Raw genomic sequence first — 81,533 nt, forward strand, 5'->3', positions numbered from 1 at the left:
CCACTCTAGCCGCTGCGGCCGGCGCGGGTGGCCCGTTCCCCGGGGCGGCGCGCCCCCCCCCCCCCCGGGGCCCGGCGGGGCCGCCCCCCCCCCCCCCCCCGGCCCCCCCCCCCCCCCGCGGCTCTGTCGCGTCGCGGGTCGCCGATCAGGGAGTCAGCGGCGGCCGGGGGCCCTCGTCGGGGCGGGAACCCGGCTGTGCGCCGTCCTGACGGATGACCTCACCCTGCACGACCTTTCCGTCCGGCCGGTGAATCCTGGCCTGCTGGAAGGCGTCGGAGAGGCTGCCGGGGGTTGCTGCGCGCATCCGGCGTTCCAGCGACCGCTCCGCGTACCGGCCCAGCGACGCACGGACCGGCGGCACCAGCAGCAGCAGGCCCGCGACGTCGGAGATCATCCCCGGGATCATCAGCAGCAGTCCGCCGAGCATCAGGAAGCCATTGCCCCTGCTGTCCTGGGGCTCGGTCTGCGGAACGGCGGACCCCGGCTGCCCCGGCATCCGCTGGAGCGTCTCGGTGAGGTTGCGGAAGGCCCGGCGGCCGGCCCGCTTCATCACCGCGGCCCCCAGCACGATCCCCGCGACCAGGAGCAGCAGCACGGTGAAACCGCCCGCCGCTTCGGCCACGACGGTGAGCAGCCAGATCTCCAGCACCGCCCAGGCGGCGACGGCGAGGGGGACGAAGGTGCGGGCGCGTGAACGCCGCGGGGCGGTCGGGGGCGGTGTGCTGCCGGTCGTCATGGTCCCCAGTGTGCCCGTACGCGCGTCCGAGCGGCGTATGGGGGGTGATCACGGGCGGCGGACCGGAGCCCGCCGCCCCCGCCGGATCAGGTCGCCTTGCGGCCGAGGGCCCGGTTCGTACGGGAGGCGACCCCCCACGAGGTGACCCTCCAGAGCGCCTCGACCAGGATGTCGCGGCTCATCTTCGAATCGCCGATCTCGCGGTCGACGAAGGTGATCGGAACCTCGACGACGTGATATCCGGCGTCGATGGCACGGCGGGCCAGGTCGACCTGGAAGCAGTAGCCCTGCGAGGCGACCCGGTCGAGACCGATGCCCTGCAGGGTCTCGGCACGGAAGGCCCGGTACCCCCCGGTGACGTCCCTGGTCTGCAGACCGAGGAGGAGCCGGGAGTACGTGCTGCCGCCGCGGGAGATCATTTCGCGGGACTTGGGCCAGTTGACCACGCGTCCGCCCGGCACCCAGCGGGAACCCAGCACCAGGTCCGCGCCCTTGAGCGCGGTGAGCAGCCGGGGCAGCTCCTCGGGCTGGTGGGAGCCGTCGGCGTCCATCTCCACGAGCACGCCGTAACCGTGCTCGATGCCCCAGTCGAACCCCGCGAGGTAGGCCGCGCCCAGCCCTTCCTTGCCCTTGCGGTGCAGCACCTGGACCTGGCTGTCCGCGGAGGCGAGCTCGTCGGCGACCTTGCCGGTGCCGTCGGGGCTGTTGTCGTCGGCGACCAGGATGTCTGCTTCCGGCACAGCGGCGCGCACCCGGCTGACGATCGGCTTGATGTTCTCGGCCTCGTTGTAGGTCGGAATGATCACCAAGGTTCTGCCCAGCGGGCCGTATCGCCTCTGACCGCCGTCGTTCACTTACTGCCCCTTAAGTCCGTACGCAGGTGCACACCATATCCAGCGTGCGGGGGCCCGTTGCCGACACGGTCGGCCGGGAACCGACACCGCCGCGGACAGATGGAGGGAAGTGCGGACAGACCCCCTGGGGGGAACGACGGGAACTACGGATGGGGGCCCAGCGCCCTTCGGGCCGACCCGGGACCCGCTGGCTGCGGATCGACCTAGAGCCGTTGTCTACTGAACGTCCGGGCCCCACCCGGGTCGCACCTACCGTCCGGCTCAAACCTTCCCTCGCCCCCGAGGCGCGGGCGCTGAACCTGGCTGTCAGTGGTGGTGCGCCGGTGCGGCACACCACCCCATGACCCAGCGGCGTTCGACGACTGCGTGGAGGTTCAACCGGTCGGACGTCCTGTGGTGGACTCGGCCGAACCTACCGGCCGGTGGGCGCGTTCTGTCAATAGCCGCCTGACCTGCAACGTTTACGGAACTTGCCTGGTCAGTAGCGAAGATCCGCAGGTCGCGGCGGAACCGGGGCTTCTTCGATCGGCGGTACGAAATGTCCGGACGTCACTCGTTCGGCCGTACGAAGACCGTTTGTCCGAAGACCACGGTGCGAAGACAGACCGGGAGCTCCGCCCCCGGGGTGAGATCCGGCAGTCCCGGCGTTCCCGACCTCGGGTCGGTCGACCAGCGGGCCACCCGGTCGTCCGGTGCCTGAACCACCAGGTCGGAGGTGCGCCAGATCGCGTAGTCGGCCGGGGCGCCGGGCACCAGGGTCCCCGCGTCGTCGCGGCCGACGGCCCGCCAGCCGCCCCTGGTGTGGGCGGTGAAGCCGGCCCGCACGGAGATCCGGTGCTCGGGCGTGCGATGGAAGGCGGCGGCCCGCACGGTCCCCCACGGGTCCAGCGGGGTCACCGGGCTGTCCGAGCCGAAGGCCAGCGGCACACCGGCCCGCAGGAGCGCCGCGTACGGGTTGAGGGTCCTGGCCCGCTCGGCCCCGAGCCGCTGGGCGTACATGCCCTCCTCACCGCCCCAGGCCGCGTCGAACGCGGGCTGCACGGAGGCGGTGAGGCCCAGTTCCGCGAAGGCGGCCACGGTCTCGGGCGTGAGCATCTCGGCGTGCTCGACACGGTGCCGGGCGGCCCGGATCCGAGCCGCGCCCAGCGTCTCGCAGGCGGCCCGGACGCCCTCCACCACGGCGGTGACCGCGGCGTCGCCGATGGCGTGGAAGCCGGCCTGCAGCCCGGCTTCCGTGCAGGCGGTGACATGGGCGGCGATCCCCGCCGCGTCCAGGTGGGCGGTGCCCCGGTGTCCGGCCGGACCGTCGGCGTACGGCTCGTGCAGGCAGGCGGTGTGCGAGCCGAGGGAACCGTCCACGAAGAGGTCCCCGGCCGCGCCGGTCGCACCGAGCTCCCGGACGCGACGCGCGTCCTTCCCGTCGGCGACCTGCTCGGCCCAGTAGCCGAAGACCCGCGGTCCGTTCTCGGCGGCGGCGAGCTTCAGCAGCGCGACGAAGTCCTCCTCGTCGGAGATGTCGGGGCCGCCGCACTCGTGGACGGTACCGATGCCGAGCGACGCGGCGTGGCGCAGGGCGGCGCGCTGGGCGTCGGTGCGCTGCCGCGACGAGACGGCGCCGTGGGCCGCGGAGCGCACCGCGTGGTGGGCGGCACCGGTCAGCGGGGCCTCGGGGTGGTACCCCGTCAGCGCGGTGACCCCCGGGACCAGATCGAGCAGGGCGGTGGTGACCACCGCCGAGTGCACATCCACACGGGGCAGGTAGACCGGCCGTCCACCGGCGGCGGCGTCGAGTTCGGCGCGCGACGGCGGGCGCTGCTCCGGCCATCGCGTGGCGTCCCAGCCGTGGCCGAGGACGACGCGGTCCGCCGGGTGCGCCGCCACGTACGCGCGCAGCAGGCCCAACGCCTCGCCGAGGGTCCGGGCACCGGAGAGGTCGAGGCCGGTGAGGGCCAGTCCGGTCGATGTGGTGTGGACGTGGGCGTCGGTGAACGCGGGGGTGACCAGCGCGCCCTCGAGGTCGATCACCTCGTCGACGCCGCTCGCGAAGGCGTCGGCGGCTCCTTCCGAGCCCACCCAGGCGACATGGCCGCGTTCGACGACCATGGCGGTGGCGAACGGATCGGCGGGGCTGTGGACGTCTCCACCGCGCAGCAGCACGGTGCGGTGTTCGCTCTGGGGGGCGGTGCTCTCGGTCATGGGACCAGTCTCGCGCCTGCCCGGACCCGCCCGCTCCGCGGCCCCCTCAGATCTGCGGGGGCCTGGCCTCGTACGGCGTGGAGAGGACGACGGTGGTCCGGGTGGACACACCTGCCAGCGAACGGATCCGGGTGAGCAGGTGCTCCAGCTCCAGTGGCGTCGCGACCCGCACCTTGAGGATGTAGTTCTCGTCACCCGCGACGCTGTGGCACGCCTCCAGCTCCGGGACGCCCGCGAGCCGGTCCGCGATGTCGTCCGGCGCGCTCGGGTCGAAGGGTTTCACCGAGATGAAGGCGGTGATCGGCAGGCCGACGGCCTCGGCGTCGACGACCGCGGCATAGCCGCGGATCACCCCGCGCTGCTCCAGCCTGCGGACACGCTGATGAACCGCCGAGGTGGACAGGCCCGTGGCCTTGCCCAGGTCGGTGTAGCTCATCCGCCCGTCCTTGACGAGCAACTCCACGATCTGTCGGTCCAGCTCCTCCATGTGGATCAATCTATTGCCCCGGGCGTCTTCAGGCACAGCGGCGGGGCCCCCGGAAGGGGCCCCAGGGCGGGCATGTGACGAATGCCACAGGTTTACGGGGCGGTAGCCACTCCACTGGCGGTTACGGCCGAGGCGCGACGGGAAGTGCTTGCTGTGGTCGAGGCCGTGGCGCCTTGTCGGCCCACCCGAGGGGGGAATTTCCCATGCAGAGCCTGAAGCTCACCCGTCGTACCGAACCGGATTCCGCTGATCCGGTCGAGGACGTCGCTCCCGACGCGTACGACACGCTCGAGATGTACCGGGTGATCTGCCCGGACTGCGCGCAGCCGATCGCGCTGCTGGCGGACGAGGACGTGCTGCCGGAGCACGCGCTCTGCCCGACCCCGTGGAACCCGTTCGTCCTGACGGTCTGCGACGGTACGGGCCGCGCGGCGTCGCACGCGCGGCCCGCCGACGAGTCGCTCGACCTCCAGGAACAGGAGACGGGCCTGCTGTTGACGCTCCCTCAGGGGTTCGACTGGAGGATGCAGCCGTTCTCGCACGCCGGCGGCCCCGGTTCGCGACCGTTGCGGATTCGGCGCGAAGCCGCCTGAGACCGCCCCTCGCGTCCGCGCGGGGCCGCCCGGATCCCTTCCGGGCCCGCACGACACAGCCGTGCCGCACCACGACGGCCCGACCGGCGTGGTGCCCGCTGCCGGGGACCGTGCCGCCCGGGGACCCGGGCGAACGGGCTCGCGAATCGGCCGGGCAGTGACCAGGGCCCGCCCGGCGCCGTTGGCCAGGCATGACCCTGCTGCATTCAACGGCCGGTCCCGGTCGTCGCCGTCTCGCCGATCCCACCGCCGAAGAATCGGTTCCGCAGCCCGGTTCACAGCCGGTGCCGCAGCCCGTGCCTCCCCGGCCGGCACCGCGCACGGTGCCGCACTCCACCGATCCGCCCATCTACCGGGCCCTGCTCCGTCGTTGGGAGGGCTCCGGCCGGACCCTGCCGGGCCGTCACGACCAGGAGTGGAACCGGATCATGACGACGCCCGTGTGGTCGGAGCGGCCGCCGCGGATCAGCGCGTCTCAGGACCCGCGAGGTGCCGCGCGATGACCATCCGCTGGATCTGGTTGGTGCCTTCGACGATCTGCAGCACCTTGGCCTCGCGCATCAGCCGCTCGACGGGGAAGTCGAGGGTGTAGCCGTATCCTCCGAGCACCTGGACGGCGTCGACGGTGACCCGCATGGCCGCGTCCGTGCAGAACAGCTTGGCCATGGCGGCCTGGCGCGAGAAGGGCTTTCCCTCGTCGCGCAGCCGGGCCGCCTCCAGATACAGCGCTCGGCCCGCCTCGATCTGCGTGGCCATGTCGGCGAGCATGAAGCGCAGGCCCTGGAAGTCCGCGATGGGACGGCCGAACTGCTGCCGTCCGGTGGCATAGGCGACGGCCTCGCCCAGGGCCGCCTGGGCGACTCCGATCGCGCAGGCGGCGATACCCAGGCGGCCGGAGTCGAGTGCGGACAGGGCGATCGCGAAGCCCTGTCCCTCCTCGCCGATCCGGCGCGCGTCGGCGACCCGTACGCCGTCGAAGTTCAGCTGGGCGGTGGGCGAGCCCTTCATGCCCATCTTCTTCTCGGGGGCGGCCGCGTTCAGACCCTCGGCGTCGCCCGGAACCAGGAAGGCGGTGATGCCCCGGGGGCCTTCGGCCCCGGTGCGGGCGAGCACCGTGTAGAAGTCGGCGATACCACCGTGGGTGATCCACGCCTTGGTGCCGGTGACGACCCAGTCGTCGCCGTCCCGTACGGCCTTCGTGCGGAGCGAGGCGGCGTCGGAGCCGGAGGCGGGTTCGGAGAGGCAGTAGGCGCCCAGCAGACCCCCTCCCAGCATCGCCGGGAGGTGTTCGGCCTGCTGCTCCTTGGTGCCGTATCCGGCGAGCGCGTGGCAGGCGAGGGAGTGGACGCTGACGCCGAGACCGACGGTGAGCCGGGCGGTCGCGAGCTCCTCCAGGACCTGGAGGTAGACCTCGTACGGCTGGTCACCACCGCCGTGGGCCGAGTCGTACGGCAGTCCGAGCAGTCCGGACTCGGAGAGGAGGGTGAAGACTTCGCGCGGGAACCGGCCCGCTTCCTCCTCCTCGGCCGCCCGTGGCGCGATCTCTCGCTGGGCTATGTCGCGTACGAGCGCGACGAGCTGCCGGGACTCCTCGGTGGGCAGACGGCGTTCCACCAATTGCGGGGCACGGTCGGACATGACGGCGCTCTCCTCCCTGTCGGGCGTTGCGACGGTCGCGCGCGCGGGGTGTGGGCGGCGCCGCCGGGGGGCTTCCGGGCCGGGCCCGGAAGAGCACTGCTGCTCAACCGATGCCCACCCCTCGGATTACGAGAGCTGCTGGCCAGCGGCTGTGGCGGCTTGAGTATGCCCGATCGGACGATATCCGTCACGGGGTGACGGAGCGACTCGGCGGCGGGCGGGACGATCACCGAGATTGGTCCGAACCATTGACCCAACTGGTCTAGTCCATCTACGGTTCCACTCCAACCGGCCTTTCCGCGTTCATGCCAATTCGGCGCGGCGGCCGGAAGCACGCCCCCACTCGCGAGTTCCCTCCCCCACGAGGAGACAAGATGTTTGGACCGCAGCGTCCCCGCGCCCGTTTCCGGGCGTTCGCCGCAGCCGCCTGTACCGCCGCCCTCGGCGCCGCCCTGCTGGGTGTCGCGGGCACCGCACCGGCCGGCGCGGCCCCCACCACCCCGCGGGCCGCGGCCCCCGCAGCCGACCGGGCCGCCCCCACAGCGGCCGGCGACAAGGTGGTCGGATACTTCACCAACTGGGGTGTCTACCAGCGCAATTACCACGTCCGGAACATCGAGACCTCGGGCTCGGCCGACAAGCTCACGCACATCAACTACGCCTTCGGCAACGTGACCGGCGGCAAGTGCGCGATCGGCGACTCCTACGCCGACTACGAGAAGGCCTACACGGCCGACCAGTCGGTCGACGGTGTGGCGGACACCTGGGACCAGGACCTGCGCGGCAACTTCAACCAGCTGCGCAAGCTGAAGAAGCTTCATCCGAACCTCAAGGTCATCTGGTCGTTCGGCGGCTGGACCTGGTCCGGCGGCTTCGGCGAGGCCGCGAAGAACCCGGCCGCCTTCGCCGAGTCCTGCTACAACCTGGTGGAGGACCCCCGTTGGGCCGATGTCTTCGACGGCATCGACATCGATTGGGAGTACCCCAACGCCTGCGGTCTGACCTGCGACACCAGCGGACGCGACGCCTACGGCAACCTGCTGGCCGCGCTGCGCTCCAAGTTCGGTGCGGACAATCTCGTCACCTCGGCGATCTCCGCCGACGGTTCCGACGGCGGAAAGCTCGACGCCGTCGACTACGGCGGCGCGGCCAAGTACGTCGACTGGTACAACCCGATGACGTACGACTTCTTCGGTGCCTGGGACGCCAAGGGGCCGACCGCTCCGCACTCCCCGCTGACCTCCTACAGCGGCATCCCGAAGGAGGGCTTCAACAGCGAGGCCGCCATCGACAAGCTGAGGTCCCAGGGCGTCCCGGCCTCGAAGCTGCTGCTCGGCATCGGCTTCTACGGCCGCGGCTGGACCGGGGTCACCCAGGACGCGCCCGGCGGCACCGCGACCGGCGCCGCACCCGGCACCTACGAGGCGGGCATCGAGGACTACAAGGTGCTCAAGAACAGCTGCCCCGCCACCGGCACCGTCGCCGGTACGGCGTACGCGCACTGCGGCACCGACTGGTGGAGCTACGACACCCCGGCCACCATCGCCACCAAGATGACCTACAAGAACCAGCAGGGACTGGGCGGCACCTTCTTCTGGGAGCTCAGCGGCGACACCACCGACGGCGAGCTGATCAAGGCGATCAACTAGCGCCGCTCCCGGCAGGATCCGACCGGTCACGGCACGCATCACCGTGCGAGGTCCTGTGAGGCGTCGAGCGCGGTCCGGCGCGGCGGGACCCAGGAGCGGGGCGGTGGGCCGATCGGCCTTCCGCCCCGCTTCGTCCCTGTCTGGTCGGCCCCCAGGGGCCCGGCCGGCGGTGGTTCACGCGGCGTTCCCGCTCCGGACGAAGGTCCCGCGGCTCACTCCGGCATGATGGTGCCGCACCCGCTCCGACAATGTGTTCCCCGGACCGAGGTGTGGCCCCAAGGAGGAGGATTCCGCTTGTCACGCCAGGTTCTGACGGTCTGTCCAGAGCGGCCCGACGGCTTTCGAACGATCGGGGAGGCGCTGGCCAGGGCGCGCAACGGCGCCGTGATCAGCGTTCGTTCCGGCACCTACGCCGAGAGTCTGGTCATCACCGTCCCCGTCACCGTCGTCGCCGAGCAGTCCCGCGGCAGCGTCGAGATATGCCCGCCGCACGGCAGCGCCGTGGTGCTCCAGGCCGAAGCCGTGATGCTCACCGACCTGGTGCTGCGCGGCCGGGACGAGGAACTGCCGGTCGTGGACGCCCCACGCGGCCAGATCGCGATGGACGGCTGCGACATCACCGGCGCCTCGTGGACCGCCCTGCTGGCCCGCGGTGCCGGCTCCGTGGCCCTGCGGGACTGCCGGGTGAGCAATCCGCGCGGCGCGGGGCTGGTGGTGACCTCGACGGTGGAGAGCTCCGCCGAGTCCTGCACGGTGGAGCACCTGGGCACCTCGGGTGTCGTGATCGGCGAGCGCGGCCGGATCACCTTGCGGGGCTGCACCATCCGCGACGCCCGCGCCAACGGAGTCCTCGCCAACGGCGAGGGCCAGGGTTCGGTCGAGGAGTGCGACATCTCCTCCACCGACAAGCCGTCCATCGCGCTGGAGGAGCAGAGCACCACCCAGGTGCTGCGCACCGTGGTCCACGACACCAGTGTCGGTCTCCACCTGTCCTCGTCGGCCAGGACGGTGCTGGAGGACATCCGGGTGACCGGCACGAGCGGGCCCGGCATCGTCCTGTCGGGTGGTACCGATCCACTGTTGCGCCGGTGCCGCACCGCCCGTACGAAAGGCCCCGGGCTGCTGGTCTCGGACCGGGCCCGGGGCACCTTCGAGGACTGCTGGCTGGACTCGGCGCAGGACGCCGCTCTGCATGTGCGGGGCTCGGCGTCCCCGGTGCTGATCGGGTTGACCGTCCGGGACTGCGCGCAGACGGGCGTACTGCTGGAGGAGGAGTCGGTCGCCGAACTGGACCGCCTCGAAGTGCTCGACGCCGGCGGCACGGGCGTCCGGATACGGTCCGGTGCCAACCCGCTGGTGCGCAGGGCCAGGATCGGCGCCCCGAAGGGGAACGGCGTGGAGGTCGTCAAGGACGGCCGCGGCCGGCTGGAGGACTGCGAGATCGACCGCCCCGGTGACGCCGGGATCCGCGTCGCCGACGACGGCAGCGTCTATGTCGGCGGGGGCGCCGTGCGCGGCGCAGCGCACGGCATGTCCGTGGCGGCGGGCGGCAGCGTGACGGTCCGCGACTGCGACGTCCAGGAGTCCACGGACACGGGTGTCCTGGTCGAGGACGGCGGCGAACTGACCGCGACCCGGCTGCGGGTCACCGCAGCCGCGGGACACGGTGTGCTGCTGGCCCAGGGCGGCCGGGGCGCCTTCACCGCCTGCGAGGTCGGCGGCTCGGGCCGGGACGGCTTCCGGGTGGAGACCACGGCCGCGGTCTCCGTGGTCAACTGCACCGCCCGGGACAACGAGGGCGGCGGTCTGGTGCAGGCTCTGGCGGGCGACCGGTTGGCGGTCGAGCAGCTGACCAGTACGGGCAACGGCAAACGGGACGCCTGGGGACTCGGCGAGGCCGAGGGCACCGACCCGGCCGGGACGGGCACCTCCGGGGGCGATGCCGGGACGGCCCGCGAGGACGGCCCGCTGGCCGAACTGGACGCGCTGATCGGCCTGGAGAACGTCAAGCACCAGGTGCGCACGCTGGTCAATCTGATCCAGCTCGCCCAGCGGCGTGCCCGCCTCGGCCTGCCGGCTCCGCCGATGAGCCGCCACCTGGTCTTCTCCGGACCGCCCGGCACCGGCAAGACGACCGTGGCACGGCTGTACGGGGCGATCCTCGCCGAACTGGGTGCGCTGCCCTCCGGCCACCTGGTGGAGGTCTCGCGCGCGGACCTGGTGGCGCAGATCGTCGGCGGAACCGCCATCAAGACCACCGAGACGTTCAAACGGGCCCTGGGCGGGGTGCTGTTCATCGACGAGGCGTACAGCCTGCTGTCGGACGGGCGGGGCTCGGGCGCCGACTTCGGCCGCGAGGCCGTCGACACACTCCTGAAGCTGATGGAGGACCACCGCGACGACGTGGTCGTGGTGGCCGCCGGATACGCCGACGAGATGCGTGATTTCCTCGGTTCCAACCCGGGGCTCGCCTCGCGCTTCTCCCGTACGGTCGAGTTCGAGAACTACGCGGTCCCCGAACTGGTCGCGATCATCGAGAGCATGTGTGCCCATCACCGCTACGAGCTCGACGAGTCGACGCTCACCGCGCTCGCCGCGCACTTCGAGCGGATGCCCAGGGACGCCGGCTTCGGCAACGGCCGGGCCGCCCGGCAGGTGTTCGAGGAGATGGTGGACCGTCAGGCGTACCGGCTGGCCGCGCTCCCCGACGCCGATGAACTGGACCTCACCCGGCTGCTGCCCGAGGACGTCGGCGAGGAGGCCGCCGCCGCGGTGTCCGGGCAGTCGGCCGAGGGCGGGACGGAGAGCGATCCGCTCGCCCGGCTCGGGGACATGGTGGGGCTGGCCGCCGTCAAACGTGATGTCACCGATCTGGTCAATCTGCTCGCCACCGCGAGGAAGCGGGAGGCGGCCGGGCTGCCCGCGCCGCGGATCAGCCACCATCTGGTCTTCACCGGGCCGCCGGGCACCGGCAAGACCACGGTCGCCCGGCTCTACGGCGAGCTGCTGAAGTCGCTCGGTGTGCTGCCGCGCGGTCAGCTCGTCGAAGTGGCCAGGGCGGACCTGGTCGGCCGGTACGTGGGACACACCGCCCAGCTCACCCGGGAGGTGTTCGACCGGGCCAGGGGCGGGGTGCTGTTCGTCGACGAGGCGTACACGCTGACTCCGGAAGGCGCCTCGGGCAGCAGCGACTTCGGGCGCGAGGCGGTGGACACACTGCTGAAGCTGATGGAGGACCACCGCGACGAGGTGGTGGTGATCGTCGCCGGCTACACCGGTGAGATGGAACGCTTCCTGGCGTCCAACCCCGGCCTCTCCTCGCGGTTCTCACGGCGGGTGGAGTTCGCCGACTACTCCTCGGACGAGCTGGTCACCATCGTCCGCCGGCACGCGACCGCGTCCGGATACGAGTGCGGCCCGGGGGCGGGTGCCGTCATGCGGGAGTACTTCGACGCGCTGCCCAGGGACCGTTCGTTCGGCAACGCGCGGCTGGCCCGGCAGGTTCTGGAAGGCATGATGACGCGCCAGGCGGGCCGGGTGAGCGCCATGGCGGCACCGGGTCTGGACGATCTGCGGCTGCTGCTCCCGGAGGACGTCGTACGGCCGCAGGCGGTGCCCGAATGACGCCCGGCCCCCGTGGACGGTGCGGCCTGCGGCGCCGCACCGGTCGCCTTCCGGCCGCGGTGCTCCTCGCCTCGGCTCTGGTCCTGCCGGGAGCCGGCCCGGCCACCGCGGCCGACGGGCAGAAGGTCAGGCTGCCGGTGATGCCCGCGCGGCTCGAAGCCGGTGATCCGTGCACCGGCGGGTCGCAGGCGCGGGCCACGGCGGTGCCGTGGGAGCAGCAGAACCTCCAGCTCGCCCGTACCTGGGCGTTCGGCAAGGGGGCGGGGGTGAAGGTCGCGGTGGTGGACACCGGGGTCTCGGCCGACGCGCCCACCCTCGCGGGCCGGGTCTCGGCGGTCGGTGGAGCCGGGGCGGACTGTGTCGGTCACGGCACGTTCGTGGCCGGGCTGATCGCGGCGGCCCCCGCCGAGAACGTGCGCGTCGCGGGCGTCGCCCAGGAGTCCCGGATCATCGCGGTACGGGGCACGGACGAGCGCGGGACCGCGACCGCGGCGTCGGTCGCCGCCGGAATCCGGGCGGCGGCCGATGCGGGGGCGAAGGTCGTCCAGGTCTCCCCCGCGCTGGCCTCCGGCTCGCCCGCGCTCACGTCGGCCGTGAAGTACGCGGCCGCCCACGACGCGCTGATCGTGGCCGCCGCGACCCCCGACCCGGTGCGCCCGTCCGCGGGCCGGGAGCCCGAGCCGCCGCGCGACTACTGGCCCGCGTCGGCGCCCGGGGTCCTCTCCGTCATCGACATGGACTCCCGGGGCGACCGTCCGGACGACGCGCCGGCCACGCTCGGCGCGGATCTCGCCGCCCCCGGCGACGGGGTCGTGGGTGTCGGGCCGCGCGGAAAAGGGCACTTCATCGGTTCGGGGGCTTCGTTCGCCGCCGCCTACGCCGCGGGCACGGCCGCCCTCGTGCGGTCCGCGCACCCGGAGCTCTCGGCCGCCGCCACCGCTCGACGGCTGACCCGCACCGCCTATCCGGCGGACGTGCCGCGCCTGGACCCGTACGCCGCCGTGACCTCCGTACAGGATCCGGTCGAGCACACCCGTGCCGAGCGGGACGACTCCGTGGTGCTGCCGCCGGGGAACGGCAGCGAGGGCGCCACCCGCAGGGCGGTGTGGATCACGGTGGCCGGTGGCTCCCTCGCACTGCTGGTCGCCTGGGCCGCGCTGGTCGTGCCGCGCGGCCGTTCGCGCGGCTGGCGTCCCGCGACCCGTCGTCCGGCGGCCGGGGCGGGGACCGGTACGCCGGGCGACTGAGCGACTGAGCGACTGAGCGACTGAGCGACCGTACGGAGGGACGCAGGGCCCCGGGGTGCGTCACCCCGGGGCCCTTCGTCCCTCCGTACGGATCGGGCCGGATCAGCCCGTAGGCGGCGCCCCGGGCTCGTCCGCCAGTGCGGTCTGCACGAGGGCGGCCTTGCGCCGGACGATGTACTGAGCCCGGCCCGGCGGCAGGTTGCGCGGCTTCACGTTGCCGAACACATAGCCCTCCGACGGCGGGCAGGACAGCAGCATCCCGGGCGTGTTGACCTCGTCCAGGCGGCGCAGCAACTGGTCGTTGAGACCACGGCCCGCGCCGGTCGCCGAGCGCACGGCGATCACGTGCAGACCGACCTCGTAGCCGAGCGCGAGATGGTCCAGGAGCGGGGCGAACGGATGGTCGTAGGACCCGGTGCCACCGACCATGTCGTAGTCGTCGACCAGGACGAACAGCCGCGGGCCGGTCCACCAGTCGCACTGCCGCATCCGGGACGGGGCGATGTCCGGACCGGGGAGCCTGGTCTTGATGGCGCGGGCCGCGCCGCCGACCAGTTCGCGCAGGGAGTCGACCGCGACGACGTGTCCGAGGCGGTACTCCTCGGGTACGGCGTCGACGAGTTCGCGCCGGTAGTCGACCACCAGGATGCGTGCCTCGGCCGCGGTGTACCGCGCGGTGACGGCACGGACCAGCAGGCGCAGCAGATTGGTCTTGCCGCTCTCGCTGTCGCCCACGCCGATCAGGTGCGGCGTGCGGCCGAAGTCGTGCCAGACGGGCGAGAGGGTCTCCTCGTCCAGGCCGAGCGGGACGCGCAGCCCCTCGGTGCGCTCCGGCTCCGGGAGCTCCGCGGCCGGGAGACGGTGCGGCAGCATCCGTACCGGCGGCGCCGGCGGCCCCTGCCAGTGTCCGGCGATCCGGTCGACCAGGTCCGCGACTCCCTCGGCGAGGTCGTCGGCGCTGTCGCTGCCGTCGATGCGGGGTAGGGCGGTCAGGAAGTGGAGCTTGCCGTCCGTGGTGAGTCCGCGCCCGGCGCCGCGGGGCACGGTGGCCGCCTTGCGGATGTCGATCATCGAGTCCATCGGGTCGCCGAGCCTGAGTTCGAGACGGGTCAGGGACTGGTCACGGACCTGGGCGGGCAGCTCGATCCAGCGGGCGGTGGTGACGACGAGGTGGACGCCGTAGTTGAGGCCGCGGGCGGCGATCTGGTGGAAGGTGGGGATCAGCGAGTCGAAGTCCTGCTTGACCGTGGACCAGCCGTCGACGACCAGGAAGACATCACCGTGGGGCTCGTCGGCGAACTCCCCGGCGGCGCGGCGGCGCCGGTAGGAGGCCATCGAGTCGATGCCGTTGTCCTGGAAGAACTGCTCGCGCTCGTTGAGCACGCCGGTGACCTCGGCCACCGTACGGCTGATCCGTTCGGTGTCGAGCCTGCCCGCGACACCGCCGACGTGCGGGAGCCGGGACAGCGCGGACAGTGCGCCGCCACCGAAGTCCAGGCAGTAGAACTGCACTTCGCGCGGGGTGTGGGTGAGAGCGAGCGCGCTGAGCAGAGTCCTTACGACGGTCGACTTGCCGCTCTGCGAGCCACCCGCGATCGCGACGTGACCGCCGGACGCGGAGAGATCCACCATCAGCGGGTCGCGGCGCTGCTCGAACGGCATGTCCACCAGCCCCAGTGGCACCTTGAGCGCGCCCGGTCCCCGTGTTCCCGCCGGGGTGAGGCCGCGGACCGGGTCGGGCTCGGGGGACGGCAGCAGCAGGTCCAGGGCGGGCGGCAGGTCCAGCGGCGGCAGCCACACCTGGTGTGCGGGCGGCCCGGAGGCGCGCAGCCGGTCCAGGGCGACGGAGAGCAGGGTGTCGCCGTTGCCGGACTCCTCGGCCGAGGCGGCGGGTTCGGGATCGGGCGTCCGCGCGGGGGCCCGGGGAACCACCCAGTCGGTGGTCCAGGGCATGACCTGGCTGGCGACCCTGGCCTGGACGGCGGCGCCGCGCCGCTTGCGGTACGGACCGGAGACGTAGGCGGCCCGGAACCGGGTCAGCGCGTCGACACCGCTCTTGAGGAAGCCGCTGCCGGGCTGGGACGGCAGCTGATAGGCGTCGGGGACACCGAGCACACCACGTGACTCCATCGCGGAGAAGGTCCGCAGCCCCACCCGGTAGGAGAGGTGGCTCTCCAACTGGTGCATGCGTCCTTCGTCCAGACGCTGGGAGGCGAGCAGCAGATGGACGCCGAGCGAACGGCCGAGCCGGCCGATCATCACGAAGAGGTCCATGAACTCGCGATGCGCGGAGAGCAGTTCACTGAACTCGTCGACGACGACGAAGAGGCTGGGGAGCGGTGCCAGGTCGGCCCCGGCCGCTCGGGCCTTCTCGTACTCCAGCGCGGAGGTGTGGTTGCCGGCGCTGCGCAGCAGCTCCTGGCGTCGGACGAGTTCACCGTGCAGGGCGTCCTGCATGCGTTCCACGAGCGCGACTTCGTCGGCCAGGTTGGTGATCACCGCTGAGGTGTGCGGGAGTTCGTCGAGGCCGAGGAAGGTGGCGCCGCCCTTGAAGTCCACCAGGATGAAGTTGAGTGTTTCGGAGGAGTTCGTGAGGGCGAGCCCGAGCACCAGGGTGCGCAAGAGCTCGCTCTTGCCGGATCCGGTGGCGCCGATCAGCATGCCGTGCGGGCCCATGCCGCCCTGCGCGGACTCCTTGATGTCCAGCTCCACCGGCACTCCGTCGGCGCCGACCGCGACCGGGACACGCAGCCGGGCGGCGCCGGTGGAGCGTTCCCAGAGGGTGGCGGGGTCGTGCCGGTACAGATCGGGGATGCCGAGCAGGGTGGTGAGTTCGACGTCGGTGTCCAGCGGCTGGGCGGCGTCCGAGGACAGACTCATCCGGTACGGGGCGAGCAGCCTGGCCAGCGCCTCGGCGGAGCCGGGGCCCATGGCGTCGGGACGGCCGAGCAGGGTGGTCTGCTCCTTGCGGCTGCGGTCGGTGCGGACGAGGTGCAGGCTGTCGGGCTGGACGTCGAGGCGCAGCGTGGTGCGCCCGGGACGCCAGCTGAGGGCTCCGGAGAGGTCGAGAACGACGGCGTTGCGCAGACCGGGGCCGTCCAGGCGGTGGCCCGCGGGCACGGTGGTGCCGTCGACGACGATCACGGTGAAGGGTTCGTCGCGGCCGGGTACGGCCTCGGGGTCGAAGGCGGGCCGCTCGGAGAACTCGGCGCCGAGCAGGTCCTCCAGGTCACGGAAGGTCGAAGCGACCATCCGGGAGGGGCCCGCGCCGTCCTGCTCCTGGGCGTGCTGGCTGTGCGGGAGCCATTTCACCCATTCCCATTCGGCGCGCCGCTCGTCGGCGACGCACAGGGCGATCCAGAGCTCCTCCGGCGGGTGGAAGAAGGCCAGTTGAGACAGGACCGCGCGGACGGTGTCGCGGACGGCCTTGTCGTCACCGCGGAACAGGATCCGGGTCCAGGAACGCAGATAGAGCCCCGTGGGCTGCTCGGGAACGATTCCGTACGCCTTGATGAACCGGCGCAGCGCGTGGGCGCAGAGCGGTTCGAGGTCCTCGACCGGCTTGGTCGATGTCGGGGTGAGGCGCAACGCGAGCTGCTGGTCGCCGACGGCTATCCGTACCTCGGCGAAGTCGTCGTCGGCGGTGCGGCGTTCCCAGAGCCGGGTGGAGCGGACCATGGTGCGCAGCACCCGGGGCTCGGGGTGCCGCCAGGCGAGGGCCTGCTGCTGGTCGGCGACCGCCTCGTGGACCCGCCGCCTGATCTGCGAGAGATAGCGCAGGTAGTCGCGACGTTCGCCGCGCAGCCGCTGCTTGCGCTCGCCGCCCTTGCGCATCACCTGGCCGATGAGCATGGCGGCCGACGCGGTGACCATCATGCCGAGCGCCAGGTACGTGAAGACACTGCTGCCGCCGCCCGGACGCATGAACATCAGCATCATGGACACCGACATCATGGCCATCGGCAGATACGTCCAGATCGCCGAGGAGTCGGGAACCGTCTCCGGCAGCGTCGGTGGCTCCTGGAGGTTCAGCTCTCCTTCGGGCATGTCCGGGCCGCGACGGCGGGCTGGGCGGCGGAAGAGGACCACACTCAACGAACAGACTCCTTCGACGACGGCGACGACGGGCCGCGGAACGGCGGCGAACCGCCCGCCGTGACGGGTGGACCGGGGCCGGCACGGGCACACGGGGGCGCCGACAGGCGCACAAGCCGGACGGTTCCGGACCAACAGGGACTGCGGAGAGGTCCGTTGACAACGGTCCGGATGATGATCAGTAGTCTGCATCCGATCGCCAAGCGCGTCCACGTCGCATCCGACAAGTCCCCGAGAACGCGAGCCCTCACCGTGACCGACAGCTCCGTGGCGGGCCTGTGCCGCCTCACCATACGTGCCCCCGAAAAGACCATCGACCTTGCGGTGCCCGCCGACGTGCCGGTGGCCGATCTCCTTCCCACCGTGCTGCGTTACGCGGGTGAGGAACTGGAGGAGACCGGCCTGGACCACAGCGGCTGGGTGCTGCAACGGCTGGGCGGCCCCGCCCTGGACGACGAGGGAACCCTGGAGACCCTCGATCTCAAGGACGGTGAGGTGCTGTACCTGCGCCCGCACACCGATGCCCTTCCCGAAGTCCGCCTGGACGACCTGGTCGACGGCATCGCCAGTGTGGTGCGCGACCGGCTCCACGGCTGGAGCGCCGACTCCAGCAGACGGCTGCTGCGCGCCCTGTGCGTGCTGACCCTGCTGACCGGACTCGCGCTGCTGGCCTGGCCCGGCGGCCCGGTCGGCGTCCGCGCCGCCGGAGCGGGCGCGGTGGGTGCGCTGCTGCTGGCCGGGGCCGCCTCGGCCAGTCGCGCGGTGGGCGACGCGGCCGCCGCGTCGGTGCTCGGGGCGATGGCGAGTCCGTATCTGGCGCTGGCCGGCTGGCTGCTGCCGGGCGGCGATCTGAGCGGCCCGGACGTGCATGAGGTGCTCGGCGCCCGGCTGCTGGCCGCGGGGGCGGCCGGGGCGGGCGGTGCGGTGCTCGGGCTCGCCCTCGCGGCCGTGTCCGTGCCGTTCTTCCTGGCGACGGCGGTGTTCTGGTGCGCCGTCGCGCTGGGCGGGGCGCTCGCCGGCCCCGCGGGCCTGACGATGGACGGAGCGGCGACGGTGCTCGCCGCGCTGGCCGTGGTGCTGGGCGGCTTCGTACCGGCTCTGGCCTTCAAGCTGGCGGGGATGCGGATGCCCGCGCTGCCGACCAACCCCCAGCAGTTGCAGGAGGGCATCGAGCCGTACGCCGGCGGCGAGGTGACCAGCCGTACCGAGCTGGCGAGCGGCTGGATGACCGCCCTGTACGGTGCGGCGGGCGCCATCTGCGCGGCGTGCCTCGTGGTGCTGGCCGACGACCCGAACCTGCCGGAGACCCTGACCGCCTCGGTGCTCTCGCTGCTGCTGCTGTTGCACGGGCGCGGCATGGTCAATGTGCCACAGCGCCTCGCGCTGCTGCTGCCCGGTGTCTGGGGTGCGTTGCTGCTGACCGTCGCGTCGGCGGCGTCGCTGACCCCGGATGAACGGCCGCTGCTGGTCGCGGGGCTCGTGGCGTTCACCGCACTCCTGGCGATCGTGTCCTGGACGGTGCCCGGCCGTCGTCTGGTGCCGTACTGGGGCCGCGCGGCCGAATTGCTGCACTCGGCACTGGCGATCAGCCTGCTGCCGCTCGCGCTCTGGGTGCTCGGCGTCTTCGCCGCGCTCCGGGCGATCAACGGCTGACCCGGAAGGTATGCGACATGCAGTCCAAGCGTGACCAGGTCCAGGCGCACACCTTCGTGATGGGCCGGCTGACCTCGGGGATGCTGCTGGCCGATCCGGACGCCCCGGAGAGCCCGCTGGGGCGGACCACCCGGGGGGTGCTGATCGGTGTGGTGATCACGGCGCTGGTGGCGGCCGGTTCGCTGGTGTACGGCTTCATGTCCCCGGGGGGCGACGACGCGTGGCGGGCCTCGGGAACGCTGGTGGTGAACCGGGAGACGGGGGCCCGTTACGTGTACGTGGGGGGCCGGCTGCGTCCGGTGCGCAACTACGCCTCCGCGCTGCTGGTCGGCGAGGGGAAGTTGAAGTCCGAGGACGTGAGCACGGCGTCGTTGAAGGGCACCGCGGTGGGCGCCCCGGTCGGCATACCCGGCGCCCCCGACTCCGTCCCGGGTGTACGGGACCTGGAGAAGGATCCGTGGCAGGTCTGCTCGGTGCTCGCTTCGGAGGCGGGCGCGGGGACTGCCGGCGGTGCCGGCGGCGCGGGGGGTTCCGGCGGCGCGTTCACTGCGCTGGTGGCCGGTGCGCCGATGGACGGACGTGGGATGGGCGCGGGGCAGGGCCTGGTGGTGTCGGGGCCGGACCGGGCGCGGTATCTGGTCTGGCAGGGCAGTCGGCTGCGGCTGGACCGCGGCGCGGGCGCCGCGGTGTCGCTGGGGTACGGGTCGGTGACGCCCCGGCCGGTGTCCGCCGCGTTCCTGGACGCGTTGGTGCGGGGACCGGATCTGGTGCCGCCGGCCGTGCCCGGCCGTGGCGGTGCCGGTCCTTCGCTGGGCGGGCGTCCGTCGAAGCTGGGGCAGGTCTTCCAGTCGCGCACACCGGGGGCTGCGCGCCAGTACTACCTGCTGCGCAAGGAGGGGCTGGTCCCGTTGACGGAGACCGGAGCCGCACTGGTGCTCGGTGATGCCGCGACCAGGGACTCCGCGTACGGCGGGGCGGCGCCCGCCGCGACGGTGATCGGTGCGGCCGAGGTGAAGGCCCGCCTGGCGCCGGGCGCGGAGGGCAGCGAGCCCGTCCCGGCCGGGCTGCCCGGGACGCCGCCGCGTGCCGAGACCGTGCCGGCGGGGTGGGCGGCCTGTGCACGGGTGCGGCCCGACCACGGGAACGGCACCCGGGTGACCGGCGCGCTGGTTCCGCTCACCGCGCTCCCCCCTGTCTCCGCCGCGTCGCCGGAGGAGATCACCCCGGCCTGTCTGCCGGTGGACGCGACGGCCGTGCGCCCCGGTCACGGCGCGCTGGTCAAGGCGCTCGGCGCGGGCGGCACCGATATCGGCGCAACCACCTACTTCGTCGCCGACAACGGGGTGAAGTACCGGCTCCTGTCCCAGGCCGCGCAGAAGGCGCTGGGGTACGACGGCGCCACCCCGCAGGCGCTTCCGTCGCCGCTCCTGGCCATGCTGCCGTCCGGACCCGATCTGAGCCCGGAGGCGGCCGCGGCGGGACGCGGTACGGGCACGACTGCGCCGGCGTGCCCGGCATCGGACGCGAACGAGGGCGGCCGTGCGGACAACGGCACATTGCCGTCGAGTAAAAGAACTTGATGGTTCCTCAGGAAAAGCTCAGATGCCATCGAGGATCATTGAGTACACCACGGATCTGATCATAGGATCCCGAACATCCAGCACTTGAGGCATGGGAGACACCGTGGCAGACGAAGGCGCGCAGACGGGGCCGGGCGGCAACCTCCAGCAGTCGAGCGAGAGTTCGACGCGGAACGGCATTCAGGCCCTCGAGGCGGCCTACAGCGGGATTCTCAAGTCCCGGCAGGACGTCGACGACACCCGCAACAACCTGAGCAAGGGCTACCAGGGCAGCGACGGCGGCCAGTACGGCGCCCTGCTCAAGCAGTGGGACGACCAGGTCAACATCATCCTGAAGAACCTGGAAGACATGGTCGACAAGCTCAACACGAGCCTGGTGGAGCACGGCAGGACGCAGGGGTCCTCCAACGACGCGATCAACCAGGCGTACAGCGCCTCGCAGAAGGCGTTCGACGACCTGATGGCGTAGCCCGCCGCGCCGAACGGCGTGACCGCGGACCGCGTGTCCCGTCGTTCCGTCCGCCGGTCGTCCGGCACTCCTCGTCGTCACCGGCGGCGAGGCACCTTCCCAGGCAGCGAAGCGAGGTCTCCCCCGATGTCCGAGAACCTGACCGACGGTTACATCCTGGTCGACTACGGCCACATGAACAACGCCGGCGACGACATGGTCCGCCAGACCCAGGCGATCGCCCGGACCCTTGCGTCGCTGGAGGCGGAGCTCGGCGAGCTGCGCAAGACGTGGTACGGCTCCGACGCCGACGTCTACCGGCAGAAGCAGGCCGCCTGGGACCAGGCGGTGAAGAACATGGAGACGCTGCTCAACTCGCACGCGGCTCTGCTGTCCGACATCTCGGGCAACTACAAGTACAGCGAGAACTCGCTGTCGCAGATGTGGTCCGAGATCACCATCGGTCGCTGAGCGGGAGCCACCGATGGCCGACCTGACTCATCTCGACGGCAAGACACTGAAGACGTTCACCGACCATGACGTCGCGGAATTCATCAAGGCGCTGGACGACATCCGCAAGGACTCGAACGCCGGGATCAAGGCGCTCAAGAGCATTCTCGACGGCCGTACGGACCCCCAGCACCTCCAGCAGGATCCGGCGCTGGCGATCGGCCTGATGGGCAAGGACGACGTCGTGCACGGGCAGTCCCTCGTCACGGCGGTCAAGAAGGCGGCCGGCTCGGTCGACGGAGTCTTCGAGAGCCAGCACACGCTCTTCAAGCACATCGAGCTCGATCTGCAGGAGACGATCAAGAAGCTGCTCGACACCCAGGGCAAGAGCCTCGAGTCGATCGACGGTGCCTCACTGCTCGACATCTTCTCGGACGTGGACAAGGAGCTCGGTCCGACCACCAAGACCGGCACCTGACCCGACCGTCCCCGCACGGGGACGGTCCGCTCCGGCGATCCGCCCGGGCCGCTCCCGGCCCGGGCCGACCCGTCCGCGTCCTCTCCCGCCCGCCCCGATCCCCTTCTTCGCCCCGGAGCGTTCCGCATGTCGACCCCGACCTCCCCCGCCTACGACGCCGACGACTACTGGGGACAGGGCGTCACGAAGCTCACCGGCTATCCGATGCCCAGCCGCAAGGGTCTGTTCACCGGCCTGAGCAGCAAGGAGAAGAGCCCGCTGTTCAAGATGAGCCTGGACAAGATCTCCGTCCAGTCGGTCGTGGACGCGGCGAAGCAGGGGTCGCTGAAGAGTGAGGGACAGGACTACGACCTGTACTTCTACTCCAACGCCAACGGCAACGTGGAGATGTACCACGCACGGCTGGTCTTCATCGGTTCCTTCATGTCGGAGAACGGCCGCAGCCGCGGACTGGACGCTCATGAGTCGCTGTCCGGGGGGAAGTACAAGGGCAAGTACGGCGACGACTTCGACATCGGCCCGCTGGGCCAGTACATGGGCGGCCCCGGTGCGGCCCTGGACGCCCTCATCACGTCGAAGACGACGCGCGGTACCTCGTACAACGGGGCGACGGTCCCCGACGCCGACTCGGTGGACCTCAATTCGTTCCAGCAGACCGCCCAGGCCTTCGACCGAGCCGCCCAGTTCTTCGTGGACCAGGCGCGGACCCTGGACGGCTGGGAGAAGTCCCTGGGCAGCGAGCAGTCGGCCTGGAAGGGTCAAGCCGCGGGTATTTTCTGGCAGTTGGTGCACCAACTGCACGGGAACTACGACAACTACGTGCAGCAGCTCGGTGCGGACCAGACGTTCTCCCCCATCGGCGACCCCGCGTACACACCGAAGTCCAACCACTCCAACCACCTGATGCAGGCCCAGCAGACCCTGCTGAGCAAGGCGCAGACCATGTGGACCGCGTGGGACACCTGGATGGCGCAGAAGGAGCACGACCCGCACCACTTCCTGATCCAGACCCTGAACGAGATCCTGGAGTGGCTGAACCAGAACAACATTCCGTACATCTCGGTGACCACCCGCCAGACCGGCAAGGAGAGCTACAGCACGTCGTACTCCACCAAGCCGGGCTTCCAGGAGCCGCATCCGAGCTACGGCAATCTGAACGACATCCAGAACTGGGCCAAGGTGGGCGAGGAGGCCGTCAAGCGCTGGAACCAGTTCATCGACGCCCCCCATCCGGAACTTCCCGGGCTGGAACTGGGCCTGAACGGCACCGCGCAGCAGGTGCTGTCCGATCTCAACAACTCCTGGATCGACGCCGCCACACCGTTCGAATCGGAACTCACCACCAAGAACACCAATTCGCTGACGGAGTTCTACACCAAGGAACAGACGGAGAAGGCCAAGGAGGAGGCGGACAAACACAGCGATGATCTCAACAAGACGCTGCAGGACCTCAACAAGGGCATCGGGGACATGGGCAAGGGTGTCACCGACACCCTCAACAACCTGGGCGACGGGGGCGGACCGGGCGGGCTGAACGATCTGCTGGGCAATTCCGACAGCGAGACGAAGGACCTCAACGGGAACGGGGAGAAGGGCCCGGACGGGAACACCGGCAAGAACCTGGCCGAGGACCTGACCAAGGACCTGAACAACAACCTCACGAACGGTGGCGGGGACTCGACACAGACCGGTCCGCTGAACCCCCTGGTCCCCCCGCCCACCATGTCCAACGGCTCGGTCCAGGGGCCGGGCGGCGGGGTCACCTCCCTCGACAGGAACGGCAACCTGGTCACCACGTACCCGAACGGTGGCCGGTCCGTGTACGACCCGAGGACCGGGAAGTACACGATCACCCCCGCGCAGGGCAAGACCACGGTGCAGGACCTCAACCCCGGTCAGAGCGTGACCAATCCGGACGGCAGCGTCACCAGACGGAACAAGGACGGAACGCTCACCACGACGTTCGCGGACGGCAGCCGGCAGACCGTCGATCCGGACACCGGCAAGGTCACGAACATCGACCGGAACGGCAAGGAGACGGTCGCCGATCTGAACGGGTCGGGGACCGGTCTCCAGTGGCCGCCGGACCGCAACACCCACCTCACGCCACCGCCGACGCACAGCGATCTCGACCGCGACCTGAACCGCGACCTGAACCGGGACCTCAACCGGGACCTCAACCGCGACCTGAACCGGGAGCTCGACCGGGAGCTCGACCGGGACCTCGGCGGGAACCTCCACCGGGATCTCAACTCCTTCGGCGGGGCCGACCACACCTCGTTGAACACCTCGTCGTCCGGCGGTGGCCGGACATCCGGTGGCGGTCACGCCGCGGGCGGGGGCGACTACGAGGAGTACGACAGCACCTTCCGACCCGGAGGCACGCTCGGCGCGCCGCCCGGTGCCAACAGCGCCGAGGCTCTCGGCGCACCGGGCACGGGCGCTTCGGGCACGGGCTCCGACCCGGCCGGCACCACGCCCCTCAATCCCATGCCGATGGGCGGCATGGGAGGCATGGGCGGGATGGGCGGGATGGGTGCCGGTGGGCAGGCCGGCGGATCGTCGGGGGAACGCGTGCGCAATGTCCTGACGGAGAGCGGCGGCGGTACGCGCGGCGGCTCCGGCCGTACCGGGGACGGACGGCGCGGCACCGATCGGGACCGGAGCCCTCGTCGGGTCCGCACGGCCACCGCTTCCACGGCGGTCACCGGCGGTGTGACGGGCGGCACCCAGGGCGGGCAGGCGACCGGCAGCGGTGAGCGCGACCGGGTGCACTGGGTGGCCGAGGACGAGGACGTATGGGGTACCGAGGAGGGCGGCACGCCCACGGTGATCGGACGGTGAGCGGCGCGATGAACGAGTCGGCGGAGGGCTCCTCGGCGGGGCACGGCGAGGTCTCGCCCTACGCCCGGTCCGTGGAGGCCCGACTGGCCACGGCGATGGCCGAACTGGAGGCCACCCAGAAGGGGGTGGCGAAGGCCGAGGCCGAACTGCGGCGGGCGACGCGCACCGTGCGCTCGGCGGACCGGTCGGTCGAGGTGACCGTGGGGTCCCAGGGCGAGCTGACCGATCTGCGCTTCCTGGACGGGAAGTACCGGACGATGTCTCCCGGCGAGCTGTCCGGTTCGGTGCTGGAGGCGTTCGGACGGGCTCGTACGGAGATCGCCCGGCAGGTGATGGAGACCTTCGAACCGTTCACCCGGCCGAGTACCGAGGTACCCGAGCTCACCGGCGTGGACATCGACTGGGCGAAGATCTTCGGGCCGGAGGTGCTCCAGGATCCGGACGACCCGGCCCAGCAGGCCTCGGGGAACCGACTGCGTGACGAGATCGACGAGGACGAGGAGCGCTGAACGCGGCATGAGCGACGCCTATTTCGCCGAGCCGGCCCGGATCCAGGCCGGTCTGCGGCAGATGTTCTCGATCAGTACGTCGATCGGGTCGATGGTCGACGACTTCGTCGCCGATGTGCGTGCGACGCGTGACTGGCCCGGTCAGGACGACAGTTTCGCCCGGGAGGTCATCCCGCAGGAACAGAAGGAGCGGGAGAGCAGTACCGAAACGGCGATCGCCCTGTCCGACGCGGTGCACGGGGTGGCTCACGGGACGTCGGTCAACCTGACCTCGATCCAGTCCAACCAGAACAACATCCTGGACGCCATCCGGGATCACAGGATCGGCCCCACCAACAGCGGCAAGCGCTGAGTCGGAGAGCACGGCCCCATGTCGATCAAGGCGTCGCCCGAGCTGAACAACCTTCTGTTCGTGCTCATCGGTGAACGGCTGCTCCAGGCGGACGAGGATCTCGCGTACGCGAGTCGGCGTCCGTACCACCGGCTCGCGGACCGCCTCACGGACCTGTCCTCCGACATCGAGCAGTCGGTCGTGGGGATCAGCCGGTCGCTGCCGCCCCAGGTCGGTGCGCACTATCTGCAGTCGATGAAGCTCTTCATCGACAACGGTGGAACCAACCATCTGCGCGACTTCTCGGACCAGTTGAAGAACATCGGCGACGGGCGCACCGAGACGTCGATGAACATCACCGAGTCCAAGTGGCAGATCATCGCCGAACTGATCCGGCTGTTGATCGAGCTGCTGATCATCTTCGTGATGTCGTTCTTCTCCGCGGGAACCTCGGCGAGCGACGCCGCCGTGGCGAAGGCCCGCAGCCGGGTGGTGCTGCTCACGGTCCTGGACACACTGCTGAAGCGTACGCATCTGATGCCGAGCCTGAGCGAGGCGTTCGAGGAGGCGTTCCAGACGTTCGCGGTACGCCTCGCCATGATGGTGGCGGGGCCCGACGGGCGACGGCCCAAAGGGTTCGACTGGAAGGCCATCGCACAGGACGGCGTCTTCGGCGGCTTCGCGGGGTTCTTTCACGGCGCGTTCTCGTCCGGGCTCGGGAAACTCCTCAAGAACGTCACGGGAGCGGGGCCGGTCCCGGTCAAGAACCTTGCCAAGGACGTGACCGACAAGGCTCCCGCGCCGACCCGGACGAAGAACTGGGGCAACATCGCGCTGAACGACGCCAAGGATTTCCTGGTCTCCGGTGGCTCGGAGTCCGTCGCGGAGGTCGTGGCGGGCGGGCTCACGACCGGGAACTGGACCACGACCTGGGACACGTTCCTCGGTTCCGGAATCAGCAGCAAGGCGGAATCGACGCTCAGCCACGGCGCGTCCAGGCCAGGAACCTGGGTGAAGAACAACTTCACCGGGATGAAGGTGAATACGTCGAGCGGTGGGGACTCGACCGACGGCACGGGGAGCGGATCCGGAGCCGGGACGAGTACGAAAACCGGCACGGGCGCGGGCACGGGCGCGGGCACGGGCGCGGGCACGGGTGCGGGCACGGGCAGCGGCACGGGCGCGGCGTCGAAGACCACCACCGTGTCCGATCCGTTCCATGACCTCGGCACGGACCCGGACGGCGAGAACGACCGGCACGACGAGGAGAAGAACGGTAGCTCCCCCGTCCCGGCCCCGGGGGGCCCAGGCGGCTCGACGCGCCCACCGACGAGTTCCACGCAGCACTCGCCGGATCCGAACACGTTCGACCGTCCCGAAACGGACACTCCCCCGGAGAAGAACAGCGAGCACGAGACCGAGCAGGCGACCGAGCACGACCCCGCGTCCGTCCAGCAACCCGGTTCCACCGGGGGGCCCGAAACCGCTCACAACAGCGGGCATCAACGCGAAGCCCGGCCCGACCACGTCGTGGACGAAGGCAACGACGACAACGAGAACGACAGCCGGAACGACAACGCCGGCAGCACCGACGAGACCGCCCGCGACACCGACACGGACGCCGACACCGAGTCCAGCAGCGATGTCCTCACCCAGGGGGAGACCACCCCGTCCTCCCACCAGGGCCCGAGCAGCCTCTCCTCGTCCTCCGGGCATGCCTCACCGTCCCCTGAGCACGAGGTGTGGAAGCAGTTCTTCGACAGCTCTCCCGATGACGCGGGTCAGGACATCCTCTCCCTCACCGACGAGCAGCAGCGCCTGCTCGACCGGATCGGCGAGGAGCGCGGCACACCGCCTCCCACGCTGGACGAGGTCAACCTGCGCAGGGACCTGCTCAACCAACTCCATGAACTGGACGAGGGCGTCGTCATCTACGTGGACGACGCCGCCAACTTCGGCCACCAGGCCGCCGCGACCATGCTGATGGACTCCCTCGACGCGCTCGGATACACCGGCCCCATCACGGCCGTCGCCGACGCCGGCGTCCAGAAGCGGCTGGAACTGCTGCTCGACGAGGACCTCAAGCAGCGTGTCCGATGGCTCACGGGCACCTTCGACCTCAGCCATGACACGCAGATCACCCCGTTCCCGTCCCACTCCGCCGGATCCGGTCCCCGGACCGGTGACAGGCGGCTCGTCCTCGTGGCGGCGAGCGACCGTCTCTCCGGCGAACCGGACGTCGCCCGCAAGTTCCTCGACTTCATGGACACGGACCGGGCCGTCGTTCTGAAGCCGTACGCCTGGGAGACCTCGCACCGGCTCCTGTACTCCCGGCAGGACGCCACGTCGTCGGTCACGGTGACGGATCTGGAACTGAGCGGGAGCGACGCGGACACCGACAGCGCACCGGACCGGACGATACCGGCGAAGGCGCTGTTCAACTTCCACACGCCGCTGTTGACCGGCGAGGAACTGAACCGGCTGATCGACCGGCACGAGGACATCGCTCCCCCGCGGCGCGCGGCGGGGCTCAAGGCCGTGGCCGAGGCCGTCCGCAACGGCACCGTCGACCTGATGCCGGTGTACGGGCTGCACAACCTGGAACCGCAGGCGCGTGCCTCGTCGCTCAGCTCCTTGGCACAGGGCATCCACGACGCCCGGCTGGGCAAGCCGTCGGTGATCCTGACGTTCGGCGCGGTGGCGGTGGAGGGCGCCAGGAAGTACGAGCAGAACTGGCTGCACACCACGACACTGGGTGATGAGCGTCTGGGCGAGAAGCTCAGCGGTCTCGATCCGGACCACGTCCTCGTCGTGGACGGAGACAAGCTGCCCCAGGACGTCTTCCGGCAGATCTTCCAGCTGGGCGACCTGCCGGCCGTCGTCGAGGGTGCCAACACCAGCAACCTGATGCAGCTTCTCGGGCGCCCGTACCTCTCGGCGGTCACCAAGCACACCCCCTACGACTCCTCCGAACAGGATCAGGCGGACCGCCTGCAGAAGGTCACCGACGCGGTCACTCACTACACCGAGTGGGGAGAGGAGCTCGAATTCACGGACGGCTGGCCACGGGCCGAACGTACGGAGACCGCCCTGTCGGTTCTCAGGGCCCTGCCGCCGGCCGAGGACGGCTCGGCGAACCTGAAGCTGACCCAGGACGAGATGGCCCGGCTTCTCGCCAGGGACGACGGGTCCAGGAACCCCGACCGGAAACGCAGGTACGACGTCCTCGAACCGGCCCAGGTCGCCGAGATCCTGCGGGGTTCCAATGGCCTCGACGCCATGCTGACGTACGAGGCCGTGGACAAGCGCACGGCGACCCCGCCCCCGCCGATCCACATCACGCCCGCCCAGGCGGAGCGGCTGCGGACCTCGGTACGGGCACGGCACGAACAGCATCTCGAATCCGTGCGCGAGGAGACCGCGGGGTACTCGGTGACTCCGAGTGCCCGGCAGACGGCCGTCATCGCCGATGCCCTCAGGGACATGCGCGATCCGGGTTCGGCGCTGTACGCGTACTACCGGGATCTGAAGTCCAGGGCTCGCGACCCGTACAACGATCAGACGCTCCAGGCACTCCGGGGCGTTCTGACAAGCCGTCAGCCATTGCCCGTACCCGTGCGGCCGAAACGAACCACGGCGCCGTCCCCGGTGGTCACGGAGTCCCGGGAGACCCTCCGGCCCCCGGTCCGGTCCCAGGCACCGACACGCCCCCAGGACCAGAACCAGCGGAACAAGACGTCGACGGCCACTCCCGCGCTCATGGAGTCGCCGACCCCGGTGCAGGTGACGTCGACGGCCACCCCGGTGCAGACCGCCTCCGATTCCGACGAGGAATTCGGGCACTTCGGCTCGCTGCTGGACGACGAACCCGCCCCGTCCGACGAAGAATTCGGGAACTCCACCTCCCTCCTCGACGACGAACCCGCCCCGTCCGACGAAGAATTCGGGAACTCCACCTCCCTCCTCGACGACGAACCCGCCCCGTCCGACGAAGAATTCGGGAACTTCACCTCCCTCCTCGACGACACGACCACCGATTCCGATGACGACTTCGGCGGCGAGACCTTCGGAAGTCTGCTCGACAGCGGCGCCGAGTCCGAGATCGAATCCGTTCCTGCCGTCAGCACCTCGCATCCGGTCGCGACTGCGCAGCCGCCCGCCCAGCCCCGTATCGTCACCCGGCCCGTCTCGTCCGTGCTGGGGCTGGACGACAGCACGGTGTCCGACAGCGATCTCGTGCGTCAGCTCCTGGTCGACGCCGAGAACGAACAGGTGGGCTCCGCCTCCCACTCGGACACCGACTGGAAGCAGCGGTCGAACCGTTTCCCCACCGTCGTCGGCGCGGACACCTACCGCGACCACCGGCGTGACAAGGCCGCCGTCCTCCGCGACCGCCACACCGTGCCGTGGAAGGGCCGGAAGGTCTCCTTCTTCGCCGCGCACGGCACGCCCACCCGGATCACCCTGACGCGCACCGACGGCACGAAGGTCCAGATCACCGGAAAGGAGCTGGGCCGCTACCTGCTCCGTACTCAGGAACTCGGGCCGCAGGGACAACCGATCGTGCTGTATTCCTGCTCCACGGGCGGCTCCCCCACGCACGGCGGCCTGTCCGCCGCACAGCATGTGGCCAACCTGACCGGACGGGTCGTGTACGCGCCCACCACGGACGCCGGCACCGCACTCGTGAACGGCCGCGTGGAGCCGATCCTCTACCTCGACGAGCACGGCACACCGGGCTCGTGGGTGGCCTTCCACCCCGAACCGGCCGGCGCGACCCTCACCGGGCTCGCCACCGCCGCGGGGCTGCACGAGGGGACGCAGCCGCTCGATCCCTGGGCCCGGACACGGACCCTGCAACTGGTCCGTACGCTGCGGGGCACGTTCGGCATCGAAGTCGAACGGTCCCCCCGCTACCCCGACCTGCTGAGGTCCCTGGCCGAGCTGGACTCGGCACGGTTCGGTGGCGCCGCGTTCTGGGCGCCGTACCAGGGCGGGCGGATGACGCCCGAACTCCTGCGCCGGATCAGCCACGACGTGGCCGCGGCACCTGCGGTGGACTCCACGGCTCCCACGCAGACGGACGGATGGACCGGTCCGGCGGAAGGAACGCCCGGCGGCTCCGTGATGGAAATGGGCGACCTGTCGGGGCCCGACCGGGGGCAGGGTCTCGCCGGCCTCAAGGAGCGTTACGCCGAACTGCTCTCCCTCACCCTCCCCGCGCCCACGACGGTCGCGAACCCCGAGCCCGACTCGGACGCGGACCCGGAGAATTCGGACACCGGCCCCGCCTCCGAGCCGGCCCCGTCCGTCGAGACGCCCCTCCCCTTCACCGACGAGCTCGACCTCCACCGTCCGGCGCGGGTGGTGCCCGACATGCCGTCGCCGCCCCCCGTCGGAAGCCCTGTGGTCTTCGAGAACGGCAGCGAGCTCCCCACCTATCTGACCGGAGACGGAGAGAAGCCCGACTCGGGTGGTACCTACGGCCAGAGCCACGTCACCCTGCGCGGCGTCGACCTGGCGGTCGGCGAGATCGCGGGCCGTACCGGACTGCGTCTGCCGCCCGGTCCACGCGGACCGAAACATCCCCTCACCACGCTCGACAAGGCGCTGCACCTCACCCCGCAGGTGTTCCACGGCGACGGCTGGACCTCGCCGGCCTTCGAGGACGCGGACGGACGCAAGCGCGTCCTGCGCGTCGTCCAGCGTCCGCACAATGCCTGGGAGCGGTTCACCGACCCCCAGGGCAATCCGGTGAAGGTCGATCAGATCCAGCGCAGTCAGATCACGACCGGCGGTACGAAGTCCGTCTCCACCGCACGGCAGTTGGCGGCGAGCCTGCCGGTCGGGCCGCCCGGAGGGGCCGCCGCCTACGGCAGGGTCGGGGCCGCCATCGGCAGCCAGCGCACCTATGACTACAACACGCAGGACCAGACCCTCAGCCAGGTCGAGACCCGGCTGGCCGACGAGTCACATCTGTATCTGGACGACGTGCAGTACGAGGTGTGGACCGAGGACCTCACCAAGCCCGACGAATCCACGGAACGGAGCACGTTCGGCGTCCGCCACGGTCTGCTGGTCAGGATCTCCGACAGCCTCACGACGAAGAGCACCTCCCTGCACGCCCCACCGACGATGGAACTGGACGCGTCGTCCGACTACCGGAACGTGCACACCGAGGGATTCGGTCCCGTCCAAGGGCTCCTGGAGTGGGCCGTCGGCGTGACGGGGGCCGAGCCGGGCAGCTCCACCCATGCCGAACTGACCAGGTTCTTCAGCTCCGAGAACTTCCATCGGCTGGCGGACCGGATGGCCAAGGGCAGGGTCACCGGTCAACCACTGTTCAAGGAGGGCAAGTCCGCGACACCGCTGGGCGCGTTCGTCATCGACCGAGTGGTACCCGGCAACGCACTGCTGCTCTCCGAGACGACCCTCGCCGAGCTGCGCAACACCCTCCAGCAGGTGATCAAGAACGACCGGAGCCTGTCGCGCACGACGAGCCAGGAACTCCAGGCGATCCTCGGTCCCAGCTTCGACATCACCTCGTTCTTCGGACCGCCTGCCGGGCTGCGGGCCATGGCGGGGCTCTTCGGCCGGTACGGGCGCAGCGCCACGCGCACCGTCGTGTTCGGCGGCTCCGGGAGCAGGAAGACCGTCGGGCGGGCCAAGAAGGTGCCGACCGATCTGTATCTGGTGCCGAAGACGGTGCAGGTGCGCATGGTCGGAACATCCGAGACCAAGTCGATCACCACGTGGAGCCTGGACCGGATGACGCGGGCGGAGGCGCGCAGGCTCGCCGGGTGGGACGACGGGTCCACGCTGCGCCGGGACACCGAGGAGCCCTTCGCGCCGCCCTATCTGACGGACAGCAATCCCACCACGCTGGGGATGGGCCGCGCCGAGACGTTCCTGCACGAGCACGAGATGTCCAACGGCCGGGAGCACCCGGGTGCGGTCCCGGACCGGAACTTCCTGGACTCGTTCACGGACCGCACCATCGAGGCCATCGCGCAGGCGTACCCCGGCATGGTCGCTCCGCTGGAGCACTTCGGCGACCCCGAGCACAGCCGGTGGCGCGGCAACACGCACTACCGGATCGCGCTGCAGAACACGCTCACGCTCGTCAACACGCTCAATCATCACAGCATGGCCGGCAGGCTGGAGACGCTGGTCACCACGGGCATCCGGATCGGATTGACCGACCCGCACCGCGCCACGCGGGCGAAGCGATGGATCTGGATCGACGGCGAGCTGACCGGCCGCCAGTACGTGGGAACGCGCGACGATCTGATTCTGCGCACCAGTGCCGCGGGCTCGGAGCGGCTCGACGGCTCGGAGAACGTGGTCTGGACGAAGGAGGGGGGCTTCGACGTCAGCCTGGCCGTGCGCGACTCCGTCAAGGACTCCAGCGGCATGCCGATGAACGCCGGCGCCACACAGGCCGGATTCCGGTGGACATGGCAGAAGGGCCGGCGCACCGGGTCGGGTGCCACGGCTTCGTACGAGTCGCTGCACGCGAGTGCCTCGCCGTCGCACGTGTTCGGGTACCGGTTGAGACTGACCGTGAAGAGCGGCGGCTACTGGCGGTTCCGCGGCATGCTGCGGGGCATCGGCTCGCTGGGACTTCTCGGCACGGGTCCGTTCGTCCAGGTGGAAAAGAGCCGCGATCTCATCGGGGGCACCGCGGGACAGGCCATCACCGGACAGGTCCTGCTCAACGTGCCGGACGAGCACAGCCCGCGCACCGAGCCGGTCGAACCGGTCGTCGAACCGCCTGTCACCACGGCCCTGTCCGATCAGCGGACGCTGGCCCTGCTGACCGGGGATCCGGACGGTCTGGCCGAGGGGCACGAGCTGAGCCCCTTCGGCGATCTGCCCTACCAGCTCATCGGCGTCGCGGGCCATGACGAACTCGCCCGGACCGCCGAGGAACTGATGGCCCAGGCGTCGGGCGACTCGTGGCACTTCGCCCGCACGGGCTCGGCGGCGCACGACGCCATGGTGCGCCAGTTCCAGTCGCAGTACCTGACGTCGGCGTTCGACCAGACGTCCGCGAAGACGGGCGCGCGCACGACGGGGCTCTTCGGTTCGGGCCCCTATCTGAACCGCGTCGGTGAACTGGTCCACCGGACACAGGCACGCAATCCGGTGGTCGTGTCGGAGTCGTTCAGCATCGAGACCGAGCAGACCATCGGCAGCGACATCCAGGTGTCGCACGCGGTCGTCACCACCCGTGTCTTCACCGTCAGCGGCGTCTTCTCGCTCACCCGCAGCCATCCGGTGGGCCCCTCGCTCGCCGGCGCGTACGGGCTGCAGGCACGCTGGGCGCGGGCCAGGGCACAGGCGGACACCGTCAACCGCACGGTCACGGCGGAGATCGACCGGGACGACGAGAGCCGCAAGTATCTGGTGTCCGCCGACACGGTGCACGAGATCGCCGTCGCCTCGGCCCCTGATGGACTCCTCGCCCCACTGGACAAGCTGGCGCATCTGACCCGGCTGTCCCGGCGCGGCCGGCAGCTCATGTTCGGCTCCGACCTGCTCGCCCACGTGCCGGAGAAGGCCGCACATCGGCTGGGGCTGGTCAAGGACGGCCTCGGTGAGGTACCGCTCTACACGAAGTCGCCCTGGTACCTGCCGAATTGGCTGCGGCGCAATCCGTTCGGCTCGTTTCCCGTCAACTCTCTCGACCCCACCAGGGCGTTGAGCGCCTTCGACCGGAGAATGAAAGCGGCGAAGGTCGACTCGGTGAGCCGGGAGCGGGTCCGTTCCCTCGTCACCCCGCGCGCGTTGCTCGCGCTGCGGCAGCAGATGGCGTCCCCCGCCGGGGTGACCGCACGGGGCCGGGTGCACCGGCTGAGTCTCGGACCGGTCAGGATCGGCTCCCGGGACGCCGTGCTGCGGATGGAGCTGATCCCGGGGGAGCCGAAGTTCGACGGGCTGGACCACAGCGCCACGTTCCAGGACAATCTGGCCGCCGCCGAGACGATCGACGTGGCGCAGACCAAGGGCGTGTCGAAGGCGCTCGGCGTCTCGGTGTCCGAGGGGATCCGCACCGGGAACGACAAGGCCACGGCCGTCACCCCCTCGTACAGCGAGTCGGGCAACTCGTCCCAGCAGACCTCGGTCACCACCTCGATCACCCGCCTGAAGGGCTTCACCTTCTATCCGAACGAGCCGTACGCGGACTTCCTCACGCCCTACCGGATCCGGCTCGTCCTCGACTTCGGCGACGGGAGCGGCATCGAGGAATCGGGCGACGCGGGGACACTGCGCGAGCAAGTACCTCTGAGCCTGTCCGCCCCCCGGATCCGGCACGAGGACGCACCGGACGGACCTGACGACCTCGGCGAACCCGATGACCTCGGCGATCCAGAAGTGGTCGATCCGGTCCCGGAGGTCACGTTCTGGCCGTCCGCCGCGGTCACCCCGGAGTCCGTCGCCGCCTGGCAGTCGACGAAACAGCCCGACGGGACGACCCGCCCGTTCTCGCTGCCGTCCAACGGTTTCCATGTCCGTCGTGTCACCAATCCGTCCACCATGCGCCAGGCCGCGGACCTCGCCATCGCCAAGGCGTACGGCACCGAACTGCCCCACGCCGAGAAGTACACCGGCGCGCCGCTGGTCACGGCCGTGGGCAAGGCCCGCCGGTCCGGTCTGGTCCGGCCGGGCACGGCCGCCGCCCAGGCGGTGACCGACGGCCTTCAGCCCACCCAGCTCGCGGCGTTCTTCGGCGACAGCACCGACGAGGACGGGTACGTGGTGGCCGGGCTGTCCGAGAACACCTTCGCCGGTGGCGCCAACGGCACCTACCGTCTGTACTCCAAGCCCCGCCTCGACAGGGCGACTCTTCTGACCGTGGCGCCCGAGAGCACCATGGAGAGCCCGGAGCGCTACACGGAGGGGTCCGACACCACGATCACGCTCGGCGGCACCGAGTCGTCGACGCTCGGGCTCCAGCCGAACCTGGCGACCCCGGCGGCGGGTTCCACGGGCCCCGCGCCGACCGGGAACGGCATCAACGCCGGTGAGGGCACCGGCAGCAAGGCCACCGACGCCACCGGCTCGCAGTTCAATGTGAAGCCCAGAACAGGCCGGTCCTTCCTGTTCTCGATCCCCACCGCCTGGCTGGGCGTGGCCGAGGTGGAGCGCAGCTTCAAGGACAGCTCCGCCGGCGCGTGGCTGGGCAGGACCCTCGGTCCGTTCGGCTACACCCGGCCGGGCCCCCAGGCGGTCGAGTTCGAGACGCACGTGCTGGCCTGGGTGCGCGAGGACGTGGCACGGCAGTACGGGCTGATCGGCGACGACTCCTTCCCCGAGCGGGTCTCCGACGCCTGGACGGCGGTGAAGGAGGCGACCGATGCCTGGGTCGACGCCGACAAGACGTACTGGGCGGCGCGGCGCGAGATCAGCGCGATTCCCTCTCTGACCGAGATGCGGAATGAGATCAACCGGCTCGAACGGGAGCGGGCCGATGTCCGCAGGGTCCGGTCGCTGGCCGGGTACACGGGCCTCGCGCATCCGGGCACCACGGGCGACCGCTCACCGCACGACCTTTCCACCGCCGAAGAACTCGGCGCGCTGAACGCGAAGTTGAAAGCGGCCAGGAAGGCGCTGCGCGACCGGCCCGCCGACGTGGCCGAACACGACCGGCGGGTGACCGCCCTGGCGGATCTGCTGGCCACGGCGGACGAGGCGGCCGCCGAGTTCCATCGGATCCGGACCGCGGCCGACCGGCTGACCCGCTGGCACCGGCTGCCCGCCGAAAGGCGCGAGAGCCTGACCGAACCCGCGGCGGTGACCTACCGGCCACCCGCCGCGGCCGAGGAGCCGACAGGCCCCGCTGTCCCCACGTACACCGGTACGGCCTTCGACACGGACACGGACGAGACCGCCGGTACCGACTTCGGTCCGGCCACGCTCGTCTCCCCCACCGGGGAGACCTACGTCCTGAACGACGTGCCCGAGGACGGCGACGGCTTCTACCACGCGCTGGCCGAGTCGCTGCACCACACCGCCCCCAGGTCGCTGAGCGACCGGGTGCGGGCGACCGACCGGGCGTCGCTCGTCACCGGACTGCGCGCACTCATGGCCGACGCGCTCCAGCACCCGCGCAACCGCAATCTGTTGAAATTCGCCCTGCCCGACCGGCCGGACACCTTCACGAAGGAGGAGTTGGAGTCCGGCGGGCCCCGGTTCGCCCAGGACTCCCCCGAGGGGAGGGAGTTCGAGAAGCTCGGCAGGATCCCGTTGTACGCGGCGCTCCCGGATCCGCAGGAGCGCGCGGCCCTCGCCGCCGCCCAGTTGAGGCGTCCCGGCGCCGCCGCCGACAACAGCGGCTGGGACCACGGTGCCGCGGACCTGCTGCCCGCGCTCGCGGCGCGCACCTTCCGGGCCCGGGTCACCGTCGTGCGCGACGACGGTACCTTCCAGGAGTTCGCCCCACCCACGGGCTCGGACTCCGAGGCACCGCACATCGTGCTCTTCCTCAAGGACAAGCACTACCGGTGGGCGGCGCTCGACGGCGTCCCCCCGGCGGGGGACGGTCTGCCGCTGCCCGCACCGGTCGCTCCGGTCACGAAGGCCTCCGTCACGCCGAAGGAATCCACGCCGCCGCGGCCGTCCTGGACGACTCCGCCGTGGAAGCGCCGCAACACCGACGAGCCGGACCGATCGGGCCACATCGTCGACGCCCGCGCGATGACGCTCACCGACCCCTCCGGCATCATCCATGACCTCGTGGCGCCGGTCGGACCCGGCAGCGGTACCGGTCACGGTTTCTGGTCGGCCCTGGCCCAGGCGCTCCCCCCGAGCCCCACGGGCACCGCCGCCGCCCTGGTGGCCGACCGGTCGCTGCCCGAATCGGTCAGGAAGGATCTGCTGGAGGGGCGCCGCTGGAGCGACGCGACGACGCAGACCGCGATCCGGCTGGCCGCGGACGGGCGCGGGATCACGATCGTCGTGGTGAACGAGGACGGTACGTCCCGCACCCACCCCCCTTCGCACCCGGACTCCCTTGCCGACGAGCGGAACAGGCCCGTGGTGACGCTGTTCCGACGCGGCTCGGACTTCCTGACAGCCCGGCCCAGACCACCGGTCGGCCCTGCCGAGGAAACGACCACCGGAGTGATCAGCGAGAGCGGCGACGACGGTCCGAGCACCCCGGACCCGCTGACCCTGTTCCTGGACGAGCACGGACTCAGGGACATCGAGGTCGGGGAGGCGCAGGTGCGCCGCCTCGGCAAGGAGGGCAGGCCCCTGCTCACCGGGAACACGAGCGTGAGCGCCACCCTCGCCCTGGGGGCAAAGGTGAGGATCGCCGACCTGGGCATCGAGGACGTCCAGGTGCGCGCCCTGCTCCAGCGCAACGCTGATCTCCTCCGGGACCGCCCCGGCCTGCTGGACGATCTGAACGACATCGGCAAGCGCGAACAGGGCCCCGGCCCCAACCCTCAGCCGTCGACGTCCTCGGCTGCCCCGCTCGCGCCGTCCACGCCGCCCACCATGGTCTGGATGCCCGGCTACGCGACCGGCGACCAGTTCGGCATCGCCGCCATGCTCATCGGCGACCCCGAGCGGTACTGCCTGATCGTCACCGGACCCGAGCGCGGTGCAAAAGGGCACGACCCGAGGGACAAGGGCCCCGCCATCCGGGATTTCCTCATCCGGAGCGGTATCTCGTCCGATCGTGTCCTCCTGTTCCGGACCGATTCCGTGAAGGCGGGGAAGAAGGTCGTGCAGGAGCAGTTCAGGATCAGGTTCCCCGAAAGCAGGAGTCTCTCCAACAAGAAGCTCGATGCCCACGTCATTCCGGTCGGATCCGGCACGACGTGGATCGGCGAGAATTTCAACGAAGACATACGCGACCGGATCCGCGCCGCCTGGAACCTGGACGACGAGCATTTCTCCGGCACCGACCGGGCAGCCGTCGAGAAGTGGCTCCGAAACCGGGGCATCGAGGTTTCCGAGGACCGCGAGACGATCGTCCTCTGGTCGCGCTTCAGCGGAAAGAAGGGCGACATCCACAGCGAGCACGACACCAGTTACACGGGCATGAGTCAGCTTCTGGAGGGAATACGGCGGCGGGCGGCGGAGCAGGGCAGGAACCCGCTGGTCATCATCGCGGGCGATGCGTATGCGGACCCCCGGCACCAGGGCAAGTACGCGGAATCGGTGCGGAAGACGCGCGAACAGGGGCTCGATGTCCACAACCTCACCCATTTCTGGGAGGACGCGTCGGCCTCGCACGCGGCCTGGGGCGGTGACACCCGCATAGGGCAGATGCGGCTCTACGAATATCTGCACCGCAACAGCGCACCTCTGAGGCATCTCGGGTTCCGCAGCGGAAACCTGGAGGCAATGGCACTGTCCGGACACGAGGTCCGCTACCTGGAGGAGCCCGGCAGCAGTGGCGGCGCACGGATGGAGAAATGGCACGATGCGAACTCGAAGCGAGCGCATCTGCCGAATTCGGTGTCCATCGGGTACGAGCGCATCACTGTTCACGAACCGCCCACCCGCACCGGCAAATATCTCGTCCGGAAGCGTGCGTCGCAAACGGAAGGATCGGAACTCGACTGGAACGTGGAGCGGCCTCCGTTCGTCTTCGGGTATCCGGGGCCGCGCGTCGAGAAGCCGAAGGAACTGAAGGACCTGGAAAAGGGATTCATGACCGAGGACGTGAAGAAGATCGTCGACTATCTGCTCGGTGCGTCATGACGGACCGGAGCGAGGCGCCGAGTCATGAGCCGGAGTCCCGGGTGCGGCCGGACGGGTCGCCGCTGCCACCGGTGCCGGACCACATCCGCGAGGCGGCCCGGCAGGCGCCCGACCACTGGCTCGGCGTCGTCGACCCCGGCTGGACCGATCCGGCCCCGCCGCCGCCCTGGGCGGTGGCCGGGGAGTGGCGCTCCGGGCTCGACGGCGAGGTCGTGGAATGGCGGCCCAATGACGACTACCGGCCGTCGCCGCTGACCCTCGGCTGGGCGGAGCCCACCGACCCGGTGGACGCCGCCGTGCAACTGGCCGTCACCGGGTACGGGCTCCTGCGCGACGCCGTAACGGCCCTGGGCGGCGCGGAGGTGACGGTGCTTCGGGCACCCGACGGCGGTCCGCTGACCGTGGCCGGGGAGGACGGGGAACCCGCGGTACCGGTCTTCACCTCGGCACCCCACCAGGTGTTCGGAGGCGCGCTGGCACACGATACGGTCGCTGTCGCCGAACTGGTCCGGCTCATCGCCCCCGCCGACGGCCGTATCTCCGTCAATCCCGCAGGCCCCGCACGTCTGTTGCTCGACGCGCGGCAGGTGCTCGACGCCGTTGTCCCCACCGGGTCCTCCCCTGCCGCGAGTTCCGCCGAGCCTCCCAGCACCGTCCCCACCAGTCCCGTCACCCAGAGGACCCCATGACCACGTCCAGGAACGAAGAAACCGCGGCCGCCTCCGAGGCGGAGGTGCATGCCACCGCCGAGGCCACCGGCTCGGGCGAGACCTCGGTACGGACCGCTCCCGCCGCTCCCGCGGAGGAAGCGGCCGCGCCGGGGGCCACGAGCACGACGACGGGCGGCGCCGAGGCGGACAAGCGGGCCGGGAAGAAAGCGGAGAAGGAATCCGGGCAGGAGAGCGAGGAGAAGGCCGGGAGCGAGCCCGCGACCGCGGGGTCCGCCACTGCCGAAACCCCGGCCACCGCCGAAGCGGAGGCAGCGACCGCCACCGCCGAAGCGGAAGCCGAGGCGGACGCCACCGCCACCGCCACCACCGTCACCAAGGCTCCCGAAAAGGCCGGCCGTCCCAACAAGGCGCTCCTCGCGGGCGCCGCCATCGCCGGGGTCCTGCTGGTGACGGTCCCGTTCCTGGTCCACCCGGGCGGGGGTGACGACGGCAGGCGCGCCACGGGCAACGGCGAGGCACCCGGTACCGTTCTCGGCTCCGGTACGGGGGACGTACCCGGCGCGTTCGCGTCCGCGGTGCCCTCGCCCCGCGAGGACCGGGGCAAGCGCTCACCGGCCGGCAAGGGCATCGAGGAGGACGGCGGCCCCTCCGTCGACGGTACGCACGGATCCGGTCCGATCGACGAGGGCGGGGACACCGCAGGAGCCGGCGCTGCCGACCGGAAGCCGGCCGAGGGCGGGAAGACGGCCGGGAGGACGACCACGGCCGGGAAGACGACCACGAACAGGAGCGGCGCCGGCAGCACATCGACCGGCACCACGCAGAAGGCCGCACCGCAGTCGACCGTGGTCTATACCGGCGTGGCCGGCCATGGCTGCCCCACCCCCGCCGGCGGCGGCTTCCAGCAGGACGGCTACTACAGCGACGGCAGCGACGGCTGGAACACCCGCTCCTCCGGCGGCTGGACGGGCAACGGCTGCAACGGGAGCTACTCCGCCGTCCCCATGTCCGGGGACACCGACCAGGATCACGACGCCCGCGTCAAGTGGTGGTGGAACCCCGGCACGAAGGCCCGTACCTGTCAGATCTCCGTCTACATCCCGAGCAGCGGCAGCATCCTGGACGTGGGCGGGCACCCCACGACGTATCACGTGCTGATGAACGCCAACGACCGTACGACCAAGTACAGCAGTTTCAGGATCAACCAGGTGGCTCACCGCGGCCAGTGGGTCGACGCGGGCACCTTCGCCATGAAGGGCGCCACGATCGGTGTGAAGCTGCTCGACCGGGGTGACGACTGGTCCAAGGGCTGGGAGAAGGCCCACCACGCCGCGGCCCAGATGAAGGTGACCTGCCGCTCCTGACCCACCGGGGCCGGCTTCTCACATGAGGCCGGCCCGGGTGACGAACTCGGCGATCACCACGACGAGGATCCAGCCCGGCACGGTCTCCAGGAGCTTCGGTCCGTCCCAGGGACCGCCGGTCCGCGCACGGCGGCGGGTGACAGGGGCGGTGGCGGTTCCGGCAGCATGCGCGGTGATGGCATCTCGCTCGGCCGGCAGTGGGTGTCCCTCGACGACCCGGCCACAGTGCCGGAAACACGGCCCGGGGGTGGAGGCGTCCGCCACTGCCCCCGCGGCCCGGCCCCTTGCCGGTGGACGCCGGCGGAGGCCGGATCCCGCTCCGGGGCCGGTGGCGGGGACGCCGACGGTCAGGTGCACGGGTCCCACTGTCGGACGGTGACGGACGTGCCGGTCGACGGCCGCCAGGTCGTCGTCCACCTGCGCGTACGGCGGCTTCTTTTCAGCCCCTCTCACCGACTCGCTGATTGGTAGCCTCGTTCGCAACGGCACGGGGAGGTGCGCACGATGACGCAATTGGTGTTCGTCCATGGAATTGGCGGACTTCGGGACACCAAACGTGAACTACACACGTGGACCCGCGCCTTGGCGGCAGGGATGCACGCTGCCGGCCACTCAGCTCTCGCTGAGCGGTTGACCTCCACAGATACGGCCGGACATTCCTTCGCCTACTACGCCGACCTCTTCTCTCACCCCGAGGCACAAGGCGGCGGGGAGGTAGGGGCCGGGGAAAGCGACGTTCTCGCAGACCTCCTCGTCGAACTGGTGGCCTCGCTCAGGTCTGAGCACTCCAAGGGTGTCATGCCCCGCAACCGTGCGTGGCACGAACGGGAGCGAGTACTGGCATACGCAAGCGCCGAAGCCGAGACGGCCGACCAGGCTCAAGGGAGCCTCTCCGTGCTGCGCAGGGCACTCAATGTGGCGACCACCCTCATGGCACTCAGGCCGTGGGGTGCGGTCGCGCAGTGGGCAACGCCCAAACTGATGGTCCGGGATCTCGCGCAAGTCACACGCTACCTGGCGCGCGAGGAGAAGGACTCGTCAGGACTGACCTTGGACAGCCGTATTCGTCAACGTCTGCACGAGGCGCTCGGTGACTCCCCCGCAGTGGTGGTCGCGCACTCCCTGGGGACCGTCGTAGCGCTGGAAACCCTGCACGACCGCCGGGCCCCTGCCCCCCTTCTGGTCACCCTCGGTTCGCCGCTCGCCATGCGCACGGTCGTTCTACCCAGGCTTCGGCCGCAACCGGCGAGTACACCCGAGAGCGTCAAGCGATGGCTGAACTTCTGGGACAAGGACGACATCATCGCTGTCCGGCCACAGCTCGAACGTGACGTGCGGCCCAATGAGTCAGGCGTACTCCCCTGCAGCAGCCGGATCGACTCGGACGGGATCTGGGTCCATTCCGCGGAGAAGTATCTGGCCCAGCCTGCCGTCGCCGGCCCCGTTGCCGAGGCACTGACGGCTGCGGAGCGGTCCGCCTCGTGATCGGTGAGCCTCGCCGCCACCTCCTGGTAGTGGCCCCCCAGTGCGCAGCGATGCACCACCTCACGCGTCTCAAGGAGGCAGCCTCCTCGTTGCACGCCGTGCTGGCCCATCCGGACATGGGTGCCTGTGCCCCCGCCCTCCCGGGTGGCCGGTCCCTGATAGTCGACGACCAACTGACGAGCGGCTGGATCCGGACACTGATCGGTGAAGCGATCGGGTTTGCCGCGGAACGGAGAGCACCACTGGTACTGGCACTTCTGGGGCACGGATTCGTGCCTGGATCCGTCAGTACGCTGTATCTGATGGGCGCCGACTCCGTGGAGGACGCGACCGAGCGGGCCGTCAACGTGGGCGAACTTCTCGCGGCCGCCGCGAACAAGCCCAGCATCCCCAGTGTGCTGGGCATCGTCGACACGTGCCACGCGGCCGGTGCGCTCCCTCCAGGACAGGACCTCGTCGCGGGCGCCGGGAACGGGCGCAGCCGCCTCGCGGTCCTCATGGCCTCATCCGTCCATCAGCAGGCAGTCGACCTCTCGTTCTCCAGAGCACTTGCCGACCTGATACGGAAGGGCGTGCCGGGTGCGGGCCCCCTGCTGGGCGTGGGCGAGGTGCAGCGTGAACTGTGCCGCTCCGTCATTGGGCAGGACGTGACGGTTTCCCAGCACGACGGTGATCCCTTTGCGGCGGAGCCCGTCTGGGTCTCCCGTAACCTACGCCACCAGGACGCCGACCCCGGCGGGCTCCTGGGGCAGTTGGGCCGCGAAGAACTCGCCGAGGCATTCGGCACACTCCCTGAGGAGTTGGCGTTTCCCGGCATACCCCATGACGCGAAGTCGGGGTTCGACAGCCTGGCTGCTCTCAAGGGGCTGGTGCAGTCCACGGCTCGGGACCGGGCGATCGTCGCGGTGGACTGCCTGCTCACCTCAGTCCGCACTGTCAGTTTCCTCCGTGACTGGCTCGGCGGCGAACTGACGACCGCCCGTCTGCGGCACGCTCTGCGTGCCCTGATGGCGTCGGAGCACCGCACCTTGGCATCTCCGCTGCCCGAGTTCACCGACGTAGCGATTCTGGACCGGCTGGCCTTCGACTTTCCGATGACCCGGAACAGTTGCAGACCGTCCGTCGCCGAGTTTGTGGTGCGCCTCGCGCTCGTGGCCGGCATGGACCTCGCCGATCCGGCGCTCCACACGTGGGCGCGGTCCGTGCACGCGCAGCAGGAGCTCAACGATGCCGTGACCAAGGCTCTCGCCGACCGGGGCGATCAACAGTTGAGACTCGCCGTCAGTCTCGGTTCATCACTGACCGGCGGCTGGCCGGAAGCCGTGAATGCGTGGCTGCTCCAAGACGGACAGCTGCTCGACCGACAGGACTTCGATTGCCCCACGGTGGACAGAAGGGGGGCGGAGGCCGCGATCGAAGCGGCGGCGATCTGGGCCGAGGAGCATGCGGAGGCGCTCGGACGGCGCCTGCGACGGCTCGATGTCGCCCTGCCAAGCGGCGTACTGCTGAAGTGGCGGCCGGAGGAAGCCGGTGAGAGCCTCCGCTTCGGCGTGCAATACGACGTGGTGTTGCACTGGAGTCGTCGACTCGCCCCCGATCCCGTGCTCAGGCGCATTCAAGGCGCGGTGAACGAGCGATGGGAAGAGATCGCCGCATGCACTGGCGTGCCCGTCGACTGGCTGGACGACACCGACACAGCTGATCGGCTACCGCTGCAGGGCCAACTGCGTGACGGCCGCTACCGACGGGGTATCGGTCTGATGCACCGGACCGGACTCGATGATCAGTTGATGGAGATGCTCCTTTCCTATACACCTGTGCTCCTGTGGCCCCAAGGCGCGGAGGGATTTCCCGCCGACCGGCACGACTGCCTGGAGCCTCACTGGCTGACCATGCCGGAAGGGCTCGGCCACGCCTACCAGCGCCGCTGGCGGGGTGAGGACGCGGGCCACCTCGCCGAACTTCGCGCGGTGTGGGACGACCGCGAGTGGCTGAGCTTCTGCCGACTTGTGAGAACCACCGTTCCCCCGGCCCAGAACACGATCAAGGAATCCTCATGAGCTGGAATCCGTACTACCGAGGCGACGGCGTGGTGAGGCCAGGTGTCTCTCTTCCCGATCCGCCTCCGTGGAGAACTTTTCCCCGTGCGTCGGTTGCCGATGTGTTCCAGCCGCCGGAAGGGCTGGTCGAGGCCGTCAACGCCTCCCTCGCCCTGCGCCGCCCCCTTCTGATCACAGGAAGTCCAGGCACGGGCAAATCCACAGTGATCGAGCAGGTGGCCGCAGAGCTCGACCTGGGACCTGTGCTGCGCTGGCACGTCACATCCCGCAGCACGCTCTCAGAAGCGCTTTACCATTACGACGCCCTCGGGCGCATCCACGCCCACCGGTTGCAGCAGGAGAAGGCGCGCACCGGTGCGGCGGACTCCGGCGTGGACGACATCGCAGCGTTCATGTCTCTCGGGCCGCTGGGAACAGCACTTTTACCGTCGGACCGACCGCGCGCGCTGCTGATCGACGAAATCGACAAGGCCGATCTGGATCTACCCGGGGATCTGCTGGACGTCCTGGAACGCGGCGAGTACCGCATCGAGGAACTACGGCGCGAGGGGCAGGAACTCGCTCACCTGCGCATGTCCGGCGAGGATACGAAGCACCCCGTCCGCGGTGGCCACGTACAGTGCACGGAGTTCCCTTTCATCGTCATGACCAGCAACGGGGAACAAGAACTTCCCGCTCCCTTCCTCCGCCGTTGCCTGCGCTACACGATGCCGCGCCCGACGGCCGCGCTTGTCCGGGAGGTAGTACGCAGGCACTTACGTCTGGACGTACCCGAGTCCGGTGCCAATGCCGAACTCGTGGACGCCTTCGTACGCCGCGTCAGCTCTGGCGAACGCATCGCGATCGATCAGCTCCTGAGTACTCTGCACCTGCTGAACGGGCCGGCGCAGATGAAAGACGCCGAGCGCGGCGCACTCATCGGGCTGCTGATGAAGAACCTGTCGGGTGCCTGATCAGGCGCGTCCGCTGGACGCTGTCGTCGATGCGCTCGTTGGTCTCGGCAGGGACTTCGACGCGATGTCGATCGCTGAGATCCTCTGGCTGGCGGCCGGGGACCACGGACTGCCGTCGAGTCACGCCGCGGCGACCGGCAACGGCGGTCGACGGAGGGATGCACGAACTCGGGCGGCGACAGCCGAGCAAGTCGTGGAGGCGAACGAGTCAGCGCACCGGAGCCCACTCCCCCCACCCTGGCCGCAAAATACCAGTGGTGCGGAACGAGCCGAGGTATCGCTTCCACAGGCTGGTTCCCTGCCCCGGGCCAGGGAACTTGCACGAGCGCTGAAGCCGTTGAAGCGTCCATGGCCGCGTGGCCGTCGGCAGGTACTCGATGTGAAGGCGACGGTGGACGGCTATGCCTGCAGCGGTGAGCTCACCCCGGTGTTCTCCGACGAACCGGAGCGGTGGTTCGACGCGACCTTGATCGTCGACCGGTCACCCACCATGTCGGTGTGGGCCGATACGGCGGACGATCTGAACCGTTTCCTCGCCCGTGCAGGCGTGTTCCGCACCTTGCGCGTCCGTGAGCTTTACTCGGACAAATCGCAGGACGACGCACCAGTACTGTGCGACCTGTTGGGGCAGCCTGTCACGGAGGGCGGCAGCAGATCGATCCGTCCACGTCGGCTGATGCTCATTCTGTCCGACTGGTCGTCGGCCGCATGGCGCGAAGGTTCTCAGTGGAAACGCGTCCGGGCGTGGGCGGAATCGATGCCCACCGTTCTCCTCAATCCGCTGCCCTCGAAAATCTGGCGGCATGCGGGGATGAGCCTTCCTGCCGTCCGGGTGGTCTCGGCCGGACAGCCAGGCGTGAACAGCTCGCAACTCCACTTCACTACCGACCTCTTGATGAAGCAGGTGTTTCCCGAGTCTGCCGAGGGCAACTGGCTGCCGGTGCCGGTGAGTTCCCTGACACCCCATGCTGTGGACCGCTGGGCCCGCACACTCATGCTCGCGGATCCTGCCGGGTGTGAAGCCCTTCTCCTGCCGCCCCCGGACGGCGTCGGGTCAATGGTGGAACCGGAGGAGAACGAACCGCTCGGCGGGCAGTCCCTGACCGATGCCTACCTGCACCGCGCTTCTCCGGCCGCGGTGCGCCTGGCGGTGCTCTGTTCCCTCTATCCGCAGGTCAGTGTCAACACGCTGCGTGCTGTTCAGCGAGAACTGGTCCCCGAGGCCTCATCAGCGGATCTGGCCGAGTTCGTCGTCGGGGGTCTCGTCACCGTCGTTGAAGCCGCTCAAGCTGACGGCCACGCCGTACTGCGGTTCAGGGAGGAAGCACGCGAACCCCTCCAGTCGAGGCTCGGGGCCCGGGACGCCCGCCGCCTGCAGAAAGTCCTGGACCGCTTCCTCATGAGCAACGCCTCCTCGGCCTCACGACACCCGGCAGTCGTTCCGGCCACCGACGCCGTGATCCTCGCTGACCACGAACCTTTCGCCAAGGTATTCGCCTCCGCCCTGCAGACGTTGGGGCTGGCCGCGGAAACGCCTCCCTCGGCGGTCAGCCCAAGAACCGGAACGGTTGCCGGAACCGGCGCCACCAGGTCCTCACCCGTCGCAACGACCGACTCGCACGCGCAACACAGCCTGGAGGCACAGTCCCGTTCCGATGTGACCTACGCCGAGGGAACGCCGGCCTCCGTCCGCAACAGGACGCACACGACGACGCAGCAGCGAGCGGCGGACCATCGGCCGTACTTCTTCTTGAGTTATGCACATACACCGGGGTACGGCGGTGGAACGGACCCCGATATGTGGGTCGAGCGGCTCTTCCAGGATCTCTGCAGCCATGTGATGGCCATGACCGATCTGCCCGCCGGCGCGCCCGCCGGGTTCATCGACCGCGAGATACGGTCCGGCGAGGGCTGGTCGGAGCGGCTCGGCGAGGCGCTCGCCACCTGCCGGGTATTCGTGCCGCTGTTCTCGCCGCGTTACTTCGCCAGCGAGACGTGCGGCAAGGAGTGGCACACCTTCGCGCAGCGCGCCATTCACTACCGGGCCCGCTCCAACCAGCCTGCCGAGGCGATCGTCCCGGCGCTCTGGTTGCCCGTACCGCCGAGCCAAATCCCGGGCCCCGCCGAACGGTTACAGTTCAACCACCGCGACTTCGGGGACCGTTACGTCAGCGACGGACTCTACGGTCTCATCAGGCTCAGGCTCTTCGCCGAGGAGTACGAGCGCGCGGTGTACGAACTCGCCAAGCGCATCGTCAATGTCGCGGACACCATCAGGATCGGCACCGGCCGCCCTGTCGACTACCGGCTGGCACCGAGCGCGTTCGGCCCGCCGAACAGCGGAGTCGGCGGCCCCCGCCCCATGCAGGTGACCATCGCGGCCCCCACCCGGCACGATCTGCCCGAGGGGCGCAACGCCGACTACTACGGCGACAATCCGCAGGACTGGAACCCCTACCACCCGGCCGCCGCGCGCCCCCTGGCCTATGTCGCCGAGGACCTGGTGCGCTCCCTCAACTACCAGGCCACCATCTCCTCCTTCGACGAGGAGTCGGGGCATGGGGAGGGCAAAGGAGCGCCCGGCAGGCCGGAGATCCTGCTCGTCGACCGTTGGGCCCTGCAGGACGAGGAACGGTGCCGGCGGCTCGCTGCCTTCGACGCCGAGAACCGTCCCTGGGTGACGATGGTCGTGCCGTGGAACCGCGAGGACCACGAGAGCCGGGCGGCCGAGGCCGAGCTCACCGAGAAGCTCGAACAGACCATGCCGACCAAGATGCGCCAGGGGAGGGCCTACTGCCACGCCGCGGTCAAGGGCGTACCCAGCATGGAGGCCTTCGGCCAGATCCTGCCGCAGGTGGTCGAGGCGGCGGCCCAGCAGTATCTGAGACACGCGGCGGTCTACCCACCCGCCACCGGAGGCGGACACACCGAACGGACACGGTTGATGGGGCCGATGGCACAAGCACGCTACATCCCCGAGGCGCACGGCCCTGAGACGGATGCGGAGGACACGGATGACGGCCATTCGTAACGGGCGCACCGCCACCGTCGACACCGACCTGCCCGATACCGTACCGGAGCTCGTTCAGACATGGAGCCGGGCACGCAGGGGTGCGCCGCGAAGGACCAGGAGGGCCCGGACGCCATAGGCGATGAGCCCGTCGATCACCAACAGGAAGAGGTAGGTCGGGAAGCCGGGGCCGTGGATGCCGACGGCCAACTGCTGAAGGGCTTGGTACGACAGGGCGCACCCCGCGTCTCCCAGGGTGAAGACGAACGCGCGGTCCCAGCCGGTGATGTGCGCCGCCTTCGGCGCGCTCCCTGGACTCACGCCGCCGTCCCGAAGCAGTTGCGGCCCAGGCGCGCGCCGTTGGTCTCGGGTGGCTGGGTACTGAACTTGAACGATTGTTGTCGGGGGAGGGCGAGCGGGGTGGTGCTCCGACCCGCTCCGCGCATTGGTCGACCTCGGCTACGTGGTGGTTGGTGCGAAGCAAATGGGCCACCGTGACCTTGACGAGCGGCGTGTCCTTTCACGAAGTGTCTCGTTCGCTCGGGCATCGCTCGATCAAGGTCACGGTGGACAAGTACGGCCACCTCGCCCAGGACGGCCGGGAACGCTGCCGTCAGGTGACCGAGGCGGCCGAGGAGCCGCCCGAACTCACAACCGGCCGAACGACTTCAGAACCCGGCGCTGAGCCGGTGTCGGCCGAGCGGGCCAGTAGAGATAGCAGACACCACCTGTACCGCTCCTGACCTTGCCGTTCGCGTCATAGCGCTGGGTGCGGAGCCAGATGTTCCCCAAATGCGAGCGCACCCCTTATCATACGACGCCATTCTATGCAAAAATGCAGGTCACAAACGTGGGGCCGTGTGAGACCAATGAAGTGCAGACGTACCCGTGCTGACTCGGTGCTGGCTTCCATTGCCGTCCGTTCCGGACCGTTCGGGTGCCTCGTGCCGGTTCGGTGCCGACCCTGTGCCGCTCGTCGCCCGGCAGGCGTCCACGCGCGCTCGTACCACGGGTCGTGTTCTCGTACTGCTCGACGAGGGCGGTGCGCGGAAGGATCCCGTCGCTCGCGCTGGTGATCGCGAGCTACGAAGAGCGATACGCTGCGTGACCTGCTACGACAACTCTTCGAACCCCACAGGCGGCGACGGCGGGTCAGGCCGGGTGGAGTGCCGTGCGGAGGGTGTCGGTGGCCAGAGTGATGGCGGTCTGGGCACCGCGGGTGGGGCGTAGAGCGTTGAGCATCACGAAGTCGTGGATGACGCCCTGGACGCGGACGGCGGTCACGGCGACGCCTGCGGCGCGGAGGTTGGCGGCGTATGCCTCGCCCTCGTCGCGCAGGACGTCGGCCTCGCCAGTGATGACCAGGGCCGGGGGCAGGCCTGTGAGCTGGTCGGTGGTGGCCCGCAGCGGGGAGGCGGTGATCTGCGCGCGGTCCTCCTCGCTGGTGGTGTACTGGTCCCAGAACCACTGCATGCCGTCGCGACGCAGGAAGTAGCCGGTGGCGAAATGGTGGTAGGAGTCGGTATCGAAGCTCGCGTCGGTGACCGGGTAGAACAGGACCTGCTGGAGCAGGGCCACGTCGCCGCGCTCCTTGGCCATCAGAGTCAGCGCCGCGCTCATGTTGCCGCCGACGGAGTCGCCGACCACGGCCAGCCGCGCGCCGTCCAAGTTCTTGTCGGCCCCCTGGGTGACGATCCACTGGGCAACCGCGTAGTTCTGCTCGATGGCCACCGGATAGCGGACCTCGGGCGACAGGTCGTACTCGGGGAAGACCACGGCGGCGTGCGCGCCGACGACCAGCTCGCGGACCAGGCGATCGTGGGTGTGGGCGTTGCCGAAGACCCATCCGGCGCCGTGGATGTAGAGGATCACCGGCAGCGTGCCGGTGGATCCGGCCGGCCGCACGATCCTCGCCCGCACGCTGCCGGTGGGACCACCCGTGACGGTGATCCACTCCTCGTCGATCGCCGGCAGTTCGACCTCACCCGACTGGACCTCGTCCACGGCCTTGCGCCCCTCGACCGGATCCAGGTCGAACAGGTACGGCGGGTTCGCCGTCGCCTCGGCGAACGCCAGGGCCTCGGGTTCGAGGACCGGCTGGACCGGAGTCGTCGTATCAGGCATCTGCTGCTCCTTGTGTGGTGGGAATACCTCCCTGATCACCACGCTATGAGCCGCTGCCACTGGTCACTTGCCCGTCGGTGCACCGTCGGTGTTCCCACAATGTGCTCCGGATCGCCCCTGGAGCTGCCATTCGCGGGGCGTCATACCGTAGGCCGCGCGAAAGACCCGGCTGAAATGACTGGGACTCACAAAACCCCAGCGCTGGGCGACTGCCGCCACCCCCACCTCCCTGGCCATGGGCCGGAGGAGTTCCCGGCGGCACCGTTCAAGTCGCTGCGTCCGGACCCAGCCGCCCACGGTCGTGCCTTCGAGTTGGAACAGCTTGTGCAGGTAGCGGACCGACATGAAGTGCGCTTCGGCGATCCTGGACGGTGACAGGTCGGGATCGTCGAGGTTGCGCATGACGTGGCCCTTCACACGCTCGAGAGAGGCGGCGGCAACATGCGGGCCCCCGGAAGTAGAGCGTCCGCGGCGCTCGTCGATGAGCAGCACCATCAGATCGAGCGCGGTAGCGGCGACCCGGCGGCCGACACCGTCGTCCAGACCCTCGGCTTCGCGCGCCATGCGCGCAAGAAAGGTCGCCACGAGTGCGGCGCTGCCCTCCTCGCTGGTGAAGGTGGTGGCAGTCAATGCCCGCAGATCCTCGTCCCGCACGTGAAGTTCTTCGCGAGGGAAATGGAAGGAGGTGAAAGCAAAATCTCCGTCGACTTTAATCCTGAACAGGCGGGACGAGTCACTGATGGAGAATTCTCCCGGCCCTATCACGGATTCCCGCCCGTCCTGCTCCTTTGTCGCGGTGCCCTGCTGTTGGAGGCTGACGACCAGTGACTTCCGGTCGTCGCGGGAGATGTGGCGCTTGTTGCGCGTCACTACCTGTGGTCCCGCCTGAACGCGGGAGATGTGCAGGGTGCCGAGCTGGCTGCTGGCGATCGTTCCGGGCGACGGCTCCTTCTCCAGCAGATTCACATCCATCGGCATAAAAGTGCCGGAAACCGCTTCATGCCAGCGCTCCGCCCGATCGGCAGCGGACAGCGGCGCGGTGGAGAGAACAATGGACAAGGAATTCCGCCTTGGACGTCGTGGGCGGCCGGGCGAAGATCCGTACGCGAATCCCCTGCCTGCGCTGCCGGAGTGAACCCCACTGGCCGGGGGCCGGACTGCAGATCGCATCTGCCTGTGCCCCAGCCTGACGGGCGACCGGGGCAGGCGCATCAGTCAGTCGACTGGTCGTAGCCCGCAGGCGTCCTGGACCGTCGCCGGATCCTGGTCGTGCGCCCCCTGCTCATGGCTCGTCGGCACCCTGACCGCCCTCACCCGAGCCGGCTGACCACCCCCGCCGCCCTGCTCACCCTCACCTTCCTCAGGCCGCGTCGCGGTGGTGGAGAGCGAACTGGTGGGCGATGCGTGCGGCTACTGGGCCTGCGTGCCCAGCAAGACCCTGCTGCGCCCGGCCGTCGCCCTGGCCGAAGCGCGTCGGCTGCCCGGTGCCCGGGAGGCGGCTGCCGGACGGCTGGACGCGGCAACCTGTTCGGATCCACCTTCATCGGCCCCGAAGTCGCCGATCTGCTCCACTCCGCCGCCATCGCCATCACCACCCAGGTGCTCCTGGACCGCCTCGGGCACGCGGTAAGGGCTTCGCCGCCGCGGCCGAAGTGCCGATACTCGGCCACCGCTGTGAAGCACCACACACCAGCCGCAGGCAGAAGGCTCCGCGGGCGCCGACGAGTCGAGCACTCCTCCGGAGTGGCGCTTGCTCGACCACTCTCGCCGAGTCGGTCCGGTTCGGCACGCGGCCGGGTTGATGCCGGCGGCGGCCACGATCTCCCGGAGCGTGGAGGAGCCATCGGGTGGCCCAGCCTGGCGAGTCCGGGCCTTGGCCTGTTGCCTCTGCGACGGTCTCGACAGGAAGGGACGCCATTCATTGCCCCGAATAGGGCAATAGTATGCTTTATCTTCTGGCCGGCAGGGGCAGAGAGCACATCGAGTTTCGGACGCTGACAGGACGAGGGATCCACACCATGAACGAGCTGACCGGTCGTTTGTGCGTGTGCTCTCCCCGACCGCTTTCGGCTGGGGCACAGCATGGACACTAGGCGCAGCGCGACGAGCCGGCCGGAGCCCGTCACCGGGCTGGCGGGCCGGGAATCGGAGGTCGGCCGGATCCTGGACGCGATCGAGCAGGGTCAAAGCACGCCGCGAGCGCTGCTCATCATCGGCGAGGCGGGTAGCGGCAAGACATCGTTGCTGAAGGTCGCTGCCGAGCACGCGCGGGTGACCGGGGCGTATGTGCTGAGGTCTCAGGGTTTTGCCGGGGAGTCGGAGCAGTCGTTCGCAGCCCTGCACCAGTTGCTGCTTCCGCTCATGCCCGGCGCCGCTGATCTCCCCGGCCATCTGCGGGAGGTTCTGGAGACCTCGTTCGGCCTTGCCCCGGTCACCAGGCCCGCCGATCCGATGCTGTTGCGCGTCGCCGTCCTCACTCTGCTGGTCGAGGCCTCGCGCCATCGACCTGTCGTGATACTCGGCGATGACGTCCAGCTCTTCGACCGGGACTCCCTCGACGTCCTGGGGTTCGTGCTGCGCCGTTTCGCGGCCGAGCCGGTGACGGTGCTCCTTGCAGCCAGGGGGCTGACACCTCCGGACGCTGCTGTCGCGCACCTGCCGGTCCTGTCGCTGGGACCGCTGACGGTCCAGGCGGCGGCCCGCCTGCTGGACGCGCAACCCGATTCTCCTACCGGCAGGGCCCGGAGTGATGTTCTGGACCAGGCCGACGGCAATCCTCTGGCCATCATCGAACTGTGCCGTTCCGTGCGATCGGGCAGCGCTCTTGGTCCGGCCGACGGCGCACTGCCCCGGACCCAGCGGATCCAGGAGATGTTCTCCGCCCGGTTGCGCGCGCTGCCGGCCATCACCCAACGGATGGTCCTCTACGCAGCGGCTTCCTCGGACCAAGAGGACCTGCAAACCATCATGTCCGCAGCGGGAGTGGGCACCGACCTGTCGGTATGGGCGTCCGCGGAGGACGCCGGGCTGATCACGATTGCAGGCCGCCAGGTGGGTTTCCGGCACCCGCTCGTGCGCGCGGGCGCCTACCAGGGCGCCCCGGCGCACCTGCGCCGGCAAGCGCATATCGACCTCGCGGCCGTGCATCAGGACGATCCAGCACGCCAGGCCTGGCACTTGGCCGCGGCCTGCATCGGCCAGGATGAATCCGTGGCGGCGACCCTGGAGGACACCGCAGAACTCGTCGAACAACGTGGCGGATTCTACGCGGCCGCACGGGCCCTGGAACGATCCGCCGAGTGCAGTCCCGCTCCGGAGGATCGGGCACGCCGATACGCCAAAGCGCTGAGAGCCGCCAACAACGCGGGCGACACATTCTGGGTACGCGAGCTCTACGCCAAGGTCACCGCACTGACCAAGGACCGCGACCTGCTCGGGGTCGCGGCGAACGGGGCCGGTCTGGCTCTTTCCATGTCCGGCCATCAGCGGGAAGCGTTCCAGCTCCTGATCGGCGCCCTGGAACCGGACCTGCCGCAGGACGCCAGGACAACGCTCGCGGTGACCGCCGTGATCGGCGCGGTCGCCTTCCAGTCAGGCCTGTCCGAGGTCAGGCGCCCGCTGGTTCCCCTCCTCGAAGCAATCGAGACCAGCGACGTCAGTACGCCCTACTCCGAGCTGGTTGCGGACGAGGCCGTCAACGCGTTGCGGGCAGTCATCCTCTGCGAAGCGGATCCGGTCAGGAACGCCCCTGCCCTGCTGAGCCGAACCCGGCGGCCGAGCTTGCTGGAGCCGCTGACCGGCATCGCAGAGCTGATCCGATTGCAGACGTTGGGCGCCGTTGCCTGGTGGGCCGACGAGTCCGACCTGTGCGTGGACACCTTCCGGCAGGCGTTCGCCATGCTCCGCTCGTACGGAGCCCTCGGAACGGGCGCAATCGCCCTCTCGGCAATGGGCTCGGCCCTGATCGATGTCGGGCGGTGGGCAGAGGCCGACGAACTGCTGGACGAGGCAGCAACCCTGGCGGCCGTCCAGAAGATGAAGCACATCGAAGTCGACATCGAGGCGCTACGAGTGACGCTGCAAGCCCTGCGCGGCCGCTCCGCCGATGCCGGGATCCTGACGGACCCCACCTGGACAGTGGTCAACCTGGAGGAGAACACAGCCACCCACGCACGGCTGCTGCGCGCGGCAGGCACCGCCGCGGCCGCCGCGGGCGACTACGACGGGGCGCTGCGCCACTTCCGGCAGCTGTTCCACCAGGACGGCACCCCCCTGCACTACTTCCTCTCCCACGGCTCCATCGCCGACCTCGCCGCCGTCGCCCAGAGGACCGGACACCAGGAGGAGGTCGAGCCTGTCGTCGCGGCGGTACGCAAGGCGCTGGGACCGCATCCGACAACCCGAATGATGCTGCTCCTGCACCACGCCAGCGCGCTGGTCGGCGACCCGACGCAGGCAGAGCACCACTTCCGCCTGGCCCTGTTCAACCCGGCCGGTGACCAGTGGCCGCTCGCCCGTGCGCAGGCCCGGCTTCACTACGCCCAGTGGCTGCGCAGACGACGGCGCCCGCTGGACGCCCGCCCACTCCTGGCCTCGGCAATGGAGGCTTTCTCCCGGCTCGGTGCCGCGGCCCTGGCCGACGAGGCTCGGGCCGAACTTCGGGCGAGCGGCGTCGCCACGTCATCCGACCGGCCCGATCCGCTGTCGGAACTGACCGCCCAGCAGCAGCAGATCGTACGGCTGGCGGCGCAGGGCCTGGGCAACAAGGAGATCGGAGAAAAGCTCAAGCTGTCCCCCCGCACGATCGGCTCGCATCTCTACCAGGTGTATCCGAAACTCGGCGTCAGCAGCCGCCACCAGCTCCGCGACGTCATTGGCGTCCTGTGAACGAAGCGGAGCCAAACGGCGTGTACCGTTCCGATCGCTACGAGGAATGAGAGGTGAGGCGTGTGGAGTACAAGCCCGTCACCGGCGGAGGCGGTCCCGGTCGCCCCGCCGTGGTCCTCGACCCCGTCGTCCAACGGTTGGTCGACGCCTCGGCTGACCCGCCGCACCTGCATCAGCTCGGTCCGGTCGACGGCCGGGAGGCACTCCTGGAGGCCCAGGGGCATCTGTTGGACGACTTCGCCGTGGACGCAGAGTTCTGGGCGGTGCCGGTCGGCCCCTCCGGGCTGGTCGGCTTCTGGACCTTCCGCCCCGCAGCGCGGAGCGGTCCGCTCCCCGTGGTCCTCTACGTCCACGGGGGCAGGTGGATGCTCGGTGACGCGCAGACCCACACCCGGATGATCTGTGAACTCGTGACCGCCAGCGAAGCCGTGTTCGTGGTCCCCGAGTACACGCGCACTCCCGAGGCCCGGTACCCGGTAGCGCTCGAAGAGTTGTACGCCGTATTGACCTGGCTGACCGACAACGCCTCAGACCTCGCACTGGACAGTCGGAGGCTGGCGGTGGCCGGCGACTGCGCGGGCGCCACCATGGCCACAGCGCTCACCATGATGGCCAAACAACGCGGCGGCCCGCGCATGCGCGCACAACTGCTCTACTACCCGATGACCGAACCGCACTGCGACACCGTCTCGCGGAAACACTTCGGGTCCGGCTACCTCCTGACCACGAAGGCCCTGGACTGGTACTGGCAGCAGTACACGGACGACGATCGGGAACTCGCCGAAGCCACCGCCTCCCCGCTACGGGCAACCACCTCCGAGCTCGCGGGCCTGCCGCCCGCACTGGTCATCACAGCCGAGGCCGACGTCGTACGGGACGAGGGGGAACAGTACGCGCGTCAGCTACAGCAAGCAGGCGTGGCCGTGACCGCCATCCGCTACCTCGGAACAATCCACGACTTCGCGTCTCTGAACGCTCTACGCGACAGCCCGCCCACCCGGACCGCCATCCGCCAAGGCGGTGCCTTCCTCAAAGACGCTCTCACCACTGGGCAGTGAGAGCGTGGGGGTGAACCGTGCTCTCACTGGATCAACGGCCAGGGAGCTGTCCAAGGCCGAGTACGTCGTAGCCCCAGCGGAAGAGCTGTCTGCCAAGACGTTGTTGCATCCGGCGGCCCGGTGTCGTGCGCACGCGAAGCCAGAACCGCTGGCCGAGTGCGCAATGTGCAACAAAAGTGGGCCACCGTGACCTTGACGAGCGGCGTGTCCCTTCACGAAGTGTCTCGCCGGCTCGGGCATCGCTCGATCAAGGTCACGGTGGACAAGCACGGCCACCTCACCCGGGACGGCCGGGAACGCTGCCGTCAGGTGGTCGAGGCGGCCGTGGCACCGCACATGCTCACAACAGGCCGAACGACCTCAGAACCCGGCGCTGGGCCGGTGTCGGCCGAGCGGGCCAGTAGAGATAGCAGACACCACCCGTACCGCTCCTGACCTTGCCGTTCGCGTCGTAGCGCTTGGTGCGGAGCCAGATGTTCTCCCACTCCCGGCGCTTGTAGACCCGGCGCACGGCCTCGTCGTTCGGCGAAGCCGGGTCGTTCGCGATCACATCACCGTCCGCGGTGAACCCGATCACGGTCATCAGATGGCCGGAGGTCCCGTACCCCGCGCCGGTGAGCTCCTCCTTGAGGAAGGATTGTGACGTTATGGCCGGAATGCCCGCCCGGATCAGCGTCTCCAGGTCCGTCAGCGAGCCGAGCCGCGTCACGGCCGCGCTCATGCCCTGGTACGTCGCCGCGTACGCGGCGTTGAACGGCCAGTTGCCGCAGCCCTCGTACTGGTAGTCGTACGTGAACCGGGCGGCATGGCAGACCTGCGGATCAGCCAGCCCCGGCTCCACCCAGGCGAGGTCCTCGGCGGTGGGCCGCCGTCCCCAGTACTCGATGATCATCTGCGAGGAGGTGGGGCTGCACCAGGCCTCGCCCCCGTTGTCGTACTCCGGGTACTGGCCCGCGTGAATGTTCTGCGAGTAGCGCGGCACCAGGAGTTCCCGGGTGAGGCCGGCGGTGCTGGCGGGCACGGTGAAGCGGTCCGGGATGTCGGACGCCATCGCGCCGACCCGCCACACGGTGGGGGTGAGACGGGTCCCCGGCGTACGGTGGAGAGTGAGCCGCAGCCGGTAGGCGTCCAGGCGCAGCCCGCCGGCCGCGTCGTCCACCGAGAAGGTGTCGGTCCAGATGGAACTCCTGCCGTCGGTCTGGTCGTCCACGGACGTCCGGCGGATGTCGCCGTCGCCCGCCGCCCAGCGACCCATGACGTACCACGGTGTCGAGGTGGCGTCCGAGTAGCGGCCCTGGAGTTCGATCTGGATCCAGGTGCCCTCCGGCGTGTCGGCGTTCCACGAGGCGATCACCTCGGTCGCCGGGACGGCGGACCGGTGGACGGGCGAGGTCCAGGTCGCGTACTCCCAGGTGGCGGTCGCACCGGTGTGCGGATCCGGGTAGTCGGTGCGTCCCTCGGCGTGGCCGATCACCAGGCCGGGGCGACGGCCCGCGACGGCCCGTGTCCCGGCACCGGAACCGCTGCGCCAGTCCCTGTACGTGTGCCAGGAGTGGTTGTCCACGGAGGAGGCGGCCGAGGGGGTGCGGGGCGGGGCGGCGGAGGGGACGGCGGCGTGCGCGGAGCCGGACGACACCGTGCCGGCGGTGGCCGCCGCCGCGAGCGCGGCGGTCAGCACGGTCCTGCGCGAGGTCGGTCTGTTCATGGGCGAGACCCCCGGTCGTAAGCGGAATGGGGTTGCGGGTGCACGACAGTGCGCCAACTATCGCGGGTCCCGGCCGGATTCGGCCAGCGATTCGCCCCGTGCCAAGAAATCAATATTGGTCTGGTCCACTGACGTGACCTGCGCTTGTTTCCGAGCGGCTCGTAGGCTGGGCCCCATGAACGACCTCGCGCCCCTCGCCACCCGGCTCCGCGCCCTGGCGCCGTCCTGCGGGCCGGTGCGACTCATCGCCGTCGACGGCCACGCGGGATCGGGGAAGAGCACCTTCGCGTCCCGCCTCGCCGCCGCGCTCGACGGCGCCCCGGTCCTGCATCTGGACGATCTGGCGACCCATGAGTCCTTCTTCACCTGGGTGGACCGGCTGCGGGAGCAGGTGATCGGGCCGCTGTCGCGCGGGGAGCGCGCGCACTACGCGCCGTACGACTGGACCGCGCGGACATTCGCGGCGCCGCGCACCCTGGAGCCCGCACCGGTGGTCCTGATCGAAGGGGTGGGGGCGGGCCGCAGGGCTCTCCGCCCCCACCTGGCGCGGCTGCTGTGGATGGATCTCGCCGCCGCGGAGTCCTGGGAGCGGGGCCGCCGCCGGGACGGGCCGGCCCTTTCGGCCTTCTGGGACGGGTGGACAGCGGCCGAGGCGGAGCATTTCTCGGCCGATCCCTCGCGCTCCCACGCGGACGCCCTGATACGGCAGTTGCCCGTGGGGTACGAGTGGCTGGAGGGGCCCGGCGCGGCAGCAGGAACGAACCATTCCGTCACAGATCGTGAGCGTGCGGCGCCCCCGTCCTGAGTGCCCGGAAATCGGCCCGGAAGTACCTCAACTCCGCTTGACCCGAGGGCGGTACAGGTCTTACGTTCTCAATGTGCGGCTTTTCGGAGCCCTCTCGGACACGAAGCCCCCGGTTGTTCCCCCGTGATCGGGGGCTTCGTTCTGCCCTCGCACCCCCTCCCGTACGCCGGTTCGACGGATTCCGCTCACCCTCGGTCACGGTCCCCCTTCTGCCTACGACGCCCTTAGTCGCGCACTCCCTGCGCAGGTACGATGCCTCTCGGTGCGGTCAATTCCCGTCCGTGGCCCAGTGATTCTGCGCGCCTCGGCGGGCGGGTCGTGCGGCGGGACATCCTGGGGGCACGGTTTGTGGGGGACCAGATGGACATCGGCACGCAGGGCGCACAGGCCCCGGCCGACCTCGCCTGGCTGCGCGGCGTGGACGCCTACACCATGGGCGCCTACCCACAGGCCGAGGAGGAGTTCAGGGCTGCGGTACGGATCGATCCCGGCATGGCGGACGGCTGGCTCGGCCTCCACGCGCTGAGGATCGACACCACGACGGCACTGCTGCGCATGTACCGTCATCGCGACCGCTTCGGCGAGCAGCGCACCCGCCATCGGCGCACCCTCAACTCCTGGTACTGGCTGGGCTGGTGGGTGCAACCGGTGCTGGAGAGCCCGCGCGATCTGCTCCTCGCGCACGCTTCGCACTGGCTGGACGGACGCCATGTCCCCGAGCTGGACCGCGCGCTGGCCGGCCTGCCGCCGGTGGACGCGGACCCGCAGGTGCGCTTCCTGCACGCCTGCCGCTCCTATCTGGTCAAGGACTGGGAGCAGCTCGTGCGCAACACCGAGCAGTTGATCGACGATCCGATGCTCGGCATCGAGGCGGGGCTGTTCGGCGGGATGGCGCGGGTGCGGCTGGAAATGTACGGACAGGCCGAACCGCTGCTCTCCACCGCCCTGATGCGCTGCCGGAGCGAACAGCCGCAGCGCAAGGAGCTGCGGTACTGGCTGGCCCGTGCGCACGAGGGCACCGGCCGCAGCGCGGCCGCCCTGCCGCTCTACCGGGCGGTGCACCGGATCGACCCCGCGTTCATGGACACCTCGGCGCGGCTCGCCGCGATCGCGGACTACGACGGTCTCGAAGGCAGCGACGAGGCCGGTCTCACCGCCCTGTCCCTGGCCGGATTGGGCACGGACACCGCGGCGGAGGCGCAGCCGGACGGGGAGCCGGTGCTCGGCACCGATCTGGTGGACGGCCGGGAGCTGCGGCCCGGCGGCGAGATCCCGGGGCTCGTGGGCACCGGGATGCCGCCGCCGTCCGACGGAGCCCGGCGGAAGACGGCGGTGCCCGGTCAGCCGTCGGCGCCCTTCCCCGCCGGGTCCAGCGATCCGGTGCTGCTCGCCGAGGCACTGGCGGAGCTGGAGCGCATGGTCGGCCTGGAGCCCGTCAAGCGCCAGGTCAAGGCGTTGTCGGCGCAGCTGAACATGGCACGCCTGCGGGCCGGCCAGGGGTTGCCCGTGCAGCCGCCCAAACGCCACTTCGTCTTCTCCGGCCCCTCCGGCACCGGTAAGACCACGGTGGCCCGCATCCTGGGCCGGGTCTTCTACGCACTCGGCCTGCTGGGCGGCGATCATCTCGTCGAGGCCCAGCGCGCGGATCTGGTGGGCGAATTCCTCGGGCAGACCGCCGTGAAGGCCAATGAGCTGATCGACTCGGCCCTCGGCGGGGTGCTCTTCGTGGACGAGGCGTACAGCCTCTCCAACACCGGCTACAGCAAGGGCGACGCGTACGGCGACGAGGCCCTCCAGGTCCTCCTCAAACGTGCGGAGGACAACCGGGACCATCTCGTCGTCATCCTCGCGGGCTACCCGGAAGGCATGGACCGGCTGCTGGCCACCAATCCGGGGCTCTCCTCACGGTTCACCACCCGGGTGGACTTCCCGAGCTACAGGCCGCTGGAGCTCACCTCCATCGGTGAGGTGCTGGCCGCGGAGAACGGCGACGTGTGGGACGAGGAGTCCTTGGAGGAACTGCGCTCCATCAGCGGCCACGTGGTCGAGCAGGGCTGGATCGACGAACTGGGCAACGGCCGGTTCCTGCGCACGCTGTACGAGAAGAGCTGCGCCTACCGCGACCTGCGGCTCTCCGGTTACGCGGCCGAGCCGGGCCGGGACGACCTGGCCACGCTGCGGCTGCCGGACCTGATGCAGGCGTACGGCGAGGTGCTGTCCGGCCGCGGGCCGGTGGACCGGGGGACGCAGGAGCCGCCGACGCTGTGACGTGGGCGATGCCGGAGGGCCGGGGTCGGCCCTCCGGCATCGCGGAGCGCGGCGTCGTCAGCGGACCGATGCGGTGAGCTCGCCGTGGCCGGTGGTCGTCTCCGCCGTCCGGCGGGGCACGGAGACCCGGTGGGCCGGGTCGCGTACCTCACCGACCAGCATCTCCAGCACGTCCTCCATGGCGACCAGACCCAGGATCCGGCCCGACGCGTCGGCGACCTGCGCCAGATGTGTCGCGGCGCGGCGCATCACGGTCAGGGCGTCGTCCAGGGGCAGCTCGGCCCGCACGGTCGCCATCGGCCGCCACACGTGCTGGGGGACGGCCCGCTCGCCGTCCTCCAGGTCCAGCACGTCCTTGACGTGCAGATAGCCCATGAACGGGCCACCGCCCTCCGCGCACACGGGAAAGCGCGAGTAGCCGGTCCGTACGGTCAGCTCCTCGATCCGGCGCGGGGTAACGGAGGGATCCACCGTCACCAGGGAGGCCCGGCCGAGCAGCACATCGGTGACGGGCCTGCTGCCCAGCTCCAGCGCGTCCTCCAGCCGCTCCTGCGCCTCCGGCTCCAGCAGCCCGGCCTGGCCGGAGTCCTCGACGAGCCGGTTGAGCTGCTCGCTGGTGAAGACGGCCTCCACCTCGTCCTTCGGTTCGACGCCGAAGAGCTGGAGCACCAGCCGGGCGCAGGCGCCCAGCGCGGAGGTGACCGGACGGCAGACACGGGCGAAGCCCACGAGGCCGGGGCTGAGCCAGAGCGCGGTCTTCTCCGGCGCCGCCATCGCGAGGTTCTTCGGGACCATTTCGCCGATGACGAGGTGGAGGAAGACCACGAAGACCAGCGCCAGGACGTAGCCGAGCGGATGGATGAGGCCCTCGGGCAGGTGGATCGCCTGGAAGACCGGCTCCAGCAGATGGGCCACGGTCGGCTCGGCGACGGCGCCGAGGGTCAGCGAGCAGACGGTGATGCCGAACTGGGCGGCGGCCATCATCTGCGGCAGGTTCTCCAGTCCGTACAGCGTCCGGCGGGCCCGGCCCGAGCCGGCCGCCGCGAGCGGTTCGATCTGGCTGCGCCGTACGGAGACGAGCGCGAACTCGGCTCCGACGAAGAAGCCGTTCGCCAGCACGAGAAGCCCGGCGAAGAGCAATTGGACGAGGCTCATCGCACGGCCTCCAGGGCGTCCTGGGACAGCGGGGCCGCGGCCACCGGATCGGCCGCCTCCACCATGCGTACGAAGCGGACCTTCTCGGCTCGGTAGTGGCCCACCTGGCGGACGGAGATCCGCCAGCCTGGCAGTTCGGCCCGGTCACCGGGGGCGGGAATGCGTCCCAGCAGATCGGCGACGAGTCCGGCCACGGTCTCGTACGGGCCCTCGGGTACGTCGAGTCCTATGCGGCGCAGGGTCAGGACCCGGCAGCTGCCCTCGGCGTCCCAGGCCGGGCGGCCGTCCTCGGGAGCCGCGGGGGCCAGTTCGGGCCGGTCGGCGCCTTCGGCGTCGTGCTCGTCCCGGACCTCGCCGACGAGCTCCTCGATGATGTCCTCGAGGGTGACCACTCCGGCGGTGCCGCCGTACTCGTCGACCACGACGGCGATCGGCTGCTCGTTGCGCAGCCGCTGGAGCAGTTGTTCGACGGGCAGGGTCTCCGGCACCAGCAGCGGCGGTACGGCGATCCGGCCGGCCGGGGTGCGCAGCCGGTCCTGGACGGGCACGGCGAGCGCGTCCTTGAGGTGGATCATGCCGATGACCTCGTCGATGCGCTCCCGGTAGACCGGGAACCGGGAGAGGCCGGTGGCGCGGGTGAGGTTGAGGACGTCCTGCGCGGTCGCCGAGGACTGCAGGGCGCTGACCTTCACCCGCGGGGTCATGACGTGCTGGGCGGTGAGACCGGCGAGCGACAGGGTCCGTACGAAGAGGTCCGCGGTGTCCTGTTCGAGGGTGCCGGCCTCGGCCGAGTGGCGGGCCAGGGAGACCAGCTCCCCGGGGGTGCGGGCGGAGGCCAGCTCATCGGTGGGCTCGACGCCCAGCAGCCGCACCATCCGGTTGGCGACGGTGTTCAACAGGCTGATCACCGGCCGCAGAGCGGCGGAGAACCGGTGCTGGGGGCCGGCCACGAACCGGGCGACCTGGAGCGGCCGGGAGACCGCCCAGTTCTTCGGCACGAGTTCGCCGATGACCATCTGTACGGCGGAGGCCACCATCATCCCGATCACCACGCTGATGCCGGACACGGCACCGTCGGGCAGACCGGTCGTGGTGAGGGGGCCGTCCAGCAGCTGGGCCAGCGCCGGCTCGGCGAGCATGCCGACCACCAGCGAGGTGATGGTGATGCCGAGCTGGGTGCCGGAGAGCTGGAAGGAGAGTTCACGCAGGGCTTCGACGACGGTGCGGGACCGCCGGTCGCCCGCTGCGGCGGCGCGCTCGGCGTCCGGCCGCTCCACCGTGACGAGCCCGAATTCGGCCGCCACGAAGAATCCGTTGGCGAGGATGAGAAGGAATGCTGCACCGAGCAGCAGCAGGGGGATGGTCATTCCGCCGCCTCCGGGGAAGGGGCGGCGCAGGTACTACCGGACGATCCGTCCATTGCTGGAAGGAGTCACTCCTTGGGTCGCAGGAAAGCCCCGCCGGCCTCATGGACCTCTCGTGCGGGGCGGGGCGCGCGGAGCGCCGCCGTCCTCCAGAGTAATCAAGAAGCGGCCCTGCGGGGCAGGGGGCTCAGCCGTTGTCCGTACCGGTGCCGCGCTTCTCGGCGAGGGCGCGGAGCGTGCGGGCGTCGCGGATGGCCTGCTGCTTGGCGATTCCCGGCTGGATGCCGAGGGCGGGCATGCTGGTCCCGTCGCTCAGGTCGAGAAAGACCCAGGGGTCACCGACACGCAGGTTGACACGGAGGATCTCGGCCCAGGACAGCCGACGCGTTCGGGTGAGATTGACCACCGTCACCCCGTCCTCGTGGGCGACCACCTTCGGGCGGCTGAGCAGTGCCAGCACGCCGAAGAAGAGCAACGCGGTGAAGACGAAGCTGGACCGCTCCCCCGCGCTCAGCTGTTCCAGGGTCATGGCGATGACGGTGATGACGACGAACATCGCCGCCCCCACGGTCAGCAGGACCACCCGGGTTCGGGTCGGCCGGAACGTGACCGGGAGTGTGGGGAGTTCGGGCCGGGGCGCGGGGGCGGACATCGTGTTTCTTCTGTCTTCTGGTGGTCGCCGGCCGTCAGAGGCGGCAGGCGTGGATGGCGGTGGTGAGGATGGCGCGGGCGCCGAGGTCGTACAGATCGTCCATGATCCGCTGGGCCTCCTTGGCGGCGACCATGGAACGGACGGCGACCCAGCCCTCGTGGTGCAGCGGGGAGATGGTCGGCGACTCCAGGCCCGGGGTGAGGGCGACCGCGCGCTCCAGGTGCTCGACACGGCAGTCGTAGTCCATCATCACGTAGGAGCGGGCGACCAGGACGCCCTGGAGGCGGCGGAGGAACTGCCGCACCTTGGGGTCGTCGTCCGGTGCGCCGGTGCGCCGGATGACGACGGCCTCCGACTTCATGATCGGCTCGCCGATGACTTCGAGCCCGGCGTTGCGCAGGCTGGTGCCGGTCTCCACGACGTCGGCGATGACCTGGGCGACACCGAGTTCGATGGCCGTCTCGACCGCGCCGTCGAGGTGGACGACGGAGGCGTTGACACCGACGTCGGCGAGGTGCTTGGCGACGATGCCCTCGTAGGAGGTGGCGATCGTCTTGCCGTCGAAGTCCTGCGGGCCCTGGGCGGTGCCGGGCTTGGTGGCGTAACGGAAGGTGGAGCGGGCGAAGCCGAGCTGGAGGATCTCCTCGGAGTCGGCGCCGGAGTCCAGCAGCAGGTCCCGGCCGGTGATGCCGATGTCGAGGCGGCCGGAGCTGACGTAGATCGCGATGTCACGGGGCCGGAGGTAGAAGAACTCGACCTCGTTCTCGGGGTCGACGAGCACGAGCTCCTTGGACTCCTTGCGCTGCTGGTAGCCGGCCTCATGGAGCATCGCCATCGCAGGCCCGGAGAGTGAACCCTTGTTGGGGACGGCGATGCGCAGCATGAGGTCGGGTTTCCTTTGCGAGGAGGGAGTCTTGTCCGGATATGCGATGTGCGGTCGTACGGAGTGCGATGCGGAGGTCGTGCTCAGAGGTGGGCGTAGACGTCGTCGAGCGAGATCCCGCGGGCGACCATCATCACCTGGACGTGGTACAGCAGCTGCGAGATCTCCTCGGCGGCGGCGTCCTTGCTCTCGTGCTCGGCGGCCATCCAGACCTCGGCGGCCTCTTCGACGACCTTCTTGCCGATGGCATGGACGCCCTTGTCCACCAGCTCGGCGGTACGGGAGGTCGAGGGGTCGCCGTCGGCGGCCTTGAGCTGCAGCTCGGCGAAGAGCTCTTCAAAGGTTTTGTTCGCCATGATGGTCCTTAGAGTACGGGGTCCGCCCCCTCCACTCAGCGCCAGGGCTCGCTGACCGTGCGCAGCGTGGCGGCTGTGGCGACGGCCGCGGTGACGGCTTCGTGCCCCTTGTCCTCGTTGGACCCTTCCAGCCCGGCCCGGTCGAGCGCCTGCTCCTCGGTGTCGCACGTGAGTACGCCGAAGCCGACCGGGACTCCGGTGTCGACAGCGACCTGGGTGAGACCGTTGGTGACGCCGTGGGACACGTATTCGAAGTGCGGGGTGCCGCCGCGGATGATCACTCCGAGGGCGACGATCGCGTCGTAGCCCCGGCCGGCGAGGACCTTGGCGACCACCGGGAGTTCGAAGCTGCCGGGTACCCGGAGCAGGGTCGGCTCGTCGATGCCGAGCTCGTGCAGGGCGCGCAGGGCGCCGTCGACGAGTCCGTCCATGACCTTCTCGTGCCACTGCGCGGCGACGACCGCCACACGCAGGTCACCGCAGTTGCGTACCGACAGTTCGGGTGCGCCCTTGCCGCTCATCTCTCTCCCACCACTCGTTTCCGTGATCGTTCACTGGTTGCCGCAGGTCGACACCGGGGCGGCGTCGAGCCAGGGCAGGTCGTGCCCCATGCGGTCGCGCTTGGTGCGCAGGTAGCTCAGATTGTGTTCGCCGGCCTGGACGGGCATCGGCTCACGGCCGGTGACGGCCAGACCGTGCCGCAGGACGGCGGCCGTCTTGTCGGGGTTGTTGGTCATCAGCCGCAGGCTCCGGACGCCGAGGTCCTTGAGGATCTGGGCGCCGGCCGCGTAGTCCCGGGCGTCGGCCGGCAGACCGAGCTCCAGATTGGCGTCGAGGGTGTCGACGCCGCGCTCCTGGAGTTCGTAGGCGCGCAGCTTGGACAGCAGGCCGATGCCGCGCCCCTCGTGACCTCTCAGGTAGACGACGACGCCGCGCCCCCGCTCGGCGATCCGTCGCATGGAGGCGTGCAGCTGGGGCCCGCAGTCGCAGCGCTGCGACTGGAAGATGTCGCCGGTCAGGCACTCCGAGTGGATCCGCACCAGGACGTCGTCGCCGTCCGCGATGTCGCCGTGGACGAGCGCGACATGCTCGACGCCGTCGGCCGTGGAGCGGTAGCCGTACGCGGTGAACGCGCCGAAGCCCGTCGGCAGCCGGACCTCGGCCTCTCGGCGGACGGTCGGCTCCGAGGTGCGGCGGTAGGCGATCAGGTCCTCGATGGAGATGATCGTGAGGCCGTGCTTGCGGGCGAACGGGATCAGCTGGGGCAGCCTCAGCATCACGCCGTCCTCGCCGGCGATCTCGACGATCGCTCCGGCGGGCCGCAGCCCGGCGAGCCGGGCGAGGTCGACCGCGGCCTCGGTGTGTCCGTTGCGGACCAGCACACCGCCGGAGCGGGCGCGGAGCGGGAAGATGTGACCGGGCCGTACGAAGTCGCCGGGGCCCGCCTCGCCGCCCGCCAGCAGCCGGAGCGTGGCGGCCCGGTCGGCGGCGGAGATGCCGGTGGTCACGCCGTGGGCCGCCGACGCGTCGACGGAGACGGTGAACGCCGTGCGCATCGACTCGGTGTTGTGGTCGACCATCTGCGGGAGTTCGAGCCGTTCCAGCTCGTCGTTCTCCATGGGGGCGCAGATCAGGCCGCGGCACTCGCTCATCATGAACGCGACGATCTCGGGGGTGGCCTTCTCGGCCGCGAGGACGAGGTCGCCCTCGTTCTCGCGGTCCTCGTCGTCGACGACCACGACGGGCCGTCCGGCGGCGATGTCGCGAATGGCCTGCTCGACCGGGTCCAGCGTGAGGTCCTCGACGGCACTCCCGTGGTCCCGGTGCAACCAGGTGGGCTGGGCAGTCATGCCGTGGCTCCTTCCAGAGCGGGGGTCCGTGAACGCAGCCACCAGTCGCGCATGCCCCACAGGACGAGGGCGCCGTACACGACGTAGATGAGTCCGGAGAAGGCGAGACCGCTGTGGAAGTTCAGCGGTACGCCGACCAGGTCGACCAGCAGCCAGGCGAACCAGAACTCGACCATGCCGCGGGCCTGGGCGAACATCGCGACGAGCGTCCCGGCGAATATGTACGCGTCCGCCCACGGGCTCCAGGACAGCGAGGGGAACGCGGTGAACAGACCGCCGACCGCGAGGGTGCCGAGCGCGGCGCCGCCGAGCAGGAAGCCGCGCTCGCGCCAGGTGGCGAACCGTACGGCGATGGAGCCGTCCTGGGCCTGTCGCCTGCCCCGGGTCCACTGCTGCCATCCCCAGACGGCCACGGCGATGACCACGAGCTGCTTGCCGACGCTGCCCGCCTGGTGCACGGAGACGTTGGCCGCCACCAGGACGACGCCGGACAGGAGCTGGGCGGGCCAGGTCCAGATCGAGCGGAGCCAGCCCAGGGTGAGGGCGACCAGACCGACCGTGTTGCCGATCATGTCGGACCAGATGATGCGCTGACCGAAGACGGTGAACGCCTCCGAGTTCAGCCAGTTCAGCGCGGTCACTTCGTCGGCTCCTCGGGCTGCAGCGGAGCGTGGCCGAGCAGCCGCTCGACGTACTTCGCGATGACGTCCACCTCCAGGTTGACCGGGTCGCCGGGCTCCTTGATGCCGAGCGTGGTCAGCGCGAGGGTGGTGGGGATGAGGCTGATGGTGAAGTAGTCCGGTCCGGCGTCCACGACGGTCAGGCTGACCCCGTCGACGGTGATCGACCCCTTCTCCACCACGTAACGGGTCAGGTCCGCCGGGAGGGAGATCTTCACGATCTCCCAGTTCTCGGAGATCTTGCGCTCGACGATGCGCCCGGTGCCGTCGACATGGCCCTGGACGATGTGGCCTCCCAGCCTGCCGCCGACCGCCATGGGGCGCTCCAGGTTGACCCGGGAGCCCGTTCCCAGGGCGCCGAGGCTGGACCGTTTCAGGGTCTCGGCCATCACGTCGGCGGTGAACTCGCCGTCGCCGAGGTCGACGACGGTGAGGCAGACGCCGTTGACGGCGATGGAGTCGCCGTGCTTCGCGCCTTCGGTGACCACGGGACCGCGCAGGCGGAAGCGGGAGGCGTCGCCGAGTTCCTCGACGGCGGTGACTTCACCCAGTTCTTCGACAATTCCGGTGAACACTCAGTTTCCCTTCCGGGCAGGGCCGGGGACGGCGGTGATGCGCAGATCGGGGCCGATACGGACGGTGTCGGTCACATCGAGGCGCAACGCCTCGGCGATGGTGGAGATTCCGGCGTCGGCGAGGGCCGCGGGGCCGGCGCCGAGCAGTACGGGTGCGAGGTAGCCGACGACCTTGTCGACCGTTCCCGCGGCGACGAAGGACCCGGCCAGGGTCGGCCCGCCTTCGAGGAGTACGGAGCGGATGCCACGCCCGTACAGGGCGGTGAGCAGGGCGGGGATGTCCAGGCCGGGGCCGGTGGCGGCGCGCGGCAGGCGCAGGACGGCCCCTTCGGGGAGACGGCGGGTGTCGGCGTCGTCGGCGACGGCGATCAGGGTGGGCGCGGTGTCGTCGAGAACCCGGGCACCGGGTCGTACGGCACTGGCGCCGGTGTCCACGACCACCCGCAGGGGCTGTACGGCACCTTCGACGCCCCGTGCGCCGAGCTGGGGGTCGTCGGTACGGGCGGTGCCGGAGCCGACCACGACCGCGTCGGCCTCGGCGCGCAGCCGGTGGACGTCGGCGCGGGATTCGGGAGAGGTGATCCAGCGGCTGGTGGCGTCGGCGGCCGCGATCCGGCCGTCGAGGGTCGCCGCGTACTTCCACAGGACGTACGGGCGGCCGAGCCGCACCGAGGTCAGCCAGGCCGCGTTGCCCGCCGCGGCCTCGTCCGCCAGCAGCCCCTGCTCGACCTTGATCCCGGCCGCGCGCAGGGTGTCCGCACCACCGGTGGCCTGCGGATTCGGGTCACCGACCGCGTAGACGACCCGGGCGACGCCGGCCTCGACGAGGGCTTGGGCGCAGGGGCCGGTGCGGCCGGTGTGGTTGCAGGGTTCGAGGGTGACGTAGGCGGTGCCGCCCCGGGCCCCGTCGCCTGCGGCGCGCAGGGCGTGGATCTCGGCGTGCGGGCCGCCGGCACGCTGGTGGAATCCTTCCCCGACCTGGTGTCCGGCGGCGTCGAGGACGACGCAGCCGACGACCGGGTTGGGACTGGTGGAGCCGAGACCGCGGGCCGCGAGCGTGATCGCTCGGCGCATGGCGGTGATGTCGGCTGCGGTGGCCACCGGGTCCTCCTGCCTCTTCGGGCACGGACTCCGGGGCCTGTCGATGACGACAGATGAAACGGGAACGCGACGCGGGGACGCCGAAATGCCGGAACGAACGGATGGACCGGTCGCCCGAAGACCATCCGCCGACGGCGGCGTACCCGTGAAACGGCCCGCCGCGCACTGCCTCCCATCCGGACTTTAACCGTCGGTCCAGGAATCCCACCTGGTCAACCGGCCGCTGGATGCGGACGGGTCGCGGACTATAACCGCCGGTTCGGAATTTCACCGACCCCGGAGTGCGCTGCTGCTGGTACACGATCAGTGTGCCACGCCCGCCGGTGGGCCATAGGGGTGCGTGCCTGTGGAGTGGCTCACAGGCGACGCGGAACGCGGGCCGCAACGGGACAGTCAGGCATTGAAGGTCCAGACCTATTGACGCAATGGTCTAGTCCTCTTAATCTCTGCGTCACCTCCGAGGAGCCGTCCCGCGGTGTGCGCACACCCGGGGCATCAACACGACCCACCCCCTTGTCAGTTGTGTTCTGCCGAACCTCCCCGGGAGGAACCGAACGTGCTGTCCCCCACCCGTGCGAGAGCCACCCTGCTCGCAGTCGGCGCCACCGTCGCCGGACTGCTGATGAGCTCGCTCGCCGCCACCCCGTCGGCCGCCGCCGACCAGGAGTCCTGTCGCCCCGACGGGCTCTACCGGACCCCAGGTGTCGCCGTCCCCTACTGCTCCGTCTACGACACCGAGGGCCGCGAGAAGATGGGCGCCGACCACCAGCGGCGGGTCATCGGATACTTCACCGGCTGGCGCACCGGGAAGGACGGCAGGCCCGCCTACCTCGCCTCCGACATCCCCTGGGACAAAGTCACCCATCTGAATTACGCCTTCGCCCACGTCGACGGCGACAACAGGATCTCCGTGGGCGCCGACGGCCCGGACAACGCCTCGACCGGCATGACCTGGCCGGGCGTCGCGGGCGCCGAGATGGACCCGGCCCTGCCTTACCAGGGCCACTTCAACCTGCTGACCAAGTTCAAGAAGAAGTACCCGAACGTGAAGACCATGGTGTCGGTGGGCGGCTGGGCCGAGACCGGCGGCTACTTCGACGACAGCGGCAAGCGGGTGGACTCCGGCGGCTTCTACTCGATGGCGACCAATGCCGACGGCTCGGTCAACCGGATCGGGATCGACACCTTCGCCGACTCGGCGGTCGACTTCATCAGGAAGTACGGCTTCAACGGCGTCGACATCGACTACGAGTACCCGACCACCATGAAGGACGCGGGCAACCCCCTGGACTGGAAACTGTCCAATGCCCGCCGGGCCGGCCTCGTCAAGGGCTACGCCGCGCTCATGAAGACCCTGCGCGAGAAGCTCGACCGCGCGTCCGCCACCGACGGCAAGCACTATCTGCTCAGCGTCGCAGCCCCCTCGTCCGGCTATCTGCTGCGCGGCATGGAGACCTTCCAGGTCCAGAAGTACCTGGACTACGTCAACATCATGTCCTACGACCTGCACGGCGCCTGGAACGAGTACGTCGGCCCCAACGCCGCGCTGTTCGACGACGGCAAGGACGCCGAACTCGCCCAGGCGAGCGTCTACTCGACCGCGCAGTACGGCGGGACCGGTTATCTCAACACCGACTGGGCCTACCACTACTTCCGCGGCTCGATGCCGTCCGGCCGGATCAACATCGGTCTGCCGTACTACACCCGCGGCTTCAAGAACGTGCAGGGAGGCACGGACGGACTGTGGGGCCGTGCCGCCACCACCGACTGCCCGGCCGGCGCGGGTCTGACCAAGTGCGGTGACGGCGCGGTCGGTATCGACAACCTCTGGCACGACCTGGACGCCAACGGCAAGGAATCGCCCGCCGGTTCCAACCCGATGTGGCACGCGAAGAACCTGGAGAAGGGCATCGTCGGCGACTACGTCACCGACTACGGATTCGCCGCGGACACCGAGCTGACCGGCACCTACGTCCGCAAGTACGACCCGACCCTGGTCGCGCCCTGGCTGTGGAACGCCCAGAAGAAGGTCTTCCTCTCCACCGAGGACGAGCAGTCGGTGGCCGCGAAGGCGAACTACGTGGTCGACAAGGGCATCGGCGGCACCATGATCTGGGAACTCGCGGGCGACTACGGCTGGAACGCCGCCAAGGGCCAGTACGAGCCGGGCTCCACGCTCACCTCGCTGATGTACGACACGTTCAAGTCCGCCGCCCCGTACGGCGCGAAGCGGTCCACCGTCGACCTGCCGACCCAGGCGCTCGACATCGACGTGTCGTTCGACCAGTTCCCGCTCGGCGACTCCAACTACCCGATCAGCCCCAAGCTGGAGATCACCAACAACACGAAGGCGCCCCTGCCCGGCGGCACTGAGTTCCGGTTCGACTACGCGACATCGGCGCCCGCCAACGCCAAGGACCAGTCGGGCTTCGGCACGACGATCGTGCGCAGTGACCACACCGCCGCCGACAACGTCGGTGGGCTGAAGGGCGACTACAACCGGGTCTCGCTGAAGCTGCCGAGCTGGCAGAGCCTGGCTCCCGGCGCCTCGGTGCAGGTGGACTTCGTGTACTACCTGCCCACCTCCACACCGTCGAACTGGACGGTGACCTTCGACGGCAGGTCGTACGCCCTCGTCGCCGATCTTGCACGCGGCACCACGCCGGTCGACCCCGGCACGGGTGCGTCGCCGTCGCCGGACCCGTCGACCAGCCCGAGCCCCGGCCCCGGCAGTGGCGGTTGCAGCGCCCCCGCCTGGAGCGCGGGCTCCGAGTACGGCGCCGGTACGACGGTCAGCCACGGCTCGCACCAGTGGAAGGCCAAGTGGTGGACGAAGGGCGAGACGCCCGGCTCCACCGGTGACTGGGGTGTCTGGCAGGACCTCGGGGCCTGCTGACGCTCCTCCCCTTGCCGCCCGGCGGTGACCGGTTCGCCCCCGGTCACCGCCGGGCTTTCGGCGACGACTCAGTGCTCACACAGGTAGAACGTCCGTTCGTAGAGCTGCTCGTTGTGTTCGTCGACGAAGAACTTGCGTTCCTGCATGAGCTGTTCGCGGTAGTTCCTGGCCTGCTCCAGGGTCATGGTCGAGGTGTCGGCCCATGGCTGTTGCGGCGGCACATCGGAGGTCGAGACGATCGTCTGCGACGGGTCGACCAGGAAGAACGCGAGGATCTTTCGATATCCCGGCATGGTGGGGTCCGCGAGGCGGAAGGAGCCGACGCTGTGTTGCAGGATGTTCGGGAATGCCAGGCAGCGGCCCGCCGGGGTCGATGCCGATCCCAATACCTGATTCAGCGAGTCTTCGTTCCCCAGGCCGTAGACCTCGTCCACCCCGTTGTCGTCGTTCTGTTCGTAGTCCGGCTCGCTGATCGACGCCCGGAAACTCAGTCGGCTCTCGGTGATGTTCTCGCTGTCCCAGTAGTAGATGCCGGTCGAGACGATCCGCTCGTTCAGCATCCCCTCGACATGCCAGGAACCACCGGCGTAGTCGGGCTTGTCCGGGGTGAGATGGATGGTGGCGAGCTTGACTATGACCTGGAGGCGACGGCCGCGAAGGTCGACGCGGGCGGAGTTGCCGGGCAGCGCGGGCGGGACGAAGGCCGGGGCGTCCGGGACGACCGGGCGGCGCTCGTCGTACCAGCCGTCCTCGGCTTCCTCCCATGCCTCGTACGCCTCGGTGTCGTTCTCGTCGTCGGGTTCGACCGGCCTGCCCGGGGCCTCGTCGTACCAGCTGAAAGGATCGGCCTCGATCCGCAGGGGCCGCGGACGGCGCAGATCGGTGAGCACGTTCTCCAACAGCGGGCGCAGGCGCGCGAACAGGACCGGCAGGACGGCGGCGAGTTCGCGATGAGCCACGGGGTGGACATTGTTGACGTACGAATGGAAGACGGCATCGCCGTCGTCACCGACCTCGACATCCGTGGGCAGCCACTGGAACTTCTCCGAGAATTCGTACTTCGACCGCTCGCCCTTCACGCGCTGCCAGGCCCGCTCGGGTGCGCCGCTCGCCTCGCGTACGAGGCAGAACAGTGAGGGATGAACCAGATCCAGCACCTGGCCGTCGGAGCCCGGATGCCAGTCCTTCTCCGCCTCGGGTACCTCTTCCAGAACCCGGACCGCCTCGCGCAGTCGGGACCTGAGCTCTTCGTCGACCAGTGTGTCCGACTGCCACACCCCGTCGACGGCGGACACCTCGATGCCGGTCCGGGCGTCCCGCAGCCCGGCGTAATGCGCCAGTTCGGCAAGCACATAACGGACCTGCGCCTCGGTCAGCCCCTGCGCCATCGCCTCTTTCGTCCACCTGGCCACGATTTCGGCGTCGTTCATCTTGTCGAACCACCCGGGCTTCGCCCGGATATGGGCGCTGCACTCGATCATCTGAAGTTCCCGCAGTGTCCGGGGCTCGGTGGACGTATTCGTGCGGACCGCGGAAAAGGGCAGCGGGAACGCGGACAGGTCGGTCAACTCGCTCAATCCTTCTGGTTGTTGTGTGGCGGCCGGAAGGATACGACAGCGGACTGACAGTGCCGCCGGCACCGATCAGCGCATCAGGCCGGGCTGAACAGCTCGTCCTGGGCCGCGTCCCGGGCGGCGAGCAGCGCGCCGCGGAGCACCGCGGCACCGCCGAGCCGTCCGGCCCTGACCTCGGTACGCAGCGGGGACATTCCGGCCAGCCGCTCCTCGACCCGTGCCGCGAGCGCGTCGCCGCCCGCGTGGCCGACCTCGCCCGCCAGCAGCACACAGCCCGGGTCGAGGACCGAGACGATCGCGGCGGCGCCGAGTGCGAGCCGCTCGGCGAGGGCGTCCAGGAACGCCTCGCTCTCGCCCTCCCCCGCCAGCGCGGCCCGCACGGCGAACGCGGCGCCCGGCTCCTTGTCCCCCTCGGCCGTGCCCGCAGGCGTCACGATGCCGTGGGCGGCGGCCAGTTCACAGACGGGGGCGGAACCCACCAACGAATGAAAGCCTCCGTCGCAATTGACGGCCGACGGGGTGCCGGTCGTGCCGGGGACCGGCAGGAAACCGATCTCGCCCGCGCCGCCGGAGGCCCCACGGCGCAGTTTCCCGTCCAGCATGACGGCCGCGCCCACGCCGTGTCCGAGCCAGAAGAGGACGAACGTGTCGCGTTCGCGGGCCGCGCCGATGCGGTGCTCGGCGACGGCGGCGAGATTGGTCTCGTTCTCGACCAGCACGGTGGCCGGCAGCCGCTGCTGGAGCACTCGGACCAGTCGCCGGTGCCAGGCGGGCAGCCCGGTGGTGTCGCGCAGTTCGCCGGTGACGGGGTCGATCAGGCCGGGCGCGCCGATGCCGACGCTGTGCAGCGGGGCGGCGCCCGCCTCGCGGACGGTGCGTTCCAGCAGTGCCGCGGCCTGTTCGGCGGCGGCCTCGGTGCCGGTGTCGCCACCGATGGGCAGGGTGGCCTCGGCCAGCGTGGCGCCGAGGAGATCGGCGACGACCACGGCGACGCTGCCGGTGCGCACGTCCAGCGCGGCGAGGTGGGCGCGGTCGGCGACGATCCCGTACAGCCGGGCGTTGGGACCGCGGCGCTCGGCACCCGACTCGCCGACCACCCGGACCAGGCCGGCCCCCTGGAGCCGTTCGAGGAGGTCCGCGACGGTGGGGCGGGAGAGACCGGTCAGGGTCTTCAACTGCGTGGCCGTCAGCGGGCCGTCCTGCTGGAGCAGTCGCAGGGCGAGCCGGTCGTTGATGGCCCGGGCGGTGCTCGGTGATGCGGGCATGCCGGGATCCTTCCAGATCACTGCCGCGCGGGTGGAGCGGGCGGGCTATTTATCAGGCAGGGTTCCTGATAGTTTACGGCGCGCACTGTGAAGACGGGCACCGGGGCGGCCGGTGACAGAGGATTCCCCAGGGGAGGGCACGGCGGTATGACATCGGATTCCACAGAGACGGTCTTCGGCATGGAACAGGTGCGGCGGGCCAGGTTCGCCGTGGCCGCGGTCTTCACCGTGCACGGCGCGGTGACCGGCAGCTTCGCCACCCGGGTGCCCTGGATCCAGGACCATGCCGGGGTCAGCGCCGGGCAGCTCGGTCTCGCTCTCGCCTTCCCGGCGATCGGCGCCTCGCTCTCGATGCCGCTGGCAGGCGCGATCAGCCATCGCTTCGGCGCCAGGACCGCGCTGCGCGGACTGCTGGCCCTGTGGACGCTGGCGCTGGTCCTCCCCGCGCTGGCACCGAATCTGCTGACGCTGTGCGCGGCGCTCTTCGTGTACGGCGCGACGGCCGGCATGTCGGACGTGGCGATGAACGCCCTCGGCGTCGAGGTGGAGAACCGCCTCGACAAGTCGATCATGTCCGGGCTGCACGGGATGTGGAGCGTGGGCGCCCTGATCGGCTCGGCCGCGGGCACCGTCGCCGCGCATCTGGGTGCCGACGCCCGGCTGCACCACTCCCTCGCCTCCCTCACCCTCACCGTGCTCGGCCTCATCGCCTGCCGCGGCGTGCTGGACCTGCGCAGCGAACCGGACGAGGAGCCGCCGCCGCGCTTCGCTCTGCCGCCGAAGTCGGCGCTGGTCATCGGTGCGGTGGGCTTCTGCGCGGTGTTCGCGGAGGGGGCCAGCCTGGACTGGTCGGCGGTCTATCTGCGGGACATCATGGACACCTCCGCCGGGCTCGCCGCGGCGTCCACGACGGCGTTCGCGCTCACCATGGCGGTCGCCCGGATCGCCGGCGACAAGGTGGTCGACCGCTTCGGAGCGGTCAGGACCGTGCGGGTGGGCGGCGCACTGGCGACGGTGGGAGGACTCCTGGTGGTCGCGTCGCCGAGCGCGCCGCTCGCGATGTGCGGCTTCGGCCTCCTGGGCCTCGGCGTCGCCGTGGTCGTCCCCCTCGCCTTCGCGGCGGCCGGGCGCAGCGGCCCGAATCCGAGTCAGGCGATCGCGGGCGTCGCCACCATCACGTACACCTCCGGGCTCATCGCCCCGTCCGCGATCGGCTCGCTGGCCGAGGCGACCTCGCTGGTCGTGTCGTTCGGCCTGGTGACCGTGCTGGCGTTCGGCCTGGTTGTGGGAGCCGGGGTGCTGCGGGTGGGTGACCGCCGGGCGGTGACGTCCTCGGACGCCGGCGCTCCGAGCGCGACGACCGCCGAGCCGCGCCCCTGAGCCCTCGGCTCCGCGGGGCGCGGCGGGCGGTTCGGCCGGCGATCGGGGCGAGCCTGCTGCGCTGCGGGGCGCGGCGCCCACAGGTCTCCCTCGGGCGGCGTCCGGAGCCGCCCGAGGGGCGGCGCGGGCCTTCGCGCCACCGGCGTCGGCGCCCGGCCGTGAGCGCGGTGCGTTGCGCGCATTACCATTGCGCTGATCATTTCTGCGGTGAGCACCATGCCGGGCGAGGCACTGGACTCCGCACCTACACACAGGGAGCGACCATGGGCCTCGGCGTGCGCTGGACCTTGCACGGCGACGGGAAGACCCCCGCACCGGGGGCCGTGGTCCGACCGGACGAAAGGCTCTCCTGGCCCCGTACGTTCGGGCTCGGCGCGCAGCACGTCGTCGCGATGTTCGGTGCGTCGTTCGTCGCCCCGGTGCTCATGGGCCTGGACCCGAACCTGGCGATCATGATGTCGGGTGTCGCGACGGCCATCTTCCTGCTGGCCACGCGCGGGCAGGTGCCCAGCTACCTCGGCTGCTCGCTCTCGTTCGTCGGGGTCGCCGCGACGATCCGGGCGAGCGGCGGCAGCAGCGCCGTGGTCACCGGCGCGGTGTTCGCCGTCGGTGTGGTGCTCTTCCTCGCCGGTCTCGCCGTACAGCGGTTCGGCGCGCGGATCATCCATGCGGCGATGCCGCCGGTGGTCACCGGCGCCGTCGTCATGCTGATCGGGTTCAACCTGGCTCCGGTGACCGCGTCGACGTACTGGCCGCAGGACCAGTGGACGGCACTGCTGGTGATGCTGTTCACCGGACTGGCCGTGGTGTGCCTGCGCGGATTCTTCTCACGCATCGCGATCTTCCTGGGCCTGGTCTTCGGGTACGCGCTGTCCTGGGTCCTCGACCGGATCTTCGGCAAGATCCACTCTCCGGCGGGCGGCGCCGAGGCCGTCGACCACTGGCGGCTGGATCTGTCGGGCGTCGCCAAGGCCGACTGGATCGGGCTCCCGTCCTTCCACGCGCCGAGCTTCGAGTGGTCGGCGATCCTCGTCGCCCTGCCGGTGGTCATCGCGCTGATCGCCGAGAATGCCGGTCACGTCAAGGCCGTGGGCGAGATGACCGGTGCCTCGCTGGACGACAAGCTGGGCACCGCGATCGCCGCCGACGGCGCCGCGTCGATGCTGTCGACGGCGGTGGGCGGCCCGCCGAACACCACGTACTCGGAGAACATCGGCGTCATGGCCGCGACCCGCGTCTACTCCACCGCCGCCTACTGGGCCGCCGCCTGCTTCGCTCTGCTCTTCGGGCTCTGCCCCAAGTTCGGCGCGGTGGTCGCCGCCATCCCCGGCGGTGTGCTCGGCGGCATCACCGTCATCCTGTACGGCATGATCGGCCTCCTCGGCGCCCAGATCTGGCTGAACGCCAAGGTCGATCTGCGCAACCCGCTGAACCTGGTGCCGGCCGCGGCGGGCATCATCATCGGCGTCGGCGGCGTCAGCCTCAAGATCACCGACAACTTCGAGCTGAGCGGTATCGCGCTGGGCACCATCGTGGTGATCACCGGCTACCACGTGCTGCGGGCCTTCGCCCCGGCCCACCTCAAGACCCAGGAGCCCCTGCTGGACTCGGGGACGTCGGCGTACGACGAGCCGACGTCGACCGACAAGACGGAGTAGGCCACGGCGTTCCCGGCCGGACCGGTGGGTGTCACGGCCGTTCCCCCGTTCCGACGACCACCCGGCCCCTCAGAAACAGTCTCCGTACCAGTGGACCGCGCCCGGAGCCGTGACCGTGGCCCGGACCGCTTCGGCGGTGGCGTGCAGCGGTCGTGCCATGCCCACGTGCTCCGCCACCGTCCGGGGGTCGGTCAACAGGGCCGGCAGAGCCGTCCGGACCTCGGGACCGTCCGGCATCCTGACCCGGCCGCGGGTCAGCCCCGCGGCCCGGCCCCGCGCACCGACGGCGGCGAACAGATCACCCAGGCATTCGGGCGCGCCCGCGAATTCACGCACCTCCACGCACTCCCCCTCGTGCTGGGCCACGATCCAGCCGACGAGCGCCCCCGTTCCGGGGTCCACCGCGACGAGCGAGCGGTCGGGCACGCCGTACCAGGCAGGTACGCGCACCGCCCAGTCCTCCGGGCCCCGCAACGAGCTGAGCGGCCTGTTCGCGTTGTACGCGTGGTGCAGGGCGGTCACCTCCACGGCGTCCCGCGCGGTGGCCCCGCGGACCCGGAACGCCCCGGAGGCGGCCGGGGGCGCCAGCGACCCCTCGGTGCAAGCACTGCCGAATTCCTGCCACCCCGAGCCCCGGTAGACGCCGGGCGTCCCGGTGAACAGCAGGGACCAGGCACATTGTTCGGCCGCCATGGTGCGCTCCGCCTCCACCAGCAGCCGCCGTACCAGTCCCCGGCCGCGGGCCTCGGGGCGAGTGGCGACGCTGCCGATGCCACCGACCCGCTGCGGCGTGCCGTGCGCGTCGCGGATCAGCCTCGGCACGTAGACGACGACGGCGTCGATCCCGCCCTCCGGACCGTTCTGCGCGACGAACGTGTGACGGTGGCGGTCGGGGTCCAGCGCGTGCAGCCGGGCGATCTGCGGAGCATCGAAGCAGCGCCGCCACAGGGCGGCCAGGGCCGGGTCGTCGGCCGGGGTCGCGGTCCTGACGACGGTGGTCACAGGGTCAGGTTCCCGTCCGTGCGTACCGAGTCGCCGTTCTCCGGCATCGCGCTGCGCCGGGTGCCGTCCTCGACGCACGCGGTGTGCAGGACCGAGTCCAGGGCGTCCGGGGCGAGGTGGAGCGTGCCGCCGGTGAAGCGGCTGCCGGTCGCCGCGTAGTGGTTCGTGCCGTCGGCGATGCGCACATGCGCGGTGTCCGGTCCGGAGGCGGCGCTGCTGAGCGCGGAGATGTCCCAGGTCACCTTGCCGGGCCCGGCCGCGCGGCCGAGCAGTGCCTTGGCCTTGTTGCTGCCGGTGAGACGGGCACCGCCGGTGACGGTGATCCGCTGGTCGCGCACGGCACTGAGCTCGATGCCGGTGTTGTCGTAGCTGCCCCCGTCGATCCGCAGATCCGCCGATCCGACCGAGAGCGGGGCCGCGTCGTCCGGGCCGGTGACGGTGCAGTCGGTGAAGCGGACGGGCCCGGCACCGCGCAGGATCGCGCCGTCGACTCCCTTGAAGACGCAGCGCACGAAGTGGACGGGCGCGGTGACCGGGGTCTGGACGAGGACGGCGCCCGCGGGCGGCTCGAAGGAGCAGTCGCTGATGGTGGTCGGCCGGGGGGAGCGGGCGGAGCGCTGGGCGACGGCGAAGGTCCTGGCCGTGCAGCCGCGGACCTGGGCGCCGTCGGCGTTGACGGTGAGGGTTCCGGCCTGGTCGAAGGTGGGGCGCGCGATCACCGTGATGTCTTCGAGCGTCAGATCGGTGATCTTGGTGTTGGCGGTGAACCAGGAGCAGACATGTCTGCGTACGGTGATCCGTTTCGCGGAAATCCCCCACTGCGCACCGGAGTTGGCTATGTCCATCAGTCCCGAGTTGCCGTCGAAGAGCAGATCGTGCTCGTACTGGCCGTGGGTGGTGAAGGGGTTGCCGCCCGCGTCGTCGCCGTCGCCGTGGCAGTTCACGACGGTGCAGTAGGCGGAGGCGGTGAGGTCGTTGAGATGACGGACATTGCTGGTCGTGCAGTCCGCGACCCGTCCGTACAGGCAGTAGATCTGCTGGGTGAGGTAGCCCGCGCCGCCGTACTCGACGGTGGGCGGGTTCTTCAACGAGCAGTCCTCGGTGCGGAACCGGGTGCACCAGCGGCGCATGATGACCGGCCAGAAGGTCCCGGTGGCATGGATTCCGGAGACGTCGCAGCCGACGGCGTACTCGAAGCTGACGGGGTGCGAGCCGGTGTACTCGTCGGGGCCGGCGCCCTCGAAGACCATGTTGCGGATGTGGGTGTCGCGGACCGGTTCGATCCGGGTCCAGGTCAGGGTGCGGCCCGCGGCGAGTTCCCAGCCGTTGAGGTAGCCGATCCGGATGTGGTCCGCGTCGATGATCTCGGTGATCTCGACGAGCTTCTGCAGTTCGCGTTCGTCACGGCCGCCGCCCTCGACCGGATCGACCTGGACCGACCACCACTGGCCGACCTCGAACGCCTTGGCGTCGGGGACCGGGAAGGTGTCGGTGAGTTCGACGACCTTGCCGGAGAGCGCGTGCTTGACGGTGGTGTCGGTGACGGTGCCGCGGAAGGAGAGGACGGCGCCGAAGGGGTTGTCGTGGGTGTTCTTCTCGATGCCTTCGGTGTGTATGCGGT

51 protein-coding genes, 2 pseudogenes and 1 riboswitch are annotated in these 81,533 nt (G+C 70.2%); of the genes and pseudogenes, 27 read left to right on the forward strand and 26 right to left on the reverse strand.

The genetic code is table 11. From position 1 onward, the window contains the following. Window positions 1–145 precede the first annotated feature (145 nt). From fxsA to ACIRP2_RS36235, 4 genes are all read right to left on the reverse strand, one after another. Complete coding sequence (gene fxsA / locus ACIRP2_RS36220; protein WP_404257986.1) at window positions 146–736, reverse strand: FxsA family membrane protein; 591 nt, start codon at window positions 734–736, stop codon at window positions 146–148. A gap of 86 nt (window positions 737–822) precedes the next feature. After that, window positions 823–1,590 carry a polyprenol monophosphomannose synthase gene (locus ACIRP2_RS36225; protein WP_404257988.1) on the reverse strand — a complete coding sequence of 256 codons (768 nt, stop codon included), beginning with the start codon at window positions 1,588–1,590 and terminating at the stop codon, window positions 823–825. 549 nt (window positions 1,591–2,139) lie between these two features. Further along, window positions 2,140–3,786 carry an amidohydrolase gene (locus tag ACIRP2_RS36230; RefSeq protein WP_404257990.1) on the reverse strand — a complete coding sequence of 549 codons (1,647 nt, stop codon included), beginning with the start codon at window positions 3,784–3,786 and terminating at the stop codon, window positions 2,140–2,142. Between the two features lie 46 nt (window positions 3,787–3,832). Next, window positions 3,833–4,273: an Lrp/AsnC family transcriptional regulator gene (locus ACIRP2_RS36235; RefSeq protein WP_404257992.1), complete on the reverse strand. Its 441-nt coding sequence runs from the start codon at window positions 4,271–4,273 to the stop codon at window positions 3,833–3,835. 203 nt (window positions 4,274–4,476) lie between these two features. Here ACIRP2_RS36235 and ACIRP2_RS36240 point away from each other — a divergent pair, with 203 nt between their 5' ends. Then, complete coding sequence (locus tag ACIRP2_RS36240; RefSeq protein ID WP_404257994.1) at window positions 4,477–4,866, forward strand: hypothetical protein; 390 nt, start codon at window positions 4,477–4,479, stop codon at window positions 4,864–4,866. A gap of 465 nt (window positions 4,867–5,331) precedes the next feature. Here ACIRP2_RS36240 and ACIRP2_RS36245 read toward each other — a convergent pair whose 3' ends face one another. Beyond that, a complete protein-coding gene (locus ACIRP2_RS36245) occupies window positions 5,332–6,504 on the reverse strand; it encodes an acyl-CoA dehydrogenase family protein (protein ID WP_404257996.1) in 1,173 nt (390 codons plus the stop codon). Window positions 6,505–6,878: 374 nt separating this feature from the next. Between ACIRP2_RS36245 and ACIRP2_RS36250 the strand changes: the two genes are divergently transcribed. The 3 genes from ACIRP2_RS36250 (at window position 6,879) to ACIRP2_RS36260 (ending at window position 13,024) form a co-directional block, all read left to right on the forward strand. Further along, window positions 6,879–8,153: a glycoside hydrolase family 18 protein gene (locus tag ACIRP2_RS36250; RefSeq protein ID WP_404257998.1), complete on the forward strand. Its 1,275-nt coding sequence runs from the start codon at window positions 6,879–6,881 to the stop codon at window positions 8,151–8,153. 294 nt (window positions 8,154–8,447) lie between these two features. After that, window positions 8,448–11,777 carry a right-handed parallel beta-helix repeat-containing protein gene (locus ACIRP2_RS36255; RefSeq protein WP_404258000.1) on the forward strand — a complete coding sequence of 1,110 codons (3,330 nt, stop codon included), beginning with the start codon at window positions 8,448–8,450 and terminating at the stop codon, window positions 11,775–11,777. After that, on the forward strand, window positions 11,774–13,024 hold the full coding sequence (locus tag ACIRP2_RS36260) for a S8 family serine peptidase (protein WP_404258002.1): 1,251 nt from the start codon (window positions 11,774–11,776) through the stop codon (window positions 13,022–13,024). Before ACIRP2_RS36255 ends, ACIRP2_RS36260 begins: the two co-directional genes overlap by 4 nt. 102 nt (window positions 13,025–13,126) lie before the next feature. Here ACIRP2_RS36260 and eccCa read toward each other — a convergent pair whose 3' ends face one another. Beyond that, window positions 13,127–17,071, reverse strand: coding sequence for a type VII secretion protein EccCa (gene eccCa, locus ACIRP2_RS36265; protein ID WP_404258074.1), 3,945 nt, complete (start codon window positions 17,069–17,071; stop codon window positions 13,127–13,129). Between the two features lie 300 nt (window positions 17,072–17,371). On the opposite strand from eccCa, the gene eccD reads away from it, so the two are divergent. The 11 genes from eccD (at window position 17,372) to ACIRP2_RS36320 (ending at window position 41,166) form a co-directional block, all read left to right on the forward strand. Continuing rightward, the gene (eccD, locus tag ACIRP2_RS36270) at window positions 17,372–18,772 is read left to right on the forward strand and encodes a type VII secretion integral membrane protein EccD (protein WP_404258076.1); all 1,401 of its coding nucleotides are present in this window, start codon (window positions 17,372–17,374) and stop codon (window positions 18,770–18,772) included. A 17-nt stretch (window positions 18,773–18,789) separates the two neighbouring features. Then, window positions 18,790–20,352 carry a type VII secretion protein EccB gene (gene eccB, locus ACIRP2_RS36275; protein ID WP_404258004.1) on the forward strand — a complete coding sequence of 521 codons (1,563 nt, stop codon included), beginning with the start codon at window positions 18,790–18,792 and terminating at the stop codon, window positions 20,350–20,352. Window positions 20,353–20,455: 103 nt separating this feature from the next. Next, window positions 20,456–20,821 (forward strand): hypothetical protein, encoded by a 366-nt coding sequence (locus ACIRP2_RS36280; RefSeq protein ID WP_361453918.1) that lies wholly within the window; start codon window positions 20,456–20,458, stop codon window positions 20,819–20,821. Between the two features lie 126 nt (window positions 20,822–20,947). Then, the gene (locus tag ACIRP2_RS36285; protein WP_361453915.1) at window positions 20,948–21,271 is read left to right on the forward strand and encodes a WXG100 family type VII secretion target; all 324 of its coding nucleotides are present in this window, start codon (window positions 20,948–20,950) and stop codon (window positions 21,269–21,271) included. Between the two features lie 13 nt (window positions 21,272–21,284). Beyond that, complete coding sequence (locus tag ACIRP2_RS36290) at window positions 21,285–21,728, forward strand: type VII secretion system-associated protein (protein WP_404258007.1); 444 nt, start codon at window positions 21,285–21,287, stop codon at window positions 21,726–21,728. Window positions 21,729–21,854: 126 nt separating this feature from the next. Continuing rightward, window positions 21,855–24,572 (forward strand): AAWKG family protein, encoded by a 2,718-nt coding sequence (locus tag ACIRP2_RS36295; RefSeq protein ID WP_404258009.1) that lies wholly within the window; start codon window positions 21,855–21,857, stop codon window positions 24,570–24,572. 8 nt (window positions 24,573–24,580) lie between these two features. Then, window positions 24,581–25,081: a YbaB/EbfC family nucleoid-associated protein gene (locus tag ACIRP2_RS36300; protein WP_404258011.1), complete on the forward strand. Its 501-nt coding sequence runs from the start codon at window positions 24,581–24,583 to the stop codon at window positions 25,079–25,081. A 7-nt stretch (window positions 25,082–25,088) separates the two neighbouring features. Beyond that, entirely contained in the window at window positions 25,089–25,433 is a 345-nt protein-coding gene (locus tag ACIRP2_RS36305; protein WP_404258013.1) for a hypothetical protein, read from the forward strand. A gap of 18 nt (window positions 25,434–25,451) precedes the next feature. Beyond that, window positions 25,452–39,131 (forward strand): hypothetical protein, encoded by a 13,680-nt coding sequence (locus tag ACIRP2_RS36310; protein ID WP_404258015.1) that lies wholly within the window; start codon window positions 25,452–25,454, stop codon window positions 39,129–39,131. Beyond that, entirely contained in the window at window positions 39,128–39,820 is a 693-nt protein-coding gene (locus ACIRP2_RS36315) for a type VII secretion system-associated protein (protein ID WP_404258017.1), read from the forward strand. Before ACIRP2_RS36310 ends, ACIRP2_RS36315 begins: the two co-directional genes overlap by 4 nt. After that, entirely contained in the window at window positions 39,817–41,166 is a 1,350-nt protein-coding gene (locus ACIRP2_RS36320) for a hypothetical protein (RefSeq protein ID WP_404258019.1), read from the forward strand. The genes ACIRP2_RS36315 and ACIRP2_RS36320 overlap by 4 nt, the downstream gene beginning before the upstream one ends. An 18-nt stretch (window positions 41,167–41,184) precedes the next feature. Here ACIRP2_RS36320 and ACIRP2_RS36325 read toward each other — a convergent pair whose 3' ends face one another. Then, window positions 41,185–41,619 (reverse strand): SCO1431 family membrane protein, encoded by a 435-nt coding sequence (locus tag ACIRP2_RS36325; RefSeq protein WP_404258021.1) that lies wholly within the window; start codon window positions 41,617–41,619, stop codon window positions 41,185–41,187. Window positions 41,620–41,796: 177 nt separating this feature from the next. Here ACIRP2_RS36325 and ACIRP2_RS36330 point away from each other — a divergent pair, with 177 nt between their 5' ends. From ACIRP2_RS36330 to fsxC, 5 genes and pseudogenes are all read left to right on the forward strand, one after another. Continuing rightward, window positions 41,797–42,651: a hypothetical protein gene (locus ACIRP2_RS36330; protein ID WP_404258023.1), complete on the forward strand. Its 855-nt coding sequence runs from the start codon at window positions 41,797–41,799 to the stop codon at window positions 42,649–42,651. Between the two features lie 302 nt (window positions 42,652–42,953). After that, window positions 42,954–44,711, forward strand: a complete 1,758-nt coding sequence (locus tag ACIRP2_RS36335) for a hypothetical protein (protein WP_404258025.1) — start codon at window positions 42,954–42,956, stop codon at window positions 44,709–44,711. Continuing rightward, entirely contained in the window at window positions 44,708–45,664 is a 957-nt protein-coding gene (locus ACIRP2_RS36340) for an AAA family ATPase (RefSeq protein WP_404258027.1), read from the forward strand. Before ACIRP2_RS36335 ends, ACIRP2_RS36340 begins: the two co-directional genes overlap by 4 nt. 64 nt (window positions 45,665–45,728) lie before the next feature. Beyond that, window positions 45,729–47,057: pseudogene (locus ACIRP2_RS36345) on the forward strand (SAV_2336 N-terminal domain-related protein); the annotation flags it as partial. 264 nt (window positions 47,058–47,321) lie between these two features. Further along, complete coding sequence (gene fsxC / locus ACIRP2_RS36350; RefSeq protein ID WP_404258078.1) at window positions 47,322–48,695, forward strand: FxsC protein; 1,374 nt, start codon at window positions 47,322–47,324, stop codon at window positions 48,693–48,695. 54 nt (window positions 48,696–48,749) lie between these two features. On the opposite strand, the gene ACIRP2_RS36355 is transcribed toward fsxC, so the two are convergent. From ACIRP2_RS36355 to ACIRP2_RS36370, 4 genes and pseudogenes are all read right to left on the reverse strand, one after another. Beyond that, complete coding sequence (locus ACIRP2_RS36355) at window positions 48,750–48,995, reverse strand: hypothetical protein (protein ID WP_404258029.1); 246 nt, start codon at window positions 48,993–48,995, stop codon at window positions 48,750–48,752. A 327-nt stretch (window positions 48,996–49,322) separates the two neighbouring features. Further along, a pseudogene (locus ACIRP2_RS36360) lies at window positions 49,323–49,460 on the reverse strand (peptidase C39 family protein); the annotation flags it as partial. Window positions 49,461–49,826: 366 nt separating this feature from the next. After that, complete coding sequence (locus ACIRP2_RS36365) at window positions 49,827–50,798, reverse strand: alpha/beta hydrolase (RefSeq protein ID WP_404258031.1); 972 nt, start codon at window positions 50,796–50,798, stop codon at window positions 49,827–49,829. A gap of 63 nt (window positions 50,799–50,861) precedes the next feature. Continuing rightward, entirely contained in the window at window positions 50,862–51,857 is a 996-nt protein-coding gene (locus ACIRP2_RS36370; protein ID WP_404258033.1) for a helix-turn-helix domain-containing protein, read from the reverse strand. A 1,023-nt stretch (window positions 51,858–52,880) separates the two neighbouring features. Here ACIRP2_RS36370 and ACIRP2_RS36375 point away from each other — a divergent pair. Both ACIRP2_RS36375 and ACIRP2_RS36380 read left to right on the forward strand, forming a co-directional pair. Next, entirely contained in the window at window positions 52,881–55,685 is a 2,805-nt protein-coding gene (locus ACIRP2_RS36375) for an AAA family ATPase (RefSeq protein WP_404258035.1), read from the forward strand. Between the two features lie 62 nt (window positions 55,686–55,747). Then, window positions 55,748–56,743 carry an alpha/beta hydrolase gene (locus tag ACIRP2_RS36380; RefSeq protein ID WP_404258037.1) on the forward strand — a complete coding sequence of 332 codons (996 nt, stop codon included), beginning with the start codon at window positions 55,748–55,750 and terminating at the stop codon, window positions 56,741–56,743. A gap of 340 nt (window positions 56,744–57,083) precedes the next feature. On the opposite strand, the gene ACIRP2_RS36385 is transcribed toward ACIRP2_RS36380, so the two are convergent. After that, window positions 57,084–58,448 (reverse strand): peptidase C39 family protein, encoded by a 1,365-nt coding sequence (locus ACIRP2_RS36385; protein WP_404258039.1) that lies wholly within the window; start codon window positions 58,446–58,448, stop codon window positions 57,084–57,086. A 175-nt stretch (window positions 58,449–58,623) separates the two neighbouring features. On the opposite strand from ACIRP2_RS36385, the gene ACIRP2_RS36390 reads away from it, so the two are divergent. Beyond that, window positions 58,624–59,253 (forward strand): uridine kinase, encoded by a 630-nt coding sequence (locus tag ACIRP2_RS36390; RefSeq protein ID WP_404258041.1) that lies wholly within the window; start codon window positions 58,624–58,626, stop codon window positions 59,251–59,253. A gap of 360 nt (window positions 59,254–59,613) precedes the next feature. Next, the gene (locus ACIRP2_RS36395; protein ID WP_404258043.1) at window positions 59,614–61,521 is read left to right on the forward strand and encodes an AAA family ATPase; all 1,908 of its coding nucleotides are present in this window, start codon (window positions 59,614–59,616) and stop codon (window positions 61,519–61,521) included. A 57-nt stretch (window positions 61,522–61,578) separates the two neighbouring features. On the opposite strand, the gene ACIRP2_RS36400 is transcribed toward ACIRP2_RS36395, so the two are convergent. From ACIRP2_RS36400 to ribD, 10 genes are all read right to left on the reverse strand, one after another. Next, window positions 61,579–62,676 (reverse strand): hemolysin family protein, encoded by a 1,098-nt coding sequence (locus ACIRP2_RS36400; protein WP_404258045.1) that lies wholly within the window; start codon window positions 62,674–62,676, stop codon window positions 61,579–61,581. Continuing rightward, window positions 62,673–64,043, reverse strand: coding sequence for a hemolysin family protein (locus ACIRP2_RS36405; RefSeq protein ID WP_404258047.1), 1,371 nt, complete (start codon window positions 64,041–64,043; stop codon window positions 62,673–62,675). The genes ACIRP2_RS36400 and ACIRP2_RS36405 overlap by 4 nt, the downstream gene beginning before the upstream one ends. 184 nt (window positions 64,044–64,227) lie before the next feature. Next, complete coding sequence (locus ACIRP2_RS36410; protein ID WP_404258049.1) at window positions 64,228–64,692, reverse strand: PH domain-containing protein; 465 nt, start codon at window positions 64,690–64,692, stop codon at window positions 64,228–64,230. Window positions 64,693–64,726: 34 nt separating this feature from the next. Continuing rightward, complete coding sequence (hisG, locus tag ACIRP2_RS36415) at window positions 64,727–65,575, reverse strand: ATP phosphoribosyltransferase (protein WP_404258051.1); 849 nt, start codon at window positions 65,573–65,575, stop codon at window positions 64,727–64,729. Between the two features lie 83 nt (window positions 65,576–65,658). Then, entirely contained in the window at window positions 65,659–65,931 is a 273-nt protein-coding gene (locus tag ACIRP2_RS36420; RefSeq protein WP_073739434.1) for a phosphoribosyl-ATP diphosphatase, read from the reverse strand. Window positions 65,932–65,966: 35 nt separating this feature from the next. Continuing rightward, window positions 65,967–66,452: a 6,7-dimethyl-8-ribityllumazine synthase gene (gene ribH / locus ACIRP2_RS36425; protein ID WP_114243451.1), complete on the reverse strand. Its 486-nt coding sequence runs from the start codon at window positions 66,450–66,452 to the stop codon at window positions 65,967–65,969. Window positions 66,453–66,482: 30 nt separating this feature from the next. After that, window positions 66,483–67,781 carry a bifunctional 3,4-dihydroxy-2-butanone-4-phosphate synthase/GTP cyclohydrolase II gene (locus ACIRP2_RS36430; RefSeq protein ID WP_351084347.1) on the reverse strand — a complete coding sequence of 433 codons (1,299 nt, stop codon included), beginning with the start codon at window positions 67,779–67,781 and terminating at the stop codon, window positions 66,483–66,485. Continuing rightward, window positions 67,778–68,422, reverse strand: a complete 645-nt coding sequence (locus ACIRP2_RS36435; RefSeq protein WP_404258054.1) for a nicotinamide riboside transporter PnuC — start codon at window positions 68,420–68,422, stop codon at window positions 67,778–67,780. The genes ACIRP2_RS36430 and ACIRP2_RS36435 overlap by 4 nt, the downstream gene beginning before the upstream one ends. Next, on the reverse strand, window positions 68,419–69,036 hold the full coding sequence (locus ACIRP2_RS36440) for a riboflavin synthase (RefSeq protein ID WP_404258056.1): 618 nt from the start codon (window positions 69,034–69,036) through the stop codon (window positions 68,419–68,421). Before ACIRP2_RS36440 ends, ACIRP2_RS36435 begins: the two co-directional genes overlap by 4 nt. Continuing rightward, complete coding sequence (gene ribD / locus ACIRP2_RS36445) at window positions 69,037–70,137, reverse strand: bifunctional diaminohydroxyphosphoribosylaminopyrimidine deaminase/5-amino-6-(5-phosphoribosylamino)uracil reductase RibD (protein ID WP_404258058.1); 1,101 nt, start codon at window positions 70,135–70,137, stop codon at window positions 69,037–69,039. It lies immediately after the preceding gene. 158 nt (window positions 70,138–70,295) lie between these two features. Next, a riboswitch (FMN riboswitch) is annotated at window positions 70,296–70,426 on the reverse strand. Between the two features lie 267 nt (window positions 70,427–70,693). Here ribD and ACIRP2_RS36450 point away from each other — a divergent pair. After that, window positions 70,694–73,033 (forward strand): chitinase C-terminal domain-containing protein, encoded by a 2,340-nt coding sequence (locus tag ACIRP2_RS36450; RefSeq protein WP_404258060.1) that lies wholly within the window; start codon window positions 70,694–70,696, stop codon window positions 73,031–73,033. A 68-nt stretch (window positions 73,034–73,101) separates the two neighbouring features. Here ACIRP2_RS36450 and ACIRP2_RS36455 read toward each other — a convergent pair whose 3' ends face one another. Together ACIRP2_RS36455 and ACIRP2_RS36460 are read right to left on the reverse strand one after the other, a co-directional pair. Then, window positions 73,102–74,601, reverse strand: coding sequence for a DUF4246 domain-containing protein (locus ACIRP2_RS36455; protein WP_404258062.1), 1,500 nt, complete (start codon window positions 74,599–74,601; stop codon window positions 73,102–73,104). Window positions 74,602–74,684: 83 nt separating this feature from the next. Beyond that, window positions 74,685–75,872: an ROK family transcriptional regulator gene (locus ACIRP2_RS36460; RefSeq protein WP_404258064.1), complete on the reverse strand. Its 1,188-nt coding sequence runs from the start codon at window positions 75,870–75,872 to the stop codon at window positions 74,685–74,687. Between the two features lie 147 nt (window positions 75,873–76,019). Between ACIRP2_RS36460 and ACIRP2_RS36465 the strand changes: the two genes are divergently transcribed. Next, window positions 76,020–77,252, forward strand: a complete 1,233-nt coding sequence (locus ACIRP2_RS36465) for an MFS transporter (RefSeq protein WP_404258066.1) — start codon at window positions 76,020–76,022, stop codon at window positions 77,250–77,252. Window positions 77,253–77,515: 263 nt separating this feature from the next. Then, complete coding sequence (locus ACIRP2_RS36470; protein WP_404258068.1) at window positions 77,516–78,910, forward strand: uracil-xanthine permease family protein; 1,395 nt, start codon at window positions 77,516–77,518, stop codon at window positions 78,908–78,910. Between the two features lie 69 nt (window positions 78,911–78,979). Here ACIRP2_RS36470 and ACIRP2_RS36475 read toward each other — a convergent pair whose 3' ends face one another. Together ACIRP2_RS36475 and ACIRP2_RS36480 are read right to left on the reverse strand one after the other, a co-directional pair. Beyond that, window positions 78,980–79,912 (reverse strand): GNAT family N-acetyltransferase, encoded by a 933-nt coding sequence (locus ACIRP2_RS36475; protein ID WP_404258070.1) that lies wholly within the window; start codon window positions 79,910–79,912, stop codon window positions 78,980–78,982. Then, window positions 79,909–81,533 (reverse strand): peptidase C14 (locus ACIRP2_RS36480; RefSeq protein WP_404258072.1); only part of this gene is annotated, 1,625 nt, incomplete at its 5' end. The genes ACIRP2_RS36475 and ACIRP2_RS36480, both read right to left, overlap by 4 nt.

The organism is Streptomyces sp. NPDC101194, from assembly GCF_044767885.1.
Taxonomy (GTDB): Bacteria; Actinomycetota; Actinomycetes; order Streptomycetales; family Streptomycetaceae; genus Streptomyces.

What these genes read in the sequence shown, in the direction of transcription:
- ACIRP2_RS36465 (WP_404258066.1), top strand. Translation starts at nt 76,020, where the DNA reads ATGACATCGGATTCCACAGAGACGGTCTTCGGCATGGAACAGGTGCGG.
- ACIRP2_RS36240 (WP_404257994.1), top strand. Translation starts at nt 4,477, where the DNA reads ATGCAGAGCCTGAAGCTCACCCGTCGTACCGAACCGGATTCCGCTGAT.
- fxsA (WP_404257986.1), bottom strand. Translation starts at nt 736, where the DNA reads ATGACGACCGGCAGCACACCGCCCCCGACCGCCCCGCGGCGTTCACGC.
- hisG (WP_404258051.1), bottom strand. Translation starts at nt 65,575, where the DNA reads ATGCTGCGCATCGCCGTCCCCAACAAGGGTTCACTCTCCGGGCCTGCG.
- ACIRP2_RS36400 (WP_404258045.1), bottom strand. Translation starts at nt 62,676, where the DNA reads ATGAGCCTCGTCCAATTGCTCTTCGCCGGGCTTCTCGTGCTGGCGAAC.
- ACIRP2_RS36230 (WP_404257990.1), bottom strand. Translation starts at nt 3,786, where the DNA reads ATGACCGAGAGCACCGCCCCCCAGAGCGAACACCGCACCGTGCTGCTG.
- ACIRP2_RS36470 (WP_404258068.1), top strand. Translation starts at nt 77,516, where the DNA reads ATGGGCCTCGGCGTGCGCTGGACCTTGCACGGCGACGGGAAGACCCCC.
- ACIRP2_RS36305 (WP_404258013.1), top strand. Translation starts at nt 25,089, where the DNA reads ATGAGCGACGCCTATTTCGCCGAGCCGGCCCGGATCCAGGCCGGTCTG.
- ACIRP2_RS36365 (WP_404258031.1), bottom strand. Translation starts at nt 50,798, where the DNA reads ATGCCTGATACGACGACTCCGGTCCAGCCGGTCCTCGAACCCGAGGCC.
- ACIRP2_RS36310 (WP_404258015.1), top strand. Translation starts at nt 25,452, where the DNA reads ATGTCGATCAAGGCGTCGCCCGAGCTGAACAACCTTCTGTTCGTGCTC.
- ACIRP2_RS36385 (WP_404258039.1), bottom strand. Translation starts at nt 58,448, where the DNA reads ATGAACAGACCGACCTCGCGCAGGACCGTGCTGACCGCCGCGCTCGCG.
- ACIRP2_RS36315 (WP_404258017.1), top strand. Translation starts at nt 39,128, where the DNA reads ATGACGGACCGGAGCGAGGCGCCGAGTCATGAGCCGGAGTCCCGGGTG.
- ACIRP2_RS36320 (WP_404258019.1), top strand. Translation starts at nt 39,817, where the DNA reads ATGACCACGTCCAGGAACGAAGAAACCGCGGCCGCCTCCGAGGCGGAG.
- ACIRP2_RS36285 (WP_361453915.1), top strand. Translation starts at nt 20,948, where the DNA reads ATGTCCGAGAACCTGACCGACGGTTACATCCTGGTCGACTACGGCCAC.
- eccCa (WP_404258074.1), bottom strand. Translation starts at nt 17,071, where the DNA reads ATGCCCGAAGGAGAGCTGAACCTCCAGGAGCCACCGACGCTGCCGGAG.
- ACIRP2_RS36290 (WP_404258007.1), top strand. Translation starts at nt 21,285, where the DNA reads ATGGCCGACCTGACTCATCTCGACGGCAAGACACTGAAGACGTTCACC.
- ACIRP2_RS36375 (WP_404258035.1), top strand. Translation starts at nt 52,881, where the DNA reads ATGGACACTAGGCGCAGCGCGACGAGCCGGCCGGAGCCCGTCACCGGG.
- ACIRP2_RS36260 (WP_404258002.1), top strand. Translation starts at nt 11,774, where the DNA reads ATGACGCCCGGCCCCCGTGGACGGTGCGGCCTGCGGCGCCGCACCGGT.
- ACIRP2_RS36245 (WP_404257996.1), bottom strand. Translation starts at nt 6,504, where the DNA reads ATGTCCGACCGTGCCCCGCAATTGGTGGAACGCCGTCTGCCCACCGAG.
- ACIRP2_RS36460 (WP_404258064.1), bottom strand. Translation starts at nt 75,872, where the DNA reads ATGCCCGCATCACCGAGCACCGCCCGGGCCATCAACGACCGGCTCGCC.
- ribH (WP_114243451.1), bottom strand. Translation starts at nt 66,452, where the DNA reads ATGAGCGGCAAGGGCGCACCCGAACTGTCGGTACGCAACTGCGGTGAC.
- ACIRP2_RS36430 (WP_351084347.1), bottom strand. Translation starts at nt 67,781, where the DNA reads ATGACTGCCCAGCCCACCTGGTTGCACCGGGACCACGGGAGTGCCGTC.
- ACIRP2_RS36340 (WP_404258027.1), top strand. Translation starts at nt 44,708, where the DNA reads ATGAGCTGGAATCCGTACTACCGAGGCGACGGCGTGGTGAGGCCAGGT.
- ACIRP2_RS36390 (WP_404258041.1), top strand. Translation starts at nt 58,624, where the DNA reads ATGAACGACCTCGCGCCCCTCGCCACCCGGCTCCGCGCCCTGGCGCCG.
- eccB (WP_404258004.1), top strand. Translation starts at nt 18,790, where the DNA reads ATGCAGTCCAAGCGTGACCAGGTCCAGGCGCACACCTTCGTGATGGGC.
- ACIRP2_RS36300 (WP_404258011.1), top strand. Translation starts at nt 24,581, where the DNA reads ATGAACGAGTCGGCGGAGGGCTCCTCGGCGGGGCACGGCGAGGTCTCG.
- ACIRP2_RS36335 (WP_404258025.1), top strand. Translation starts at nt 42,954, where the DNA reads ATGGGCGCCGACTCCGTGGAGGACGCGACCGAGCGGGCCGTCAACGTG.
- ACIRP2_RS36235 (WP_404257992.1), bottom strand. Translation starts at nt 4,273, where the DNA reads ATGGAGGAGCTGGACCGACAGATCGTGGAGTTGCTCGTCAAGGACGGG.
- ACIRP2_RS36420 (WP_073739434.1), bottom strand. Translation starts at nt 65,931, where the DNA reads ATGGCGAACAAAACCTTTGAAGAGCTCTTCGCCGAGCTGCAGCTCAAG.
- ACIRP2_RS36405 (WP_404258047.1), bottom strand. Translation starts at nt 64,043, where the DNA reads ATGACCATCCCCCTGCTGCTGCTCGGTGCAGCATTCCTTCTCATCCTC.
- ACIRP2_RS36395 (WP_404258043.1), top strand. Translation starts at nt 59,614, where the DNA reads ATGGACATCGGCACGCAGGGCGCACAGGCCCCGGCCGACCTCGCCTGG.
- ACIRP2_RS36295 (WP_404258009.1), top strand. Translation starts at nt 21,855, where the DNA reads ATGTCGACCCCGACCTCCCCCGCCTACGACGCCGACGACTACTGGGGA.
- ACIRP2_RS36250 (WP_404257998.1), top strand. Translation starts at nt 6,879, where the DNA reads ATGTTTGGACCGCAGCGTCCCCGCGCCCGTTTCCGGGCGTTCGCCGCA.
- ACIRP2_RS36410 (WP_404258049.1), bottom strand. Translation starts at nt 64,692, where the DNA reads ATGTCCGCCCCCGCGCCCCGGCCCGAACTCCCCACACTCCCGGTCACG.